Annotated in this window: 96 protein-coding genes and 1 other RNA gene (1 of these 97 running past the window's edge); 44 read left to right on the top strand and 53 right to left on the bottom strand. The window is 40.3% G+C overall.

All coding sequences use genetic code 11. From position 1 onward, the window contains the following. From H5201_RS05465 to H5201_RS05435, 7 genes are all read right to left on the bottom strand, one after another. On the bottom strand, positions 1–268 hold the 5' end (the start) of the coding sequence (locus tag H5201_RS05465; protein WP_182783883.1) for a phage tail protein. Its footprint begins 269 nt before the window's first position; 268 of the gene's 537 nt are visible here — the first part of the coding sequence; the start codon lies at positions 266–268; its stop codon lies off the left edge, out of view. Positions 269–280: 12 nt separating this feature from the next. Then, positions 281–811, bottom strand: a complete 531-nt coding sequence (locus H5201_RS05460; RefSeq protein ID WP_054205192.1) for a phage tail protein — start codon at positions 809–811, stop codon at positions 281–283. Positions 812–825: 14 nt separating this feature from the next. Continuing rightward, positions 826–1,371, bottom strand: coding sequence for a phage tail protein (locus tag H5201_RS05455; RefSeq protein WP_145242941.1), 546 nt, complete (start codon positions 1,369–1,371; stop codon positions 826–828). A gap of 58 nt (positions 1,372–1,429) precedes the next feature. Further along, positions 1,430–1,711, bottom strand: a complete 282-nt coding sequence (locus tag H5201_RS05450; RefSeq protein WP_054205190.1) for a DUF6916 family protein — start codon at positions 1,709–1,711, stop codon at positions 1,430–1,432. A 29-nt stretch (positions 1,712–1,740) separates the two neighbouring features. Further along, the gene (locus tag H5201_RS05445; RefSeq protein WP_145242939.1) at positions 1,741–2,250 is read right to left on the bottom strand and encodes a GNAT family N-acetyltransferase; all 510 of its coding nucleotides are present in this window, start codon (positions 2,248–2,250) and stop codon (positions 1,741–1,743) included. A gap of 7 nt (positions 2,251–2,257) precedes the next feature. Continuing rightward, positions 2,258–2,932, bottom strand: a complete 675-nt coding sequence (locus H5201_RS05440; protein ID WP_145242937.1) for an aspartyl/asparaginyl beta-hydroxylase domain-containing protein — start codon at positions 2,930–2,932, stop codon at positions 2,258–2,260. 551 nt (positions 2,933–3,483) lie between these two features. Next, positions 3,484–4,539 carry a phytanoyl-CoA dioxygenase family protein gene (locus H5201_RS05435; RefSeq protein WP_182783881.1) on the bottom strand — a complete coding sequence of 352 codons (1,056 nt, stop codon included), beginning with the start codon at positions 4,537–4,539 and terminating at the stop codon, positions 3,484–3,486. 137 nt (positions 4,540–4,676) lie between these two features. Here H5201_RS05435 and H5201_RS05430 point away from each other — a divergent pair, with 137 nt between their 5' ends. Continuing rightward, the gene (locus tag H5201_RS05430; RefSeq protein ID WP_145242933.1) at positions 4,677–5,189 is read left to right on the top strand and encodes a hypothetical protein; all 513 of its coding nucleotides are present in this window, start codon (positions 4,677–4,679) and stop codon (positions 5,187–5,189) included. A gap of 18 nt (positions 5,190–5,207) precedes the next feature. Next, positions 5,208–6,005 carry a hypothetical protein gene (locus H5201_RS05425; RefSeq protein ID WP_145242932.1) on the top strand — a complete coding sequence of 266 codons (798 nt, stop codon included), beginning with the start codon at positions 5,208–5,210 and terminating at the stop codon, positions 6,003–6,005. A gap of 127 nt (positions 6,006–6,132) precedes the next feature. Here H5201_RS05425 and H5201_RS05420 read toward each other — a convergent pair whose 3' ends face one another. Next, positions 6,133–6,885: a sulfite exporter TauE/SafE family protein gene (locus H5201_RS05420; protein ID WP_145242930.1), complete on the bottom strand. Its 753-nt coding sequence runs from the start codon at positions 6,883–6,885 to the stop codon at positions 6,133–6,135. A 234-nt stretch (positions 6,886–7,119) separates the two neighbouring features. Continuing rightward, positions 7,120–7,476: a transfer-messenger RNA gene (ssrA, locus tag H5201_RS05415) on the bottom strand. A gap of 305 nt (positions 7,477–7,781) precedes the next feature. Here ssrA and H5201_RS05410 point away from each other — a divergent pair. Next, complete coding sequence (locus tag H5201_RS05410; protein WP_182783879.1) at positions 7,782–9,407, top strand: DUF342 domain-containing protein; 1,626 nt, start codon at positions 7,782–7,784, stop codon at positions 9,405–9,407. On the opposite strand, the gene rnt is transcribed toward H5201_RS05410, so the two are convergent. Next, positions 9,391–10,086: a ribonuclease T gene (gene rnt / locus H5201_RS05405; protein WP_182783877.1), complete on the bottom strand. Its 696-nt coding sequence runs from the start codon at positions 10,084–10,086 to the stop codon at positions 9,391–9,393. The two genes, H5201_RS05410 and rnt, sit on opposite strands and share 17 nt — an antisense overlap. 217 nt (positions 10,087–10,303) lie before the next feature. On the opposite strand from rnt, the gene H5201_RS05400 reads away from it, so the two are divergent. Then, a complete protein-coding gene (locus H5201_RS05400) occupies positions 10,304–11,182 on the top strand; it encodes an OmpA family protein (protein WP_145237165.1) in 879 nt (292 codons plus the stop codon). 40 nt (positions 11,183–11,222) lie between these two features. On the opposite strand, the gene H5201_RS05395 is transcribed toward H5201_RS05400, so the two are convergent. Next, positions 11,223–12,125 carry a DMT family transporter gene (locus H5201_RS05395; RefSeq protein WP_145237168.1) on the bottom strand — a complete coding sequence of 301 codons (903 nt, stop codon included), beginning with the start codon at positions 12,123–12,125 and terminating at the stop codon, positions 11,223–11,225. 387 nt (positions 12,126–12,512) lie between these two features. Between H5201_RS05395 and H5201_RS05390 the strand changes: the two genes are divergently transcribed. Then, positions 12,513–13,712: an aromatic amino acid transport family protein gene (locus H5201_RS05390; RefSeq protein WP_145237171.1), complete on the top strand. Its 1,200-nt coding sequence runs from the start codon at positions 12,513–12,515 to the stop codon at positions 13,710–13,712. A gap of 71 nt (positions 13,713–13,783) precedes the next feature. Here H5201_RS05390 and H5201_RS05385 read toward each other — a convergent pair whose 3' ends face one another. Then, entirely contained in the window at positions 13,784–16,774 is a 2,991-nt protein-coding gene (locus tag H5201_RS05385) for an EAL domain-containing protein (RefSeq protein WP_182717095.1), read from the bottom strand. A gap of 360 nt (positions 16,775–17,134) precedes the next feature. Here H5201_RS05385 and H5201_RS05380 point away from each other — a divergent pair, with 360 nt between their 5' ends. Beyond that, entirely contained in the window at positions 17,135–18,292 is a 1,158-nt protein-coding gene (locus H5201_RS05380) for a chorismate mutase (protein ID WP_149980790.1), read from the top strand. Positions 18,293–18,362: 70 nt separating this feature from the next. On the opposite strand, the gene tyrA is transcribed toward H5201_RS05380, so the two are convergent. From tyrA to ffh, 6 genes are all read right to left on the bottom strand, one after another. Further along, on the bottom strand, positions 18,363–19,496 hold the full coding sequence (gene tyrA, locus H5201_RS05375) for a bifunctional chorismate mutase/prephenate dehydrogenase (protein ID WP_182717094.1): 1,134 nt from the start codon (positions 19,494–19,496) through the stop codon (positions 18,363–18,365). A 404-nt stretch (positions 19,497–19,900) separates the two neighbouring features. Then, the gene (gene rplS, locus H5201_RS05370; RefSeq protein ID WP_002962189.1) at positions 19,901–20,260 is read right to left on the bottom strand and encodes a 50S ribosomal protein L19; all 360 of its coding nucleotides are present in this window, start codon (positions 20,258–20,260) and stop codon (positions 19,901–19,903) included. A 33-nt stretch (positions 20,261–20,293) separates the two neighbouring features. Then, positions 20,294–21,061 (bottom strand): tRNA (guanosine(37)-N1)-methyltransferase TrmD, encoded by a 768-nt coding sequence (trmD, locus tag H5201_RS05365; protein WP_145237185.1) that lies wholly within the window; start codon positions 21,059–21,061, stop codon positions 20,294–20,296. Then, positions 21,061–21,597, bottom strand: coding sequence for a ribosome maturation factor RimM (rimM, locus tag H5201_RS05360; protein WP_149980792.1), 537 nt, complete (start codon positions 21,595–21,597; stop codon positions 21,061–21,063). The genes trmD and rimM overlap by 1 nt, the downstream gene beginning before the upstream one ends. A 17-nt stretch (positions 21,598–21,614) precedes the next feature. Continuing rightward, positions 21,615–21,863 (bottom strand): 30S ribosomal protein S16, encoded by a 249-nt coding sequence (gene rpsP, locus H5201_RS05355; protein ID WP_145237191.1) that lies wholly within the window; start codon positions 21,861–21,863, stop codon positions 21,615–21,617. Positions 21,864–22,124: 261 nt separating this feature from the next. Continuing rightward, positions 22,125–23,504, bottom strand: a complete 1,380-nt coding sequence (ffh, locus tag H5201_RS05350) for a signal recognition particle protein (RefSeq protein WP_145237194.1) — start codon at positions 23,502–23,504, stop codon at positions 22,125–22,127. A 273-nt stretch (positions 23,505–23,777) separates the two neighbouring features. Between ffh and H5201_RS05345 the strand changes: the two genes are divergently transcribed. The 3 genes from H5201_RS05345 (at position 23,778) to H5201_RS05335 (ending at position 26,887) form a co-directional block, all read left to right on the top strand. Continuing rightward, positions 23,778–24,584, top strand: coding sequence for an inner membrane protein YpjD (locus H5201_RS05345; RefSeq protein WP_145237197.1), 807 nt, complete (start codon positions 23,778–23,780; stop codon positions 24,582–24,584). 61 nt (positions 24,585–24,645) lie between these two features. Further along, positions 24,646–25,914, top strand: coding sequence for an HlyC/CorC family transporter (locus H5201_RS05340; RefSeq protein WP_145237200.1), 1,269 nt, complete (start codon positions 24,646–24,648; stop codon positions 25,912–25,914). Positions 25,915–26,050: 136 nt separating this feature from the next. Next, entirely contained in the window at positions 26,051–26,887 is an 837-nt protein-coding gene (locus tag H5201_RS05335) for a mechanosensitive ion channel family protein (protein ID WP_145237203.1), read from the top strand. A 55-nt stretch (positions 26,888–26,942) separates the two neighbouring features. On the opposite strand, the gene H5201_RS05330 is transcribed toward H5201_RS05335, so the two are convergent. Both H5201_RS05330 and gshA read right to left on the bottom strand, forming a co-directional pair. Continuing rightward, positions 26,943–27,551: a hypothetical protein gene (locus tag H5201_RS05330; protein WP_145237206.1), complete on the bottom strand. Its 609-nt coding sequence runs from the start codon at positions 27,549–27,551 to the stop codon at positions 26,943–26,945. Positions 27,552–27,691: 140 nt separating this feature from the next. Further along, positions 27,692–29,269, bottom strand: a complete 1,578-nt coding sequence (gshA, locus tag H5201_RS05325) for a glutamate--cysteine ligase (RefSeq protein ID WP_182740351.1) — start codon at positions 29,267–29,269, stop codon at positions 27,692–27,694. A 485-nt stretch (positions 29,270–29,754) separates the two neighbouring features. Here gshA and H5201_RS05320 point away from each other — a divergent pair, with 485 nt between their 5' ends. After that, positions 29,755–31,302 carry a PAS domain-containing methyl-accepting chemotaxis protein gene (locus H5201_RS05320; RefSeq protein ID WP_182717092.1) on the top strand — a complete coding sequence of 516 codons (1,548 nt, stop codon included), beginning with the start codon at positions 29,755–29,757 and terminating at the stop codon, positions 31,300–31,302. Between the two features lie 111 nt (positions 31,303–31,413). Here the strand turns inward: H5201_RS05320 and clpB are convergent, their stop codons facing one another. The 3 genes from clpB to rluD all read right to left on the bottom strand — a co-directional run bounded on the left by clpB (position 31,414) and on the right by rluD (position 35,800). After that, entirely contained in the window at positions 31,414–33,990 is a 2,577-nt protein-coding gene (gene clpB / locus H5201_RS05315) for an ATP-dependent chaperone ClpB (RefSeq protein ID WP_149980795.1), read from the bottom strand. Positions 33,991–34,087: 97 nt separating this feature from the next. Next, positions 34,088–34,813, bottom strand: coding sequence for a peptidoglycan editing factor PgeF (gene pgeF, locus H5201_RS05310; protein WP_145237218.1), 726 nt, complete (start codon positions 34,811–34,813; stop codon positions 34,088–34,090). Between the two features lie 9 nt (positions 34,814–34,822). Further along, positions 34,823–35,800 carry a 23S rRNA pseudouridine(1911/1915/1917) synthase RluD gene (rluD, locus tag H5201_RS05305; RefSeq protein ID WP_145237221.1) on the bottom strand — a complete coding sequence of 326 codons (978 nt, stop codon included), beginning with the start codon at positions 35,798–35,800 and terminating at the stop codon, positions 34,823–34,825. 141 nt (positions 35,801–35,941) lie between these two features. On the opposite strand from rluD, the gene H5201_RS05300 reads away from it, so the two are divergent. After that, positions 35,942–36,703, top strand: coding sequence for an outer membrane protein assembly factor BamD (locus tag H5201_RS05300; protein ID WP_149980797.1), 762 nt, complete (start codon positions 35,942–35,944; stop codon positions 36,701–36,703). A gap of 82 nt (positions 36,704–36,785) precedes the next feature. Here H5201_RS05300 and glnB read toward each other — a convergent pair whose 3' ends face one another. Then, positions 36,786–37,124 (bottom strand): nitrogen regulatory protein P-II, encoded by a 339-nt coding sequence (gene glnB / locus H5201_RS05295; protein WP_145237227.1) that lies wholly within the window; start codon positions 37,122–37,124, stop codon positions 36,786–36,788. A 192-nt stretch (positions 37,125–37,316) separates the two neighbouring features. Between glnB and H5201_RS05290 the strand changes: the two genes are divergently transcribed. Together H5201_RS05290 and H5201_RS05285 are read left to right on the top strand one after the other, a co-directional pair. Further along, positions 37,317–37,862 (top strand): GspH/FimT family pseudopilin, encoded by a 546-nt coding sequence (locus H5201_RS05290; RefSeq protein WP_182717091.1) that lies wholly within the window; start codon positions 37,317–37,319, stop codon positions 37,860–37,862. A 73-nt stretch (positions 37,863–37,935) separates the two neighbouring features. Continuing rightward, positions 37,936–38,469: a GspH/FimT family pseudopilin gene (locus H5201_RS05285; RefSeq protein WP_182717090.1), complete on the top strand. Its 534-nt coding sequence runs from the start codon at positions 37,936–37,938 to the stop codon at positions 38,467–38,469. A gap of 22 nt (positions 38,470–38,491) precedes the next feature. Here H5201_RS05285 and H5201_RS05280 read toward each other — a convergent pair whose 3' ends face one another. The 13 genes from H5201_RS05280 to murJ all read right to left on the bottom strand — a co-directional run bounded on the left by H5201_RS05280 (position 38,492) and on the right by murJ (position 53,376). Next, positions 38,492–38,908, bottom strand: coding sequence for a type IV pilin protein (locus H5201_RS05280; protein ID WP_182717089.1), 417 nt, complete (start codon positions 38,906–38,908; stop codon positions 38,492–38,494). Further along, complete coding sequence (locus tag H5201_RS05275) at positions 38,895–42,125, bottom strand: pilus assembly protein (protein ID WP_182783875.1); 3,231 nt, start codon at positions 42,123–42,125, stop codon at positions 38,895–38,897. The genes H5201_RS05280 and H5201_RS05275 overlap by 14 nt, the downstream gene beginning before the upstream one ends. A 12-nt stretch (positions 42,126–42,137) precedes the next feature. Next, the gene (locus H5201_RS05270) at positions 42,138–42,620 is read right to left on the bottom strand and encodes a pilus assembly protein PilX (RefSeq protein WP_182717088.1); all 483 of its coding nucleotides are present in this window, start codon (positions 42,618–42,620) and stop codon (positions 42,138–42,140) included. Then, entirely contained in the window at positions 42,608–43,603 is a 996-nt protein-coding gene (locus H5201_RS05265; RefSeq protein WP_182717087.1) for a PilW family protein, read from the bottom strand. The genes H5201_RS05270 and H5201_RS05265 overlap by 13 nt, the downstream gene beginning before the upstream one ends. A 1-nt stretch (position 43,604) precedes the next feature. Next, the gene (pilV, locus tag H5201_RS05260) at positions 43,605–44,168 is read right to left on the bottom strand and encodes a type IV pilus modification protein PilV (RefSeq protein WP_182717086.1); all 564 of its coding nucleotides are present in this window, start codon (positions 44,166–44,168) and stop codon (positions 43,605–43,607) included. Between the two features lie 108 nt (positions 44,169–44,276). Further along, complete coding sequence (locus tag H5201_RS05255) at positions 44,277–44,978, bottom strand: LytTR family DNA-binding domain-containing protein (protein WP_182717085.1); 702 nt, start codon at positions 44,976–44,978, stop codon at positions 44,277–44,279. Then, the gene (locus tag H5201_RS05250; RefSeq protein WP_182717084.1) at positions 44,975–46,015 is read right to left on the bottom strand and encodes a sensor histidine kinase; all 1,041 of its coding nucleotides are present in this window, start codon (positions 46,013–46,015) and stop codon (positions 44,975–44,977) included. Before H5201_RS05250 ends, H5201_RS05255 begins: the two co-directional genes overlap by 4 nt. Before the next feature lie 38 nt (positions 46,016–46,053). Next, positions 46,054–46,983: a 4-hydroxy-3-methylbut-2-enyl diphosphate reductase gene (ispH, locus tag H5201_RS05245; protein ID WP_182717083.1), complete on the bottom strand. Its 930-nt coding sequence runs from the start codon at positions 46,981–46,983 to the stop codon at positions 46,054–46,056. Then, positions 46,983–47,441: an FKBP-type peptidyl-prolyl cis-trans isomerase gene (gene fkpB / locus H5201_RS05240; RefSeq protein WP_182717082.1), complete on the bottom strand. Its 459-nt coding sequence runs from the start codon at positions 47,439–47,441 to the stop codon at positions 46,983–46,985. The genes ispH and fkpB overlap by 1 nt, the downstream gene beginning before the upstream one ends. Continuing rightward, positions 47,438–47,938, bottom strand: a complete 501-nt coding sequence (lspA, locus tag H5201_RS05235; protein WP_145237265.1) for a signal peptidase II — start codon at positions 47,936–47,938, stop codon at positions 47,438–47,440. The genes fkpB and lspA overlap by 4 nt, the downstream gene beginning before the upstream one ends. 9 nt (positions 47,939–47,947) lie before the next feature. After that, positions 47,948–50,776, bottom strand: coding sequence for an isoleucine--tRNA ligase (gene ileS / locus H5201_RS05230; protein ID WP_182717081.1), 2,829 nt, complete (start codon positions 50,774–50,776; stop codon positions 47,948–47,950). 25 nt (positions 50,777–50,801) lie between these two features. Then, on the bottom strand, positions 50,802–51,728 hold the full coding sequence (gene ribF / locus H5201_RS05225; RefSeq protein WP_182717080.1) for a bifunctional riboflavin kinase/FAD synthetase: 927 nt from the start codon (positions 51,726–51,728) through the stop codon (positions 50,802–50,804). Positions 51,729–51,837: 109 nt separating this feature from the next. Next, on the bottom strand, positions 51,838–53,376 hold the full coding sequence (gene murJ, locus H5201_RS05220; protein ID WP_404699110.1) for a murein biosynthesis integral membrane protein MurJ: 1,539 nt from the start codon (positions 53,374–53,376) through the stop codon (positions 51,838–51,840). Positions 53,377–53,673: 297 nt separating this feature from the next. Here murJ and rpsT point away from each other — a divergent pair, with 297 nt between their 5' ends. After that, on the top strand, positions 53,674–53,934 hold the full coding sequence (gene rpsT / locus H5201_RS05215) for a 30S ribosomal protein S20 (RefSeq protein ID WP_145237275.1): 261 nt from the start codon (positions 53,674–53,676) through the stop codon (positions 53,932–53,934). 92 nt (positions 53,935–54,026) lie between these two features. Here the strand turns inward: rpsT and H5201_RS05210 are convergent, their stop codons facing one another. Further along, the gene (locus H5201_RS05210; RefSeq protein ID WP_145237278.1) at positions 54,027–54,410 is read right to left on the bottom strand and encodes a response regulator; all 384 of its coding nucleotides are present in this window, start codon (positions 54,408–54,410) and stop codon (positions 54,027–54,029) included. Positions 54,411–54,519: 109 nt separating this feature from the next. On the opposite strand from H5201_RS05210, the gene H5201_RS05205 reads away from it, so the two are divergent. The 3 genes from H5201_RS05205 to smrA all read left to right on the top strand — a co-directional run bounded on the left by H5201_RS05205 (position 54,520) and on the right by smrA (position 56,027). Then, positions 54,520–54,969 carry a hypothetical protein gene (locus tag H5201_RS05205; RefSeq protein ID WP_182717079.1) on the top strand — a complete coding sequence of 150 codons (450 nt, stop codon included), beginning with the start codon at positions 54,520–54,522 and terminating at the stop codon, positions 54,967–54,969. 99 nt (positions 54,970–55,068) lie between these two features. Next, on the top strand, positions 55,069–55,314 hold the full coding sequence (locus tag H5201_RS05200) for a hypothetical protein (RefSeq protein ID WP_145237284.1): 246 nt from the start codon (positions 55,069–55,071) through the stop codon (positions 55,312–55,314). Positions 55,315–55,448: 134 nt separating this feature from the next. Then, positions 55,449–56,027 carry a DNA endonuclease SmrA gene (smrA, locus tag H5201_RS05195; RefSeq protein WP_182734410.1) on the top strand — a complete coding sequence of 193 codons (579 nt, stop codon included), beginning with the start codon at positions 55,449–55,451 and terminating at the stop codon, positions 56,025–56,027. Between the two features lie 30 nt (positions 56,028–56,057). On the opposite strand, the gene H5201_RS23085 is transcribed toward smrA, so the two are convergent. Both H5201_RS23085 and H5201_RS05190 read right to left on the bottom strand, forming a co-directional pair. After that, complete coding sequence (locus tag H5201_RS23085; RefSeq protein ID WP_257325490.1) at positions 56,058–56,189, bottom strand: hypothetical protein; 132 nt, start codon at positions 56,187–56,189, stop codon at positions 56,058–56,060. A 98-nt stretch (positions 56,190–56,287) separates the two neighbouring features. Next, a complete protein-coding gene (locus H5201_RS05190; protein ID WP_182783873.1) occupies positions 56,288–57,208 on the bottom strand; it encodes a glyoxylate/hydroxypyruvate reductase A in 921 nt (306 codons plus the stop codon). Between the two features lie 169 nt (positions 57,209–57,377). On the opposite strand from H5201_RS05190, the gene H5201_RS05185 reads away from it, so the two are divergent. The 3 genes from H5201_RS05185 to H5201_RS05175 all read left to right on the top strand — a co-directional run bounded on the left by H5201_RS05185 (position 57,378) and on the right by H5201_RS05175 (position 61,594). Then, on the top strand, positions 57,378–59,090 hold the full coding sequence (locus H5201_RS05185; RefSeq protein WP_182783871.1) for a lysophospholipid acyltransferase family protein: 1,713 nt from the start codon (positions 57,378–57,380) through the stop codon (positions 59,088–59,090). 352 nt (positions 59,091–59,442) lie between these two features. After that, a complete protein-coding gene (locus H5201_RS05180) occupies positions 59,443–60,867 on the top strand; it encodes an ATP-binding protein (RefSeq protein ID WP_257325488.1) in 1,425 nt (474 codons plus the stop codon). Between the two features lie 19 nt (positions 60,868–60,886). Beyond that, positions 60,887–61,594 (top strand): response regulator transcription factor, encoded by a 708-nt coding sequence (locus tag H5201_RS05175; RefSeq protein WP_145237300.1) that lies wholly within the window; start codon positions 60,887–60,889, stop codon positions 61,592–61,594. Positions 61,595–61,717: 123 nt separating this feature from the next. Here H5201_RS05175 and H5201_RS05170 read toward each other — a convergent pair whose 3' ends face one another. From H5201_RS05170 to H5201_RS05160, 3 genes are all read right to left on the bottom strand, one after another. Beyond that, positions 61,718–62,389 (bottom strand): hypothetical protein, encoded by a 672-nt coding sequence (locus H5201_RS05170; protein WP_182717073.1) that lies wholly within the window; start codon positions 62,387–62,389, stop codon positions 61,718–61,720. A 227-nt stretch (positions 62,390–62,616) separates the two neighbouring features. Beyond that, complete coding sequence (dapE, locus tag H5201_RS05165) at positions 62,617–63,804, bottom strand: succinyl-diaminopimelate desuccinylase (protein WP_182717072.1); 1,188 nt, start codon at positions 63,802–63,804, stop codon at positions 62,617–62,619. Between the two features lie 281 nt (positions 63,805–64,085). Then, the gene (locus tag H5201_RS05160) at positions 64,086–65,504 is read right to left on the bottom strand and encodes an MATE family efflux transporter (protein WP_182717071.1); all 1,419 of its coding nucleotides are present in this window, start codon (positions 65,502–65,504) and stop codon (positions 64,086–64,088) included. A 238-nt stretch (positions 65,505–65,742) separates the two neighbouring features. Here H5201_RS05160 and H5201_RS05155 point away from each other — a divergent pair, with 238 nt between their 5' ends. Next, positions 65,743–66,396, top strand: a complete 654-nt coding sequence (locus H5201_RS05155; RefSeq protein ID WP_149980817.1) for an OmpW family protein — start codon at positions 65,743–65,745, stop codon at positions 66,394–66,396. Positions 66,397–66,445: 49 nt separating this feature from the next. On the opposite strand, the gene H5201_RS05150 is transcribed toward H5201_RS05155, so the two are convergent. Continuing rightward, a complete protein-coding gene (locus H5201_RS05150; protein WP_149980818.1) occupies positions 66,446–66,982 on the bottom strand; it encodes a thioesterase family protein in 537 nt (178 codons plus the stop codon). 118 nt (positions 66,983–67,100) lie between these two features. Here H5201_RS05150 and H5201_RS05145 point away from each other — a divergent pair, with 118 nt between their 5' ends. Then, positions 67,101–67,592, top strand: a complete 492-nt coding sequence (locus tag H5201_RS05145) for a hypothetical protein (protein ID WP_404674458.1) — start codon at positions 67,101–67,103, stop codon at positions 67,590–67,592. Between the two features lie 27 nt (positions 67,593–67,619). On the opposite strand, the gene tyrR is transcribed toward H5201_RS05145, so the two are convergent. Beyond that, positions 67,620–69,176 (bottom strand): transcriptional regulator TyrR, encoded by a 1,557-nt coding sequence (gene tyrR, locus H5201_RS05140; RefSeq protein ID WP_182783867.1) that lies wholly within the window; start codon positions 69,174–69,176, stop codon positions 67,620–67,622. Positions 69,177–69,428: 252 nt separating this feature from the next. Here tyrR and H5201_RS05135 point away from each other — a divergent pair, with 252 nt between their 5' ends. The 13 genes from H5201_RS05135 to H5201_RS05075 all read left to right on the top strand — a co-directional run bounded on the left by H5201_RS05135 (position 69,429) and on the right by H5201_RS05075 (position 96,528). Beyond that, positions 69,429–71,654, top strand: coding sequence for a CapA family protein (locus H5201_RS05135; protein WP_220493209.1), 2,226 nt, complete (start codon positions 69,429–69,431; stop codon positions 71,652–71,654). A 25-nt stretch (positions 71,655–71,679) separates the two neighbouring features. Further along, complete coding sequence (locus H5201_RS05130; protein WP_182717069.1) at positions 71,680–73,671, top strand: hypothetical protein; 1,992 nt, start codon at positions 71,680–71,682, stop codon at positions 73,669–73,671. Further along, complete coding sequence (locus H5201_RS05125) at positions 73,664–76,780, top strand: poly-gamma-glutamate biosynthesis protein PgsC/CapC (RefSeq protein ID WP_182731089.1); 3,117 nt, start codon at positions 73,664–73,666, stop codon at positions 76,778–76,780. The genes H5201_RS05130 and H5201_RS05125 overlap by 8 nt, the downstream gene beginning before the upstream one ends. Continuing rightward, the gene (locus H5201_RS05120; protein WP_182783865.1) at positions 76,767–79,040 is read left to right on the top strand and encodes a hypothetical protein; all 2,274 of its coding nucleotides are present in this window, start codon (positions 76,767–76,769) and stop codon (positions 79,038–79,040) included. Before H5201_RS05125 ends, H5201_RS05120 begins: the two co-directional genes overlap by 14 nt. Next, positions 79,024–79,794: a hypothetical protein gene (locus H5201_RS05115; RefSeq protein WP_182717066.1), complete on the top strand. Its 771-nt coding sequence runs from the start codon at positions 79,024–79,026 to the stop codon at positions 79,792–79,794. The genes H5201_RS05120 and H5201_RS05115 overlap by 17 nt, the downstream gene beginning before the upstream one ends. Positions 79,795–79,871: 77 nt before the next feature. Next, positions 79,872–84,119 (top strand): hypothetical protein, encoded by a 4,248-nt coding sequence (locus H5201_RS05110; RefSeq protein WP_182783863.1) that lies wholly within the window; start codon positions 79,872–79,874, stop codon positions 84,117–84,119. Between the two features lies 1 nt (position 84,120). Further along, a complete protein-coding gene (locus tag H5201_RS05105) occupies positions 84,121–88,233 on the top strand; it encodes a poly-gamma-glutamate synthase PgsB (RefSeq protein WP_182783861.1) in 4,113 nt (1,370 codons plus the stop codon). Positions 88,234–88,546: 313 nt separating this feature from the next. Continuing rightward, positions 88,547–89,761: a hemolysin-type calcium-binding protein gene (locus H5201_RS05100; protein WP_182717063.1), complete on the top strand. Its 1,215-nt coding sequence runs from the start codon at positions 88,547–88,549 to the stop codon at positions 89,759–89,761. 417 nt (positions 89,762–90,178) lie between these two features. Beyond that, positions 90,179–91,609: a peptide MFS transporter gene (locus tag H5201_RS05095; RefSeq protein WP_149980828.1), complete on the top strand. Its 1,431-nt coding sequence runs from the start codon at positions 90,179–90,181 to the stop codon at positions 91,607–91,609. Between the two features lie 624 nt (positions 91,610–92,233). Further along, positions 92,234–93,280 (top strand): 4-hydroxyphenylpyruvate dioxygenase, encoded by a 1,047-nt coding sequence (gene hppD / locus H5201_RS05090; RefSeq protein WP_145237345.1) that lies wholly within the window; start codon positions 92,234–92,236, stop codon positions 93,278–93,280. A gap of 153 nt (positions 93,281–93,433) precedes the next feature. Next, on the top strand, positions 93,434–94,747 hold the full coding sequence (fahA, locus tag H5201_RS05085; RefSeq protein WP_182717062.1) for a fumarylacetoacetase: 1,314 nt from the start codon (positions 93,434–93,436) through the stop codon (positions 94,745–94,747). Positions 94,748–94,889: 142 nt separating this feature from the next. Next, positions 94,890–96,047: a M23 family metallopeptidase gene (locus tag H5201_RS05080; RefSeq protein ID WP_182717061.1), complete on the top strand. Its 1,158-nt coding sequence runs from the start codon at positions 94,890–94,892 to the stop codon at positions 96,045–96,047. After that, positions 96,037–96,528: a polymer-forming cytoskeletal protein gene (locus H5201_RS05075; protein ID WP_145237352.1), complete on the top strand. Its 492-nt coding sequence runs from the start codon at positions 96,037–96,039 to the stop codon at positions 96,526–96,528. Before H5201_RS05080 ends, H5201_RS05075 begins: the two co-directional genes overlap by 11 nt. Before the next feature lie 10 nt (positions 96,529–96,538). Here the strand turns inward: H5201_RS05075 and H5201_RS05070 are convergent, their stop codons facing one another. Beyond that, positions 96,539–97,012, bottom strand: coding sequence for a hotdog fold domain-containing protein (locus H5201_RS05070; RefSeq protein ID WP_182717060.1), 474 nt, complete (start codon positions 97,010–97,012; stop codon positions 96,539–96,541). A 164-nt stretch (positions 97,013–97,176) separates the two neighbouring features. Here H5201_RS05070 and H5201_RS05065 point away from each other — a divergent pair, with 164 nt between their 5' ends. Genes H5201_RS05065 through H5201_RS05055 form a run of 3 tightly spaced genes read left to right on the top strand, consistent with a single transcriptional unit; the run spans position 97,177 to position 99,491 of the window. Then, complete coding sequence (locus tag H5201_RS05065) at positions 97,177–98,370, top strand: multidrug effflux MFS transporter (RefSeq protein ID WP_182717059.1); 1,194 nt, start codon at positions 97,177–97,179, stop codon at positions 98,368–98,370. 5 nt (positions 98,371–98,375) lie between these two features. Next, positions 98,376–99,011, top strand: a complete 636-nt coding sequence (locus tag H5201_RS05060; protein WP_182717058.1) for a LysE family translocator — start codon at positions 98,376–98,378, stop codon at positions 99,009–99,011. Between the two features lie 15 nt (positions 99,012–99,026). Then, positions 99,027–99,491, top strand: coding sequence for a methylglyoxal synthase (locus H5201_RS05055; RefSeq protein WP_145237363.1), 465 nt, complete (start codon positions 99,027–99,029; stop codon positions 99,489–99,491). Positions 99,492–99,498: 7 nt separating this feature from the next. Here the strand turns inward: H5201_RS05055 and yegD are convergent, their stop codons facing one another. The 5 genes from yegD to H5201_RS05030 all read right to left on the bottom strand — a co-directional run bounded on the left by yegD (position 99,499) and on the right by H5201_RS05030 (position 105,227). Then, the gene (yegD, locus tag H5201_RS05050) at positions 99,499–100,866 is read right to left on the bottom strand and encodes a molecular chaperone (protein WP_182783859.1); all 1,368 of its coding nucleotides are present in this window, start codon (positions 100,864–100,866) and stop codon (positions 99,499–99,501) included. Positions 100,867–100,930: 64 nt separating this feature from the next. Then, complete coding sequence (locus H5201_RS05045; protein ID WP_182767464.1) at positions 100,931–101,779, bottom strand: DNA ligase; 849 nt, start codon at positions 101,777–101,779, stop codon at positions 100,931–100,933. A 34-nt stretch (positions 101,780–101,813) separates the two neighbouring features. After that, the gene (locus tag H5201_RS05040) at positions 101,814–102,470 is read right to left on the bottom strand and encodes an HAD family phosphatase (RefSeq protein WP_182783858.1); all 657 of its coding nucleotides are present in this window, start codon (positions 102,468–102,470) and stop codon (positions 101,814–101,816) included. A gap of 61 nt (positions 102,471–102,531) precedes the next feature. Beyond that, on the bottom strand, positions 102,532–102,831 hold the full coding sequence (locus H5201_RS05035) for a hypothetical protein (protein ID WP_145237374.1): 300 nt from the start codon (positions 102,829–102,831) through the stop codon (positions 102,532–102,534). Positions 102,832–102,941: 110 nt separating this feature from the next. Continuing rightward, positions 102,942–105,227: a TonB-dependent receptor gene (locus tag H5201_RS05030; protein WP_182767466.1), complete on the bottom strand. Its 2,286-nt coding sequence runs from the start codon at positions 105,225–105,227 to the stop codon at positions 102,942–102,944. 497 nt (positions 105,228–105,724) lie between these two features. Here H5201_RS05030 and H5201_RS05025 point away from each other — a divergent pair, with 497 nt between their 5' ends. Next, on the top strand, positions 105,725–106,273 hold the full coding sequence (locus H5201_RS05025) for an HdeD family acid-resistance protein (RefSeq protein ID WP_182717055.1): 549 nt from the start codon (positions 105,725–105,727) through the stop codon (positions 106,271–106,273). A 77-nt stretch (positions 106,274–106,350) separates the two neighbouring features. Here H5201_RS05025 and H5201_RS05020 read toward each other — a convergent pair whose 3' ends face one another. Then, the gene (locus H5201_RS05020) at positions 106,351–107,223 is read right to left on the bottom strand and encodes a mechanosensitive ion channel family protein (protein WP_182783856.1); all 873 of its coding nucleotides are present in this window, start codon (positions 107,221–107,223) and stop codon (positions 106,351–106,353) included. Positions 107,224–107,403: 180 nt separating this feature from the next. Here H5201_RS05020 and H5201_RS05015 point away from each other — a divergent pair, with 180 nt between their 5' ends. The 5 genes from H5201_RS05015 to H5201_RS04995 all read left to right on the top strand — a co-directional run bounded on the left by H5201_RS05015 (position 107,404) and on the right by H5201_RS04995 (position 113,901). Beyond that, entirely contained in the window at positions 107,404–107,613 is a 210-nt protein-coding gene (locus tag H5201_RS05015) for a hypothetical protein (RefSeq protein WP_145237750.1), read from the top strand. Positions 107,614–107,865: 252 nt separating this feature from the next. After that, positions 107,866–109,998: a M3 family metallopeptidase gene (locus H5201_RS05010; protein ID WP_182739382.1), complete on the top strand. Its 2,133-nt coding sequence runs from the start codon at positions 107,866–107,868 to the stop codon at positions 109,996–109,998. 143 nt (positions 109,999–110,141) lie between these two features. After that, positions 110,142–111,569 (top strand): amidohydrolase family protein, encoded by a 1,428-nt coding sequence (locus H5201_RS05005; RefSeq protein ID WP_182783854.1) that lies wholly within the window; start codon positions 110,142–110,144, stop codon positions 111,567–111,569. A 91-nt stretch (positions 111,570–111,660) separates the two neighbouring features. After that, positions 111,661–112,506 (top strand): carboxylate/amino acid/amine transporter, encoded by an 846-nt coding sequence (locus tag H5201_RS05000; RefSeq protein WP_182717051.1) that lies wholly within the window; start codon positions 111,661–111,663, stop codon positions 112,504–112,506. Positions 112,507–112,575: 69 nt separating this feature from the next. Next, a complete protein-coding gene (locus H5201_RS04995) occupies positions 112,576–113,901 on the top strand; it encodes a glycerophosphodiester phosphodiesterase family protein (RefSeq protein ID WP_182783852.1) in 1,326 nt (441 codons plus the stop codon). Between the two features lie 128 nt (positions 113,902–114,029). On the opposite strand, the gene H5201_RS04990 is transcribed toward H5201_RS04995, so the two are convergent. Beyond that, on the bottom strand, positions 114,030–115,247 hold the full coding sequence (locus H5201_RS04990; RefSeq protein ID WP_182762828.1) for an IS4 family transposase: 1,218 nt from the start codon (positions 115,245–115,247) through the stop codon (positions 114,030–114,032). Positions 115,248–115,343 lie beyond the last annotated feature (96 nt).

Genomic DNA, 115,343 nt, shown 5'->3' with positions numbered 1-115,343 from the left:
GGGCCAACGCTACTTGGCTAACACCACCAAAGGTAGAAAATGGCCGAGTCGTTAGTCCTATCCCTGATCCCGCATGCATTGGTGCTCTGCCTTGTAAATCAGGGACTCCAAATGTTGTTCGTCCATCACCACCGAAATTAGTTCCCAGCAAACTAAATAGCGCTGTAGATTGTGAAATACTGAGTCTTTGCCCTGCGCATTTAGCCCAAGCTCTAGGACTATACGTAAGACCAAATATTCTAATTTCAGCCATAAATGGTTCAGCCATAATATTTCTCCTTTAATTTCTTGATGGGAAGAGGCCGTTGAGGCAAATAATAAAATGTATAGCCAAATAAGGCATCATATTAGTATGCGGCTCATTAGCACCCACAGTTTCAACTGCAGCGTCATTTAGTTGCTGACTTTCTCCCGTGACAGCGCCTGATATATAAGTTGACTCAGTTGCAGGGCTTCTCGCCAAAACATTACCAATGGCTGTAGATGTAGTTGCACGATTATTATTTGCCTGCAAGCTATGGGTGTGTGCTGGCATCTGCTGTGGTAGAAGCGTCACTTTTTCTACGCCAGCCTGACGCGCTATAGGGTAAGGTTGTAATCCTGGGCCTTGCCCAAAATGTACGGGTACACGCCCTCTTAAATCAGGCAGCATAAATGACGAGCGCCCATCACCGCCATATTGTGCGCCAATCAATGCAAATAACACTTGGTTTTGACTTATTGAAAAAGTAGACCCGCTACAAAATGCCCACTGCCTAGGTGAGAATGTAGTAGCAATCATTTTTATTTCACCGACAAATGACTCAGACATGCTAGTTTCCTTTTTTAATTTCTAGCTGGAAAGGTACCTTCCAGTGCAATACAAAAATTAAGTACGAGTAAAGGTTGAAGATTAGTATGTGGCGACCCACTCCCGCTACTACTAACAACATCCTGAGCAAGTTCTGTCAAATCTAACGATGAACCGTATACGAAAGGTTCAGCTGAGGTACCCTTATTATCCTTTGATTCAGAAAATATACGATCTGTAAACGCGGGGCTATTAGCGGCTATGCTAGCCGTAGCTTTTACTGCATGCGTATGCGCTGGCATTTCATCTAACGTTAACCTAACCGTTTCCTCCCCTGAACTATCTCCAGCATAAAAGGGACGGTTTTCAGTGCTCAAAAACCCACTACCGATAGGCGTGCGCCCCCGTAAGTCCGGTAACTTAAAATCACTTGTTCCGTTACCACCAAACTGAGTCCCTAATAGAGCATACAGTGCCCCATTCTGTGTAATTGCGATCACTCCACCATTACAGAATGCCCAATTTTTTGGGGCAAAATCAAACGCAAATGGTCGTATTTCAGATATAAACGGATCAGCCATATAAATCTCCCTACTCACTTTTATTAAACGAATAATTTAGTCTATTAAACACGAAGTACTATTTTTGTGTCGTGATGTATATCTCATACTCAGTTTCGCTATTTGGTGATAGAAACAGCTCTGCATCATTAAATGCATCGTGTGTGAGTCTATATGTGCCTTGTTCTAAAGGTTCATTTGCAGAGCCTTTAAGCAAAACACGAAATGCATCCCATTGTTCCCCATTCAGTTTTGTTCTATCAACTGATGATACCTTTAACTCTACTTCACCATCTTGACCAGCAACCTTAACAATTGACCCTTGTGCTCTTTCAACATTTTCAAACGTAAACTTTTCCATATTCAACTCCTGTGTTTAACTTCGCTTAGTCACACACCACTCATTAATTTCACTGGGTGTGGGTACCACGCCATAAATTCATATGGCGGGCTAATTGATTCAACTTGAAACCCTAAACGCGCATACAACTGCTTAGCAGCAAAATTATGTTGCTCAACGGTCAGTGTTAAAGGTGCACCAGATTGTAATGCGGCACTTTGAAACGATTGAATTATCGCTGAGCCAAAACCATGCCCTCTCGCACTTGGTAAAAAGCCAATATCGACGATACGAATTTCATTTGGGCCAAAATCAATGGTTGCCTTACCGATTGCTTCATGATGTTTTTCAATAATAAAGTACATTGCATTGGGGAACTTATCTCCATACCCTTGGGTTTGAGCTTTAAACTGCATTTCCACAATTGACTCTACAAAATCTTTTTCGCCATCAATTAACTGTAAGTCTTGTCGCATTAAACTATGCAGCTTTTCTAAAAAAGGCTTATCGTTTGCATTTGACGGTCTTATATTTAAGCCCTTAGGAATATTAAGTTTCATTACCTCTTTAGCTCCTTAGCTTACTTTTTTTACTACAATATGTTTTTTCTTTAGAGTTCATAATTAAATCCAACAACCACTCATTAACATTACAGTCTATGACAAGGTTGATTCTTGGTGTATCACCAGTATTTATTACAGAATGTTCCGCATCGGCATTTATATACCAACAGCTGCTCTGACTTATTGGAACTTTTAAATCATCCACTAAAAATTCAACATGTTCAGATGTCTCTAAAGAAATATGAATACGTGCCTGGGCTGATAGCTCAATACTCAATCCAAGGTCTCGGTGGGGTTTAATCAAAGAGTTGGGGGAAAGGCGCATAAGCCGTGCAGATAAAATATTACATTTAAATTGTGACAATAACTCACTAATAGAAGGTAAATATTGAAGGTGATCGCCATCAATAAAACTTGAGCTAGACTCAATTGCGAAAGATTGCAGAATCACATGCTTATCAGCATGTTCAACAGGCACTCTTAAAGGCAATACATCCCAATCGCCCTGATAACACTGGGTATTAACATGTCTAACCCATTCTAATTTTTTTGCTACAAGCAAATCGGCAGACATCTTTTTTACATTATAAAAAATTTCAAGCTTGGCAAACGAAATGACTGGAGAGACTATATTCTCACCAGCATTAACAACTTCAGGAATAAGTATGTCATCATTCATTATTTGTTCTCAAACGAAGAGAATGAATGAGCAAGTATTTAATCTTAAAACAAAGTGTATACAGGATGGGGGTGAAATCGATTTCTGTATGTATATTGTTGCGGTATGTTGAGCTACTTTCACTCACTATAACGGCTTTAGCAAATGACTCTAATTGCATTTTAAGTAAAGACTTTAAATAACAAATTATTGGTTTTGCGCGCCGTAAACGCTTTGTAAGCTGTGAACTTTGTGCTTCCATACTGAAATATTCCTTTGATATCCAATTATCGTGCTAAATTCTATTAGGGAATTAATGCTACATTCAGTTAAGAGCTTAGTTTAAAAGCTATAGGGTACAACTTTAATTTTCATTTATTTTATATAGCTTTAATTTATTTGACTTATATCAAACATCATAAAAAACCATAAAAAAAATAAAAGGCTTAGTAAATGCAGCTTAATTTAAATTATCTTGAGCATGGCACAGGAGTGTTATAAAAAACATTACACGTTATTACATGGCATCATTTTTATTCTTATAAATAACTGCAGGCTTGATTTGCTTAGCTTTATAATGAGCTCATATTTATATATTGCACAATTCGAGGACTATTCGTCCTATTTGGACAACTACCATGCGGCAGTGTATGTTGCCAAACAATTAAACTGCCCGCTTTTGAAGGCAAAGGCGTACTGTGCCATTGTTGGCAATTAAAATGATGTGGATTGGTGTTTTTAGGTAAGCTAGCAAGCCAGCCGTCTATTTTTTTATGAAAACCAGGAACACAACTAAACGCACCTTGATCAGCGGTAACGTCAGTAAGGTACAGTAACCCTTGCGTTGCAAAGGTGAGCGGTTTATTAAAATTAATATCCCAGTGCAGATTTGGCCCGGGAAACTGCCAACTCAATGTCTCTGGCGGGTTAAAACCAACCCTATCAGTACTTACAGTTAAATTACTTTTACCCCACAGTTGCTCAAAAACATCCCGCACCTGAGGCTGCTTCCGAATAGCTTGCATTGTTATATCATTAAAAATTTGTACCATAACTCCTTGTTTAAGATCATGATTTCGGTACCATGAAGCAGGATTGTGTTTATCCATATTCAAACGTTCATAAATCATATTACAAACGTTTTCACATAGCGTTTTTTCCACCAACTCAGGAATAATAACGTAACCATTATCATCCCAGCTTTGCCACTGCTGTGACGTTAAAACATAATGACGAGGCTGATTTAGTAATATTTTTTGTTGTTTTGGGTCTTTTTGCTGAAAAAATGCTGCTACCTTTTCATTTAACTTACTTTTAACTGTATTTGAAATAGCTATGCCATAACGCTGTTCTACCCAGTTTTCGAACGTTAAAAAACTATCCGATGAAAAAATGAATTCTATCGTCGGTGTGAGCCCTAAGCCTAAAGTATCCATGATCATGACATCAAGCGACCATTCGCCTTCTATTATTTTTTTATCCGCACAGCCTTGTTTTTGTAATTGCGCTTTGTGCCACATTCGTTTTAATTGAAATAGACCTAAGCGCCCAGTTTCTTTATAACAAGGTAGTATGCTCTGCGCTGTTGTGTGCAGAGATGGCACTTTTGCTATCAATTCATTTTGCATAATAACTCCTTTTTCTTGCCTGATTTTAGACAAGCAAAACACCTTAAATTGATTTATTAACGCTAACTAAACTTAGTTAGAATAGAGTGCTATATTACTGTAAGCAACAATTGTAATTGCTAAATACAGGGAGTGGTATGAACACTGAGATTGAAAAAATTCTCGCCTTTGTTACTCATATTGGAATAAAGCACAGGTATCAAACGTTAAACGAAAAGACTTTTTTGCCGGGAATTAAAGTAGCCCAGGGAACTTTACTACTTGATTTAGAAAAATGCCTCTACCCTGGTGACATCCTTCATGAAGCAGGGCATATTGCAGTAACCTCAGAGACAAACAGAACCTGTTTAACCGGCGATATGAAAAACCATGATCACCAAGCCGCAGAAGAAATGACCGCGATTGCATGGTCATGGGCCGCAGCCTGTTACTTAAATATTGCACCCGATGTTTTATTTCATCAACACGGTTATAAAGGCAGTTCAGCTAGCTTAATAACCGCTTTTAGCAATAATACTGGCTTTGGCTATCCGCTGTTGTATTCATGGTTTATGTGCGAACAACCTGATCACCCCAACGGTTATCCAAACATGTTGAGGTGGCTTAGAGATGACGCCTACACACAAGCTCAACTAAAAAAATTACAATAAATACGATAAGGAATATACGTGCTTGATAATAACTTTTCCTCAGAGCAGCTTACTTTACTATGTGCTGACTTAGCTCAACTAAGATTAATAGCCGATTTAACACTTGCACCTACTATGCCGTACTTTGCTGAAAAACCTTATCCAATTGGCCGCTGTAGAGAAATAAGAGACGAGGTATTTACATTACTACAAGCACAACTGCCGCACACAAACAAACCAGGGCTTAGCTTATTAAAAGGTCTTATTGCACAGGGCAATCCTTTACAAAAAGCATGGGGTTCACTGCGGGATGAGTATTTTCAAAACGCATTTATTATTGGCCCTTGGTATATTGATGTTTCTAACGACACCGTGAATGCCAATAAACCCAGAGTAGAGATTTTGCCTTTAGCGACATCAAACTTTACCCCAATTAAAGATTTTACTCAGTTTGTAAAAATAGCCCGTAACTATTGGAAAGTTGAGGTGTATAGAAATGATGTATGCCCAGCTCTTGCGCCTTATATGCCACTTTTATGTGTTGGCGATAACGGTACTAGCTGGCTAGGAGCTGCAAACGACGACATGCTAAACATCGCAATAAACAGCCAATTTACCCAATCAAAAGCAATATTAAAAGTTCTGCCAAGCCCACCAAAAGAAATTATACAGCGCTGGCAATCGCTGTTATTAAACTTCACTCACGACCCTTTATTGATAACAAAAGGAGATGCAATCATCTTTTGTGATGAATACAGTAAAAAGTTACAGCACCCCGATCTAGCACACAGGGATGCCGCTGTGATTGCCTATTCATCGTTACCAAAGTCAGTGTGATTTAGAATATCAGTGCAACACTCATTGTAATGATGTGTAATAGAAAAGCCTGCCCTTGTCCCTGTACTCCTTAGAATTTATAAAGCGCTATGACACCTAGGTTTATAGCGCTTTAACAAATTATTAGCTAGAACGCTTGCAAGCCCTGCCATGCCAATTGCAGCGCAAGTAAGGTTAAAATAGCCCGAAAAATACGTTTAAACTTATCGGCAGAAATACGCTGTAATAACTGCAAACCAAGCCAAGTGCCAAGCCCACCACTTATGATCATTGCCGCAACTAAAGGCAACCACTGCCAAAACGAAAAACCTACAAAGCCATACAAAATAGCTTTAAAAGTATGTTGCACACTCATACAAGCGGAAAAAGTAGCGGTATATCTTAGCTTTTCGTAATTATTAACATACAAACAACTGCCCACTAACGGGCCACTCGCGCCAACAAACATTGATAAAAATGTTGTCACAGCACCAGCTGTACTGCGCCATAAAGCTGAGGTTTCACGCAACTTTGGCGTCATTCCCCACAATAAATAAAGTACAAACCCTGCCACGACAATTTTCATCAATTCAAGTGGAATACGGGTCACAATAGACGACGCAGCAAACGCACCAATAAGCCCACCGAGTGAAAAGTACGCAAACATACTTTTATCAAGGTGTTTAAAAGTCAGCATAAACCTATTGGCATTTGAGCCCAGCTGCACTAACCCATGCACCGGAATAACAATACTCATAGGCAATAACGACGCCATCACCACCAACAACATCAACCCGCCACCAGCACCAAAAGCCGCCGAAATCATCGACGTTACAGCCGATAATATAATAAGCCCAATCACGCTGAGCGGCGTTAATAAATCGCCAGCTAAAAATTCCATATAAGATCACTTGGCAAGTAAAAGAGAATAATGACGTTAACATGAGTAAAAATAAGATGCGAGTACCTAAAGCACCAGTAAAATGAAGCGCTTATTTCAATAAAATAAAAATAAGCGATGAGCTATTAAAACAATAAAACACTTCGCCTTAAACATAAAAAAACCCGCAAAATTGATTACTCAAATTTGCGGGTTTTTTAGGGTTTTTAAATCAACGAATTTAAAAACCGATATTGGTGGAGCTGGGGGGATTTGAACCCCCGTCCGAAAAGCCTCGACCGTCGGTACTACATGTTTAGTATTGTCATTTAATTAACCTTTAAGTCCCGGACAAACACGGTAAGTAAAGGCGAGGCCGCTTAGTTTTAGCGCTTCAACCCCGGCCAGGGTTTCCGTCGCGATCAGGTGTTAGGGTGACACTCCAAAATCCAGTCCACAAGAATACATGGAAGGAGCGCTAGCTAGCCTAAGCTGCTAGAGAGTAGTTATCGTCGTTTGCGATTACTTTAAGTTGCGGCTTTTTAACGAGGCAAACCGCACCTCGACATGCACCTTGGGCTTCTTGAATTCCGTCGAATCCTAATCAGCCCCTGAATTAGTAAACTCATTCAGAGCGTGCAGCCAGTATAACCGAGTAACGCGCTGATACTCAAGGCCCTTTTATGCTTTATTTTATATTGCTATGTAGTTGCGGATTAAACACGCAACAAAATGTTACTATTCTCTCCTAGAACAAGCAAAGCAGTAACATTTACTTAACAATATTTGAAAGTTATGTTCAAATGGTCTGCTACTTTGAAAATGCCTGACTATGGGTTTTAGCCGAGCGGCATATAAATAAAAAACATCTACATCCAAAATAATAAAAACAGGCATATTACATAGGAAATTAATAAATGTCGTTGTTTATACATAACCCTGTAACGGGTTTTGTGTCACTGCTTGAGCACCCTAAAAATAGCGGTTTCCCAGTGACAAGTTCGCAACTTATTGAGTTAATCGAACAGTCTCCGTTTGCTGATTTTGCTATAGTCAGTGCAAATATTGGTAAGTTATTCTCACCGAGCAAAAACTATCAGGATGATTCTTTAATTGTTGCTCGTGCACTCGATGCGTCGATATTCATTCAAGTTGATGAAAAAAATATGGTCGCTGAAGCCACATTAACCACGGCTAAAGGTGGGGCCTTAATGTCGATTGACAAGGCTCGCGAAGCACTCGTTAATGCTGGCGTATTACATGGCATTAGCACTCGTGCACTGGACAATTTTTTAGGTCAGCAATTTGACAAGCCTGCGGGTGTTTCCTATAGAGCGATTGTTGCTCATGGTCGTAGACCAAAAGAAGGCAGCGACGCTAAATTTGTACGTTTGTGCGCTACAGCACAAGATCGTGTATTGAGTCCACAAGCAAAAGAAGGTGGTAAGGTCGATATGCGCAATTTAGGCGCGATCATCACTGTAAAACCGGGCACTCCTCTAATGCAGCGTGTTGCTGCAACTCCTGGGGAAGATGGTTATACGGTATTTGGTGATGTGCTGCCCGCCATACCAGGTAAAGATCTACCATTGCAACCATTTGAAGGCACTAAACTCGATCCAACTAATCCCAATGTACTGATTGCAGATTGTAAAGGTGTGCCTGTCGCCCTCCCTCGTGGTATGCGCGTTGATGACGTGTTGTGTTTTGATAATGTTGATATTGGCACCGGTCATGTTGATTTTGACGGCAGCGTAATTATCAGTGGCGATATAAAAGATGGTATGCACGTGCGTGCCAGTGGTGATATCACGGTATTGGGATTTGTTGAATCAGGCCAGATCGAAAGTGCCAGTGCGGTCACAATTATGCTCGGTGCAATTGGTCGTAAGCGTGAAAATGACGAAGCGTTTACTTGCAAAATTAAAGCCGCTCGGACTATTTCAATTGGCTATGCCCAGTATTGCCATATTCATAGCGAACACGATCTCTTTATTGAACGACAAGCATTACATTGTGACTTGAGTGCTCGGCGGTTGATCCGCGTTGGTAAAGCAAATAATCCGCGCGGTAAAATTATTGGCGGCAATATTTTAGATGCCATGCGAATTGAAACCGGAGAGCTAGGTGCCCCATCGGGCACAAAAACCCGAGTTTTCATCGCGCAGTATTGGCATGACTTGAGACAAAAACAATTGCAAATTGCCGATTTTGAAAAACTGTTAGCCACTAAATCCGCAGCATTAAAGCAAGCACGTAAAAAAGCAGTTAAAATTCCAGCACCAGCAAAACGACAATTATTTTTAGACAAAATTAGTGCCAGCGAGCAACAAATTAATATTCGTATTGCCAACACCAAACGTAAAAAACATCTAGTAAAACAAAAAATAGCACAGCTTTTAGCTACTAGCCGTTTAAAAATTAATGAGTTAATGCATCCCGGTGTGGAGCTAAAAATCGCAAAAGATTCAAAACACTTTTCGCGTATTTATCCGCCCCACTTAGTTAAAATGAGCGAAGGTAAAATTACTCAGTCGTTTTAACGGCTGAGTCTTCGTTATGACCAGCTTGCTCTGCATCTTCTGGCAGTTCTTCAGCTAAAGGCCAGCCACCCAGCTGTTGCCAACGATTAACTATCAAACAATATAGCTCTGCCGTACGTTCGGTGTCATATAATGCTGAATGAGCCTGTTTGTTGTCAAATTCAATGCCAGCTGCACGACATGCTTTAGCAAGTACCGTTTGACCAAGTGCCAAACCCGCTAATGAGGTTGTGTCAAAACTAACAAACGGATGAAATGGCGTACGCTTAATATTATTACGTTCTATTGCTGCATTTAAAAAACCATGGTCGAACGCCGCATTATGAGCCACTATGACTGAACGTTGACAACCCGCAGCTTTTTGAGCTTTACGTACCACTTTACAAATTTCTTTGATCGCTTCCTCTTCAGATACTGCACCACGTAATGGCGAGAAAGGATCAATACCATTAAAATCAATAGCGGCTTGTTCAATGTTTGCGCCTTCAAATGGCTCAACATGAAAATGCACAGTATGATCAATACTGAGTAGGCCTTCATCATCCATTTTTAATACTGACACCGCAATTTCTAACAGTGCATCGGTTACTTTATTAAAGCCTGCAGTTTCAACATCAATAACCACCGGGAAAAAGCCACGAAAGCGTTTTGCGAAAAGAGTTTGTTCAGTATTTGCCATAGTATTCTTGGTTTGCCAGAGTAAGCTGGCTATTATGTCAAAAATCATAGTGGCTAGGCTAGCGCTTTACAGATTAAATTAACACTTACATTTAGGCATATAACTTGCTTTACTTAACTAGAACTAGAGCTAGCTAACGACACCTTGATGGCTGTTAGCCTCTGTAAATGCAGCTTTTGCCAAGATATTGGCGTAATAAATTGTTGGAGATCCCGTAATGAAGCTTTCAATGCTGTTTATCAGTCTAAGCATTGCAACTGCATGCCTTTCAGATACGGCCAGCGCTGCAATGCGCCAGTACACAGCCACGGCAGATAACTCACAATGGGAAGTTGTAAAAACAACTCGCTTACAATGCCAATTAAATCATGAAGTTCCATATTATGGCGAAGCTATTTTCAGCGCTACCGCGAGCAAAAATAAAGACCTGCTATTTAACTTGGATATGGTTGTCCGTCCTGACAATTACAGTATTGCTGGTTTAAAAGCAGTCCCGCCAATCTGGCGAGCAGGTTTACCAGCACGTGATATTGCTGACATGAAATTACTACGAAAATTTGACGGCGAACTGGGTAACAAAACGGCATGGGAAATGTTGACCGAGCTTGAAAAAGGCTACCAACCTACTTTTTATTACCAAGACTGGCAAAATAGTGCCGATAAAATTGCCGTTGGCTTATCGAACATTAATTTTAAACAAGCCTATTGGGCATTTTTACAATGCCGCGATGAATTACTGCCATACAGCTTTGAAGATATTTCCTTCACGATTATGAATTATCAACCAAATACCAGTAAACTTACTAAATCATCAAAACAACGTTTAGATAAAATTGCTGAGTATTTAAAGTACGATACGACGATTGCGGCTATTTCGATTGACTCATACACAGATAGCTACGGTGGTCGTTGGAACAACTTAGAGCTGTCTAAAAAACGAGCTCAAGCGATCAAAGAATATATGGTGAGCCTAGGAATTGATGAAACTAAAGTTGAAACGCAAGGCTTTGGTGAAAAACGTCACGTAGCGACTAACGATAATATTTTGGGCCGCGATAAAAACCGCCGCTTAGTGATACAAATTGAGAAAATGTAGCTAAAAGAAGTAATGCCTTTTAGCTACATGACGACTGTTGTTAAGGGTTAAGCTTTTTAAACGTGGCTCTTTTTTTCAACCAACCATCACCAAACTGAAACACCGCTAAGCTCAGTAATATGATGGCAGCGCCAATAAGTAATTGTTGATCAATTGCTTCATTATTTAACCAGCCCCCTAAGCCAATCGCAAAGCTTGGTGTGATCAAGGTGGTTAGCGCCACGGTACTAGCTGGTAATTTTTGTAACACATGAAAATAAGCAAGCGAACCAACCAATGAGCCAAACACGCCCAAATACACAATTGACCACAGTGATTTTACTGTCCACGTACTCGTATTGAGCTCACCATCGAACAACCACCAAGTAATAAAAAATAAGGGCGTAACAAATACTAATGCACCAAATGTGGTCGCCATTGGATGAATAGCAATTTTTATTCGCTTGATCATCACCCCACTTAAACTAAAAAAGCACACAGCCATAAATACGTAAGCTAAACCCTGCATTTGCATCAATGAGCCTTGCATGTGTTTTTCACTTACCAAAAATAACCCCAATAGCGCAAATGCTAACGCAATTAGTTTAACAACGCTGAATTTTGGCTCGTTGAGTAATCGCTGTGCTAATAAACCAGATAAAATTGGTGCCAGACCAAACATTAATGATATCAGCCCTGATGGAACTGTTTTAGCTGCCATATAACTCAACAGCATGCCACCATATATGCCGATACTCGAATAACCATACAAAAAACACGCACGACGGTGCCAAGGGACACGAATATTAGCAATCGCCACAACTAATGCAGCCAGCACTAATCCTATCGACATCCGTAACAATACCGCGAGCGTTGGTGTAACAGACTCACTGCTCCAAACAATTCCCAAAGGCGTTGTTGACCAAATTAAGACCATTAAAAAATATGATGCTTTAACGCTCACAAGCGGATCCTTTTAGCAAAGTGGCGATAACAAAGAGGAAGGAGATACAGCACTAACCGCTTTGAAATCGCGGTTAGTAAAAAACAACTTAACCGCAGCGCAGCAATGGGCGCACAACTGATAGATTCAGCCATGGGCGCATGGTTAGGGCTCGGTTAACTTGTTGCATGTAAATAGTATTCTTAATAATAAATTGAATTTATAGAAATAGCAGAACTGGTTAATAAGTCAACTGCTAGAGTGGTTTTTATACCAAAAACTGACTTCACAATGATGGCTTGTAAATCATAAGTTACATTTAATTTCTTTGATTTGTAACAAAACTATTTAAGTTTGTGCCAACTAGTTATATCTTGCCTGCCTCTCACGATGTTTTAGGGGCAAAAAGTGCTTAAAAATAAAACAATAGGCAGCATGTTAATTGTTGCAGGTACCACTATCGGCGCAGGGATGTTGGCGCTACCAATCGCTTCTGCGGGACTTGGCTTTACAACCGCATTAGCATTAATTATTTCAATATGGGCGTTAATGACTTATACCGCATTATTAATGCTCGAATTACATCAACATGCTGATCGCGATGCCACGCTAAATACGTTAGCAAAATCATGGTTAGGTAAACGCGGCCAATATCTGGCTAATTTTTCGGTGATGTTTTTATTCTATGCGCTTTGCTCAGCTTACATTGCAGGTGGTGGTGCGCAACTACAAGAAAAAATAAATAACGGCTTTAGCCTCGATATTGCTCCGCAAGTAGGTTCAATCATTCTAGCGATTGTAATAGGCACAGTTGTTACCTTAGGCACCAGTAAGGTCGATAAGCTAAACCGAGTGTTATTTAGCATCAAAATTGTGGTACTGGCGAGCTTATTTTATATGTTAACCCCGTATGTTCATGGCCAACATTTACTCGAAATGCCCATTGAACAAGGCCTTATTTTATCAGCTATTCCTGTGGTATTTACCTCTTTTGGTTTTCATGGTTCGATCCCATCGATCGTTAAATATGTTGGTTTAGATATTAAAACCTTACGCCGTGTCATGATTGCCGGAGCAGCTTTACCGCTGGTTATTTACATTTTTTGGCAGTTGATCAGCCAAGGTATGATGAGTCAAGCTGAATTACTAAAAAGCTCTGGCTTACCAGGCTTTGTGGCAAGTATTGCCAGTATCGCTAATAACGCAGCTGTTGCCACTGCAGTTAACCTATTTGCAGACTTAGCACTGGCAACCTCATTTTTAGGGGTGAGCCTAGGATTATTTGATTTCTTTGCTGATGCCTTTAAAAAAGGAGATGGTAATAAAGATCGGATAAAAACAGCCCTCATTACTTTTATCCCGCCATTAGGATTTGCATTGTTTTACCCACAAGGTTTTATTATGGCGCTTGGCTATGCAGCTATCGCTTTAGTCGTACTAGCAGTGTTTTTACCCGTAGCAATGGTTTATAAGCAGCGTAGCAGCGATAAAGGCGGCTATACAGTGCGTGGTGGTAATTTTGGTCTGGCAGTAGCGGCGCTTTGCGGCGTGCTTATTATCAGCGCCCAAGGGCTGCAGATGGCAGGTTTAATCCCCGCGATAGGTTAATGCAAAAAGGCACCTAAATGGTGCCTTTTGGTATTTTAACTAACTTGAGTTAGATTAAACATGTGTTTAACTCAATCATCAAGCTTTGCAAATAGCTTTGGCAAATCTTGCTCTGCTATAGGCGGGCTATAATAATAGCCTTGCACTATAAAGCAGTTATTGTTTTGTAAAAACTCCACTTGTTCTATGGTCTCAACGCCTTCGGCTACCACATTCAATTTTAACTTTTGTGCCATCGCTATAATTGCCGCAGTGATCTCCATGTCATTTGGATCATCCGGTATATCTTTAACAAACGAGCGGTCAACTTTTAAAATATCAACTGGGAAACGTTTTAAGTAGCTCAATGACGAATAACCCGTGCCAAAGTCGTCTATCGATATTGACACGCCAAGCGCTTTTAGCTGATGTAATTGCGTAATTGCCGCTTCCACATTACCCATTAGCATACTTTCGGTTAATTCCAGATGTAACCGCTTAGCCGACACCTTGGTTTTCTTAATAATCGATGCCAATAATGGCACTAACTTAGCATCTTTAAACTGACGAGCAGAGAGATTAATCGAAATATTATTTTCTCGCCCTTGCGCTGCTAATCTTGCTGCAAACTCACACGCTTCTTGTAGCACCCAAGCACCTAACTCAACTATTAAACCTGTTGCTTCAGCTATTGGGATAAACTTGGTAGGTGGGATCATCCCTTCAGTTGGGTGGAACCAGCGGATCAAGGCTTCATAACCGACCACATGCTGAGTGCGACTATCAACTTGTGGTTGATAGAAAATCACAAATTGCCGTGCTTTGATTGCTAAACGCAGTTCGTTTTCAATAAACAGTCGCTCATTTGCTGCAGCATCTAATTCTTGGCTATAAAAGTGATAAGTATTACGCCCTTTTGCTTTAGCCTCATACATAGCTAAATCAGCGTGTTTTAATAACTGGTCTTCTTCTTTGCTATCATATGGTGCCATAGTAATGCCAATACTAGCACTAATAATGACCTCGTTATTGCCAAGCATTATTGGCACATTCAATGTTTTTTGAATCGTGTTAGCAACATCCATTGCATGCTCTTGACGCTCAATTCCACTGAGTAAAACTGCAAACTCATCGCCACCTAAACGGGCAATTGTATCTTCCGCTCGCAGTCGTTTTTTCAAACGGTTAGCAACCTCAACGAGTAGCTGATCGCCTGCATCATGACCAAGTGTATCGTTAATACGCTTAAACTCATCTAAATCAAAATAGAATAAAGCAAACGCATAATGGCCACGCTCTGCAAGCGCCATTGACTTACGTAATTGCATTCTAAAGAAGGTACGGTTAGCCAGCCCTGTTAAGGTGTCGAAATAAGCCAATTGCTCCATTTTCCGCTGGCTTTCTTTAACAAACGAAATATCCTGTGCTGAGGCAACATAACTGGTGATGCTGCCACCGTCTTCGCGAATTGGTGAGATACTGAGCGACACCCAGATTGGCTTTTTATCTAGACCTTGGATCAAAGTATCGCCACGCCAATAATTTCGGCTGCGTAAATCAATATCAATGTCATCAACCAAAATAGCCATTTCTTTGGCGATAATACTTAATAGCGGTGACTGCATAAAGTGATTTTCTTCAAATCCGGTCATTTCTAACATTTTTGGATTGACGTATTCAATCACGAAGTTTTGATCGGTGATGACCACTGCAGTGCCAGAAAAAGCAACCGCTTTAGATAATCGATTTGCGGCTTTTTCGGCAATCTCTTTTTCTGTAATACGCTGATTCAGACCATCAATAAGCTTACGAATTTCAATAGCCATATCGCGAAAAGAGCCATTTAAAGTACCAATTTCGTCTTTATTTTCTTTTGGAAATTCAATTTGTAAGTGCCCTTTGCCAAAGCTGGTTACCGCATGTACTAATGAATGAATACGACGTAACACCAGTTGGTAAAGTGCTTGATGTAATAACAGTGCGACTAAAATGGCATATAAAATAAACAACCCAAAAAACTTCACTTTTAGCTCTTCAAGTGCTGAAAGTGCTGATGAACGTTTTTTGTAAATTCCTATATACCAGTCTAAATTATCAACTTTACGAATATTAATGATGTGCGTTTCACCATCTTGTACAAAAGAGTCTGCGTATTCTGGTAAATGCATTTTGATAGTTTGATTGATCAGCTCTTGTAGATCGCCATTAACAAAATCATGAGTGCGTAGTGGTTTGCCTGCTTTACCGTAGGTTTCGTAAAGATTTTTATTCAGATCAGGATGAGCAAGTAATTGCCCTTGGCTATCAAAAACAAATAAGTGCTGCTCCTTGTCACCGATCGGTAATTGCGAAATAAGCGTATCGAGTGCTAAATCGCTGCCAGTAACACCTAAAAATTCATTTTCAAGATAAACTGGCACCAGTAAACTCACCACCCATTTATGCCAAATTTTATCGTAGTAAACTTTAGACCACACAGCCGAGCGGGTTGGGTTAAGCGCTTCTTTTGCGTAATTAAAACTTTGATTATCAATAAACTGATGAGAGCCTGCAACATTCAGAGCCCAATTAGGTGGCGCAATACGGATAAAATTATCTTTGGTGATTAAATAAAAGTTAAAGAAATCTTGGATCAAGGTAGGCGCTACAATTTTCCATAGCGATTCAGAATCATTAATGAGTTTTTTATAAAAAGGTGAGTACTTATCTTGTGGCATAAAAGCCGCAGATAAACCATCATCAGAGGCACTGCGAATACTGCCATCGGGGTCAAAGCTGAGCTGCGCACTTTGGCTACTGAGCAATTGCGAGGAATTATAAAATAATTGGCTAGAGACGACATTATTCGCTTGCTCCGCAATATTAATTTTGGTTTTCACCAGAGTATTAAACTGACGGATCAGACGTTCGCTGGAATGCTTGAGAACTTCATGTTCTTCAAATACCAATTGTTTTTCTTCTGATTTTAGCATTAACACCGCTGCACAGATCCCAGCAATTAAACAAATTGCCGAAATTAACAGCGAAAGCTTCATACTCAACGAATTTACACCAAAGCGTGATGGTGGGCGTCTATACACCACAGGACAACCTTATTTTTAATAATTATTTTTATTTAAATTCACCTAAATAAATATACCAGATCCCTATTTAGATTTATAAATTTTTCGTTGAAATTACTGAAAAAATCCCATATCAAAAATAAACTATCCTTTGGCGGCGATAAAACCCGCTAGAGTGTTGACTTTATAGCCCACTCTCCATACATTAAGAGTATGAATATAATATTTTCGCAATTACATTTTTCGTTTTTTAGCTTCTTTAGATAGAAGAGGCTTACCTGTTTGCGAGATTAAATCAACCGAATAGCAAAGCCTCCCAATTGGGAGGCTTTTTTGTTTTTATTACCCAAAAGGTAATTTTTTGGAATGAGGAACCCAAAAATGACTAATGATGTACTTAATTCACTTAGACACGATATCAATGAAATTGATTCTGACCTATTAGTGCTATTAGCAAAACGTCGCCGTATTAGCCACGGCGTTGTAGAATATAAGATTGCTAATAATAAACCGATACGTGATGAGGCCCGAGAACTTGCCTTGTTAGAAAAACTCATCGGTTATGGTAAGTCTCTTGGTTTGGACGCTTATTATGTGAATAACGTTTTCCAAACAATTTTAGAAGATTCAGTACTTAATCAACAAGCCATGTTACAGAAGAACTTAAACCCAGATGCTATGAGTGAAACACACCGTGTTGCTTATTTAGGTGGTCAAGGTTCTTACAGCCAACTTGCTTGTCATAAATATTTTAGCCGTCGCCCAGGTAAACTTGTTGAAATGGGCTGCTCTAGCTTTGAACAGATCACTGGTAAAGTTGAAAATGGTCAAGCAGATTTTGGCTTATTACCCATTGAAAACACCAGCTCTGGCAGTATTAACGAAGTGTTTGATTTACTGCAACACGCACAAGTCTCCATCGTTGGTGAAGTAACCCACAGTGTTGAACATTGTTTATTGGTCACACCGGGTACTGAGCTTAGTCAGATCAGTAAGATTTTTGCTCACCCGCAACCATTCGCTCAATGTAGTCGCTTTTTACAAGGCTTAGGAGATATTCAACATGAAACATGCGATTCAACCTCAAGCGCTCTACAATTAGCATTAGATACCCCTAATAGCGCAGCAATTGGTTCAGCTCAAGCGGGTAAGAATGTGGGTTTAGAAGTGATTAAATCAGGCCTTGCGAATCAACGTGAAAATCATAGCCGTTTTATTGTAGTTGCCCGTAAGCCTCTTTATGTATCAAAACAGATCCCGACTAAAACCAGTTTAATTATGGCAACTAAACAACAAGCAGGTTCTTTGGCTGATGCGTTGATGATTTTCAAAGAACATAATATCAACTTAGTAAAACTAGAATCACGCCCTGTGCCGGGTAACCCATGGGAAGAAGTATTCTATGTGGATTTAGAAGCAAACCTGGTTGATAACCATGTTAAGCAAGCACTTGAAGAACTTAAAGAACACACCCAATATGTACGCGTACTGGGCTGTTACCAAAGTGAATCGCTGCAAGCTGTTAGTATAGAAAGTTAAGCGCTAAGTAAAATATAAAAAAGGGCTAAAATTAGCCCTTTTTTATTATCTGTTTTTCACACAGCGGTTATCAATCAAGTACTTTCGCATCATTAGCTTTGTTTAACAGGCTGCGACTTTGCGTTAAAAAATGCGCAGTAGCATCTGAAAAATACGCTTTAGCATCCGCAAATGAATCAATTAAAGCGGCCTTATCACCGGCTTTTAATTTTGCCAAGGTACTTGCAAACGTATCTTGATATTGTGCAAGTAAAGGCTCTACGTTATCAAATTGCGCTAGCATAATGTCTGAATAAAGCTCTGGTGATTGTGCGAATAAGCGCCCTACCATCATCAACTCTAATTGGTAAATCGGTGACGAACAACTGCGGAGCTCCTCGAGAGTATGACCTTGTTTTGCTAGAAACTGACCGTATACAAAAGTGGTTAAATGGCGCATAACCTGAATAATTTGCATGGCTTCATCGTGCTTTTGCGCATCGAGTTCAACAAGTTGACAGCCCCACACTTGCAGTTGCGATAATAAACCTTGGGCAATCTCATGGTTACGGCCTTCGCAAACCACCACTGTTTGCTTTACCCAATGAGAAATATCAGGACCAAACATTGGATGTAAACCTACTACAGGACCGCTATGCACTGCTTTTAATACTTTTAACGGTGCTTGCTTAACTGAAGTAATATCAACTAATAAACAATCATCATCGAGCTTAGGTAAGGCAGTAACCACTGTTTCTAAGGCATTAATTGGCACACTGATCATCACCAGTTTTGCACCCGCTAATGTTTCTTGCGCGTTACTTTGCTGTTCTTTGTCGAGTATTCTAACTTCATACCCTGAGCGGATAAATTGCTGAGCAAACAATTGCCCCATAGCGCCTTGACCACCAACAATCACAATAGGTGATAACTGTGGCGCGCTACATGCTAATTTAGCCTGTTGATTTTGGTAAGCTTCGCGCATCATACGGCGTAGGATATCTTCCACCAATTCAGGATTAACACCTTGGTTAATCGCTTCTTGGCGACGAGCAGCTAATAAAGTAGCTTCACGATCAGGCGCATGCAGTGGCGCACCCGTTTGTTGTTTGATTGCGCCGATCTGCTCGGTAATACTATTACGTCTAGCCAGCAGTGCAACCAACTGGGCATCACATTCATCGATCCCCTCTCTTAACTTATCTAACTCTTTTATATCCGCCACGCGACTACCACCTTAGAAACTGCAATTTCGTACATTTAAATTTACATAAAAGTAAACTAATCAATACGATAAATACTAACAGGATCGCTTAGTTGTTAAAAGGCTAAATAAGCAAAAGAATGAGGGTTTAAGCGTTAAGCCATAAGTTATAAGTTGGCCGAGTTGTATTTGATTTATGAGTAATTCTTGGATGGGTATTTTTTTGCTGAACTTCTCTGCGCTCTAATCAAGTTATGGTGATCACTTTAACGTTGAGCGATCTTAATCTTTTAACTTTATCCTTTAACCTCACTAGCCTTCTAATTCGATAACTTTACTCTACCTAACTTACTATCTCTAAAAACCAAAACGGGTTGCAGCCCGAAGGTTGCAACCCGTTTTTTTGCGTTGATAAACAGCGCGTATTAGTTAAGTTTTTCTCTAATACGTGCAGATTTACCAGAACGCTCACGTAGATAGTAAAGTTTCGCACGGCGAACTGCACCGCGACGCTTAACTGCTACGCTATCGATAAGAGGGCTGTGCGTTTGGAATACACGCTCAACACCTTCACCGTTCGAAATTTTACGAACTGTGAATGCTGAGTGAAGACCACGGTTACGCTTAGCGATTACAACACCTTCAAAGGCCTGTAGACGCTCTTTAGCACCTTCTTTTACTTTTACCTGTACAACCACTGTATCACCAGGGCCAAATGCAGGTACGTCTGTTTTAAGCTGCTCATCTTCAAGCGCTTTAATAATATTTTGGTTTACTTTTGCCATTATGTTTCTCACTTTCCTAGGTGTAACTGTCTTCTAGCCACAAGCTTTTTGGTACTCTTGCTGAAATTTCGCGAGTAATACCGCTTGCTCCTCAGTCAGAGCTAGGTTATGCAACAAGTCAGGACGGCGTAACCAAGTTCTGCCTAATGACTGCATCAGCCGCCATTTTGCTATCTCTTGGTGGTTTCCGCTGAGTAATACAGCAGGAACCTGTTTGTCGTCCAATGTTTCTGGCCGTGTATAGTGAGGACAATCTAGCAAGCCATCCGAAAATGAGTCTTGCTCTGCTGACTGGTTGTGTCCTAATACACCCGGCACTAATCGCGCTACTGCGTCAATTAATGTCATGGCTGGTAGTTCACCACCACTCAAAATAAAATCACCAATCGACCATTCTTCGTCAACGTATGATTCTATTATTCTCTCGTCTATACCTTCATAGCGACCGGCAATTAAAATCAGTTTTTTAGAGCTGGCGAGTTCGCTTGCCCCTTGCTGATCTAATTTGCGCCCTTGCGGGGACATATAAATTACTTTTGCACCATCTCCTGCCGCCTGTTTGGCGTCAAGAATGGCTTGTTTCAGTGGTTCAACCATCATTAACATACCTGGACCGCCCCCGTAAGGACGATCATCCACGGTTCTATGCTTATCAATAGCATAATCTCGTGGGTTCCAGCAGTTAAAGTCGATCAGACCATTTTTTACTGCTCGACCAGTTACACCTTGAGTTGTAATGGCATCAAACATGTCCGGGAAAAGGCTGATAACCCCTACCCACAACGAACTCGTTTGACTCATTAAAAGCCAGGATCCCAGTCTACTGTAATTTCTTTTGCATCGTGCTTAATCTCTTTAATAACTGAATCAGTTAAAAACGGAATTAAACGCTCTGCTTGGCCAAATGCATCTTTATTGTTTGCTTTCACAACCAATACGTCATTTGAGCCTGTCTCCATCAGGTCATCAACTATGCCTAAGTCATAACCTTTATCGGTTACAACAGACATGCCAATGAGATCTCGCCAATAGAACTCACCTTGCGGGAGCTCTGGTAATTGCGCTGCATCCATTGAGATTTCTGCATGGGTATAAGCCATTGCTTCGTCTCGATCGTTTACTTGCGCAAATTTAGCGATAAAGCCTTTGTTGTGGCGACGCCAGTCGACCACTTCTAAGGTCTGCCATTTACCTTGCTGCCCTATCAACCACGGGCTGAAATCGAAGATCCCTATGGGATCATCAGTAAATGAATGTACCTTAAGCCAGCCCTTTATACCATATGGGGCACCGAGCTTTCCTACGACAATGATTGATGAGGTGTTCTCTTGACTCATGGTTACACTTACGCCTATTAAGCCGCTTTACGAGCGTCTTTAACTAACTTATTTACGCGATCTGAAAGAGATGCGCCCTGACCTACCCAGTGTTCTACACGAGATAAATCTAAACGTACTTTTTCTTCTTGACCACTAGCAATTGGGTTAAAAAAGCCTACTTTCTCGATGAAGCGACCGTCACGCGAGAAACGGCTATCCGCAACCACAATTTGATAGAAAGGGCGTTTTTTAGCGCCACCACGTTGCAAACGAATAGTTACCATACCGTCCTCTAAATAGATTGACTGTTTTCATTAATAAGATTTACTCCCCAGTATGGGGAGCTGGGGAATTGTACGAGTTTTTAGCAACAATGCAAGTAAGAAGTGACTCGAAATGACTGTTAAGTTGATTAAACTATGATCTACGCGTTAAATCAGGCTATATAGAACTTTCAACGCATAATTTATCTACAAAAAAAGAGGCTATTTGCCTCTCTTTTTAGTTAACTGACTCGCTACATCAGCATGGCGTCAGTTAAAACATTAAAATTTAGGGCCACCGCCACCCATCATTCCTGGTGGTAACATGCCTTTCATGCCGCGCATCATTTTCATCATGCCGCCTTTACCTTTCATTTTTTTCATCATTTTTTGCATCTGCGTAAACTGTTTTAGCAGCTTATTGATCTCTTGTACTTGCGTACCAGAGCCTGCTGCAATACGCTTTTTACGAGAGCCTTTAATGATCTCTGGACGCGCACGCTCTTTTTTCGTCATTGAGCTGATGATCGCTTCCATCTGAATAAAGGTTTTATCACCCATCTGACCTTTCACTGCATCAGGCAGGTTTTGCATACCAGGTAATTTATCAAGCATTGACATCATGCCGCCCATGCTTTTCATTTGCTTTAATTGATCAGCAAAATCATCAAGAGTAAAGCCATCACCTTTAAAAACTTTTTCAGCAACTTTTGCAGCTTGCTCTTTATCGACTTTCATTTCGACTTCTTCGATCAATGAAAGTACATCCCCCATACCAAGTATACGCGATGCGATACGATCTGGATGGAAAGGCTCAAGCGCATCAGTGCGCTCACCAACACCCATAAACTTAATAGGCTTGCCGGTAATATGGCGGATTGATAGTGCAGCACCACCGCGCGCATCACCATCGGTCTTGGTTAGTATCACACCGGTCAGAGGTAATGCTTCATCAAACGCTTTGGCAGTATTGGCAGCATCTTGACCCGTCATGGCATCAACCACAAACAAGGTTTCGATTGGGTTAATAGCATGATGAAGATTTTTAATCTCGTCCATCATGTCATTATCAACATGCAAACGACCTGCGGTATCAACTAATACAACATCGATAAATTTCTTTTTCGCATGAGAAATAGCTGCCTTCGCAATATCAACCGGCTGTTGTGAAATGTCACTTGGGAAAAACTCAACACCTACTTCATCGGCCAGTGTTTCCAACTGTTTAATAGCCGCAGGACGATAAACGTCGGCACTGACTACTAATACTGATTTCTTTTTACGTTCTTTTAAGAATTTGGCAAGCTTAGCAACACTGGTCGTTTTACCCGCACCTTGCAGACCCGCCATCATTACAACGGCTGGCGGTTGTGCGTTTAGGCTCAACTCTTCGTTTGCTTCACCCATGGCTTTTTCAAGCTCTTCGCGAACGATTTTAATGAACACTTGCCCAGGACTTAGGCTCTTAGTTACTTCAATACCTACCGCGCGCTCTTTAACTTGTTTAACAAACTCACGAACAACGGGTAAAGCGACGTCGGCTTCTAAAAAAGCCATACGCACTTCGCGTAGTGTATCTTTTATATTGTCTTCAGTAAGGCGTCCACGGCCGCTGATATTCTTTAAGGTTTTACCTAATCGTTCTTGGAGGTTCTCAAACATGTAAAGGTTCCGATCAAACGTGATATACCAATTTCCCAACCAACGTTATTGCCGCAAGTTTAGCACTTACTATTAATAGCGCTGATTTCATATAATCAGTATTATTAAAATTTTAATTAAAAACAGTATACCGTAAATGGTGGCGCACAATACAGTGTTCAAGTGAGCTGTTTGAGTTTCTTTTTACAAACTCTATGCATTTGCCTCACTATAAAATACAATGCCATTACTCTAACAAGGAATATTTGACTCAAATTGAGTGGCCCAAGCACTATGCTGATTATTAGTTTAACTATTATTGCCAGTTTATTTTATATCTTCGCGACGTCTCACGTGCTGTCTCGGTTATTTCACCAACAAGGTCCGAGCCAAAAGCTGACGGTTATCCTCAGCACGGTGGCAATTTTAGCCCACATGTTATTACTGGTGAATTCAGTGTTTCGCGCCGATGGCCAAGATTTAAGTATTGTTAATGTATCACTGTTAACCTGCTGGGTGATTGTGGTCTCTGTCACTACGGTGTCGTTAAAATTCCCTGCCACATTATTACTGCCTGTTGTCTATGGCTTTGCTGCTTTGCTAACAATTGCCAGCTTATTTATCCCGCATCATATTTTATTGCAAAGTATTGATGTTGAAATAGGTTTAGTCACTCATATTTCGCTTTCCCTGCTTGCATACTGTGTGTTAATTATTGCCACTTTATATGGCGTACAGTTTTACTTTATTGATAAACGCTTAAAACGAAAAGACTTAGCGATTGTGCATAGCCATTTACCGCCATTAATGGTGGTTGAACGCCAACTCTATCACTTATTAACGCTAGGCACGGTTTTGTTAACCTTAGCGTTATTATCTGGTTTTATTTTTCTTGATGGCATGTTTGCTAGTGAATTTATTCATAAAACTGTTTTATCATTAATTGCTTGGGCTATGTTTGCAACGGTGACAATTGGTCACTTAAAGCAAGGCTGGCGTGGGAAACCGGTCGTACTAGCTATCATGGCTGCTGCTTTTGTTTTAACGCTGGCTTATTTTGGCAGTCGTTTTGTGCAAGAGGTGATCCTGAATAAGTTTTAACTTGACTCAGGCAGCTCACTCCCGCTTAATACGCATTGGTTAAATAAAAAAGGATCCTTCTTTGGACGACATCTCTACAAGTGTTTTGTTTATAATACTTGGAATACTCATACTTTGTTCTGCATATTTTTCTGGTTCTGAAACGGGCATTATGTCAATTAACAGAATCCGCTTACGCCACCTTGCTAAAGAAAATCACCGCGCAGCAAAGCGTGTCAACAAACTTTTGAGCCGTCCTGATAGACTTATTGGCCTTATCCTTATCGGTAATAACTTGGTGAATATTGCTGCCGCGCAGGTTGCAACCATTATCGGTATTCGTTTATATGGTGATTTAGGTATCGCTATTGCCACTGGCGCACTAACTTTAGTCGTGCTTATATTTGCAGAAGTAACGCCTAAAACGCTAGCTGCGCTTTACCCTGAAAAAGTTGCCTTTCCTAGTTCGGTGATACTCAAAGGGTTACTAAAAATTCTCTTTCCATTTGTCGTCGTCGTTAACTGGATGACCAATGGTATATTACGCCTATTTGGTATTAGTGCTGCACAAATAGATGAGCACAGCATGAGTAAAGAAGAATTAAAAACGGTGCTGAATGAATCGGGTGCGCTGATCCCCGCGCGTCACCAAAGTATGTTGACCTCCATTTTAGATTTAGAGCAAGTCACTGTCGAAGATATTATGATCCCGCGCAACGAAATTGTTGCCATTGATATCAATGATGACTGGAAACTAATTAGTAAACAGCTTACCCATGCACAACACACGCGAGTACTTTTATATCGCGACCAAATTGATGATGCGGTAGGCTTTATTCACTCACGGGATGCACTGCGGTTATTAACAAAAGAGCAATTTGATAAACCATCATTGCTTCGCGCAGTTCGTGAGATTTATTTTATTCCTGAAGGTACGTCGCTCAATACTCAGCTATTTAAATTTCAGCAATCAAAAGAGCGTATCGGTTTAGTAGTTGATGAATATGGTGATATTCAAGGATTAGTTACCCTCGAAGATATTCTTGAAGAAGTGGTCGGTGACTTTACCACTACGCAAACACGTACTCCAAGTGAAGAAGTTGTGTCACAAGATGATGGCTCATTTTTAGTTGATGGCGGTGCTAACGTACGCGATCTAAACAAAGAAATGGATTGGGAGTTCCCTCTTGATGGCCCGAAAACATTAAGTGGCTTAATTGTCGAATACTTAGAAGACATTCCTGATGCCAACTTGAGTTTGCGTATTGCAGGCTATCCGATTGAAGTTGTTGAAGTAAAAGAGAACATGATCAAACTGGTGCGCATTCAAGCGAACAAGCGCAAAATATAAGCAATATCTGTAGAGTAACCTATGGTTACTCTACTCCCTCAGCTCATCCCCGCAACAAATTTTTTGTTCATTATTCTCTATAAAGTGTTAATTATTAGGCTATTATATTTGTAACTTTATAGATGTGGAAAATGCAATGGAAGATATCTCTATCGAGACCCTGTACACCAAAGCGATTGAAATGCTAATGACCTATGGCCCTCGATTTTTATTGGCAATCTTTGTTTTAATTGTTGGTTGGTGGTTTGTTGGCCGTATTGCCAGTATGGCTGAAAAATCAATGGCAAAGGTAAAATTTGAAGCCGGATTAAGTCATTTTTTGGTCTCCTTCTTATCGGTTATTTTAAAGTTGCTATTACTGATCTCAGTCGCATCAATGATTGGTATAGAAACAACCTCGTTCATTGCTATGCTCGGTGCTGCAGGCTTAGCGGTCGGTATGGCATTACAAGGCAGCCTAGCGAATTTCGCCGGTGGTGTGCTGATCTTATTTTTTAAACCATTTAAAATTGGTGATGTCATTGAAGCCCAAGGCTATATGGGTAAAGTGGTTGAAATTCAAATATTTGTTACCGTACTACTCACTTATGATAATGAAAAAATTATTATCCCAAATGGTGCACTTTCTAATGGCTGTGTAAAAAACAAGTTTGCAGAACCAACTCGCCGCGTCGATATTGAGTTTGGTATTAGCTACAGTGATGATGTGCTTAAAGCGCGAGAAGTACTAATGGGCGTGTTAAATAGCTACGAGTTAGTACTCAAAGATGAAGCAAAACAACCGGTTGTGCATGTAAGTCAGCATGGCGATAGCCATATCGGCATGTTGGTCTGGGCATGGGTTGATTCTGAAAATTACTGGCCAGTGTATTTTGGTTTATACGAACGCGTTAAAATTGCCTTCGATAAAGAAAATATTACCATTCCATTCCCACAGCGCGATGTACATATTCATCAATTCCCAGGGAAATAAACTAATACTAAAAAGCCCGCTGTGCGGGCTTTTTAAAATCTTGAATCTTGTCAGATCAGCTAAATAACCTTTCTAACCACCCTTTATCTAAATCGTCTTCACAACGTTTAAGCTGAGCCGCATAGCGACTTGCACGATTTTTTACTTTATTAGCCACTGCCATTAACCACTTTTTATTTTTATAGGTGCCGCGTTTATAACCGCCCCAGCCTTCGTGGTAATTTAGGTATTGCGCGTAGGCATCCCATTTCGAGATGCCATTAACTTTATGAGTCTTATAAACAAACCAGCCCATAAAGTCGATAGCGTCATCAAAATCATCGCGATCTGCGCCGCTATTACCCGTTTCACGAATATAATCAGACCAGGTGGGAGTTTTTGCTTGTGAGTAGCCGTAAGCTGAACTTGCTCGCCCTGTGGGAATAACCCACAAAAAGTATTCCATTGGCGGTGCAGCATCGTGTTTAAAGGAGCTTTCTTGATACATCATGCTCATTAGTACATGTTTAGGTGAGCCCCATTTTTCTTGGGCATCTTTTGCGTCATAGTACCAATCGCTTTTTTCTTCAAAAATTTTACATATATCATTAGGTTGCTTTGGAGGGGCTGTTGCGCAACCAGTTAACAGAGCCCCCAGCGATAAAATAATTAAACTATTTTTCATTTTTTTTTATGCTCGCTGAACTTTTTATAAAAGTATAAGTCTTATTTTATGAATGCGCAGTTTAGCATTGTTTATCCCTGAAGAATCTTTACGCAGCCAACTTGGGCTGCGTTTTTTTGCCTGCTTATTTAGCTACAAACTTACTTAGTGGCAAAATAATCATCTAAAAATGCATTAAATGTTTGATTATCAGCGGCTTTCAACTCGCGTTCAGCAATAACTGACTGTTCTGCTTGTTGTTTTAAATAGCTGTCTGAATACACTTTATATGGCGTATCTTGATGTTGTTGCTGGTAACTTTTTGCCAACGATAAGGCAAAATAACCATTATCAATACCAGACCCTTTCAGTTGACTAACGTAGCGCCCTGAGTATGTTAATTCAGGATCTGCTATCCATTGGCTTAATCGAGTAATCGTTTCGCTGTAATAGCTAACGCCGTAAGCATTATCCATATAGGCTGCAACTTGTTGTAACTGTACGAAGATCTCTGCTCCCCACGTTGCTAGACTGCGTAAACTACCAGAGCGATTTAGCATCACTTCTAAAGCGCGACCTTGGCTTACAACCGTATCTAAATTTTCGGTGCTCCGCTGTTGCGAATCCCAATCCATTGTTGGAGAATCTTTCAATAAGCAATAAGTTAGAAAAACATCTAGGAAATGAATTTGCTCAATATCAATTCCCGTTGCTGCAAATGGATTTACATCTAGAGCCCGGATTTCAATATACTCAATACCGCCACGTAACAGTGCGTCAGTCGGTGTTTCACCACTTTTAGCATTGCGCTTAGGACGAATTGGCGAATAAAATTCGTTTTCAATCTGCAATACATTTTTATTCAATTGTTTAGGCTGGGCATCTTTATAATCAGCAAGCTGACCATAAATATCTGACGGTGAATGAATCGCACTTTTTAATCCTGCTACATATTCATCTAGTGAGTTATACAGTACTTTTAGTGATGACTGAGCACTGTTGGTATAACCCAAATTACCTAAGCGCAAAGCTGTACCCACTTCAAGATAAAGCGTACCTTTACCTAGCTTTTTAAAAGGAAGATCCGTACTGCGCCCTTGTAAAAATGAATTACACAGCGCTGGCGATGCACCAAATAAATAACTGATCAACCATAGTTCTCGTTTGAAGTTACGGATCAGTCCTAAATAACCAGCCGAAATAAACTCTTGTAATGAGCCAGTATCGCCTTTAATCGTTTTTAAACTCTGCCAAAATGACTCTGGAAACGATATATTAAAGTGCACACCGGCAATCGCTTGCATCATGCTGCCATAACGATTTTTAAGACCTTCGCGGTACAAGGTTTTCATGCGTCCAATATTAGAATCACCAAATTGAGCTAATACAATGTCATCTTGATGTTCTATAAAACACGGCATACTGATAGGCCATAATAATTCATCGCCCATCTGTGATAGGGTAAACTTTTGTAAGTCTTGCAGCTGATTTAACGTTTCTTCAGCAGATTCACTAACGGGTGTTATAAACTCTAGTAAAGACTCAGAAAAATCAGTTGTGATATGCCCGTTAGTTAACGCACAACCAACCCCTTTTGGATGACCTTGCTGTGAAATTACACCGTTTGGCTTGATCCGCAACGCTTCTCTTTCAATACCGCGTTGAATGCCTTTAATTGCGTATTTATGCTGTTCTGGGGCTAGCGCTGCTAACGCTTTAGTTAAATCATGTGTAGTCAAAAATGCTTCCTCGAGCCACGTGGCCTAATCATAAGTCAATGGGGGCAAATTGATAATACTCAAGGTTTAATAGTGGCATAACTCTAATTTCCACTATTTTCCAAGAAGGTCACCGTATGTTTGTAAAGCAAACTTGCTGCGGGCAGCCAAGCTATAATAGCCAAATATTTACTAATCTTGCCATTGTAAGAGCTAATATACAATTGCTTTAATGACACCACAGTAATGCAAGATACTGACTAATTAAATGTTTGCTTATTATGTGCAACTCATTGCTGACATTTACTCATTGCTCGTACTAGAGCAATGATATCTATTTATATATTAAGCTATTACCCGCGCACTTTTTGCAAGTTTCTTTGTTTTAGATCATTAAAAAGCTATTTAATAGCTATTTTACTCCTGTGATCACTGAACCTGCTATCATTACATTTGTATGAACTTTATAATCATCACTAATAATAAAGCATGTTTAAGGACTACCTATGCGTCGGGGTCAGCAGTTAATAAACGAAGAAGTCACCTTTTCAGATCACCAGGAGCTCGTCTCCACTACAGATATACGTGGAGTGATAACCTATGCAAATAAAGAATTTTGCAACATTGCCGGCTTCACCCTTGAAGAACTGATTGGCAAAAATCATAATATTGTTCGCCACCCAGATATGCCTAAAGCAGCATTTAAAGAAATGTGGGGAAAACTCAAACAAGGTCATTCATGGCGCGGCATGGTAAAGAATCGCTGCAAGGATGGCCGCTATTATTGGGTTGATGCATTTGTTACTCCTATTTTTGAACATGGTCAACTCGTTGGCTATCAATCAGTACGAACAAAACCGAGCGAACAACTAAAACGACGCGCACAAAGCCTATACACTAAAATAAATGCCGGTAAATCGTTGTCCTCTTGGCGTGAATGGGTAGGTGTTCGCCAAAGTGCAGCCCTACTGATTGGCTTACTTGGTTTAGTACTATTAGCAGCTTTTGTATCTATTGCTGTTGCATTGATAACCGCGTTATTTAGTTTACTAATTATGCTATTAAATTATGATGAATTAGTTTTCACACCAACAGCACTGAAACAGCTAAAGGCAGTAAATGATTCTGTATCCCGCTATGTCTATGTCGGCCATCATCCATTTAGTATTAGTGAATATAACCAGCAAATGCTTAATGCTAAATTACGTACCGTATTAGGACGAGTAAAAGATACGACTGTCACGTTTACCGGTATTGCGGCTAATCTAGACCAACAATCAGCATTAACTGAAAAAGGCATTGCCGCACAAGGACAACGCCTTGGCCAAATGGCCACCGCAATGTCACAAATGAGCGCAACCATAGGTGAAATATCGGGCAACACTCATCATACCGCTGAAAAAGTAAATATTACTTACCAAAGCTGCACTGATATAAAACTGCACATTGCAGACAATAGTGCCATGGTGTCTGACCTTGCTTTACAAGTTGAACAAGCGGCAAGTACTGCTAATTCCCTTGCAACCGAGGCGGATAAAATAGGTCAAGTAATGACTGAAATCGAAGGCATTGCAGAGCAAACCAATTTACTGGCATTAAATGCTGCAATTGAAGCCGCGCGTGCTGGTGAACATGGCCGAGGCTTTGCAGTAGTTGCCGATGAAGTGCGTGCATTATCTTCTCGTACTCAACGTGCTACTGCACAAATTCATAGCTCTATTAAAGAAATTCAAGATACCCTGTTTAGCTGGTCTACGGTCATGAAAAACACCAAGGCGCAAGCCGATGAATGTGTAAATACCACCGGACATACTCAAGTTGAACTAGATAGCATTTTCGCGCAAATAAGTGAAATATCACAACTAGCGACACAAATATCTGCTGCCGCCGAGCAACAACAAACTGTCAGCCTCGATATTAGCGACAACATTACACAAATAAAAGGTTACAGTGACGAGAACTTAACGTTGAGCTTTAATGTCGCTAAAGGTGCTGCACAGCTTGTCGAAGGCTCACGTAAAGTTAACGATATTTTACTGACTTTTAAGGTTTAATTAAGCGCGGCTAAATGATAGGGGTTTATCTTTAATAGTTACTTTATAACTTTTTATTCGCAGCGAGTTTAAGGCCAGCATATTCACTGGCCTTAAAACTCAGTTAATCAGTTAGCGTGATGAGAACACTAAACCATTTTCGTCAGCATCAATTACTATCATGTCACCACTTTGATATTCACCTGCGAGTAACTTCTGCGATAATGGGTTTTCAATGGTATGTTGAATAGCCCGTTTGAGTGGTCGTGCACCATAAACCGGATCAAAACCACTGGCTGCAATTCGATCAAGAGCTGCATCACTTATTTGTAACAAGTAACCCATTCCTGTTAGGCGCTCACGTAACTTGCTTAACTGAATATCTGCAATCTCTTTGATATGTTCATTAGCAAGTGGGTGGAATACTACGGTTTCATCAATACGATTAATAAATTCAGGTCTAAACTCATTAACCAAAACCCCCATCACTTTTTCTTTTAACGCTGCATAATCGTTGTTACCGGTTTGCTCTTGAATAATATCTGAGCCTAAATTTGAGGTCATGATGATCACTGTATTTTTAAAATCAACAGTACGACCTTGGCCATCCGTTAAACGACCATCATCTAACACTTGCAGTAGAATATTAAATACATCAGGATGTGCCTTTTCGATTTCATCAAGCAAAATTACAGAATATGGACGACGACGAACAGCTTCTGTTAAGTAGCCACCTTCTTCATAACCAACATAGCCCGGAGGCGCGCCAACTAAGCGAGCAACTGAGTGCTTTTCCATAAACTCAGACATATCAATTCGCACCATCGCGCTTTCAGTATCAAACATATATCCAGCTAACGCTTTAGTCAGCTCAGTTTTACCGACCCCGGTTGGGCCTAAAAATAAAAACGAACCGATTGGCCTATTTGGATCTGCAAGCCCTGCCCGTGAACGACGAATCGCATTCGCCACTGCGACTACGGCTTCGTCTTGACCGATCACTTTATGGTGTAAATGTTCTTCCATTTGCAGCAGTTTTTCACGCTCACCTTGAAGCATGCGCGATACAGGAATGCCAGTCCAACGTGAAAGTATCTCAGCAATTTCATCTTCACCCACTTGGTTTTTAAGTAAGCTCATTTCTTGCATTTCAGCTTGTGAAGCTAAGTCGAGTTTACGTTCCAACTCTGGAATGCGGCCGTATTGCAACTCTGACATACGTTGTAGATCAGTGGCACGACGAGCAACATCTAAGTCTAATCGCGCTTGCTCAAGTTCAGCCTTAATTACTTGAGTACCTTGCAAAGAGGCTTTCTCAGCTGTCCATACTTCATCAAGTTCACGGTACTGGGCTTCAAGATCGGTGATCAGCTCCTGCATCTCAGAACGACGCTTTTGACTGGCGTCATCTTTCTCTTTAGCAAGTGCATTATCTTCGAGTTTTAGCTGGATGATACGGCGCTCTAATTTATCTAATGATTCTGGTTTTGAATCGATTTGTAGGCGAATAGACGAACCCGCTTCATCAATTAAATCAATGGCTTTATCCGGTAGCTGGCGATCGCTAATGTAGCGGTGCGATAAATGCGCTGCGGCAACAATGGCTGGATCGGTAATTTCAACACAGTGATGTAACTCGTAACGCTCTTTCAAGCCTCGAAGAATCGCTATGGTATCTTCTACTGATGGTTCTTCAACAAGCACCTTTTGAAAACGACGTTCTAAAGCGGCATCTTTTTCAATATATTTACGATACTCATCAAGGGTTGTAGCACCGACACAATGCAGTTCACCTCGAGCCAATGCAGGTTTGAGCATATTACCCGCATCCATTGCACCATCAGATTTACCGGCGCCCACCATAGTATGAATTTCGTCAATAAACAGAATCACTTGGCCTTCTTCTTTAGCCAATTCATTAAGCACTGACTTTAAACGTTCTTCAAACTCACCACGGTATTTTGCACCGGCCACCAAGGCTCCTAAATCAAGCGATAACACACGTTTGTTTTTCAAGCCTTCAGGCACTTCGCCATTTATAATACGCTGCGCGAGCCCTTCAGCTATAGCGGTTTTACCGACACCGGGTTCGCCAATCAACACGGGGTTATTTTTAGTACGCCGTTGTAATACTTGAATGGTGCGGCGAATTTCATCATCGCGGCCAATAACAGGATCAAGTTTACCTTGCTCTGCACGCTCAGTTAAATCGATAGTAAACTTTTTCAGCGCTTGACGGGTATCTTCAGCATTCGGATCATCAACTTTTTGACCACCGCGAATAGCTTGTATTGCTGCTTCTATTTTAGTGCTGGTCATATTTAAAGCGCGGAAGATATCACCCAATGGCCCTTTATCATCACACGCTGCTAATACAAATAACTCACTGGAGATGTATTTATCTTTACGCTTTTGCGCGTACTTATCGCATAAGTTGATCAGTGAAACCATGTTATTTGACAACTGCACGTCGCCGCCAACACCTTCCACTTTAAATAGCTTTTCTATCTCTTGTGATAACTTGGTATTAAGTTCATCGGCACTCACACTGGCTTGGGCTAATAACGCACGCACACTTGAGCCACTTTGCTGCAAGAGTGAATACATTAAATGTACTGGTTCAATAAATTGATGATCACGACCAAGCGCTAATGACTGAGCGTCAGAGAGCGCAGATTGAAATTTACTGGTAAATCGATCTAAACGCATAAGGGGTTACCTATTAAAAAAACTAATTACTTAATTAATGGGTATGCTCGGCACTTTGATCAAGGCTTAGGAGAAAATATACTCACTGAATAGACTATTACTTGCGCCAGATCAAAGAAGCCATACGGCCTGTTTGACCATCTCGACGGTATGAGAAGAATTGTTCGCTATTGCTAACTGTACAGTACTCACCACCACTAATATTTCTTATGCCTAGATTAATAAGCTGTGTGGTTGCGAGCAGATAAATATCCGCTAAATATTTACCATCCGCCTGCGCCACAAATGCAGTGTGATGAGATGCTGATTGTTCACAGAAAAGCGCTTTTACTTCACTGCCAACCTCAAACTTTGCAGCACCTATGGCAGGACCTAACCACGCTATAATTTGTTCTGCAGGGCTGCTAAAGTGACGCAAAGTATTAGCGATAATACCCGCATGCAAACCGCGCCAGCCACCATGAATAGCAGCCACCTCATCACCACTTTCACTGGTAAGTAAAACCGGCAAGCAATCTGCTGTCATAATTGCCAGTGGTTGATTTTTTAATCGGGTATACAGCGCATCCGCATCATAATTAGCCTGTGGGTCAAAATACTCATCCACAACAACGACTTCACTGCTATGGATCTGATTAAGCCACACCGGTGCTTTAGGAAGCTGAGCAGCTAAAAGTGCGCGATTCGTTAATACCGCTTGCTGATCATCGCCCACATGTAGGCCTAAGTTTAAACTCATAAAAGGCGCATGCGATACACCGCCCTGACGAGTTGTACTGAGAGCACCTACATTGGTTGGCGCTGTCCAATTAGGATAAAGCATTAAAGCAGCTTAAAAATCGATATTTGGATTAGCTTTGGTGTCTTCACGAAGTACGTGCGTCATGGCAACCATGTCATCAGGAATTGGCGCCTGCCAAGTCATCATTTCACCCGTAATTGGGTGTGCGATACTTAGCTTTACCGCGTGCAATGCTTGACGATTAAATTCACGTAACATTTGGAACAATTCAGGTGTTGCGCCTTTTGGTGGACGTGGACGACCGCCATAGGCTTTATCACCAATCAATGGATGATTAATAAATGCCATATGCACACGAATTTGGTGAGTTCGGCCAGTTTCTAAACGAAGACGTAATCGCGTATGCGCACGGAATTTTTCAGCAACTCGAAAATGCGTAATTGCTGGTTTGCCCTGCTCATGCACAGCCATGTGTGTACGCTGCGTAGGATGGCGGCCAATTGGTTTTTCAACCATGCCACCCGCTGTCATTGTGCCATTACAAATTGCTTCATATTCACGCGTGAAATTTTCACGCTTTTGTAATGCTTTAACTAAATGTGTTTGCGCCTGAATTGTTTTAGCTACCACCATCAAACCGGTAGTATCTTTATCTAGACGATGCACAATACCTGCGCGCGGAACATTAATGATATCTGGATAATGATGCAACAATGCATTGAGCACTGTGCCATCAGGATTACCGGCACCAGGGTGCACAACTAAACCCATAGGTTTGTTGATAACCAAAATATCATCATCTTCATAAACGATGTTTAATTTGATATCTTGCGCTAGATATTCACGTGGGGCTTCAATGCTAGTTTCAACATTGACCGTTTCACCACCAAAGAGTTTTTCTCTCGGGGTGTTTAAAATTTCACCATCCACGGTGATTTTATCATCCAAAATCCACGTTTTTATACGTGAACGTGAATAATCAGGGAACAATTGCGCCAATACTTGGTCTAGACGTTTACCGCCTAACTCAGTTGGCACCTCGGCTTGAAGAGAAATTTGCTCTGACATTAGTAACTTTACCCAATTTACCAGTGCAAGCTGTGCTCGACTGGGTTAGAATCGCTTTTAATAAAAGCATTATATAATAAGCATAGTTTACTCGGTTTTACCCACTTGGCCTAGCCGAAGACATCGAAGGTAACAAATAAAATGATAAATAGAATAGGGAAACGTGCATTCGCCATTGTTTTTACAGTTTCATTACTTGGTTTAGGTGCCTGTTCGTCAGCACCTGATGCAGAAGATATCCAACGCGTTCCTAATAAATCAGCGCAAGCGTTGTATGATGATGCCAAACAAACACTTGATTCAGGCTTGTACGCGCGTGCAATTGAGCTTTTGAGTGCGATTGATTCACGCTATCCGTTTGGGCCTATGTCAAAACAAGTACAAATGGATTTAGTCTACGCCCATTACCAAGCGGGTAATACTGAACAAGCGCTTGCAACAATTGACCGTTTTATTCGCCTAAATCCAAACCACAAAGATTTAGACTATATGTACTACATGCGTGGTTTAGTAAATATTAAAGCCGATAAAAACGCATTCCAAGAGTATTTTGGTGTTGATAGAGCCGACCGTGATGCTAATCGTACCCGTGTTGCTTTTACTGATTTATCAACTTTAGTTAACCGCTTTCCTGACAGTGGCTATGCCCCTGAAGCAAAAAGACGTTTAGTTTGGTTACTCAACAAAATGGCACGTTACGAGTTGAAAGTTGCTGATTACTACTATGAACGTGAAGCTTACTTAGCAGCAGCAAATCGCGGTAAATATGTCGTAGAGCATTATTCTCAAAGTAGTTACTTAGATAATGCACTGGAAATGATGGAAAAAAGCTACAACAAGCTTGGTTTACCAGAATTAAGTAAACACGCTAAAATGACCCGTGAGTTAAATAAAAAGAAATAAATTAACATATACAAAAAAGGCGCTACTGATTGTTTATAAGTAGCGCCTTTTTTATGTCTGACTTTTAATCTCAGATAATAAATTAAATCGCGTCTTCATCTTCTTCAGCAGTACGAATACGTACCACACGCTCAACGTCAGTGACGAAAATCTTACCATCGCCAATTTTACCTGTTTGTGCTGTTTTAACGATCACTTCAATAGCACGGTCAACATCGTCATCACCAAGGACAATATCAAGTTTTACTTTTGGTAAAAAATCAACCATGTATTCAGCTCCACGATATAACTCAGTATGCCCTTTTTGACGGCCAAAACCTTTCACTTCACTGACGGTCATGCCAGTAATACCGACATCAGACAACGCTTCACGAACATCATCAAGTTTAAATGGTTTAATTATTGCTTCTATTTTTTTCATTAATTGTTGCTACTTTTAAATTCTGTTTGAGTCGATTTTAGACAATCCTGCAGTTCATAGCAAACAAAGCAATTGAATTACGGTGATTTAATCAACAACAATGGTATGATTATTAAAAACCTAGCAACTATACTTAAAATATAAGTCGTTAGCATCACGTTTGAGTGAGTCCCTGAGTATTTAGAGGTAGATATGAAAAAAATACAACGTGGTTTTACGCTATTAGAGCTAATGGTCACCATTGCAATAGTCGGTATTGTGGCTACGATAGCTTTATGGGATAGCAGTGATATGCTAGAGAATAACCGCGCTGAAAACTATTTACTTGAGTTAAAGCGAAACATCAACTTTGCCCGTGCAAAAGCAACCAGCACAGATTCACTCATCGTGGTATGTAGTGGCGAAACTTCTAGAATTGAAAATGACCAAAGAGTGACATGTTTAAATGATTGGAGTGAAGGCTCGATCATCGTCTTTTATGATAATAATGGTAATGGCATTCATAACCCGCGTATAGGGGACAAAATACTCAGGGTGATGTCTGAAATACCCGATAATAGTCAATTTACGTTTACCGGTGATAATTCATTAATATTTGATGCCAGCGGCCGTGTCACCACAAACCCCGGCATTTTTACCTACTGCCCTAATAAAGACAATAAAAACAATAAAGCAATGGAAGTAAGTGTCTCTGGCACAGCTTTATACTATGGAGATACTAAAAACACTTGCGATTAAATGCCAATCAACCTTGCATCTAATTTAGGGTCAACTAATCTTAAGTAATTAGCTATTACTGAGTGCTTCATGGATGAACAGCATACAAAGCGCAGTTATCTTAAAGGGAACAACGTTAGTTGAAACTATGGTGGCATTGAGCATTATGTCTGTGATGTGTCATTTTATTTTATTTAATTATCAGCCTTTACTAATAAACAACCGCTTAGATAATCACATCGCTAAAGTAAACCGAGCTATTAACTTGTCCCGTTTAAATGCAATATCTTATAGTGCCAATGTGACGCTTTGTGCGCTGAAAAACAATCAATGTTATAACGATAATTGGCACAAGCAACTAACCGTATTTACTGATACAAATGAGTTAGGTGTATTTGATGGTAACGATCAAACTTTATTTTATATCGAGCCTACGCACCCACAAGACATGTTGACCTACCCACGACCTTTTATCACTTTTCGTTATGATGGTACCCCAATGGGGCTTCATAACGGTACCTTTACTTACTGCCCTGCCTATAAAGAAGCAAGCTTTGCAGGGCTGGCAATATCAATTAGTTACACCGGAAGAACAAAAGTTAAAAGTACTTCTAAGTGCCAGGAGTAGCTATTTTATATTTAACTTAGGATTATTTCCCCCAGCACATTGCAGAATTCGCTTTCGGCGTTGCAGTTTTTAACCCTGCATCATCGATTGTAAACGTCTTACAATCTTCATCCTGCAGTGGCGGCCCCGCAACTGGTGTTGCAGTGAAACTAAACGTTCCTGCATCATTATCAACGTCAGCCTTAATTGTGTAAAAACCGTGCTCTGTTGGTGTTACAACGCCGATGTTATCTAAATTAGTCGTGTATTGACGATTATCTACAAAAAACTGTTCTTGTCTATTCGCGGCATCAAGAAGCGATGTTATCGCTTCTGTACGCGCAGTACGTTTAACATGCTCAAAGTAGCTTGGTAACGCAATTGACGCAATAATTCCTAATATTGCGACGGTGATCATCAGCTCAATTAACGTAAATCCTAGTTGTTTAATTGTTGTCATTTACTTCTCGCTTATAAATAAAGGTTTGTTGTGTTTTAAAACCAAAACCAATTGGCACAGCATCATTAACTAACTTGATATTGCCATCTTTATCAAATGAAATACCAGGCCCAAGAATCTCTTTTGGGATGAATGGGTTCTGTGCACTAAGATCATTACTATCTGTGGCTTTTATCCCTGGCCCTATCATTAAAAACTGACTGATAGTTTGTTTCTTCGTCCCTGTCGGATCATCTGGGTTGTCTGGGTTGTCTGGGTTGTCTGGGTTGTCTGGGTTGTCATCATCATCACAATTACTTGTATCGACACAAACTTCGACACTACCAAAATAAAGTTGCGGCGTATCTGGTACATCATTGCTGGTCACAAAACTTAGTTGATCATATACTTTGGTACCATAGTGTAAATGAAACGCATATAAAGAACCTGACCCACCGGTTAGTGAACACTGATTTACAGTTTCAGTAGCTGATGCTGGTGTATAGCTTGTGAAATAAGCGACGCCTCCAACAACAGTGGCCGCTGCAAGCGATTTTTCACCATTTGCTGGTAAGTCGTAATACCAACCACTCTCACGGCTTAATTCAATTTCTTTTTTAGTAAACTCATCAATATCATCCAGCGTATTACCAAAAGGATCCTCATTTACATTCATTAAATCATCCACTGTAATAGTTGCAGGTATATCAGTGCCTTTAAATGACTTAGTTAAGGTATTTGTATCTCGCACCATATACAGTTGATCAAGTGTTGTTGTGCCTACTGGGTTTGAACGGTTTCCGCTACCAAGTAACACTGCATCAAAAGGGGTATCTTTTCGTGTAACAATATTTGTCCCATTAACCCGTGTATTCGTCACTTTACTATACATAGTACGAGCAACCATTGGTTTATAGAAGAAGCGTCTATCTAACGCGTTAGTTAAACCACTTAACTTAGCCAATTCAAAATGAGTCCAATCACTTTTTGTATCGCTTGGCATATCGACACGCCAAACACTGCCACCTGTATCTGCCGCATAAATACGATCAACATAGCCATCATAATCAGAATCAAGGGTAGTGACAGTTGCTGCAATACTATTTTTACCTTTAAAACCTTTTGTTGGCGTTAATTCCCACAATAAATTACCATTCGATGCGTTAACGATATAAATACCACGACCCTTGCTATCTTCACCAAGTATGACTGTATCTTTATTAGTGTCATAGCCTGCACCAAATATAAGCACAGGATCATTACCAAAAGCTTTCACAAAAGAGACTGTTGGTGCCGACCATGTTTGCGCTAATTCCTTAAAATCACCACTTCCACCTTGAATTATCCACTTTAAGCTCGGTGCATTAGGGTTAGTAATGTCTAAGCCATAATAGTTATTACCACCTCGACGCATCCCAAAGAATGCCCATACGCGATCACTGCCATTGACAACACCATCACGATTCGCGTCATCAAAATAAATTGTGATTGGACCATCAATACCATACTTTTTAGTATCGGCTTGATTTTTACGAATTGGATCAATAATTTTATAAACACTACTAGGTATAAATGCCCAACTTTCACTTACGGTACTGCCAGCATCTTTAAACATGTGTAAGAAGCCAGCATTTGTACCTATTAAAATACGCACATCATCGTTACCGTAATCGATTGTGACAGGCTTTGAGTGCAATGGATCACCAAAAATATCTACCCGCTGATCACTTGATGAAGAGTCATTGTCTTCATTATCAACATCAATACCACGAGCCCAATCAATGGTGCTTTGAAGCTCATTTTGACTCACCCCAAATGCACTTGCCGCATTGGCATCACTGCCGTAAGCTGCTGACACCTTTGCCTTAGTGAATTCAACAAGACCACCGGTTCCTGCATCAGTAAGTAGCTTTCGACCACTGTTTGCAGTGGTTGAGAGCATTAAATTTACGCCGCCATTTTCTACCGAGTTACCATCTGGGCTAGCCGTTGTTGGTAACCAAAATGTGCGAGCATCTTTATCTATTAGACCATCTGAATTCAACGCTTGCTTATCTGCTGAATCCACAATTTGTGTGCCAGAAACTTTAAGCTTTTTTAGATTTCCGCGCCAACGCGCTCCACCATCCGGGTAAAACATCGCGTAATATATAGAGTCGCGACTTCGAGTTTGATCAACGTTATTACTGGCAACTGATGGAGAAGTAAACGTATCGTTCACTTCCCTAATACGTGTGATGGTATTTTTTAGTGCTTCCGAGAGTTGCTCAGCAGTATCAGCATGCAGATATTGCCCACCACCATATGTCGCTGCTTGAGCCAATAGATTCTTTCCTGAATCACTCATTCCTGTACCAAAGCCAATTGGGAAGATCCGACCAAACTCACGAATTTCGGTCGTTTTAGTGTATAAGTCAACTTCAATATCTTTTGTACCGCTAATCACTTTTGCAAGTACAGTTAAGTAACTGTTGCTGACCACTGGGGGATCGTCTTTAAAGTAATCATTATGCAAATTTTTAATACTATTATTGCGGTTTGTGTCATTACTTGGATCACCATCAGTCATCAAAATAATATTGACACTGTTATCACAACGTAATGGCTCTCCGCTTATAGGTGCAAAAAGTGATTTATACACTCCATTACTATCAGCGGTTTTATCACGGCTGTTAATATTTTTAGCGTAATCAACATTCTTTCCTGAAATATATAAATACGCTTCCCACAGCGTTTCAGTTAGAGGCGTTGCACCACTGGCGGGTAGTGCCGCTATTTCATCAAGCAGAGTTTTTTTGGTTGAGCCAACCTTGGCTAAAATATACCCACCATCACTGCCATTAAAACGCATTAAACCAAATTCAATATCATCATTGTCGCTAACTAATTGAGTAATCGCATTTCTAGCAACATTTAAACGGCTATCTTGGCAATTAGCAACATATCCAACACCTGGTCTCCAACGGTAGCATTGTTTAGTTAAACTATAATTAGGTTTACTTTCAAAACAGTCAGCTTCGTAAGCGTAGCCTCTGTTATCAGCCTGGTAACACTGCCCACCATCGGTCACATCCCACGCCATGCTTCCAGAGGTATCAAAAACGAATAAAACGCGAGGTTTTTCTTCAATTTCAACATTATGGTTTACATATAACTCGATATCTTCAGCATGACTAAAGTTGCTCGTGCATGCCAAAATGGCAAATAACGATTTTATAACTAGGTATTTAACTTTCATAATTCATCTCGCTTAGCCGCCAGTGTTAAGGCTTGCCATTTGCTGAGCAATCCCAGTGGTAACTGTTAATGTATGCTTACTTTTAGAGCCATAGGTAATCGTTGAATTGATTTGCACCATATTGCAAGAAACGCCTGCGGTATACTTGTAGTCTCGTGGGCAGGGCAAATCGAGCGCGCCATCATTAAGATTACTTAATTCACTTTCTGTATCACCTATCGTGGTCAAGGCAATTGTTCCGTCAGGTAACTGAGCTTGGGTGTAAAGTAATTTACTTGCTCCATCTGCTGCAGCCTCTGTCGCAATTACCTTTTGTACATTGCCCATCAAGATATTTTCGGCTTCTTCACGTTCAAACGCTGCATTGGTAATTTTAATATCCACACTTGCACTGCTCATTAACGTTACTGCTATTCCTGTAACTGCCACCACCATAATTAATGCAACAATTAAGACTACGCCTTGTTGCTTTGAGGCTAATTTTAAATACGCCATTGACTAGCCCCTATGTTATTTAAGCGGATCGTGGTGGTAAATAATGCGCGACGAAATTGATCATTAAACTCTAAAACACGTTGGTTGGCATCTTCACCTAATGTATATGTTTGATTCAGTTGATTTAAACTCGCATCAGGCTGCAGTGCCCGCACTAAAATAAACACTTGTACGGTTAAGATACCACGGCGATCTTCCCAATTAGCCGCGGTCATACTATTTACATCTCTATATGTATCCACTCGAGCGTCGGCATTAGTATCTAAACCGAATAAAAAGCGCATATTCTCGACTCCTTCCATTATAGTCTCTGTGACCATTCCTCCATTTGGGGTCAGTCGTTTGCGTCTCAAAACGGGAATTGTTAAATCTCTGCCGTTTAACTGGTAAGTTTGTTCGTCGATGTAATAGGCATGGTGACGATATCTCCAAACAGTCGCATTTGGATTATCTGGATTTGCAGGGCCTCGTGTAAATTCTCCCCACTCTTGCTCTGCAATAAAATAATAATTATCATTATTATTGTTATTACCTGCTGGGTCTATTTCCAACCCTTCTAAAAATTTAATCTGTAGAATATCTGAATTTTCGTTTGAATTAGGGATGCAGTTTAATTGCGATCCCCCCGTTGATTCGATTGCATACACTAAACGGAAGTTACTGTTTACTGTATTATCTGGGAAGCTATTATTATTAAGCCCTTGTGTACAATCTCCGGCTGGATTACCCGCACTTTTAGCAATCACAGTATTATCAACTGAAAATGAATCTTCGTAAAACGTACCCCAAAAACCTATTTGTTCTATATCACGCTGCATAATACTCAAAGCTAAGCGGCCAGTTTCTTGTAGCTCACCAATCGTCATAGTGTCACGTGTTGTTACTTTCATACTAATGTAAGTGAACATCACCCCACCTAGCACAAGTCCACCGATAAACAATGCCACCATCATCTCAACTAAAGTAAAGCCTTGCTGTTTCATTTCACGAGGTCCTTAGATACAAAAAGCTATTTAATACGACTACCCTGCGCTTATTATTTGCCGCACCGCACTTTATAGCTGCTGTATCGCCAATAGCGGTAAACTCTTGACGTCCTTCCCAGCTGATCACCACTTGGAGGGTGTATGCGTTACTACCACTTGCGGCATCGCGTTGATTATTGATACACACAGTTGCATCATCCAAAGCTCCCGTATTTTCACGTGCCTGAATTGCACGGATCCATTGCTGGCGATCGAGTGCAGCAATTTGCCCTGAGTTACAAGTGTTGGTATAGCAAGTTCGAGACTGTTGCAGCGGCGTATCACTGTTAAATGTGCCATTGTATTGAGTGATCACCCCTACTCTGTCATTGGCACGCATTCGCTGGATCATATCATTACCTAGGGCCACAGCAGCAGCGCGCTGCATAGAATCAAAGCTGGCCTGTTTTGCTTTTGCTTGTAATGCTACTGCACCGAGTAAGCCAAAGCTTAGGATCACAAACGCGATTAATACCTCAACTAAGGTAAAGCCTCGTTGTGATGACGAATTGGTGACTCTCATAACACACCTAATATAAAACAATCTGACTATAAGCATATGCGAACACTGTGTATATACAACAATGCTAAGGATGAACGGTTATATTTGTTGATGAATGGTTAACTAGCTTTAGAGATGATCTTTAACGGTTTTATAAGCTCGTCGGCTTACCGGTAATAAGCAGCTACAGTCGCTTAGTGCAACCACATGGCTGCCATCACCCGCTTTTTTTAACGCAACTAAGCGCGATTTATTAATTAATATTTTACGATGGATGCGTAATAACTGGGTGGGATATTCTTGCTCAAGTTGCTTTAAGCTTTGATCAAGCAGTGCTTCGCCGTGAGTGAATATCAAACGCGTGTATTTATCTTCCGCTATCACATAACATACCTCTGCTAACGCCACACTTCTGGTCACGCCTGCAAGTTGATAACTGATTGCCGCTGGACGTTGCTTTTGTAGATGGGCGCGCGTTAAACGGCCTAGTTGATCTATTGCTTTTGCTAAATTTTGCTCCGTCACAGGTTTTACTAAATAACCCGCAGCACTGAGTTGCAATGCTTCTAAGGCATGCTCAGGATGAGCGGTGACGAAAATAATAGCTGGAGGGACAGACAACTTATTCAATTGTGTTGCAACTTCTAAACCGCTCATAGCAGGCATATCAACATCCAGAAATACAATATCAGGAGCCTGCAGCTTCACTTGTTGCAAAGCCTCGTTGCCATTACTTGCTTGTGCTGCATGGTTATAGTCTGGGTAATGAGCAAGTAATCGCTGTAAGCGAGCACGTGCTAATGGCTCATCATCAACTATGAGTACCTTCATGCTTGCTCCTTGGCATTATTAATAGCCAGGGGCAGCACTAACTTGACCCGAAAAATATCACCTCGTGTTGTCATTGTCAGCTTTGCATGACCTTGATAATAAAGATCTAACCGCTGGCGAATATTATTCAGTGCCATACCATTTCCTGAGCGTTTTTGCTGCTGCGACGAGATTGGGTTTTCAACTAAAATGACTAACGAGCGTTTACTAATATGTAACTCGACATAAATTATAGCGCCAGTCAATGAAGGCTCAACACCGTGACAAACAGCATTCTCTAGCAGTGGTTGTAATGTTAAGCACGGAATAGTTATCTCTGGCAATTGCTCCGGTAATTGCCAGTTGACTTGTAAACGATCAGCAAACCGCCAACTTTCAAGCGCAATATATTGCTGAGTCAGTGCTATTTCATCACTTAGTGCAGTCTCTTTCCCCACTCGCATTGCCGCTTGAGATAATGCCGCGAGCGCTAAAATCGCTTGCTCTGCAGCTTGAGGATCATAATGTGTAAGCTCCGCTGCGGTATTGAGGCTGTTGTATAAAAAATGCGGACGAATACGTGCCTGTAAGGCATCTAGCTCTGCGCGAGCCAACGCATTAGTTTGCTGGTCTTTTTCAAAATGAATAGTTAAAAATTGAATAAATAATGCGGTGACTAAAAAAGCGACTAATAAGTTTCTTAAAATAAACTGATAAGTATGTTGTTGTGCAATAAAGTCGCCTCCATAGGCCACTAACAATCCGCTGAAAACCGCCGTTGTAAGTAGTAATGAAGCCATTAAAGCACTTAATTGCCAAGGCTGACTCAAGTATGCAAGTGGTTTACGTAGTAAGTAAAGCCAAGTTAGACTAGACAAAAATGTGAGATGTAAAAACAGGCTGATCCCGCCGAGGCGGATCCAAATATCATCCGCAGTTGCAGGAGCGAAAGCTAGTATAGTGGCGATAACTTGCGCAACGACTAAAGTAGCAAGTACGCCGCGTTCTTTAAACAGCGCCGCAAAAAGCAAAGTATTGGTTTGCACCGACTTGCTCATTGCGCGCTCCTTAAAAATGTCCTGTCAGTACGCTAAGGTTAGCGTAGCTCAACGGGTACAGCAAATACGATATTTTCTACTTCGCCTGGGTTTTCAATAACCTGTTTACCGCCTAATTCTTTAAGGCGGTTAATCACTTGTTGTACAAGCACTTCAGGGGCTGATGCACCCGCGGTAACACCAACCGCATTGACATTAGTAAACCATTGATCTTCAACATTACTGGCGTCATCAATTAAGTAAGCAACAGTACCCATTTTATCAGCAAGTTCACGTAACCGATTTGAATTTGAGCTATTTTTAGCACCAACAACTAATAACACATCTACTTTATCAGCTAAGTCACGTACCGCATCTTGGCGATTTTGTGTGGCGTAACAAATATCGTCTTTACGTGGGCCATCAATCGCTGGAAACTTACTTCTTAAGCCATCTATAACATCTGCGGTATCATCTACCGATAATGTAGTTTGGCTACAATAAAATAAGTTATTTGGATTTTTCACGTTTAGTTTGGCAACATCTTCAGGCGTTTCAACTAAATAAATACCACCTTTAGCGTTATCGTATTGCCCCATGGTGCCTTCAACTTCAGGGTGACCATGATGACCAATTAAAATACACTCGATACCTTTACGACTAGCGCGGGTCACTTCCATATGCACTTTAGTGACCAATGGACATGTTGCATCAAATACTTTTAAATCTCGACGCTTAGCTTCACTGCGTACAGCTTGTGACACGCCATGGGCACTAAAAATAACAATGCTGTCGTCTGGCACTTGATCCAATTCTTCAACAAACACCGCACCACGTCTTTTCAAACCATCTACCACGTAGCGGTTATGGACAACTTCATGGCGCACATAGATCGGTTTTTCAAAGATATCTAACGCACGTTCAACGATACTAATCGCGCGGTCGACTCCCGCACAAAAACCGCGCGGATTTGCCAATAAAATTTCCATTAGTTACTTACCTTAGCAATATCGGTAACCTCTAAAATATCAACTTCAAAAGTTAAACGTTGACCTGCAAGCGGATGATTAAAATCGATGGTCACAGACTCCCCCTGCACTTCACGAACAACTCCTGGTAATTCGGTACCATCAGGTTGAGTAAACGCAATAATAGAGCCAATTTTTGCCGGCGTTTCTGGGCCAAACTTACTACGGTCTACATAGTAAATATTATCTGGGTTTGGTTGACCAAAAGCATCTTCAGGCTCAAGTTCAAATGACTTGCTGTCTCCAGACGCTAAACCAAATAAGCATTTTTCAAAGTTAGCCGTTAGACTACCATCACCCATAGTTAATTTTGCAGGCTTATTATGCACTTTGGTTGAATCTGCCGCAGAGCCATCCGATAGCTTAATTGAGAAATGAAAAATAACCTCTGATTTTTCACCTATAACTGCTTGGCTCATGCTTTTTGCTCCTTAGGACTTTCGCCAGTAAAGGCATCAAATAATAATAATGCGGCACCAATACAAATCGCACTGTCGGCAATATTGAACGCAGGAAAATTCCAGCTTTCATAATAAAAGTGTAAAAAGTCAATCACATAACCATGGCTGATACGGTCATATAAATTGCCAATTGCGCCCGCTAATACTAACGAATAAGCACTGCATAAAATTTTATTAGTGGCGGGTAAACGTTTTAGCCACCAGATCAATAATACGCTGATTGAAATAGCAATAACGCTTAAAAACCAACGTTGCCAACCACCCGCTTCACTTAAAAAACTAAAAGCTGCGCCATAGTTATGCACATAGGTTAGATTGAAAAATGGCAATATATCAATTGATTCGCGTAAATTCATGGTTTTAACAACCAGTGTTTTACTGGCAAAGTCTGCTACTAAAAGTAGCAAACTTAACCAAAGCCACACTAAACCACTTTTTTGGGCTAGTTTGCTCACTTCCTACTCCTATGCGAATTGGCGTGTTTCGCCTTCGCCATCTACGTTGCTAACACAACGACCACAAATTTCTGGATGCGCAGGATTTGCACCTACATCATCACAGTAATGCCAACAACGTTCGCACTTTTGTGCATCGGTAGCTGATACGCTGATGTATAAGCCTTCAATTTCAGTTGTTTGAGTTGCATCTGGTTGTGCATCAACAGCTGTAACAGTAACGTTAGATGTTAAGAATACAAAGCGAAGCTCATCACCCAAAGCTGCTAATTTAGCTGCAAGCTCTGCATTGGCAAAAATATTCACATTAGCTTGTAGTGTCGCACCGATCACGTCTTCTTTACGTGCACCTTCTAACACACGGTTTACTTCATCACGCACGTTTAGAATCGTTAACCAATCGTCATTACTAAACTGGCCTTCGCCAACCGCTTTTAAGCCATCATACCAAACTGAAGTAAACACATATTGGTCACGTTCACCTGGCAGTGCTTGCCAAATCTCTTGTGCGGTAAAGCTCATGATTGGCGCCATCCAGCGAGTCATAGCTTCGGCAATATGATATAGAGCTGTTTGACATGAACGACGGGCATGACTATCACTTTTCGCTGTGTATTGACGGTCTTTGATCACATCTAAATAGAATGAACCAAGCTCACCAGTACAGAAATTCATTAGCTTTTGCGTTACTTGGAGCATTTGGTAACTTTCGTAAGCCGCCAAAATTTCATCTTGTAATTGCGCCGCACGGCCAACAATCCAACGATCAAGTTCAACCATGTCATCAATAGCTACTTGGTCAGTTTTAGGATCAAAACCACTTAAGTTAGCGAGTAAGTAACGGCTAGTGTTACGAATACGACGGTAGCGATCCGCAGAACGGTTGAAGATTTCATCTGATACGGTCATTTCTGCAGTGTAATCAGTTGAAGCAACCCACAAGCGTAAAATATCTGCACCGAGTTTATTCATCACATTCTGTGGTGAAATAACGTTACCTAGCGATTTTGACATCTTACGGCCGTTTTCATCAACAGTGAAACCGTGAGTTAGCACTTGACGATATGGTGCATGACCATTAATTGCCACTGACGTCATCATTGATGACATAAACCAACCGCGGTGTTGATCTGAGCCTTCTAAGTATAAATCAGCTGGACCAACTAAATCTTCGCGAGCATCAACCACACAGGCGTGCGTTACACCAGAATCAAACCATACATCTAATGTATCTTGCACTTTCATGTATTGCTGAGCATCAGCTTCACCAAGTAAAGTTGCAGGCTCTAAGTCATACCATGCTTGAATACCGGATTTTTCAACCAGCAGGGCTGCTTTTTCAATCAAAGCTTGAGCATCAGGATGAAGAGCACCGGTGTCTTTATCAACAAACAGTGCAATTGGAACACCCCAAGTACGTTGACGCGAAATACACCAATCTGGGCGACCTTCAACCATGTTTGCTATGCGGCTTTCGCCCCATTCTGGCAACCACTGAGTGTTTTTAATCTCTTTTAATGAATCTTGGCGCAAATTAGCTTGATCCATACTAATGAACCACTGCGGCGTTGCACGGAAAATAATTGGCGTTTTATGACGCCAGCAATGCGGGTAACTGTGCGTTAAGGCATGGTGATGCATAAGCGCATTACGCTCAGTCAGCACATCAACTACACTCGCATTGGCTTTGAATACATGTTGACCTGCAAAAAGCTCAGTGTCAGGTAAATAAACACCATTTGCACCAACCGGGTTAGCCACTTCTAAGCCGTATTGTAGACCTGCCACGAAATCTTCTTGACCGTGGCCAGGTGCTGTATGCACGATACCCGTACCAGAGTCAGTAGTAACATGATCGGCCACAATCACTGGTACATTAAAATCGTAAAATGGATGTGCCACTTGTAAATTTTCAAGTGCTGAACCCGTTACATAACCTAATACGTGAAAGTGCTTAAAGCCGTAGCGATCCATTGCATCTTTAACTAGCTCTGACCCTATAATCAAACGCTGCTGCGCGCCGTCATCATCAACTTGCACTAAGGCATATTCTAGTTCAGCATGCACGGCAACCGCACGGTTAGCTGGCAGTGTCCATGGTGTAGTTGTCCAGATCACTGTACTGACAGTACCTTTACCTTCATGATCGGCTTTTAAATCAAAGGCACTAACAACGGCTGCTTGATCAACAAACTCAAAACGCACATCAATCGCTGGTGATTGCTTATCTTGATATTCAACCTCAGCCTCGGCCAAAGCAGAACCACAATCAGTACACCAATGCACAGGCTTTGCGCCTTTGTGTAAATGGCCTTTTTCGATGATACGTCCAAGCACACGAATTGCGTTTGCTTCGAAGTCAAAATTCATGGTTAAGTAAGGCTTATCCCAATCAGCAAATACGCCTAAACGTTTAAAATCAACTTTTTGGCCTTCAACTTGTTTTTTAGCGTATTCACGACATTTCTCACGGAATTCTGCAGCCGTGACTTTCACGCCTGGCTTACCCACTTTTTTCTCTACCATTAATTCAATCGGTAGACCATGGCAATCCCAACCAGGTACGTAAGGCGCATCAAAATCAGATAAGGTTTTTGATTTAACAATAATATCTTTTAGAATTTTATTTACTGAATGACCTAAATGGATATCGCCGTTCGCATACGGAGGGCCGTCATGCAAAATAAAGGTTTTTTTACCTTTCTTAGCGTTGCGAATTTGACCGTACAGGTCGTCTTCATACCATGTCTTAAGCATTTTTGGCTCACGTTGTGCCAAATTGCCGCGCATTGGAAACGTCGTTTCCGGTAAATTCAAAGTATGCTTGTAGTCGCTCATTAATCCTAGTTTCCGTATCGGCTACCTAATTTAAACCAAAACACTGTTTAGCGGCAGCAACATCAGTTGCTATTTGTGCCGTCAATTGTGTTAATGTCTCGAATTTTTTCTCATCGCGAAGCTTTTTAATTAACTCCACGTGCATAAACTGTCCATAAATATCTTGCGCAAAGTCGAACAGATGAACTTCTAATAATGCGCGTGTTCCATTAAATGTGGGTTTGTTGCCAATATTTGCAACCCCATACACTGTTTTATCGTTTAACGTTACTTGTACCGCAAACACCCCATTTACAGGGCATACTTGCCGCTTTAACGCAATATTTGCAGTCCTAAACCCTAATTCACGACCGCGTTTCCAGCCATGAATCACTCGCCCTGATATTGCGTAATCATGACCTAGCATCGCTTTGGCTTGCGCTAACTGACCTTCAGCTAATGCTTGGCGGATCAAGGTGCTGCTTACTCTAGCATTTAATTGCCGAAAACTCGCGGTGCTTTTTACATCCATATGAGCCGCGAGGCCCATTTTTTTTAGTAAATTAAAGTCACCTTGACGTCTTTTACCAAAGCGAAAATCATCACCTACGGTTAGCGCTTTGACACCCAACTTGTTGATCAGTATCTCTGTTACAAATTGCTCTGCTTCCATATTGGCAAATTGCTGATTAAAACTAATACAAATTACCCGTTCAACGCCTAACTTTGCTAACAGACCTAGCTTATCGCGTAACCGCGTTAATCGAGCTGGCGCATTATCTTTGGCAAAAAACTCTTGTGGCTGAGGCTCAAATAACATTACCGTACTCGGTAAGTTATATTTTTTAGCGTCATTGAGTAATCCATTGAGTACTTCACCATGACCTAAGTGCACACCATCAAAATTACCAATGGTCAACACACAACCATAATGCTGTGTGCGAATATTGTGGATACCTCTAATTAACTCCATGCCACCTAATGCCTTTGTAAGCGTTATGTACCGAGTAAAATTTCACTTGGGTTACAGAATCACCGATTATACCCAAACCACCTCAAGATGCGAGTTTCAGTTGATTTTTTTAGTCTGATTGAGCACTAACAACGTTTTTTATGGTATTTAGTCTTACCCCGAGTAAAAACAACACTAAAAAGTACACCCCCCCTGCCAGAGCGAGTAAACCTATCAATAAAACAACTTGCTCACTAAAATGCCACTGACGCCATAAAAACTGTGTCGCAGCGTACCAAACTACAACCCCCATCAATAAAGCGGCGAGCAAACATTTGCAGGTAAACAATAAACTAAAACGCGAAAACTGATAAACCTGCTCTTTGCTTAATTGACGATAAAGCAGATACGCATTACAACTGGCCGACATTGAAGTCGCAAGCGCCAATCCTAAGTAACCTATAAACGGTGCTAACATAATATTAAAAACCATGTTCAACACCAGCGTAATAATGCCAATACGCACCGGAGTTTTAGTGTCTTGACGTGCATAAAATCCCGGCGCTAAAACTTTGATCAACATAAAACTGACAAGCCCAACAGAGTAAGCCATCACCCCTAAACTCACGGCCTGAACATGATCGACATCACCTTGACTAAACGCGCCATGATCAAATAATACAGAGATGATTAACGGGCTAATGATCATCAAACCAATCATCGCAGGTAAGCCTAAAAAGATCACAAACCGCACTCCCCAGTCTAAGGTGTGCTGAAAATCGCTGCTTTTTTCGCTGCTATGTAATTTAGATAGCGCAGGTAAAATAACCGTCGCGATACCAATGCCAAATAACCCCAGTGGAAATTCGATTAGGCGGTCAGAATAATATAACCAAGCAATTGACCCTGTCATTAACAATGACGCAATCATGGTATCAAGCAGTAGATTAATTTGACTAATAGATACCCCAAACAACGCCGGTAACATTAACTTACGGACTTTTTTTACATTTTCGTCCTGCCAGGCCCAACGTGGTTTACTGAGCATTTTCGCTCGGTACAGAAACGGCAATTGAAACAATAACTGCACCACTCCACCGACAAACACACCAATAGCTAGCGAATAAGCACCAACCGAGAATTTATCGTGTAATAAGATTGCACAGGCAATAATCGAAATATTCAACAGCACTGGCGTAAAGGCCGCAACAGCAAAACGATTATAAACATTCATCACCGCGCCACTGAGTGCAACAAGACTTACAAAAAATAAATAAGGGAACGTTAGCTTAAGTAAACTACTGGCTAATACAAATTTTTCACCGTCTGGGCCACCTTGCCACCACTCAATAAACCACCCAGTACCAAATAGTGCTGCAATAATTGGCGATGCAATTACACCGATTATAGTTACAACCAATAAAATAGTACCAAGTGTGCCAGCGGCTTGAGCAACAAACAGCCTGACTTTGTCGTCTCCTTGTTGCTGTTTGATTTCCGACAAAACGGGCACAAATGCTTGCGCAAATGCCCCTTCAGCAAATAAGCGGCGTAAAAAGTTGGGAATGCGATTAGCAAATAAAAAAACGTCGGCGGCAGCACCTGCGCCAAGTAAATTTGCGACAACAGCATCTCGCACTAATCCTAAAACACGCGATATCATTGTCATTGCACTTACAATCATACCGGAACGAAATAATCCTTTTGCCACACTAAACCTGCTTTAAAACCAACGATAAAACCAATTATGCCACAGTCTTTTTTATAAATCGCTCTAAAGCACTAGGCTGAACTCACCGCCTTTGTTACAATAGCGGTATTAACTGTGCTAGAGCGGCAAATTGATGTTCGTTATATAGGAGCAGTTTTTCTTGGTATGTCAAATTTTTATTGACATTCACGATTAAAAAAGGCATATTCCACGGCCTTTAAATTAAGCTTATTTTAAGATTGTTAGGAGCAAACCTTGGCTAACATCAAGTCTGCAAAAAAACGCGCTATCACTAGCGAAAAAAACCGTCAGCATAACGCAAGCCGTCGTTCAATGATGCGTACATACTTCAAAAAAGTAGTTGTTGCTATTGAAGCGGGCGACAAGGAAGCTGCACAGCAAGCTTTCGCAGTTGCTACACCTATTTTAGACCGTTATGCAACTAAAGGTCTAATTCACAAAAACAAAGCAGCTCGTCATAAGAGCCGCATAGCAGCTAAGATCAAAGCGCTATAATTTGTTTTTGCTAGAATATAAAAAACCGGTCTTGACCGGTTTTTTTATATCTATCATTTAACGCTTAAAATTATTTAAACACTGTTGTTGCGTTAAACAACGTCTAATTCTGGATAAAACTTTTTCAACATTGCCGCTATTTTCTTCGGTGTAAATGGTTTTACCACAAATCCTTTAGCCCCTTTATCGATTGCATCTTTAACATTCTCAACCGTTGAGTGAGCCGATACCATAACGACATTAGTTTGTGGGTTTATTTCATTGATCTGCGCGATAATCTCTTTACCATCACCGTCTGGCAACTCAATATCTAAAAAAATAATATTATAATCGGCCGCTTGGCAAGCACTTATACATTGCGCAGCTGTCGACGCTTCTCTAACATTTTCAATACCTAAGTGCATTAATGTTTGATGGAGAAAGCTGCGCACTGTTCCCACATCATCCACTATTAAAATTGAAAGCTGCGTATTCATTGTTGATCCCCGTAGGTTATGAACTAGGTTTAAGTTATTATGCTTAATAACTTTTCTAATTTAATAATCTCATTATAGAGAGCTCTGCTTAAAAGGCCAGATTTGCTTTATGTCAAATAATATAAAAAAACAATCCTTGCTAGGAAAAACGCCTCAACGAAAAAAACCAACGGCACCAACTAACAAGCGAAAAGCGCCTGCTCAGGCAAACGTCACGCAAGCACAAACACAAACTGCTAGTAGTGAATTAGCTGAAACAAAAAAAAGCCGCACAGGCATTATTGTAGCGGGTGTTATTGTGTTTGCTATTTTAGTTATCCCCAAACCACAGTTATTAACCTATGAAAAATTAGGATTAGTAACGCAAAGTGTATATTGGCCGGGACTGTTTGGTTATGGCGCCATGTTATTTGACTCAAATTTGCAGCCAAATGCCGATTTAGCGCGTAATAGCCTTTATTTATGTCAAAACAATAAGCAACCAGATACTTGTCAAAAATATCGAGTAACCGAACAAGCCGGCTTTTTTTCTGCATTACAAAAATTAATTTTGGATTAAAAAAACTAATCTGAAAATATAAAATTACTTGGTTGAAAGGTGCGCAAAATATCAACATAATGGCGCTCCTTTTTTCAACACTTGAACAACGATACAACCATGCTAAACGAGCTAGATTGGCTTTTAAATATTATCCTGTTAGCCCTAGGATTAGGGGCGTTTTTTATCAATCAATTAACAATACTGCGTGTAGCGGCGATCAGCGCCTGTGCTTTACTGTTTTTGTCATTTAGCTTGGATTTAATGTCGTCGAGTGTTATTTCAAACATGAGTTTAGTGTTGATAAACACGTTTTACTTGTTCAAGGTTTATACCTTTGGGCAATTAAATGTGCCGCAAAATTAATATCTCTCCCTAGATAATTTTATGTACCCTACCGGGCTTTGCTCGGTAGGGTATTTTTTTGCGCGAATAGAACTTGGGCAGCAAAATGAACTAAGTTAAAATCATCGGCGTATTATGCTACTTTGGGTATCACTATGCCTTTAACTGACTCTGATTTATTTTTAACGTCTATGGAAGACGTTGCTCGCCTAGATCACGATACGATCGAACCATCACAACACTTAACTGGCCCCTCTTTAGCCCAGCAACAAAAACGCAAAGCCGCAGAATTAAATTTAAACATCGATGAAAATTATCTACGTAGTGAATTAGTCGAGCTATTAGAGCCTAATGCACTATTGAGTTATAAAAATGCGGGAGTGCAAGATGCTGTATTTAAAAATCTTCGATTAGCTAAGTATCAGCTTGATGCGACACTTGACTTACATGGCCAAACACTAAAAAACGCACGCCAAGCCTTATTTGAATTTATAACTGATTGCCAAAAAAGTAATATTCGTGTGGTAGTGATCCGCCACGGCACTGGTATCAAAAACAAAAAGACCCCTGGGGTGTTAAAAAGTTATACCAATAAATGGCTACAAGAAATTGACTGCGTATTAGCCTTTCATAGTGCACTTAGGCATCATGGTGGCAGTGGTGCAAGCTATGTGTTAATTAAAAAAAGTGATGAGAAGAAGAGTGAGAACCGGGAGCGTCATAGTAAACGCTAACCCGGCTTCGTTATCAATTGTTGGTTCTATTTATTCTGTTTGGCTTTGTAAAACGGGGGCTTGTTCACTTGCATTAGCTTGATTAAACCATGCAGACACACCCATTAAGACCACTGAAATAACGATAATACTAAATTTAACGCCTGTTTGATGCTGTTTCATTGTACACCTTATTATTATTGTTAGTGTTTTTTGAGTTAACTAGACTAACTAAAATTACAGATGTTAACAAGATGTACTACGCTATTGTCGCTGAACTTTTAATAACCTTTTGTTCTATCAACCTGATTATTTAATTTAAGGCCTGTTTTCATACGTTGTACATTATTAGCAATCTGCTGCGTTACAGTTTCCAGATCAGACAATGCCGCGCAATGGGGAGTCATTGTAACCGCTGAATGATGCCAAAAAGGATGCTCTGCAGCTAATGGCTCTTGTGCAAAAACATCCAATGTTGCTCCTCTTATAATTTGATTATCTAATGCCCAAAGTAAATCGTCTGCAACGACGTGCTGGCCTCGCGCTACATTGATGAGCACGGCATGACTTGGTAGCTGCATTAATAAGTTGCGATTAATAAAACCCATCGTTTGCGTGGTTAGTGGTAATAAACACACGAGATAATCAGCCTGTGCTAACAAACTCGGTAACTCACTTACTTGATGAATGCAATTTACTTCGGGTATATTTTTAGGGCTTTGTGAAAATACACTTACGGTAAAATTATTAGCCAGTAAACGTTTAGCGCAGCTTTGTCCTAACTCACCAAAACCTAAAATCACAACATGATTATGACTATAAGCGCGTTTTGGCAGCCATTGTCGTTGTTGTTGCTTAATCACATAGTCTTTAAGCCTTAACTTATGCGCTAAAATATGGGTAAGCACATACTCTGCCATATCATGAGCTAAATTTTCATCAACGATGCGTGTCACAATGACATTGTCAGGGAGTAAGTTTAAATCAATGCTATCGACCCCTGCGCCAAATGAAGAAACTACTTTTAAATTCGGTAGTTGTGCCCACATATCTGCAGGTGCCAGCCAAGCAAGCACAAATTCAACATCCTCTAAGTTATCACAGTCTGGCCACTGTGAAATTTTTACACTTGGTAATTTAGTCGCTAACGCAGTAATAATTTTACTGCAATCACGTCCACTAATCGCAACGAGTACGCTCATGTTATGCCTATAGAGTTGTTGATTTGCAAAGAGTATAACCTTTGTTAAAACATTTAATCTAATCGAATTACTGCTCGGCTCTTTAAAAAGTCACACAACTGCAACCTAATTGTCATAGCAAGCTTTTACTCTGGCGATATATTGATCACCATATGCAAACGAGGTAATTATGATCAGTGTTGATAAAGTAATCGCAGCAAATCTACCACAATTAGAAAACTCACCTAAAGTAAAAAGTTTAGTTAAAAAAGGGTTAGGCTATTTACTTCACGAACAAGAATTTGTTGCATTTGGTGATGCCTACCCGCACTTACAAGGCATTGAGTTTGTTGAGCAAGTATTGGATGAATTAGATTTTGATACTCGCTACAAGCCAAAGCAGATTGAGAATATTCCTAGCGAAGGTAAGTTAGTTATTGTTGCTAACCACCCTATTGGCTCTTTAGATGCACTGGCATTAATTAAAGTATTATCAAGTGTTCGTAAGGATTTAAAGGTCGTTGCCAATCGCATGTTAATGTCAGTTACGCCAATGCACTCATTATTACTGCCGGTCGATAATTTATCGGGTGACAGTAAAAAGCAAGAACTCAATAATATCCACCAGCACCTTAAAGAAGCTGGGGCCATTCTCATTTTCCCAGCAGGTGAAGTGTCGCGTTTAAGCCCTACCGGAATTAAAGATTGCAAGTGGAATAGTGGTTTTTTACGGATCGCAAAAAAAGCCAATGCGCCGATTTTACCGATTTTTATTAAAGCCAAAAATAGCCCACTTTTTTATGGCACATCGATGATTTACAAGCCTTTAGCGAGTTTATTACTGGTTAAAGAAATGTTTAAACAACGACAAAAATCATTAGAGTTTGAAATAGGCGCATCGATACCCCCAGAGTCTTATTTAATTGAAAACCTCAAAGACAAAGAAGTAGTCAATCTGATCCGTAAGCAGCTTTATGCACTTACCTCAAAGAAAACCTTACCGCTTAAAACACAAGCACCCATCGCTTCCTCAGAATGCCGCAAGGAACTAAAAAAAGCCATCGAACAATGTGAGCTATTAGGCACAACTCAAGACGGCATGCAGATATACCTTTATCAATATCAAGGCAGCTCAGCGATTTTCAGAGAGCTTGGCCGGTTACGAGAGATTTCGTTTCGCACTGTTGGTGAAGGCAGTGGTAAGCGTCGTGATATTGATAAGTACGATATGGATTATCAGCACTTGGTTTTATGGGACGGCTCACAACTTGAATTGGTTGGCGCATACCGACTTGCTTGTGCTCAAGCTATTATTGATAAACACGGCCGCAAAGGTTTATATACTGATAGCTTATTTTCTTACAGTGATGCAATGACTCCTTACTTTGCTGCAGGTATTGAACTGGGTCGCAGCTTTGTACAACCTAAATACTGGGGTCGTAAAAGTCTTGATTATTTATGGTATGGGATTGGCGCGTTTGTGAAAAATTATCCTCAGTATCGCTACCTCTATGGCGCAGTCAGTGTCTCTAACGCGTTGCCAGAACCAGCCAAAGCCATGTTAGTTCATTATTATCAGCATTATTACGGCGCTAAGCAGGTTATAGCTACACCTAATAATGAGTTCAAACTCACAGAGCAGCAACTCATACAGTGCGCAAATCTATTTAGCGGTGATGATGTCAAAGAAGACTTTGTTGAGCTCAAACATGTGCTCGCAAACATGGGTGCCCAAGTACCCACTTTATTTAAACAATACACCGAACTATGTGAGCCTGGCGGCGTACAGTTTTTAAGTTTTAGTGTTGATCCTGATTTCAATAATTGTATTGATGGCTTAGTGCTTGTTGATCTTGAAAAAGTAAAAGCAGGCAAAGCAAAAAGATATTTAGGAAAGAACTAAGAACGCAAAGGTGTATAAAATAACAGCGACCAGCCATCTAGCTTATTTACTAAACCTACTTTTGATCCGTAACGTGAATTTGCGCTCGCAGTATGCTATCAAAAGTAGTTTTTATGTGCAGATATGATAAAGTGGTTGTACACAAATTGTTGACAGAACAGCTATGAAAAGGTCCCTGCTATTTTTAGCTTTTATCATTATTTTTTCGGTAGTTAGCATTCAATTATTGGTGATACCTCATTTTGAAAGTAACGTCAGGTACCCTACTGAAAAATGGGCTTTAGAGTTTTTAACATCAGGCTCTACGGATCTTCTTGCACAACAATTACAATCCATACCTAAACACCAGAGAATGGCCTACTTACAAAACATACAAGCTAATTTTGGCTTTGAACTTACTTTACAAGACTATCAACAAAGTGATTTTTCAAGTGAGCAACAATCTTGGCTCGCAGAGGATAAAATTTGGGGTGATCCGCAAACAGATTTAGCATATCGAAAAATAGATGACGAACAGCTATTAGTAATTGTAAAACCCAATACGGTTCCTAAGCATCTGATCAACGAAGCGCAACGTTGGATGATGGGCTCTTTTTACCTACTGAATAATATGCTGATGCAACACCCACAGCAGAGCTGGCCGTCGATAATTGATTCGCTCAGTGATGATTTTACATATCCCGTTGCACTGATGACATTGAGTGAGTTAACTTACACAGAGCAACAAATAGCCCAATTAAAAACAGGAGCTATTGTGACCATATCAACTGCGGATTCTGATTTTATTGGCTATCCCGCCGACATTGCCGTACAGCGCATCAAAAATAGCGATAAAGTAATTGTACTTGGCCCTTTTAGCCCTCAACTAAAGGGCAAAGTGGTGTACATGTTAAGTATCTTTTATTTTATATTCGGCTTTTTTCTGCTTATACCAATTATAATATGGTTAATTCCTGGCTGGCGCTCTATGTTATCGCTCAATAAAGTGGCGATATTACTTGGACAAGGTAAATTTGATGCTCGCGCTAAGCTAATTCGTTTTAGCCATCTAAACCACTTGTCCAAAACGTTTAATACCATGGCCGAAAAAATACAACGCCTTATCTCTTCTCATAAAACTCTGATCAATGCTGTATCACATGAATTGCGAACTCCCATCGCACGCATTGAATTCAATGTTGAATTACTTAGAAATAGTACAACCAATGACTATCAACTAGGGCAACTAGAGCGGATTGAATTATCTTTGAATGAACTAAATTCATTAGTGTCAGAAATGCTTACACATGCTCGATTTGAGCGCGAAATACCCACTCTTACATTTGCAACCGTTGAACTTAATCATTGGATAAAACAAGAGTTAATCTGTTGGCAAGAAGCCAACCCTGATACTGAGATTGTTTTACTTGAACAAGGCGCTTGCCATGCAATGATTGATAAGTTTTATATGAGCCGTGCATTAAGTAATTTAATGCGCAATGCCATAGCGTATGGAAGAAACCATATTCAAGTAAGCTATGAACAAACCGCAAAAGGCTGGCTGATTTGTGTTGCTGATAACGGTGATGGTATTCCTTTACCCTGTGCTGAGAAGGTATTTGAACCATTCTATCGAGAAGATCAAAGTCGTAATTTGCAAGTCGGTGGAACCGGACTAGGCCTTGCAATCGTTAAACAAATTTTAGGCTGGCATGAAGGAACCGCGAGTGTTGAGCCATCCAGCTTAGGTGGTGCATGTTTCATACTAAATTGGCCAGCCAAACGCACACATCGATAATCCACATAGAGAACAAGAAATGAAAACAAAGATTTTAGTGGTAGAAGATGATTTACCGCTTGCTGAGTCAATTCAAGAGTATTTAACGATTGAAGGCTATCAGGTTGAAATAGAATCAAATGGCGAGCATGCGGTCTCCCGTATTCTTCAGTGGCAGCCAGCTCTGGTGCTGCTTGACGTTATGTTACCGAACAAGGATGGCTTAACGGTATGCCGCGAAGTAAGGCAGTCATACAGCGGCTATATTTTGATGTTTACTGCACGAGAAGAAGAAATTGATCAGGTTGTAGGGCTTGAAATTGGTGCCGACGATTATTTATTAAAGCCGGTGAAACCTCGCTTACTACTGGCAAAAATTAAAGCTTTTTTAAGACGTGGACATCCCACAGATCCACTCGCCATAAAGCCACAAACGAAAGAGTCTATAACGTTTGGGCAATTAATCATTAATACGCACAACCGAACTGTCTCTTTAGCAACGCAACATATCCAGCTCACAGACGGCGAATATGACGTACTGCTACTGCTTGCTAAAAATGCAGGAGTTATTCTGTCACGTAGTGACATTGTTGAAAAAATAAAAGGTTATCACTATGATGGAATTGAACGTGGTGTTGATAATCATATTAGCCAGTTACGCAAGAAGCTCGGTGATAATGCGCGTAACCCAATAAAAATTAAGACTATCCGTTCCAAAGGCTACTTATTTGTAGTTAGTGCGTGGTAGTTCTAGGTGGATATGGCGCTATATCTCCAACATGGGAGTAGCGCCTTTGAGAGACTTGAACTGTGGATAATACATCTATCTCAGCAACTATTTCACACTAACCAGAGGAGTTTTAATCTAAAGTTATTCTTCAGCCATTACTCGTTTACCATTACTATCGACAACTAATAAATATGAAGCGCCAAAATTACCCGCACATAAATCGATAGCCTGATTGGCAACTTTTAGGCCATTAGCACAATTACTCACCGCTAAGAACGCTGTGACACTGCCCTTTTTTGTAGTTAATACTTTTTTATCATCAATTGACACATCATACTCGCCGTTGGCAAATAAACGCACATTAAATACATCTGCAGTATTGTTTTGTTTTTTATCAATGACAGACAAAGCCCGCTTACCTGAAGATTGCCAAGCAATTACCCATAAATCGTCGTTATTACTCAAAGTTGTATTTATGCGTTCCTCTTTATTCGCATTGATACTATCTTTAACTCCCAAGTTAATCATGTTATTGATTACTTTATAACTGTAGTTATAGCGACTACCCACAGCATTGGCCTCTACATCGCCCGCAGCGATGTTATCACTATCGAATAAACCACTGTAGCCGGTGCTAATACTCCTTTTTTTGACATGAAAGTCAGCCATATAATCCAATGAATTTATGAAAGACATATTTGCTTGATGGGTTAATTTATCATCTAATTCATCCGTGCTTTCACCACATCCACTTAAAGCAGCTGCCACACCAAACAACAGTGCAATACTAAATCCTTTATTACTGGTGCTCATAACAATCTCCATAATGTTTAATTTTATCAACGCTAAAAACCGCACTAAACGCTGTTATTACTTTAATAATTTTTTATTAATCAATTACTAAGTATTTTATTTCGAATAGCGAAATTTACTGAAAAAATGTTAGCATATCCTTTACGAGACATCTCTCAGCGCTTGTCGGACATTGTCAGAAATTGTCTGTTTATAATGAACAGTTTAATGATGGCCTTGCGTTATAGTCAGCTGATACGGCTAAATACCTGCTCTAAAAGCTGTGTATATATTTTCTCAATTTTTAGTAAGTCATTAATAGGCACATGCTCGTTAACTTGGTGGATGGTATTATTTCGTACCCCGCATTCAATCACTTGGGTGTAGTCATTGGCAAAAAACCGCCCATCAGAAGTTCCGCCACTGGTACTTAATAAAGGATAACTGCCTGTCACATTAAAAATAGCTTGTTCAACTTGAGTCAATAAACAGCGACGCGTTTGATGACTCGTATAAAAAGGCTCACACGGACGCTCCCATTCCACACTCAGCAAAGCTTGTAAATCGTCTAACGCGAATTGAATCTCATTTTTTATATCACTGCTTTTATAACCATGGCTATAACGAATATTAAATGTCATTTCACATCGTGCTGGCACCATATTATCGACCACATTTGCAATATTAATCCCGGTTATTTGCAAGCTCGTATGTGAACTTGGCTCGTCACGCTGCCAAGTTATGCTAGTCAAGCGCTTGATTACTTCTGCACTAAGATGAGCTGCATTGATGGTGTTTTCTGGATAAGCAACATGCCCTGCTTTGCCGTTGATCACTAACCGCGCAGAGAGTGCACCTCGACGGCCATTTTTGATTGTATCACCAACATGCAAATGACTGGTTGGCTCGCCGACAATGCAGCCGTCAAGTTGGATGCCCTGTTGCGCTAAACGCTCGGCAATCAGTAGTGAACCATATTCCGCCTCCCCTTCTTCATCAGAGGTGATCAACCAGTAAAAAGTACCTTTTTTTGCAGCTACGTTAGCTAGTAATGCACGACTGGCACATAACATGGCGGCAACGCCCCCTTTCATATCAGCAGCGCCTCGGCCATAAATCGCGCCATCAATAATATCACCTGAAAATGGTTCTGCTCGCCACGCCCCTCCAGATGCGGGGACCACATCAATATGCCCCGAAAAAGCATAGCGTGGCCCATCACCAAAGCTTACTTTAGCTATTAAGTTAGTAACATTATTAAAGGTAAACTGTTCACAGTTAAAGCCAAAGTCTGTTAACTGCTTTGCTAACCAGTCTATTGCCCCGGCTTGCTGTGGTGTAACAGATTTAAATTGGATCAGCTTTTGAAGGTAACTGACCACAGTATCAGTGTGGATTGCATCATTCGTGGTGTGAGATTGGATAGCTAAAGTCATAATTAACACCCTTATTAAGAGAGAGTGTATTCATTACAACCTGAATTTATGACCGCTTTATGAAACACGGATTATACTAATCGTTTTAAGTTACTGACCATTTATAGCGACAGAAAAATACAGTGATAACAAGGCAGAGATTTTGACATGTAGTTGTTCTCGGCAATTGCTCCTGCATTGCTCTACCTCTTGCATCCATGCAGTCTTAAATGAAAAATTACTAACGCAGTTAGCGCTTTATTTAGCGCGCTAGAATGGTTAAATATTTAAGTCGATTGGTATTAGTGTGCACCTTCTTCGATGAATGCTTCTTGGCTAACTTTAGCGATATCTTTATCATCTTTGGTCAATTTTGTTTGTTGCCAACGACCACGACAAAACCACAAATACGATAGCGATGCGACGATCACATTGGTGACAGCAAACGAGTACCAAATGCCGTGATCGCCCAGATGTGTGTGTTTTGACAAAATATACGCCACCGGAAACTGTACTACGCATTGAGAAAACAGCGCCAACAACATCGCATTAAGCATGTTCCCTGATGCTCTAAATGCAGCCACCACACATAATTGCACGCCTATTCCGCCCCAAGTTAAGCACATAACACGAATAAACTGTGCGCCTTTGGCTATCACACCTTGATCATCGGGGATAAAAAATGCCACTAAGTAAGGTGCAAATATAAATGCAATCGCCCCAATAAAAGACAAACCACATAATCCCCAAAGTACCGCCAACTTAGTAATTTGCTCTGCTCGTTGCGGGTTACCTGCGCCCATGTTTTGTCCGACCAAGGTCGACACAGCCATCGAGAGTCCCATAGCCGGGATCATCACCATCTGTAATATATTTGAACCAACACCATAAGAAGCAATGGTTTGAGTGCCAAAACTAGCCACTAAAAAAGACATGATAATCAAACCAAATGCACGCGCTGACAACTCTACAGAGCCTGGTGCACCTAAATAAAACGCTTGTTTGATATAACTGTAATCAGGAATGAAACTTGATAATTTTAGCTTAATACCATGGCGACCACGCATAAAAATAACAATGCCAGCAATGGCTGCCAAACTTTGTGTCACCAATGTAGCCAGCGCTGCCCCCATCACCCCAAGACCTGTAAAGCTGCCATAACCAAAAATAAATAATGGATCGAGTACAAAGTTTAGCAACACGGTTACGGAAACAATGATCAATGGCACCTTGGTTTGGCCAATACCCCGCATTAAGGCTTGAAACATGGCATAAATAAATACAAATACCACCCCCACAAATGACACATGCATAAATTTTAAAGCATCGTTATAAACGGCATCTTCAACACCCAGTAAATGTAAAAAGTAAGGCGATAGCAAATAACCGATAACTCCTAAAAAAATGGCTGTCACAGTCACCATTAACACTGTTTGCGCGGCCACATGGTTTACTTTATCTTGTTGGCCAGCCCCCATATATTGCGCTGACAAAATTGCCCCCGCCATCGCAAGTCCAGAGCCAATCGCAATCACTAAAAAAGTCACCGGCATACTTACTGACACCGCTGCAACTTGTGCCGCCCCTAAGCGACCAACCCAAAACGCATCGGTTAATTGATAGGCAGATTGTAAAATGTTGATAAGAATAATAGGAACTGCAAGTTTTAACAGTGCTTTGCTAATAGAGCCAGACAGAAAAAGATGGTTGGTTTCGTTCATTGTATACCCTTGCTTTAAGCAGCAATTATAACTTATTTTCCTGACCTATTGATGAATAGCAATAAAAAAGAGTGCACTGTCAATCGATTTTAAACGTCAATTAAGTAAACCTTAATCTAAATCAAACAAACGCTGCGCCGTTTTATACCCTGTTATAAAGCTTGATCTAGAACAGTTTTATATTTTTTTTTTGGCTGATAATAGCGTCAATTCAAAAAAGTAGTTCTCGGAGAACAGCATGAAAAAACAACTTAGCGCAGCGTTACTCACCTCACTTTTAATCGCGTCTCCTTTCGCGAGTGCAAACTTAAGCGTTAATGTCGGTGCTATTAATGTTAACCCTGACAATAGCAGCTCAGCGATCAATGAAGATCCAAGTTTAGGCTTAAAAGGTAGCTCGGATACACAACTAGGTATTACAGTTGACTATGCATTTAACGATCAGTGGGTTCTAGAATTGGTTGCTGCAACACCCTTTTCTCATGAAGTTAATGGCGCAGGTGGTTTAGCTGGCAATAAAATAGCAGATATTAAGCAATTACCGCCGTCACTAATCGCTCAGTATCACTTTTTAGAAAGCACTTCAGCATTTCGTCCGTTCGTTGGTGTGGGTATTAACTACACAGTGTTTTTTGATGAGCAACCTTCAGCTGCACTAAAAACAGTACTGGGTACCGATAACGTTGAAGTCAAGCTTGATAATTCATTTGGTTTTGTAGCCCAAGCAGGCTTCAATTACATGCTAGATCAAAACTGGGGCGTACACGCAATGGTATCAATCATGGATATTGAAACCGATGCAACTGTGTATGCCGGTGGCAAGCAAGCCCTCACTTCAACAGTAAAAATTGACCCTGTAGTTGCCATGTTAGGGGTTAAATACGCTTTTTAAACATACTCTAAAAAGGCCTGATGGCCTTTTTATCTGTGCGTGTGTAAAATCAGCTGGGAAGATTTGTTATTTTTTTCTGCTCTAACATTTCTTTCCAGTGCATAATTTCCGCTGGTAATATAGGCACAACACCGTCGAAGTTTACCGCCTCTAGCATTTCTTCTACACTGACGACACCTCGCTTGCGCTTAAACACACCTCTTACATAGGCGATCGCATGCAAGCCACGCTCGGAATGAAATTTTTGCTCAATATAAAAATACTTATGATCCCAACCCACTAAGCGCGTGCTAATGGTATAGCGTTGCATTGGCTTAATATCACGAATATAAGTAATGGCCGTGGCGTTAACGATAGGAAACCAACGTTTTTTCATAATCGTTTCAAGCAAGCCAACTCGCTCAGTCATCCAAGTGCGAGCTAAATCCATCATTGCTAAATAACGAGAGTTAGTAAGATGTAAATTAATATCACAATCACTTGGCAGCGCTTTGTAATCTATATCCACAGTGTCTAACAATGATTGATAATCACGGTTACGTTTGATTTTAAAAAATAATAATAAAAGACGAAAATATAAGTTCACAATAAAGGTCTTACCAGTTAACAATTTTGTGAGTGTAGCATAGCGTATTGCATTGGAGAATATTCTGCTCTACTCTGAAATTCTCTGAAATTCTCTGATTATAAATAATAGTAGAAAAATGATGAAAAAATCAGTTTCTTATTTAAGTGTGGTATTAGCATTGATGAGTACCAGCGCGATGGCCGACTTTAACTATCCAGGCGAAGGAAACGTACGTTATCCAACTGGGGTTGAAAAGCCGTTTCAATTTGGGTTTGCTTGGCAGCAACAAAATAGCAAGTTTACTATAGGTAAAAAAAGCTATGATATGCAATTACCTGAATCCTATTCCATTGCTATTACTTTAGCAAAAGACGAGCAACAAGTGTGGGTGCAAGAATTTAATAATGGCTTTATTGAAGGATTCAGCTGGGAAATTGGCGAACACACAATCAAACTTGAAAAACGTCAATATAAAGGCGCGGTAAAAGGGGATTATGTTATCAGTTTAGATAACAAAGATTACTTTTTTGCCCGTAATAACATCAGTATCTTAATTAAGTTCACCGCTGAGGGTATCGATACTGTCGCTATTGACGGTGTAACCAAAGATATGGGTACTAAGCAATAGTACCCAACACTGTTGATTTGAGTCAGTTTACACTTTTACCGTTTTACGATTAATGCCGTAATCACGTAGCTTATTTGCAACTGCGGTATGACTTAACCCTAAACGCTTAGCCAACTGTCTCGAACTTGGGTAAGCAGGGTACAACTTACGTAATAATGTAGCCTCAAAACGCTTTACAGCTTGATCGAGCGAGCCCTCAAAATCAGACTCCAAGTACCCTAAATCATGGGTAAATGTAGGTAATTGTAAATGCTCAACACGCAGCTCGTTATCATCTAATAACGAGACCGCACGGTATATCGCATTTTCTAATTGGCGGACATTGCCCGGCCAAGGATAATCTTGTAAAAACGACAAACATTCTGCAGATAGTTCCGGAATTGCATGACCATTTTGCTGCGCATATTTTTGAATAAAATGTTCTGCAAGTGGCCCTACATCAGCTTTACGATCACGTAGTGGAGCAATTTCTAAAGTCAGTACATTGATCCGATAATATAAATCTTCTCTAAACGTACCCTCTTGTACCATCGCGGGTAAATCTTTTTGCGTGGCGGCGATAATGCGTACATTTACTTTTACTTCGTTCTCATCGCCAACTTTGCGAAATGTACCATCTTGTAAAAAGCGCAGTAACTTAGTTTGAAGTTGGGTAGACATTTCACCCACTTCATCTAAAAATACCGTGCCACCATCCGCTTGCTCTAACACGCCGCGTTTTGGCGCTGCATTTTCTTCATAACCGGCATAACCAAATAATTCAGACTCAGCAACATCATCAGGCAGTGAAGCGCACGATAAAGCGATAAAAGGTTTTACAGAACGATTAGATGCATAGTGACAAGCGCGTGCCAGTAACTCTTTGCCGGTACCGGTTTCACCAGTAATAAGTATCGGAGCTTCAAGTTGCGCCATTTTACGCGCTTCACGAACCACACGACGCATCGCAGTGCTAAAGTTGTGAATAGTTGCAAAGCTTTCTTGACCATAACGACGAAACGCACTTACCTGCTGACCTAAACGGCTTTGTGATTTGATGTTGATCACCGCACCAGCTAATACATCACCTTCGTTGCCTTGTGGTACTGCGATTGGCAAGATATCCGCGATAAAATCTTCACCAGCCACCTCAACCCGGGTTGTTTGTCCCAGTACTTCTTTGCCTTCTAACCAACGGGTAAAGTTAAAGCCTTTCAATAGATTATTAATATTTGAACCAATAACTTCTTTTTCAGTTAACTGGAAGTCTTTACATGCAGCATCGTTGCAAAGCCTTACCCAACCTTTGGCATCAATTGAGATCACACCATCTGGTAGCGCACGCAACAATGTGTTGAGCTCATTATGCTCACGCTCAGAAGGTAAAAAAGCGGTGGTACGTACATCCTGCACACCATCAATTAATCGAATTGAGGGCATGATTTTTTGAAACTGCTCAAATTCAATCGGTGGAAAACTCACATACATACGACAGTTAATTGAATCAACTTCAATACCTTTTAAATCAACGCGATAGTTGACTAAAATATTGAGTATTTCTTGAGCAATACCGATGCGGTCTGCACAATGGATATCTAAACGCATTTCACCCTCAAAAAGAGAAAACCTACTATGTCGCAAATAATACGCTAACTACCCATCGCTGGGTAGTCTATTGTAAAGATTTTTGGACAAATGATACTAACCATTATTGCAAAGACTTTTTATGGCAACTGACTATAATTTAGTATGAATGATATTAGAAAAATTCAAATACTTGGCTAATATCATTTCCACAAAAAATCCGTATAATGAAAACATATTAAAAAATGTAACTACAGTGATAACGAGGCTTGTTTGAAAATTAAAAAATATAAACTCTTTTCTATTCTCTGCTTAGCCCTAATTATCGCTGGCTGTAAGGTTGAAGACCCCTATGATACAGGCGAAACACAAGCCCAAAAGAGCGATGCACAACTGCGCGATGATTATTTAAAAAAAACGTTTAATGGTGTAATCACAATAACCGATCAGCAAGCTAATAGTGTGGCTGGCATCATGGTTGAGTTTGCAGGACAGCAGTATCAAACAAATGCCAGTGGGCAAATTAATTACTCAGGTATTACAACAGGTAACCATCGGTTAATGATCGCTGATGAAAGTTACTTCCCTGCTGTCGCTACAGTCAAAATTACTGCTGATAACGCTCAGCAACAGCTGACCCTAACAGCTAAGAGTAGTAACTCGGTTAGCCTGCTATTTGCTGGCGATACTATGTTTGCACGACGCTTTTTAGATCCCTCTTTGGCAACTATGACGGCTGCGATCCCTGATGTCGCAGGGGCACTTATTCGTCCAGCAACAGCCAGTGAAAATGCTCAAGCATTAACACATTTTGTCGCACCATTTTTTCAAGCTGCTGATTTTTCATCAGTAAACTTAGAGACACCGATAACAAGTAGTCCTGAAGCAGCACATCCAACAAAAGAGTTTAGCTTTTTTTCATTACCTGAGACGCTAGATGGGATCAAAGCCATTGGTATTGATTACGTCGCACTAGGAAATAATCATGTGTATGACTTTTTAGAAGATGGCCTCAATGATACTTTGCTTGAAGTAGATAGCGCTGGCCTTGCTCACAGTGGCGCAGGGAAAAACATAGCCAGTGCTTACCAAGCAAAGTTCATGGATGTGGGAACACTCACGTTAGGACTTTTTTCAGCGACCTCCATTACAGGTAAAGAACATGCAATTACCTATGTTACCGATGCCACAAAAGGCGGTGCCGCAGATTTAACAGAAACAGAATTAGTCTCCAACTATCTTAATGATGCAGTGCAAAATAGTGATTATGTAATTGCCCAAATGCATGGTGGTGATGAATACACTTATCAACCCAGCGGTTACATTAAAGGCAGGTTTAATTCTTTATCCAAACAACAAACCAATTTATTAGTTGCTCATCATCCGCATATTGCCCAAGGCTTTGCAGTTTTTAATGGCGTACCTGCCATTTTAGGCTTAGGCAATTTTGTGTTTGACCAAGACCGCTTAGAAACGCTGCTTGGTGTTGCGGTGTTAGTAAATGTAGACAAAGATGCATCTCCTATGACGAAGCGCGCTTTTGCTTACCCTATTTATGTTGAAGGGTATCAGCCTAAATTTACCAATGGTTTTTTGAGTGATTATTTATTACGACGTCTGGCTGAGTTTTCTGATAATAACATTACCTTGATCCCACGAGATGGTTATGCCGATGTATTTTTCACCGCAGATCAAGCGACTGTTTCTCAGCACACGGAAACAGTTACAGTTACCCCAAATCAAAGCATTCTAGATTTACGCAACTTTGCTCCATCAACAAAAGCATTTTTATCTAAACTTGAAATCATTGACGGATCGCCAAGTGATGTCACTTTAGGGCGCGATTTAATGATTTTCGGTGACTTTGAAGATTGGGATAACGATGATGAACAACTAGAAGTTGCTCGTTGGGATCACACCGGCGACAGCGTAACGCCTTGCTTAAGTGGTGCTCGTTCAGGCGCGCAAGGCTTATGCTCTGCTCGCACCCAGTTTGATAACACGCCATCGCTGCTCCCATTTAGACAAACCATTCGTGCAATGGAATTACCTAATGATGATGGCTCAATTGATGTCTTCAAGGAGTTTAGTTTGTTTGGTTACAGTAAAGCTGAAAACGCCGGAAAACTAGACGCAAAAATAGTTTATACCACCGCTGAGGATGGCCTTGAATTTTCTACTCAATTGGTCGATATTGAACCGGCTGGTAACCATGACTGGCAAGCCTTAAACTATGACTTTTCACTGCCTTCTGACGACTTAACACTTGGCCCAGAACAGTTACCACCGCGCGGTATTAAAGTTACCTTGCGTCACTTTGCGCCAAATAGTGGCGAAGCAAGCTTGGCGTTGGATGATATGGCAATGATTTCATGGCAACAAAAAGTAAACTTCACTGATACGATGTGGCGCACGGATAAAATCCATGGATTTGACTTTTTACGTTTAAATGCAACGTCTTCTGTTACGTTTAAACTAACGTATAGCACCTTTAATTAATCTCTATTCTATTTTGGAGCTAATCGTGGCTTTTAAACAACAGTTTTTTTTACTTAAACGCCAGCGTTCTTTTTGGCTTACTATTTGCCTGTTTATCATTGTGGTGATCTCAAATTCATTATCACTGTTTAATTCATCAAATGCCTTTTTCTATAGCCGTTTAGCAAATCTTACACAAAGCCAGCAAAGCAATGTTGTGATCATTGAAAGTGAGCATTTAAGTCGCGAACATAATGAACTAGTACAACAACTATTAAGCTATCAACCAAAAGCAGTATTGGTTTTTGCTAATGAACAACTAACAGTAAATAAAACCTTGACGGACATGGCACAAAACACTGTTTTTTACCCACACCCTAAAAATGACTACTGCCTACCACATATAAACGATTGGTCTGGCTACAATGTTGAATTAGCCGCTATGGCTGACAGCTCATGTCTGGCAATTTGGCCGACACTGTTTAACGACCTTGATAGTAGCAAAAGTGTATTGCTTAACTTCGCTTTAGCCCCTTCTGCACTGCCAAAGTTTTCAGCTGAACGGCTGATGACAATGGACATTATGGCCAGCCAGTTACAAAACAAAATCATTATTCTCGGTCAACATAATGCTGGTTTAGGGGTAAAACTTAATGCGCCTAAATTAACCCAGACATCAAACTATTTATTACTTACTGCTTATATTGCCGATACACTTGATAAGCAAAGCAGCATATCGCTACTGACACTATGGCAAAGCACCCTACTGCTGCTTAGTATTTCTTTACTACTGCTGTTCGCTTTTCAAAAATTATCAATTAGTTACAGTATCGTAATTGCAGTGCTAACAAGTATATGTTGGTTTGGCTTAGGGTATTTTATTTTAGTGTTTCAGCATTTATTTTTACCCGTTGGCCAGATGACCATTTTTACCTTTATTACACTAGTGTGGGTAATATTGGTTAGAAAACTCAACGAAGACAGGGAGCTCACTAGCCTAATTGGGAATATTCAACAGAAAATGGCTGGGCGCTATTTACCAAAGTCATTTATTTCTCAAAGCTCGCCTTGGGATGCGATTATTCGCTTGGTAACTCAACAACTTGCTTTGAATAAATCGATATTTTTAGCGCGTAAAGAAGGCGATCACCGACTAACCGAAATAAGAGCCGTCAATTGCCACCTTAGTGATATTAAAGAAATGCGCCGCGATTATAAGCGCGCGCCATATTCAGATGCTTTAAAAGAATTTGGTGTTGTGCCAATTTTGCGCCCATTTTTTAATGAGCTAAGTGACGGTGAGCTGCAATATATCGTGCCATTGATCTATGCCGGTGATGTGCGTGGTTTTTGGGCAATGACAGTAATGCCTGATGCACAATTTAACAAACAAGCATTTGAGCGCAATGTAAATGCCTTTGCCGGACAAGTGGGTGAATTACTGTTCCATTATCGAATTATTGAATCACAAAATAATGCTAATGATAGCGCCCTATCTCAACTACTCACTTTGAAATTACAAGAACCGCTCAGCCAGCAAGTGAAAACGTCGATAGCGGAAATGGAACAAAAGCTAACGACCTTAGAGCATGTGTTTAATAATGTTCGCTCTGCGACTGTATTATTTAATTTATTTGGTCAAGTGGTGCAAATAAACAAATCGTTAGAAAAACTAGCTGCGCAGCATCAATTCTCTATTTTTGATATGACAGCATTGGATTTGCTCTGCTTAGTTACTGATTTAGATACTGAAACCGCGAAAGGTAAATTACGCTTTATCACCTTACAAAAAGGCGATATTTATCTTCAAGCTAAGCTTGATGAAAATACCTATATACTCAATGTTCGAGCAATGGATGCAAGTCATCTACAAAATGCATCTGGCGAGCCATTTCAGGTTTCAGGTATTTTATTTGAGTTTATTGATATTGCGTTTTTTATTGAGCAAATGCCCAACAGCAAACAACTGTGTGATTCATTATGCAAACAACAGCAATTTTACGCTCAAAACTTGATGGAGCCATCAACTAGTGGGTGATTTTATTTTACAATTGTTTCCAGCAGGTGGTGGCTTAGGTCAATCGGTGATCACCACTGTATGGATAGGCATTACTGTTGTTTGTTTGTTAAATTTACGATTTGGTTTTCCGCTTACTGGGCTTGTTGTGCCTGGTTATTTAGTGCCACTACTTATTGTTAGCCCAACCTCAGCCGCCGTTATCTTAATTGAAGCGGTAGTAGTGTATGGCTTAATGCTCTTTAGCGCTAAGTACGTAATGCAAAGATTTGGCTACGCCGAGATGTTTGGTCGTGACCGCTTTTTTGCCATTATCTTGATCAGTATTTTAGTGCGTGTAGTCATGGATACTTTGTTTTGGCCATTGATTGCTAACGTGCTCAGCGGTTGGGATATAACCTTTGATTATTCATCACAGCTTTATTCCCTGGGGTTAGTTATTATCGCCCTCACTGCCAACGTGATGTGGAATGGTGGCTTTAAGTACGGCATGAAAGTTACCATTGTTCAGCTACTAATTACTTTCTTATTAGTTCGTTTTGCACTCATGCCAATGACTAACTTTAGCATCGCCAATTTAGCAATTATGTATGAAGCGGTTGCCGCATCAATTATAGCGGCACCAAAAGCCTATATTATTTTGGTGATCACTGCGTTTATTGCGTCGCGTGCCAATATTAAATATGGCTGGGAATTTAATGGCATTATGCTACCCGCATTATTGGCGCTGCAGCTTATGCAGCCAACTAAATTGCTCACATCCTTTGCAGAAACAGCCATTATACTGATCATTGGTGCTTCGCTATTAAACTTTACGCGGTTACGTAATGCCAATATTGAAGGTGCAAGATTATTGCTATTTTTCTTCAATATCGGTTTTATCTATAAGTTATTTTTAAATTATTTTGTGGTGCACTACTACCCTGAAATAAAAGTTACCGATACCTTTGCTTTTGGTTATATGCTGTCTACGCTTTTAGCATTAAAAATATATCAAAAAAGCGCACTAGGCTTAGTGATCCGAGCCACCTTTCAAACTTCAATCCTAGGCGGTGCGTTAGCCATTGTGATCGGCTTTATTATCATGTTTATCCCTTCTTTATTTGTTACAACTGACATTAAAGAATTGCAAAGCACAAACAAAGTCAGCGCTCTTGGTCAACAGATCAGTGAATATAAAAGCTACCTTTATACGAGCAATAAAGGACAACTAGACATCAGCAGTTATCAAGCTAGTCAGGACAAAAATAACTTTAAACAAGCGATTTATGAAATTAATAAAGCCCCTAATTCAATAGAAAACTTACTGCTGAATAAACAGCGCTTAGCTAAACTTGATTTTCAATTGCAATTTGATGATAGTTATATTTACATTCGCGATGCTAGAAAAACCTCGCAACGCGGGTTATTTGTTATTTCTCGAAAACCAAGCGCAGATTTCATAGTCACGGTACCATTTCCCACTTCAGAAAGTTTAGCGAGCGACTCTGCGGGGCTTATATTTTCACACTTTGACAGTCGTGCCTTAGTATTTGGTACCAGTGCTACACCAACGACGGAATTAACTCATAATAATAAACAAAGTCCTTATTATTTAGCATTTATTGAAGCGCTGGGGCTTGAGCAACTATTTCAAGTACGGGAAGTTAACAATCGCACAAATCGTTTGTTAATCAAAACCCCTGTCGGCGCAACAAGTCAGTATTGGATTTACAATCAGTTACCAAGCTCACTCAGCCAACGTTTGATCCAACAGCTATTAGGACATCAAGAGACTTTTTTTGGTCAAGCAACCAATAGCTCTTTACCTGCAGCAAATTTTAATGGCCAGCTGTTTGAAGTGTTTTTAAATAGTGATAACTACACTACGTTATTAGCTAACATATCTCGTGATGAAAGTAATAACGAGGACAACGCAATTAGCTATGCAACGCAGAGCCTGAATGAAGTGATTGAGCTATTTGCTGACAACATTACCGCTAAAGGCAGTGGCGCTTATAAACCATTAACGGCAAATCAAGCCGCCTTGTGGGAATTTGAAATATTACACCCTCTATACCGTTTAAAAACTAAGCTGACGGATCAAGATGTAGATGAGAATATAATCAATCAACTAAATCAAATTAATGCCACAGCCAGACTAATGGGCTATCAGCTAACATTACTCAATAACGCGCAAGGTCGCTTTTTACTTATCGCCCCTTTCGTTGATGGGGCTGCAATAGCCTATGGTCAAGGTTTCTATGTCATCAATCTGACATCAAGTACCCAACTTAATATTGAAGTACCGCGACCATTATTTGAAAGTAATACCTTAAAGTTTGCCACTGAACTATTTGTAAATAGCCGGGCAGAGCATTTACTGATCGCCGGTGCCCATCCTTATGCGCATCCACAAGCGAATGTATTATTACCCAATAACGTTGATTCATTATTTAATGTGGTTCATCAAAGCTATTTACGGTTTGCACAAAATAATGCCATTTTAAACTTACAAATTCGTAGTCACAGTGCACCATCATGGATCAGACCCACCGCCCTGGCTTTTGAATATACGCAATCAAATAACGCCCACCAGCATCTTTTACAAACACTTAATCACAGTTTGCAAGATTTGGCTGTTGATTACCAAGTTGTGCAAGGCCAAACCGCGACAAGAGGTTTAGAGCTTGGTACGTCGCCGCAATCTGGCTATCAAATATTTGCTCCCCACAGCGAACTAGCAACCCTGTGGCTTGCATCTGATTTTAAACAGCAATTTTCTGTTAACCAGCAAAGTCTTTTACAACGCTTGCTCGCGATTTCAGCGCAACCAACAATTAAAGTAATGAATATAACCACATTATCGCCTGCCAATTGGCAAGCTGTAAGTTCACAGCAGCAAAGTCATTTTTTAAAAACGATTGAGCATTATGCCAGCACGCAACGCTTGACGGCACTGGCACAACTATGTAAACCATTCGCTAACTGTGAATTACAAACAATTGAATTTGAAGGCCGCCAAGAGTATGCCCTCGCGATCAGACAAAAAGGTAAGCTGTTGGCAATTTTTAATCCGATAACAAACCGTCTCACTGACCAAAACCGTTTTAACACTATGATGATTGAGGGATCGTATGCAATTTATTAAACGATTCTTAAAAATACTCATATTGCTCCTAATACTTACTGGGCTTAGTTTTGCGCTGTTTAGTTTTTATCTGTGGATACAGTCAGCTGAACCTATAACTAGCCGTTCGGATGAAGAGACACGCTCTAACGTTCAATGGCTAAGCACTGAAAAACCATTGATTTTTTCGTTTTCTAGCACTAGAACACACTCGATCCGAGTATTATCAAATGCGATATTTTCTGAACCACAGGATTTAGATAAACCGATAAACTATGCCATTGAATACGCATTCTTAAATGAAAAAAAACAAGTAATTAGTAGTCATGTCTATCACCATGCGTCAAAACTAACACCTCCCGACAATGAGCAACAAATAAAGCAAATTATTGAAAATCGGCAAGCTTTACAGGTCTCATCTGGGCAATCTTTTTATATCAGCCCAGAACAATTAAAGAACGTTACCAGCGTATCATTAAAGTTAATTAGCGAAGATAGCCAAGTTATGGGAGTTGTAGTGCGAGTCCATGCTAAAACACATAACGATAATGATGATAAATACAGCGCGTGGCTCAAGTTACCATTAGAGCGAAGAGAGCGAAGCAGCGCATATCACAGTATTGGGGTTAATGCGTTATCAACCACAGAAATAAACAATGCAGTTACCTATTCATGGCTAAAACTTGCTCCACAAGGTATTCCTGGGATCGACTTTAAAGCCGACATTTTATATGAAACGCTGCCCTACAATGTTGTTACTTATGACTTTGCGCAGCAACAACTTAATTTAAATGACTATTACACCGATGCGACACTGTGTGCGAGCATTGAACTAAAACAGCCAGATTCGCTTATTTTCAGTCTGGACAAATCAGCTGAAATCAATTTAACTTGGTATGATTTAAGTCAGTTTATTGCACCACATACTGTGCTTTATCGCGCAAATACAGCGCAGCCACTGAGCTTTATTACCGAGCCATTAGATATTGGTTTAGTAACTATATGCAGCACCGAGCCACTGTTAAGTAATTGGTCTTTTAGCTCACTACAACCGTTAACGACCGCACAAGATGGTTACTATCAAATAAGTAACTTATTAAATGCTCGCTTCACACTTGAAGGAAGTAGCGATATTAACATCGATCTCAGATCATCTAGTCGAGGTCATGCTACTGTGATTGTTTATGATCAAGATAATCAGCCAATTGATACCTTTACTATTTCTTATGACGATGAATTATCTGAATTTGATCGAGTTATTCTAGATTCCACACAACGAGAAAAAATCCCTAAAGCAAATAGCTTTTATTTACGTCTTAACGAACGTGCAGCGGCATTGGTAATTACAACTGAGCAACCGACTCTTGTACGTGTCAAATCACGTAATAGCCAGTTTAACTATCAACGTACGGTATGCCATACGAAATGTATTGAAGATCCAAACTTTCATGATATTGCCGCTTGGTATGAGCAACAAGCTGATAACCATTACGACTTTACTGAACAAGATAGTTACGTCAATATCCGAGTTTTCCAAGAGCCACCAGAGATCCTAATTAAAGACAGTTTCTATCAATCAAGAGAGCTGTTTAAACAATTACCGATCTCTAATGTCGCATTGGTCAATAGCCCAACAAAATATTTTACCCCAGTTACTGAGCCCAGCCCTTATAACTTTGCACCATTGCAAAATAAGCATCTGCTGCAAGCGGCGACTAATGCGCCAAGTACAGATCCAGGCAGTGTGGTTTATCAACTAAACAACAAAACAGCCAGAGAAGTAAATTTAGTAGACACTGACTTTGAACAACTGGCAAGTATTGAAAAAAATGCCCAACAAATTTATCAAAACTGGCAAGGGCAACGCCCGTGGCTTAAACAACGGTTGTATAAACTTACGGCAAATACGCCACTAAAATTAGCATATCCAACGCAACGCCCGTACAGTGTGGTATTAAAAGCGTACAGCCATTATGCTGAGCAGAGCATTATCCTCGATATTGCTCAACGTGCTAAATACCAAAGTGGCTTAACCCATGATTATAGTATTGCAAACAAGCGCTATGGACTTCAGCCGAGCCGCTTAAGTGATGCCTTTTTGATCCATCCAAAAGACAGTCAACTATTTGCTTACCCGGCAATTACTCAACAGCTCAATGCTGATGTTCGTGCGCTCAACAGTTTAACCATTACAAGCAATAAAACCGTCTGGATCGAAGTATTAGAAGAGTACGCTAACGAAGAAGTAAAAATAAGGTGGTGGAATGATGATGCAAGCTAAACGCTTACTTGCGATAATATTACTGTTATTAACTAGCGCAAGTTACGCTAGTTCGTCATCACAAAATGGTGCCTATGCGGTTACAAAAGCCCAACTAGCGCAATGGCTGAGCACGCAAACAAACTTGGCGCAAGGCAACGAACTAACATCAGCGTTAACTTTAGTAACGAAAGATGAACACGTTATAGCAGGAGAAATAAAATACCAGTCGAGTGGCAGTCAGTGTATTGCCTATGCTCCGCACCGCTATTTTGACAAACACAGCTACCCTATTGCGATGGCTCTATTTACTGAATGCCAGGTTTTCTTAGCCAATACCATACATCGCAATACACTTGCAGCTGATGGACAAAAAAGTGATCTAGGTAAATACCACTACAGTGTTACCAATGCGTTTATTCAAAGCTACGCCAACACAGTCGATCAGTTCGTTATTTATCAGATACACGGCTTTGATCCAAAAAAACGACACACTAAAAAAGCACGCAATAGTGATGTAATAATCAGTCATGGTGCCAAGCCAGCTACAGCTAAATTACAGCAAATAAGCCAGTGTTTAACTGACAAATTACAACTTGCCAGTTATGTATATCCGTTAGAAGTTACAGAGCTTGGCGGCACAAAAAATATTTTAAATAAAATTCTGCCAAGCAATGGCGAATTTTTCCATATTGAATTAAGTGATATATTACGCGCGAAACTTGTTCAACAGCCTACTTTGATGAGTCAATTTAAAATATGCATTACGCTATAACTGCTATTATTTTCAGCCTATTGCTTACTTTGAGCCCACACGGCTTAGCCAGTAATGACAATATTTTGAGTTCGCCTATGTGGCTAAATGTGACACCTAACGTGCATTTAGATAAATCTCAGCAAGCGATGTATTTTGAAGCTAAACAAAGTCGTTATCTTTGGCTGGCAAAAGGTCAATGGCTGGAGCTGGATAGTACAACATTTAATTCGTTTATTTACAGCTCGGGGACCAGTCACCTTGCCCAGCAGAGACTCAATGTGAGTCGCGATTTTATCTGTGAACAAGCCAAGTGTCAGTTACCGATTGCATCATATAACCGCATTTTAAAAATCACCAATCACCTTGATGAAGGTGTAACCTTAACGGCAATGGTCGGTGAAACAAACCGTCACCGTGATAGCTTCCGTCGCGCCGTAAAGCTACCACGAGCGGTAACTCGTTTACAATATGGTCAAAATATTGAGCATTATTATCACTTTAAAGCGGGCGAAAAAGTAAAACTGTACTTTCAACACGCTAAAAAATTAAAACTAACTGTGCGCAAAGATTTACTAAATAAATATATTAACGGCAAAGTCTATACCTATGTAAATGAGCAACCGATCAGTGTGCTCGGTGTTATTGCCAGTCGCGCCAGCGAGTATAGTGACCAACACATTGGTTTGGCCAATACCGATTACTTAGCAATAGATAAAGGTGAATACCTAACTATACGTAGTGAAACAGACGCTTATATTAAACTTGAGCAAAATCACAGAGCAATTTTTGATGATCAAGCAATGGATAAGCAACAAGAACGTTTGTTTCAACCATATTGGGTTAATAATTTAGACAACACGCTGCGTGCTATCTACTCTCAACACGACTTATCACAGCTAAACAATTCACCTTATCAAAGTGGTGAATTACTTTCGCAACGTCGTTATCAAGATTTACTTAGCACAATTTCATCTCGCGATTTTCTTGTTCCGAAGTCGCAGGATAAAGCGTACTTTAATAGTCAATTTAAGCAGTTTGATAGCTTTAGCGGACTGCGGATGGTTGATGATACTGGCTACCCTGTACTATCAGAGCACTATGCGCAAATACATCAATTAGGCCAGCAACAGCATCAATTTTCTCTAAACAATAAACAGCGCGTGAGAACGACGATAACACTGCATGCGCGCAGCAGTGTCGATAGCCAATTGTTAGTTCGCAGTGGTAACTTAAAATGGCATTTAACCTTGCTAAAAAGCGAAAATTTTGCCGCTTTTGAGTTAAACGTGCCTTTAACAACAACTCAATTAAGCATTCAGAATCTTCAGCAACAGCGCCAACCAATTGAATACGTAATGCAAAGTGATCAATTACTAGATTTACCAAATAATGAATTGCTCTATGCACAAGCAGGTACGCTAAAAGAAAAAAGTAATCTTATTCATAACTTATTGGCCCAGCAAATTAGCCAAATCGGTGATGAGTTTACTGCCGCACTGCTCCCTTATAAACCACTGAAAACAAAAACTGCGGCAATAACTTCCACTGATACTATGCATTGGCAACATCAACTCGGTGAAGCTGAGTATTTAATGGCAGAGCATCCACTTCAGGCACTGCAATTAATTAAAAAATTAGTCAACGTGCCCAATACAGATATTGCAATTAAAGCGTGGCAATTGCGTCTCACTATTTTGATGGCGCAAGGGCGCGACGCTTTAGCCAAAAGCTACCTTGAAGGGCTCTACAAAAGCAGCCAAGAAGTGGCTATCAAATCCTATGCTGGCAATCAGTTGATACAACAATATCAAGCATTAGAGCAAGACTATAAACTGCAAGGTTTATGTGCCAATGCTTTAGATTTATTAGCGCCATGTAGGAACATTTTGATTGCGCTTGCAATCAAACAACAAAAAAACTTACTCGCATTGTGGTTAAGTCATGACTTACCTAATCAAGCGGCATTGCAAACAAGCTTTGCAAAATTAAATTGGCGCGATTACAGCGAAGCAGATATTCAACAGCCCAGCTACGAACTTGATTACCCAGGCACGCAAACGCTTGCCAGCCCAACGGGGTTAATACAAGCACTGGTGGTTAATAAAAGCCAAGCGGTAACATTCAAAGCGCAAAGCCAACCACTCACAATTGCCCTAAGAGCGCGCAGTACCAGTGTTCAAAATGGTCAATATAAAATGAGCTGGTTGTTTGCACAACAGGCATCGCAATCATCAAAATCAGCGCAACACACTGTACTGCCAATTTTTTCTGATATTAACTCGCAAACCCTATTACGCAATGATGCTCAACCGCTGTCGATCTCCAGTGACGCGTTGATCACATTACAAGCTGGTGAGTCAGTTCGCTTATATAGTGATCAACAAACATTTATTTCCTATAAAATACTCTCGCAGCCATTGACGACAACGTATAATTATCAAAATATGGCAACCCGCTATTTTTGGCAAACACCATTTATGGCGTTGCTATATGACACCGATATCAACATGCAGACGTTATTGAATAATACCTTATTTAAGTTAGCGGATAAAACGCTAACCACCAATGAGTACACGCAAGTTTTAGCGAAAGTAAATGCCCTGAGCTTACCTCCACAACTCGCGCAGTTATTTTCACGTATACAAAGTTATGGCCAGTGGGTTCCTCTACAAGACTATACTGACTTTGCTGGCACGCAACTCATTGCTGTGGATTCTCAAGATGAGAGTAGCTATAGCGACCAATTACTGCGTACCAGTAGCCAAGGCGGTTTTACGCAAGGATTAGTCTTACGCCCACATCATGATTTACATATTGACTTGAGCCAAACCCGCTCAGAACAAATTCGTTTAAACTTTCATTTTTCGGTCGCAGAGTTATCTGCAGCGGCTGACTTATCCCAAGGGAATGTCGCGAACGTTGCAATAAAATTAGCCACATCGGAAAAAGTTTGGTCAATACAACCTGATAAACCAACTGCATTTGGTTTTAATAAAACTGAGCTAACCGATAATGTGCTCTCGTTGCAATGGCTTAATCCTTATTTATCACAAATGATGACAATCAGCGCACAAGAGTACCGTAATGGTCGCTGGTATGACTTACCGCTTAGCAATAACTTGTTATTTTACACTGTTCTGCCAGAGCGGCATTTAATCGCACAATTACCAGCCGATCGCTTAGTTAAGCTCGAGCAAATGCTCCCAAGCAGTATTGTTGGTGAATTTGAACAACGCCTTGAACGCAGCTTTTTCCACCCAGCAGGTAAAATAGAAGTCAGCACCGACAGCATCAAGCACGTTCGCTTATATACTTGGCAATTGAGTGAAAGCAATCATAAAATATCTAATTTTGAAGCCGAGCAAAACAGCTTCGCAAACACCGTAATTTACCAACTGCCCGTTGCTCAGCGTGCCCTGCAAACTGAGATCGCACAGTTTCATCCAGACGACTTAAGCTGGCAAGCATTTATTAATTATGACCGCCGAGGTATTTTTGAATCTAGCGAAAACGTCCCTATTCGTCATAGTATGGATGTTGGCGCTAGGTTTCGATTAAGTGACGATGAGAATTGGTATCGTCTTGATCTTACTTACTCTTTGAGCGAACAAGATAGCGAACTATTTTCGATTGATGGCTATCATTCTTGGCAAGATCATGACAGTCCTTGGTACGTCGACAGCGCCTTGCAAACCACATGGCAACCAAGTCAAGCAGACACTGACAGCCAATATGCATTTAATACCTATGTGCAGATTGGTCAGATCTGGCGCATTGATGAAAGTCATCGTCATCAATGGCAAATAAGTCCATTCTACAGCTACAGCAGTGCTAATATTGAAGACTTTTTATTTGATCCTAAACTCAATTCAGACATTTATAATTTTTATCGCGAAGATCACCCGCATGGTTGGCGAGGCGAATATCAATATCGCTATCAACCGTGGGTTGATAGTTACTTTAATTTTCTCGCCGGCAGCACGTCCAATGCCGATTGGACAAGCCTAGATATTTTGCGTTTTGGCGCATCTTGGCATCAATATTATCAAGGGCAAATCTTCCAAGCCGGATTAACCAGTTACTATAAGTTTGCTGATAAACATCGCCCTAATAGCACATGGCAATACATCACCAGTGTAGGTTGGCGAAAACAGCTGCCATTAGGTAACTTTTCACAAGGGTGGATCAAAGTACGTTGGGACCAAGATTGGTTTAGAAATGACCATAACATCAGTCTCGAGTTTTCGACTGGCAATATAGCTGACACCGGTTTTGGTGTTTTCTCTCACGACGAAATTATTTTTGAGTCACTGCAACTCAATCACTTTTTAGAGCAGAATTAATATGGCAAACACCAAGAAAGTTACTCCCTCTAGCGAATTAAAAGATCGCTTAGAACATCTATTGTTTGCTGATATTGCTAATTTTTGGCTGGACCTTTATCGCCAAAAATACCGTCAACTTGTTGATGAACTAGCGCAGTGGGAATTGCTGCAAAATATGCCCGATGGCGAAGATCAGGATATTTGGCTATTGCGCCAAGCAATTGCTTTTCTACGTCATCGCGTAGAACATAAACAGCAAAGTTTACAAAAGTTGGATGCCGGTTATCTGCTTTTTATTGAAAGACTCAGTCATGCAGAAATCAGCGCCGAACGTGAATTCCATATTTTAGATTACGCTCAGCAACTAGGCGCCACGTCTGAACAATTACGCCAAGATAAACTTGCCTTTAATCGTTGGTTTGACGAAGGTGCTGTGATCAACCGTTACCAAGATATAGTCGCTGATATTGAACAAACTCTTAAATTTTTAATTGGAAAGCTTGGCGACTTAAGTAATCGCTATTTAAAAAAATCTTCAAACGATATAGCAAAAGCGTGGCAAACTCTGGACTTAGAGAGCTTCTTTTTACAATTATTAACCAAGACCGATAATGAACATGTAAGAAATGCGCTATACCGTGCCTTAGCGAATCAAGTACAACTGATGCATAACTATGATGGCGATCCAGAGCTAAGTGCAAATTTAATTGAAACCTTAGTATTAGCATTAGAAGAGGTGAATACACCGCATTTAGCCCGTTTGGATATATTAGAAATTTTGATCCATCAACGGCCAACCTACATTCGTGCATTTATGCAGCAGCTGATCCAACAAACTGATCAGTGCCAACTTAATGCTGAAGAACGGTTATTTATTTTAGCTGCGTTACCAAAAATTTTAACCAGCCAGAACACATTGAGCCACTTATGTGAAAACCTGTTAATGCAGTTAGCCGAACACAGTTATCCACGAGTAAGGCAAAGTGTTATAGAGCAAGCTGGTAATTTTTCTGTCAGTTTTTTACAAAATTTATTAACCGAACGATTAAAAATAGAAACCGTTGATGCCGTGCGCTTTACGTTAGTTAAACAACTAAGTAGCCCTCGTATAGATACCGACAACTTTGCATTCAAACTCTGGTGGCAACTATTAAGTGGTAATGAAAGCTTTGCCATTAAACGTTTAACGTTAGAGCTCACTGCTCGTATGATGCTCAATCACCAATTAGAGACAAACCAACCAAATAGCGTTTTCACAACTTATATCAATTGTTTAAATGAACGATTGCAGAGCGAGCCGGTGCTGGCTATTCGCCGTTTTATCAGCCGTACCAGAGAGCAATTAGTTGCATTTGAGCATCAAAATTTAATGGCTGAGTTAGAGCAAGTATTACCAAACTCTGCAACCCTATCTCAGCTCGATAAAGAATTAGATGAAGAGTTACTTGGTCGCTTACTCAGTCGTAAAGCTCAGCAAAGCGAAGGCTACAATGTTAGTAAAAATAAATTAACATGGCAGATCCGCAGTGGTTATCGTTATGCGTTTAGGTTGTGGCGTTTTATACATGAATGGCGCAACCCAAGCACAGACAAACGCCAAAGCTTTAATCATAGCAAAGCCCGAAAACCATCTGCCTTTATGCATGTGCCTAGTTGCTCTGTAGCGGAGATAAGCACTACCAATGTTCCTGGCGAACCGTTATTTGATACTGATGAATACTCAGCGCGGCCACATTTACCGTTACCTGATTTCTTACTCTCGGTACTGAGCCAAGACAATTTAAAACAGCCAGCAAAGACCTATACGCCAGATGGTATTTTATTAGTTACCCCGCCAAAGTCATTATTTCAGCGAATTAGCAGTTATATTTGGCTAAGTATTAATATTGATAGTTTAGATACGCAACGTAAAGGTAACGAAATAGAGCAAAACAATTACCTGACAGCACTCAATAAGCATGGTTTTAGTTTTGAATTTAAAGCCTATGGTGAACAACTCGGTTGTACGTTTGATGTAGAGCCAAATATTAGTAAGCTTTATAATAAGCTAAGTTTTTCTCCACTACTGGTAAATATTTGGCTGAATTTTAAAGAGTATCTTTACTCAATCTATCAAAACAGTATTGGTCAGCTTATCTTTTTTGTAGTTGGTTTTATGGTTTATTTTTGGGGACGTCATATTCGCATAAGCCGACGTATAAAAACCGACCGTCAAGCAATTCCAGTCAGTATTGGTGGTTGGGGCACCCGAGGTAAATCTGGCACTGAACGCTTAAAAGCCGCGCTGTTCAGCAGTCTTGCGTTAAAAGTAATAACGAAAACAACGGGCTGCGAAGCAACCCTTATTTATGCTCGCTCCAATGGTGAACAATTTGAAGTGCCCTTATTCCGCCCATTTGATAAAGCCAGTATTTGGGAACAAAGTGATGTTTTACATTTTGCTAAAAATGTCAAAGCAGATGTCTTTTTATGGGAGTGCATGGGCTTAACACCTCGCTACGTCAAAATACTCAGGCAGTGGATGCAAGATAACTTTTCAACTATTACCAATGCCTATCCTGATCATGAAGATATATTAGGACCAACAGGTATTGATGTGGCTAAAGAAATGGCAAACTTTATCGCCCCCAAAAGTCAGGTTTTTACTAGCGAACAAACCATGTTCCCTATTTTAGATAAAGACGCTACACAAAAAAGCAGTACCTTAATTCAGGCACATTGGGGCGATGGTTATCAAATCACACCCGACATTAGAGCACTTTACCCATATGAAGAGCACCCGGATAATATTGCTTTAGTATGTAAGATGGCAGCCTACATTGGCCTGGAAAAAGACTTTGTATTTAAAGAAACAGCACAGCGTATAGTACCTGACATTGGTGTTTTACAACACTTTAGCCCTGTACCTTTTACACATTTTAGCATGTCATTCGTTAATAGTATGTCAGCCAATGAACGCTTAGCGACCATAGAGAACTGGCGACGCTTAGATTTATTTGGCCTAAGCAAGGATCCAAGTAAACAAACCATCGCCTTGATTAACAACCGAAATGACCGTGTAGCACGTTCAAAAGTGTTTGCCCAGATGCTCGTCGAAGATTTACCGTTTGATAAAATGGTTGTCATTGGTACCAATGTTGATGGCTTTTATAGCTATTACTTGCACGCTTTTGCTGAGCGCTTTGAACGAATAATTAGTAATAATGATTTACAGGAATTAGAATTGTTGTGCTCTCAGCTACACTGCATTAAAGAAGCAGATACAGTTGCCGAAATAATGAATAAAGCACTTGAAGGTAGCTACCAGGCAAAAGAATTTACCGCCTTGAATAATGCAGAGCAATTTACTGATTGGCTCAATGGACAGGCACAAACATTAAGTGAACAGCAGCGGATAAGTTTGCAAGATGTTTTTAATCACTATTTAAGCTATCAACAGATGCGGCCTTTGTTGAGTGATTTAAAAAAGAATCAACATAATTTACAAACAATATTATTGGAATTAGTCAAAAGTAAATGCATATTAATTACTAACTCCAAGGTCACCCCCGATCAATTAACGATCATGCTAACGGCACTTGCGAGGCCTCACTGTCACCAAGTCATCATTGGTATGCAAAACATTAAAGGAGCTGGCTTAGGCTATGTTTATGGCTGGCAACAATGGCAAAAGATTTACGATAGCATAAGTATGCTTTTAGATAACAATTGCTCAGCTGAACAGTTTAAAAAAACCTTAACGCGCTTATCACTGATCAGTACATTTAGTCAGCTTGAGCATGCTTATTTAAGCAGTGCGTTATTAGAGATAAAAAAAATGCATCATGCGCAAAATGAATACAGCCAAGCAGAGCTTGTGCATATTAATGAACGTTTGAATAAACATCAGCAACAGCTAGACAATAAAACCGACAGCCAGCAACAAGGCCCATTAAAAAGATTTGCCAGACAAGTGGCTGAATCATTTTTAGATGCTGGGGCTGCTGTTAAACGCAAAAAAATTGCCAACCAAGTTTATAAAGATATCGCAACCCAGCGTATTACTCTTGAAAAAGCTATTACGGTCTTAGGAAAGCTAAATCGCAATCAAAAGCCCGGCTGGTTAACATTTTCAAATAAAGATAATAGCTAAGTTAATCATACCGTAAAAACCTACAAAGCCTTAATTACTAATTAAGGCATACCGACCTAAACAAATGTATTAACTTAATTTTCAGCTAAAATTTTAGTTATAAAATAAGTAAAATATTTTCAAAGTAATTACATTCAGCAAGTCACTGTTTGCAAATGAATTATTTAAAAAAGACAAATAAAGCAGTGAATTATTGCGAAAACGCTCATGTTCAACATTTGACCGAACCCAATATTTATAGCAAAATAGTACCATGAATTGTTAATGAAAATGTTAACAAAAACAAAATGAATTACTTGGTAGGAAAAGTACTATGAAAAACTCATTGTTTAAGCTTGCAACATTACCTTTATTGATCGCTTCAGGCTTTGCAGCAGCATCAACGAACCTAGTAGCAAATGGTTCTTTTGAAAACACTGCAACAATTTCTGGAACATGGGGATTATTAAATCAAGTCTCAGGTTGGCAACGTTCAAACAATGCTAAGTTTGAAATCCAAACCAATAAGCTTGGCCTTATCAAACCTCAAGATGGCAGCCAGTATTTAGAGTTAGATTCGACAGCTAATTATAGCGTTTCGCAAACATTGAATACTGATGTTGATCATAACTATGAAGTAAGCTTTTATTATTCAGCACGTGTAAGTGGTGATGCAAATACTAATAAAGCAGAAGTATATTGGGATGGTGAGTTACTCGATACGTTAAATTCAACCACCAAAGACTGGCAAAAGTTTACGTACACTGTAAAAGCAAGTTCAGCAGCAACCGAACTTAAATTTATCGGCGCAGGTAAATCTGATTCATTAGGTGCGTTTATTGATGATGTTAAAGTAACTAGCCAATGTGCATCTGGCTTATACGGTATTAATAACTTCGGTACGAATGAAGAAGGATTTGTTTACTTTTTCAATACTGACACAAACACATACTCTAAAGTAACGGGTTTAAGTAACACGGCATCAAATATTGCATCACATAATGGTGTTTTATATTTCATGGAGCAATTAGATAGCTCGACTAAAATCTCGCAAATTTTATCACTTGACCTTGCTACGAATGAGCAGGCATTGGTTACATCTGCAACTTCGTACCCGATTTACCGCTCTGCAATGAACGCTGATGGCACAACATTACGTACCACAAGCAAAACATACATGTACGATTTTGACCTAGCTACAGGTGATAAAACAGTACTTGGTAAATTAACTTTCCCTGGTGATTCGTTCGCTGATGGTGATATTGCTTATTCAGCTGATAATAATGTTCTTTACGTTCTTACCGGTAAAGCACTTTATACTATTGACCAAGGTTCAATGGAGTTGTCTTTAATTGGTGAGCATGGTGTTGATCAAGCATCTGGTATCGCAATTGCTGCAGATGGCACAATTTATGTTTCAGGACGTGTAAAAGGCGAGAACGCTAAAATTTACCGATTAGATCAAAATACTGCGGCGGCAACATTCATTATGGATGGCCCTTCACATGTTAATGATTTAACGTTTGTTGATAGTAACTACTGTAACTAATTTACACTGTTAATAAGTCTTTATTTAAAGGCCGAGTAATTTATTACTCGGCCTTTAGTATTTGTTACACAATGCCACCTTATTTACCCGCTATACAAAAAATGAGCAAGTGTCATTTCATTACGCTTATTACCGCAAAGCCCCTTAGTGCCTTACGCTGACGCTTTAAAGCCATCAGTAATCTAACTATCGCAAGCACTTCCCCTGCACTGCCCGTGTATGTATACTTAGGCGCAATTGTAGCTAGGATAAGGGTGTGACTCTTACCCACTAAGCAATCTTAGTGAGCAAACCATTACCTTAGCTGCATTAAAAATAATATTCATGGCCACCCGTTCTATTTGTGTTGAAAGCACATGAACGACCAAAGCAAAAAATATAAGGCCGCAATAATTAACGTTGAGTTAGGAAGTAAATATGAGTTCATTACCTAAAGCAGGTGATTTTTTAGGGCATCCTAAAGGATTATTTCTGTTGTTCGGCACAGAAATGTGGGAGCGATTTGGTTATTACGGCATGCGTGCCATTTTAGTACTTTATCTTGTTGCTATTGTCCAAGACGGTGGTTTTGGTTGGAGTAATGCAGACGCACTAAGCCTTTATGGTACGTTCACAATGGCGGTTTATATCACTCCATTATTTGGTGGTTGGTTAGCTGATAACGTACTTGGTCAACGAAAAGCTATTATCATCGGCGGTCTACTAATGGCTGCTGGCCATTTTACTATGGGTATCCCCCACGATATGTTAGCCGGCCAACAAGAAAACGTATTTTATATCGGTCTTGCTTTATTATGTATGGGTAACGGTTTATTTAAACCTAACATCTCAACTATGGTTGGCGACTTGTATAAAGAGGGTGATCAACGTCGTGATGGCGCCTTCACAATCTTCTATATGGGTATCAACTTAGGTGGTGCGCTTGGTCCACTTGTTGCGGGTTTCGCAGCTGCATCTATGGGTTGGCAATATGGCTTCATTGTAGCAGGTGTTGGTATGCTTGTATCTGTGGCGATGCAAGTGGTTTTAAGTAATAAATACTTAGGTGATATTGGTGTTGTTCCTGCAGCTAAATTAGCGCAATCACAATCAACTTCAGATACCAAAGAGCCGCTAACTAAAGTAGAAACTGACCGTATCAAAGTTATTTTCACTATGAGTGTATTTAGTATCATATTTTGGATGGGTTTTGAGCAAGCCGGTGGCTTGATGAATTTATTCGCAAATGATTACACAGACCGTATGTTGTTCAACTTTGAAATTCCAGCCTCTTGGTTTCAATCATTAAACTCTATTTTCATTATCATTTGTGCTCCTATCGTTGCCATCGTTTGGCTAAAACTTGATAAACGTGAACCTAATTCACCCGTTAAGTTTGCCATTGCGTTGATATTTTTAGCGCTTGGTTTCATCACTATGATTTTAGCACTTATGACTCAAGGTCACGGTGAGCCGTTACAGATCAGCATGATGTGGTTAGTGTTATTTTACTTATTCCATACTCTGGGTGAATTATGTTTATCACCTATCGGCTTATCAATGGTGAGTAAACTAGCACCACTGCGTTTAGCATCAATGCTAATGGGTATTTGGTTCCTATGTACTGCGGTTGCAAATAAGATTGCAGGTTTCGTTGGTTCATTCTTAGGTGAAGGCGAAGAAGCGCTTGATAACGCATTAGGCATTTTTATTGGTTTAGGTGCCACTGCTGTTCTCTCTGCTGTGATCATGTACTTACTAAGCGATAAGCTTGTTAAGTGGATGCACGGTGCAGAAGGTCAACACGAGCCACAAACACAAGAACACATTTTAGCTGAAGAGCTTGAAGTAGTTGCTGAAAAACCGTAACTCTGTGTTTATTATCTCCCCACAAGCTATGACGCTTGTGGGGATTTTTGTTGCTCTATTTATATCACCATGATTAATTCCTGCCAACCAAACGTCGATTTAAGTTACGATATTAATAAGGCTGACTTCAAAGCGCGTAACAAAAGATTATAAATTACTTTTCAACAGCTTCATTAAACACATCTGATAGGCCACCACGCACGTTCAACGAAACGCTGTAGCACTGCTAGCAAAATGCCCCAGCCATTACTAGTGACCTTAGCTTAGCGCAGAAGAGTTAGTTTTTTAACAAATACGGCTCTAGCGTAAACAATTTATTACACCACGTATATTTAATAAGGGGTGAATAGTTCCTTTATTTGATTATTTACCCCCTTAAATAAGAATAAATTAATTCTATTTATCAATAAGTTAACAAAAGTTTAAGTTACTTAATACAAGACCTTTCAATACAAATCTCAAAACCAAGCATTAATGCTTATGCATTTTAAAATGATCGTCCCATTTAATTTACAAATAGCCTGCTAGCTAAATAGATGCGAACTCTTCCCCTTTGTCTAGTTATAGTTAATTATCTGCGCATCAGACACAACAAGACGCAGTGTTTATTGCGGGAGAATTATTATGAGTGAAGTAACTAACCCTTTAGGTTTGGTAGGTATCGAGTTTACTGAATACGCTACACCTGATGCAGATTATATGGATAAAGTATTTACCGATTTTGGTTTTTCAAAGCTCAAAACATTTAAAGGTAAAGACATTGTTTATTACAACCAAAACGATATTCACTTTTTACTAAATAATGAACGTGATGGTTTCTCTGCAGAGTTTGCAAAAAGTCATGGTCCTGCAATTTGTTCTATGGGTTGGCGTGTAGAGAATGCTCAACAGGCATTTGACACCGCAGTAGCCCGTGGTGCAAAACCCGCGACTGATTCAACTCATAAAGACCTACCATACCCGGCAATTTACGGTATTGGTGACAGCTTAATTTATTTTATTGAGCAATTTGGTGACAAAGGTTCAATCTATGAGCAAGACTTTGAAGACTTAAGCGAACAAAACATTGTTGATGATAAAGGCTTTATTCGCATCGACCATTTAACTAATAACGTTTATAAAGGCACTATGGAAACATGGGCTAACTTTTATAAAGACGTCTTTGGTTTTACTGAGGTTCGTTACTTTGATATCAAAGGCCAAAAAACAGCCTTGATCTCTTATGCTCTTAAATCACCGTGCGGCACCTTCTCGATTCCAATCAATGAAGGTAAAGGCAACGATAACAACCAAATCGATGAATACCTTGGTGAATACAATGGCCCAGGCGTGCAGCATTTAGCATTCTTAACAGATGACCTAGTAAGCTCACTAGATAAGCTTGATAAATCAACCATTGCCACGCTTGATATTATCCCTGAATACTACGATACAATTTTCGATCGTGTACCTTGGGTTGCAGAAGATAAAGAAAAGATCCGTGAACATCAGATCTTAGTCGATAGCCAAAGTGAAAATTGCTACTTGTTGCAAATTTTCTCGAAAAACTTATTTGGCCCAATCTTTATCGAGATGATCCAACGTGTTGATGACGGCGGTTTTGGTGAAGGTAACTTCCAAGCACTGTTTGAATCAATCGAGCGCGACCAAGAGCGCCGCGGCGTTTTATAAGCACCGTATTGTAAATTTAAAAAGCAGCGTACTTCGCTGCTTTTTGTCGTTTCATCAATATTATAAATGACAATCTGAATTTCACTGTTTAAATCGCGCTATTCATCACCATATCCACTGTAAAGCGCGACTGACTAAACCAAAGGAAATGTAATGAGTTTAATTAACGAAACCCATGATATAAATTTAACTAGCTGGGTTGCCTCAGCGAACGTTGCAAATTGTGACTTCCCAATTCAAAACCTACCATTTGCAGAAGTACGTCGTAAGAACTCTGACGAAGCTTTTCGTGGTGCCGTTGCCATTGGCGACCAAGTTATCGACCTTGCCAAAGTAAACGAGTTAGCTATTTTCTCAGGCGATGCACAAACAGCCATAGCAGCAGCAAGCCAAGCAACATTAAATGAATTTATGGGTCTTGGTCAGCAATATTGGTCAGCGCTACGTTTAGCATTATCTAAAGCATTACGCGAAGGCGCCGCTGAACAAGCTAAGTTAAGCGACGCATTAATTGCCCAAGCAGACATTGAGTTTGCATTGCCATGTCGTATTGGCGATTACACTGACTTTTACACATCTATCTATCATGCAACAGCAGTCGGTAGCTTATTCCGTCCTGACAACCCGTTACTGCCTAACTATAAATGGGTCCCCATTGGTTACCATGGCCGTTCTTCATCAATTGATGTGTCAGGTCAAACCTTTCATCGCCCAAATGGTCAAACTAAGGCGCCAGACGCTGAAGTACCATCGCTTGGTCCGTGTAAACGTTTAGATTATGAGTTAGAGCTAGGCATTTATTTAGGTAAAGGTAATGAATTAGGTGATGCCATTGCTATCGAAAACGCTGAAAACCATGTATTTGGTTTTTGTGTATTCAATGACTGGTCAGCACGTGACTTACAGGCATGGGAATACCAACCATTAGGTCCATTCCTTGCGAAAAACTTTGCTTCAACTGTATCACCGTGGATTGTAACCACCGAAGCATTAGCACCTTATAGAACATCATGGACTCGTGATGAAAATGACCCACAACCATTAGATTATTTAGAATCAAGCCAAAACCGTGAGCTTGGCGCCTTTGATATAAAAATGGACGTACAAATTGAGACCGCTAAAATGCGTGAACAAGGTGCTGCACCTTCATTAGTATCTAAATCAAGTTTCAAACATTCATACTGGACAGTGGCACAAATGGTGACTCATCACACAGTAAATGGTTGTAACTTTATGCCAGGTGATATGCTGGGCTCAGGTACGCAATCAGGTCCGACTCATGAAGAAGCCGGTTCATTACTTGAACTGTCTCGTGGTGGTAAAGAAAAAATCACCCTTAATAACGGTGAACAACGCAGCTTTTTAGAAGATGGCGACAACGTTATTATGCGTGGTTGGTGTGAAAAAGCCGGTTTTGCTCGTATCGGTTTTGGCTGCGTAGAAGGAACGGTTCTTCCTGCTAAGTAACTAAGTTGTAAACATTTATTAAATGTATTTATTATAAGGAGGCGACCAACGCCTCCTTTTTTAAGATTAATTACAATTTTTTACTGGCTTTTTCAGCTCAGATTGCTATCTTAATTCGGTTAATAGCCAGTGTTTATAAGCCATGTCAGCATTTATTAAGTCTTTTTATCACAAATTATTCCCAGCTAGACAGCTGTTGATCCGCCAAAATGGTGAGGTTAAACATGTGATATTAGCACCTTGGTTACAAATATCAGCCGTAGCTATTATTTTAATTGCTTTAATTTGGTTGGCTGTTTCGACCCTGCGAATATACTCTCAAACCAACAAGATTTCCGATATCGAACAAAGCCAATTATCAAAACAACAACAGTGGCAGCAACAAAGTAAAGAACAACAAGCACAATACGATAAACAGTTAGCCCAGCTTGCGGTGCTAGAGCAAAAGCATGCTTTATTGCAGAGCATGATCGATTCTTTACCTGAGTCGATGAGTAATCCCACACTGCCAGCAGCGCCGCCAGAAGGTGAACTCGGCGAACAACAAGAAGAGTTCCACGAACCATTAGTTGATGAAAACCCTAACAGCGCACACACTCTTTCACTCTCTGACTCTGTTAATATCGAGCAACGTTTTGCACTACTCGATAGCCAATACCAACACAGCTTTTTACAAATAGAGCAACAAATAGAACGCCGCCAGCACGATATTTTAGCGATGCTCAAAGGTGCAGGACTTGATACCGCCTTGGCGCGTCGTCTAGATGGTGATATGACAGAAACCGCGCAAGGTGGTCCGCTGGATTTATTTGATGAATCAAAGATCCCAGCTGAATTTTTAGTCATCGCAGATAAACTATTGGCGTTGAATAAGCTTGAAAATTTACTCAGTGAGTTACCGCAAACTCTGCCTGCAGCAAATTACTATATTTCGAGTAGTTTTGGCCTGCGTAAAGATCCAGTGAATAACCGTCATGCTTATCATAAAGGTGTTGATTTAGCAGGTTGGCATAAAACCGAAATATTCGCCCCCGCTGATGGCACTGTATTACGCGCAGGACGCAACGGTGGTTATGGTAATTTTATCGAACTGCAACATAAAAACGGCTTTGTAACTCGGTTTGGTCACTTAAATAAAATCAACGTTAAAAAAGGCCAAACGGTAACCAAAAATGATGTTATCGGATTAATGGGCAGCACTGGCAGAAGTACTGGCACTCACCTACACTATGAAGTATTACTTAACGACAAACATGTCAATCCAGTCAAAATAACAAAGGCGCTTTCTCGTGTTCGGTAAAAAAAAATCAACAGTAAGTAGTTCTGCAAATTCTCAACTAAAAAGAACTAGCCACACTCCTTCGATCATTTCTGAAGATGTTCGCTTAACGGGCAGCTTAGTGAGTCAAGGTGAAGTACAGCTTGATGGTCGCATAGATGGTGATGTTCGTGTTAACCATTTAGTTATTGGTAATACCGGTTGTGTTGAAGGCTCAGTGGTCGCTGAAAGCGTGATTGTAAAAGGTAAAGTAATCGGCTCGCTCAACGCCAGCAAAGTAGTTATTGAACGTTCAGCGCAAGTGCACGGGGATGTTTATCAAGATACTTTAAGTATTGATGCTGGTGCAATTATTGAAGGTAACTTAAAACAACGCCATGAAGCTGAAACGGTTGAATTAATTACCAATAACGCAGAATCAAAGCCGGAGCTTACATCTGCGCTCAGTGAAGGTGATAATGACTTGTCGTTTTTCAACAAACAAGCCGCAGAGAAAAAATAATCGCTTTATTTTACTTTTTCTTAGTAACGTACATCGTAATATCAGCAGTGAAGACCAATTCACTGCGAGTATTGTAAAGCTTCACTGGCACCACTAAATCCTCTTTATCTAGCCATTGTCTTGGCATTGCAATTTCTGCCACAGCTGTGACATCAGTATCAACCTTCGCTAAGTACTGCACCGTCATTCCTTTAGGGATCCAGCGATGAGTTTTATATGGCACGGTAGCATCAACCATCACACCGGCACATAACTCAGCTAAATTACATTGCGCAATAGCATGGATAGTCCCAATATGATTGTGCACACTCCGTCGGTTTTTAACCATTGCGCTGCAATGTCCGTCACGTAAATCTAAAACAGTGGGTTTCATGGAGCCAAAATAAGGGGCTTTAAAACACACGACTTTAGTAAATAACCAATTGCCAAATGGTAGACGCTTAAAACTATGCCATGCAGTTAAAACTGTAGATTTATTACTCATTATTATTTTCCATTGAATGTCGCTATTGCAAAATTAGCACATCAGACCAGTTAGCAAAAGTGCATTTATACTTATAATCTTACTAGCTATATTCTTATAGATGGGTCATATGCCCTTTCTTTTTTATCTTTGCAGACCTAAAATACGCGGCAAAAGGAGCACTCATGCCAACAACCGATCGCCGCAATCATCTTAGTGTTATTTTAATTCTCGCTCTTCTGGTTATATTCTGCCCATTAGCGATTGATATTTACTTACCCGCATTTCCTGATATAGCGCAAGCATTGGCTATTGATGAGCAGCAAGTGCAACTTACCGTCGCTATTTTTATGCTGACGGTTGGCTTAGGTCAGCTTATAGCAGGTCCTTTAGCCGACAAGTTTGGCCGCCGTCCAGTCGCACTATTTGGCATCACACTGTATGGATTTGCCGGGATGTTGGCTTTTTTAGCACCTAGTTTTAGCATTCTGATGCTTGCACGTGCACTGCAAGGTTTTGGGGCTTGTGCCACTTTTGTAGTTGCATTTGCGATTGTTCGTGATACCTACGGCAGTGCTAAAAGCGGCCAAATGATCACTTACCTAAATGGTATTGTGTGTTTTATTCCGGCGTTAGCACCTATTTTAGGCGCTTGGCTGACTGTGCAATTTGGCTGGCGGATAAACTTTTTATTTTTGGCGGGGTTTGCTTGTGTTGGACTAATGATCACTGCCATATATTTTAAAGAAACACGCCCTGCGGATAGCCACTATGAGGGCCACATACTCGATTTACGTCGTTTTATACCAATCATTAGCACGCCTATTTTTCTTTTTAATAGCCTAATTTGTATGGTGGCAATGTCGGCTATTTTAGCTTTTGTAACATTAGCACCGGGATGGATCATGACCGAGTTAGGTGGATCGGTCAGCGATTTTACTTTTTGGTTTACTCTCAATGCCATTGTTAGCATTGTAGCTAGCTTTATTGCACCATTGTATATCAAACGCCATAGTCAAAAAGCGTTACGCATAGGTATGAGTTTATTAATTTTCTCTGGTGTACTGATTTTAATTCTCGGCCAGTTTAAAAGTGCCTTTGCTTTTATGCTGCCAGTGTTGATTGCTGCGCTAGGCTTTGCACTTAGCTTAGGCTCAGCGGCTGGAATGGCATTGTCACATTTTGCTAAACAAGCAGGTACTGCATCTGCGTTAATCGGTTTAATGCAAATGAGCGGCGCTGGAGCATTGGTTATGCTCACCCAAGTGCTCCCTTTCAATGCGCCCGAGTTTATTGCTTTTCACTTATTATTATTGCTGCCACTGTGGGTTATACTGCTCAGTAATAAAGCACACGCTTATCACCCTAAAAACACATAAAAACAATGATCAATTTTGAATTTTTACTGTCATTTTTAGCCGCGAGTTTTTTAATCGCTGTTGCACCAGGTCCTTCCAATGCTTTTTTAATGGCGCAAACTTTTGCCAATGGCCGCGCAGCAGGCTTACAAAGCGCATTTGGTTTTGCTTTAGGCGGAGTGGCGCATACTTTATTTGCCGTTGTCGGTCTTACGGCTATCCTAAAAGCCTCAGAAGTGGCTTATACCAGCGTACAATACGCTGGTGCTGCCTACTTATGTTATTTAGGTGTTATGATGTTTAAAAGCACATTTATCCAGTCAGAGTGCAGTAGCGAAGATAAACCCCATGTAAGCACCAAGAAAAAAACTAATGTTATGTTTCAGGCTATGATGACTGAAGTGCTCAACCCTAAAGTAGCGTTATTTTTTATTGCGTTTATTCCGCAGTTTGTTGATCCAACCCTGTCATCATCAACTACATTTCAATTAGCTTTCTTTGGCTTACTGTATCCACTTTTTGCGTTTCCGATTGACTGCACGTATATTTACTTTGGCGATAAAATTGCAGGCTACTTTCGAGAGCACCCGCAAAGCCAAATTTGGATTGATCGTATAACAGGTGTAGTATTTGTAGTTCTTGCGGTTAATCTACTCATCTAAAAAAAAAGAGTCAACATGGAACAAAAACAGCAAACCCTTCCAGCGCAAAAAAATATTGCTTTAGTTGCACACGATGGTAAAAAAGCAGCCTTGCTAGCCTGGTGTAATAAACATCGCGATAACCTCAGTAAGCACACTTTATATGGCACAGGCACCACAGGTCATTTAATTGAGCGAAATACTGGACTTGAAGTTATCAAACTACTTAGTGGCCCTATGGGGGGCGATCAGCAGTTAGGCGCTAAAATTGCGGAGCATGAAATTCATGTGTTGATTTTCTTTTGGGACCCCCTTGCATCTCAACCTCATGATCCGGATGTTAAAGCGTTATTACGCTTAGCTGCGGTATGGAATATTCCAGTGGCGTGTAATGAAGTCAGCGCAGATATGATTTTAAGCTCGCCTTTGATGCATAACGAGCTTGAACGGTCATTGCCAGATTACGAGAAATACCTCGCAACCCGACAAGTCATTCTATAAGCACCCTTTAACGATAAAGCATACTTGCCCATTTAGTGAGTCCGGCGGTTACACTACCAAAGTGATCGCCGTTTACCATTTTAATATCACCTAAGTGCTCAACTAATGCAGCTTTTATTAGTGGCGATTGCGCGCTGCCACCGGTAAGGTAAATCACATCAGGAACGGTCCCTGCATCTTTAATCGCTTGTTTTGCTAAACTTACTATTTGCATAATCGAATCATCAACCGCCACAGCTAAATCAGCTCGTGATAGCACTTTATGTAATTGCGGTGCTAAAAACCCTAATTCACAGTCATACTCAGTCACTGACGAAAGCGCAATTTTTGCCGCCTCCCCTTGCTGTACCAGCTGATGACCTTGCTTATTTTGCTGCAAATCGATCAGTCGTTGAAATAACTCAGGTGCTTGTACTTCACGCAACTGCGTAAGTAATTCTCGGTGATGACTTTGACTATAAAACTGACTTTGCAAGTTCACATCATTAATTTTACACGCTTGCCAAAACGCCTGATTCGGTAAAGGTAAGCCTGACTTAAACGTAGTACCTAAACCTAGTAATGGCATAAGTGCGTGGTAGCTCAGTGCAATGTCTAAATCATTACCACCAACACGTTTACCTGTATGCGCTAAAAAGTCACTATCACGATCATTATTATTACGAAAGCTTGGGCCCATTTGCACAAACGAGCAATCACTGGTCCCCCCGCCAATATCAATAACCAAAACTTTTTGGTCTTCGGTTAGGTCACTTTCATAATCAATCCCAGCTGCCAGTGGTTCGTATAAAAAAGCCACGTCTTGAAAGCCTGCTCGTTTAGCTGCGCGCTCTAAAATACTAATGGCTTGCTTATTTGACTCTTCCCCGCCCACTGCTTGAAAGTTCACAGGGCGACCTATAACGGTGTGTGTTAGTTGTTTTTGTAACGACGCTTCAGCACGCTGTTTTATTTTTAAAATCATCGCAGTCGCAATGTCTTCAAAAAAGTTAATTTGCCCTTGCTTTAAACCTGTAGCCCCAAAAAATGATTTAGGAGATTTAACAAAATAACCTTCTTCTGGAAATTGTACATATTCACTAATGGCTTCACGACCGATAAATAAACTTTCATCGCCAGGGACAAGATCTAAATCTGATTTAATGCGAGGCATCGTGTTAAGCAGCGCTTGGCGCTGAATTCTAAAGTCGCTTTCGTAAGCGGTGCCAGTTAAATGTTGTGCAACAAAATCAACGACTAATGCACTATGGTGCGTATATAAGGTTGAGGGTAGGTAAAACTTACCTTGCTCTAAGGGTACTAACTCAACTGTATTTTGAGCATTCATTACACCCATTGCGCAATTAGAACTACCATAATCAAAACCAACTACCATTACTTCACCACAACTAACATCAAAAGGCCGCGCAATTTAGCATACTTACGGCTTTTTTTAAATGTTAATCAGGATCGCGTTGACGTAAAAAACTGGCAAACCGTGGTAAACCGTTTTTAGTAAAACCATGGTATCGGTATGTCACCGTCGCTCCTATTGCGGGTGGATTTTGGCGCTGTGCGTTACTAAAGCCAGTACCAATTGAAAACTCTTTTCCTTGTGGTGTAACTACTTTTAACGCCCCTAGCATGCCAGTAAATTTGCCTTTTCCTGGAAGATGAGCAATGACGACCGCTTCACTATCAAAATAAGGTTTTAACTTTAACAGCGCATCAGAACGGCCACTTTTATGCATTGCCGAGGCTAAATGCAGCATTACACCTTCACCACCTTGCTGAGTTACTTTATCAAAGTACGCAGATAATGCCTGCTCTGTAGTAAATTGATACTGCTGTACTGCTTGGATGTGAGGCTTATTTAATGTTTTTACTAAACGTAGATAATTTTCATAGCGTACTGCAAAGGGATTATGTTGATCTGGCATGTCAAATATCTGATAGGTGACTTTTTGCCAGTCACTATCCAACGGCTGTAAAGTGCGCACAATACCACTGAGGTCTGCAAAATCACCGCGCTTGGTCCACAACTCACCGTCTAACCTCAAATTAGGTAAATCAGCAATAAACCAGCCTGGCGCATGAATGGCATTGCCATTACGGGTTATCAACTGTGTTCCCGTCCAAATCGCACGGACCCCATCAAACTTCTCACTAACGAGATAGTTTTCAATGTCAAGCACTTGATCTTGTTGGTAAACCTTGGCAAGTTGGGCATCTGCGGTGATCTGTGTATCAGTTGCTAAGCAAGTAAAAGTACTGATCAGCAACCATAATACTGTTAGTCCTTTAAGCATATCGGTCTCCTTGTTTATCACCAAGCAGACTAAACTATAGCTTAGTTTGTACCCATTGCCATAGCTGCTGTAAATTATCCATTTGAGAAACAGCTAAACTTAAATCGTGGCCTAGGGTGTGTTTATTCGGTATTGCAACCACAGGTACGTTTGCATTAGTTGCTGCTGTAACGCCGGTGTGTGTATCTTCAACAGCAATTGCTTGCTCTGCAGAAATCCCTAATGTTGTCAGTGCAAGTAAATAAGGGTCTCCCGCAGGTTTTGGATTTTGCACGTCGTCTTTAGTCACTACGCAGTCAAACCATTCATAAAAGCCATAGCCTTTTAAGATAGGTAACGCCTCATGGCGTGAACTACCCGTCACTAATGCCATCTTAAGATCGCTTTGCTTCACTACCTCTAATACCTCTTCGGCAAAAGGCATTAAAGGAGGTAAATTAGTAGTAACAAATTGCTCGAATGCATCATATTTAGCCTGCGCTAACCACTGCGGTGAAACCGATAAGTTATATTGCTCAACCACTTCAATTGCCGCATCTAAGGTCGGTCGACCTGAAAAACGTTGGCAAAAATCATCTTCTTCATAGCGCACGCCAAACGGTGCTAAAACATCATTCCAACAGTTAAAGTGGACACTTTCTGAATCAACTAAAGTGCCATCCATATCAAATAATACTGCTTTTAATGTCATCCTCATTCCTTTATTTTTCAGCAACAAAAAAGGCGCTCATAGCACCTTTTTGGTTTAATACTTATGCTGTTAAACCTGCTGGCGGCTCTGCAAATGCTTCTTCACCCGTTTCAACATCTACCAACTCGTAGCCACGTTCTTTTCTAACAACTTTTAGTACAGGTTTTTCAAATGCTGTTTTTAAACGCTCTGCGTCATCTCGTAACGCATCTAAGGTGTTGCCAAAAGGCGCTGCGCCCGTTTCTGACCAATTCGTTACTTTACCATTTAGGTTATATTCAACCTCATGTATTTGATATTGCGCCGCTTCATCTTTAGTTGCTTCACAAAAAATCACTCGGTAGTTCCAAAATCCAGCCATGTTCTTCTCTTGTTAAATTTAATTGTCGCTACTTTAGCAGTAACGCCTATTAATATAAACGAAAAAACCCGCTTTAAAAGCGGGTTTAATGATGTATTAACTAGCTAACTTTAAAAGAAGTTAACTTTAAACTCAGCGCCAACAAAACGCCCTTCATTAATCATTGCAGTATTGTTATTGAAGTCGATTGCACCAATTGACTGTTGCTTATCAAATAAGTTACGTGCAAAAACAGCTACTTGATATTCATAGTCACCATCAGCCCATGCATAACCACTGCGAAGACCAACTTCAGTAAGTGCTTTACCTTCAAACTCTACAGACTCATATAAGAAGTAGTTAATTTCACTACGGTATGAAACATCTGCGTAAGTAAAGAACTCACCTTCGCCTAACTCTTTGCTGTAACGTAAGGTTAAGTTAGAGATCCACTCAGGTGCATGCGGCAGGCTGTTACCATCGATAATAGCATTGCCATTTACCATAGGATCAGTAACCGTTAGCAAGCCATTTAAAGCACGATCAGGTACTGGAATAGAAATTGAATCGTCTTTAAGTTCAGTATTATTGTAGCTTAAGTTAAATGTAGCATTTAACTCATCTGTTAATACCCACTCAGTATCTAACTCAAAGCCGTAACCAGTGGTTTTATCGGCATTTAACAGACTTGTTGTGTTAGCGGTACCACCAACGGCTGTGAGTTGCTGATCATTCATTGTGTAATAAAAGATAGTCGCATTTACACGACCGCGACCGTCTAATACATCTGACTTAATACCAGTTTCATAAGAAGTAACCGTTTCTGAATCAGCTTTTGTAACGTCATTAGAAAAAGTAATACGGCCTTGAATACTTGGTGCACGGAAAGTATTAGCTATTCGAGCATATAAATTCACATCATCAGTCAATTTGTATGACGCAGATAAATCCCAGCTTACATGATTATCACTGGCGTCTTCTGTGCGGGTAATATCTGTTTGGCATTGCATTAAGTCAAAGTTACATACACTTAAGTCCGCTGGTACAATTTTACGAACTGCAACAAAGTCTTTGTCGTCATCTGAATAGCGAAGACCTGCAGTTAGTTTTAAATCGTCACTCACAGTGTAATCAACAGAGCCAAATACAGCCCATGCTGTAGTGTCTTGTTGTTGATTTACGTAGCCACTAAGTGCACCACCTGCCAACGTGTTATAACCAAAGTTTTCGATGGTTAATGACTCATCAAAATAAAATAAACCGGTTTGATAATTAAAATCACCAGCAAAATTGCTAGATAAGCGTAATTCTTGCGTATATTGGTTGTGATCAGGTAAACCACTTTCACTTTCAGACTGATAAGGTATAGTACCAGGACCGCCAACATAGCCGCCATCAATATCACCACGAGAATTGACTTCGGCGCTTTCCCAACCTGTTATTGATGTTAATGTATGATTTGCAAAATCATACTCAAGCTTTAAGCTTGCACCTTGAGAATCAACAACTTGAAACTCACGTGCAGCTGCATTATGGTAAACCACATCGGCATCAAAGCCATCAACTAACTCATTTGAGCCAGTTTTGATTGCGTTTGCATAAAATGGGATCGGTGTACCTTCCATATTACGAACGTGATAATTTAGTAAGGCTGAAAAGTCATCTTTTTCATATAAAAACTGAATACGTGCAGCACGGTCAGTGTAACCGCCTAAGATGTCGTCTTGCTCAAAGCCTGGTGCACGGTTATCAATGTAATCATCTTTGCCTTGCCACAATACAGACACACGTGCAGATAAGTTTTCAGTTAAACCACCGCCAACAGCGCCTCTGAAATCAATTGAATCATTTGTACCATATGATACTGAACCGAATCCATCAAACTCTTGACTTGGCTTTACAGAATCAAATTTTACCAGACCTGCCGGCGTATTACGGCCAAATAAGGTACCTTGTGGACCGCGAAGTACTTCGACACGCTCTACGTCAAAAACAGGAAAACCTTTTAAGATCGCATTTTCTTGCACTATGTCGTCAACAACGAGTGATACTGGTTGTGATGCATTCAAGTCAAAGTCGGTATTACCTAGGCCACGAACATAAAAACGTGGGAAAGTACGTCCATATGAAGACTCAATAGATAAGCTTGGGATCTTCGCATTCATAAAGCGAATATCCATACCAGCAGAGCCGTATGCATCAAGCTTTTCGCCTTGCAATGCAGATACTGCGACAGGTACTTCCTGTGCGTTTTCTACACGCTTGCGCGCAGTGATTTGAATAACTTCTAATTGCTTGCTTTGCGCAGTTGGAGCTTGTTCATCAGCAGCAAGAGTTGTAAATGAAGTACCTGCTACGGCAGAGAACAACGTTGCATTGATTAGGGTTGCTAACGTAGATCTTTTCATTGCTTTCATGTCGGGGTTTAACCTTTTTAGTGCACTCTTATTCAACGGTTGATGTGTTGCGCCAAATTCACTCGGCGGGCTCGGCCAATTTTTCGCGCCTTAAGTTAAGCTGCGCGGACCTCTTTGTCGAGAGTGCAAAACGAAGTAAAGAGGCTGAACGAACGCTGAAGATTATAGCATTGTGTGACACTTTTGCTGCATTAATATGTACAATAATATAAACTTTTTACAACAAATAACGGCACAATAAGCGAACTTGAGAGATTTTATGCAATTATATTTATTTTATACGGACATTTGTCCTGTCAATAAAGTGGTTGTAAATGTAGCAGGTATCACAAGTGGGAGCCGCTAAGTGACTATAATGATCATTGAGTAAACCTAGCATAGCCAAATTTAATTCTGCTATACAATGCTTCTGCAAAGTTAATCGATATATTTTATTGATAAATCATACCTTATGCTAATGTATATAAACACGACAGAGCTAATCATTAAGGATTAAGATGGATCTAACCACCACACTTTCAAAAAACTGGTCAGTACTGTTAGTACGCGGCCTCATTGCAATTATTTTTGGCGTTATTACTTGGTTTGCACCCAATGCATCTCTGAGTATTATGTTGTTATTTTTTGCGGGCTATTTTTTATTTGATGGCATGCTAAGAACATGGGTTGCTTGGAACTCTAAGCAACACAATCCCTATTGGCGCTGGTTATTGGCCGGTGGGGTGTTATCAATCATCGCAGGACTAGTTACCCTATTTGCACCAAACGTTACCGCGATACTATTACTTTATTATGTCGCTGCGTGGGCCATAGCGATTGGCGCTGTTGAAATTTTAATTGCGCTTAAATTAAGAGCGGAGATATCTAATGAGTGGATATTAATTATTACTGGGGCAATATCAGTATTATTTGGTTTATATTTAATCTTTAATCCTAGCGCAGGGATCCATACTTTACTTTGGTTAGTCGCCACTTACGCCGTACTATTTGGTGCTTTAATTGTATTATTTTCATTAAAGCTAAGAAAGATGGCACAACAGCAATAACTCATCAATAAAAACGAAGTAATTTGCTACTCGTTGCAGCAAATTACTTCTGCAAGACGATACCGGTACCGCTGGATTTATTTCGTTGCTCGTCCCCGCCTTAATGCAATTTCACCATCAATATGTATATCGCGTTGTGGGAAAGAAATAACGACATTATGCTCAGCAAATATTTTATATACGCTAAAACGAATATCACTGCGGACTTGGCGCAACATGGTTTCTGATTCAGCACAAACCCAAAAAATAGCATTGAACACTAAAGAGCTTTCAGCAAAATCATCAAATAACACTGAAGATGCCGGCGTCGGGAGTATTGCAGGATGTTCGCTCAACACTTTTTTGATCAGTTTTTCAACTAACAATACATCTGATCCATATGCCACACCAACACTGACAGACGAACGAGCATTGCGGTCAATCAAGGTCCAATTCGTCACTGTGTTTTCGAGTAGTTGACTGTTTGGTATAAGCATGTGCACACCATCGTTGCGACGAATGCGCGTGGAGCGAGTATTAATCGTTTCAACCACCCCTTTGGCGTTGCCCACTTCTAAGAAATCTCCAATACGAATTGGCCGCTCCCACATTAAAATCCAGCCACTAATAAAGTTATTAATGATATTTTGTGCCCCGAATCCTACACCAATAGCTATAGCGCCAGAAACAAAGGCAAATGCTGTTAACGGAATATTTAACACTTCAAGGGAGGTAAATATTAAAATTGCGATACTTAACACTAAATAAATACGGGTAAATAAATACACCGCATCAGGGTTCATTTTACGTGCGAGCAGAGTTTTTCGTATTAATCGACCAATCCATGTAACCACAAACCACATGGCAAAGAGTATCAAAGGCACTTGAATAACTTTAGCTACAGTAATTTCGATATTGTTATAGCTAAAAATTACATACGATAAATAATGAGAGATTGACTCTAACGTCATACTTTTTCCAAAATTAATAAAACAAATAGCTATTCAGAGTTAAGTAAGCTTAGCACGCCATAATGGCATTTACGGAGAAGTTAAAGTTCAATATGTTTTTTATGAACAAATCATTAACATTTTCTTACAGGTAATGCTATATAAGTACTGTAAGCTTAAATAAAGCACGAGGAACGAATGATGTCACAACTGACCTTAAATCAAAAATTAGCCACGCTACAACCTTTAGTTGATTTGCAACTGTTTGAATCAAGTATTGAATACCGCAATAAAATTTTGTCTGTGCTTGCAGAGCAAGAGCATACTCTTAATTGCATTAACAAAGAGTTTGGTCACCAGCAACCGGCAAGTTTTGGTAGCGAAAAAAAGTTTGTTTTAGGTTACAACTAATTTTGCTACTTCGCGCATGCAATATAAACCAAAATTCTCAATTAAGTACCAACCTGTAGTAGCTTTAATACGTCCTACTGTTTAAGGCTACTATTTCTCGATTTGCACTATTTTTACCTAAAAACACGTTTTTTGCGCTCAATCCCCACCTTAAACCGATAAACTTAGTTGTATATACATGAAAATTTGCTAAGTTATGGGTGTTTTATGTCTCGCCTGTTTTTCAAGGCTCACCTATTTTATGGAGTTCTCATGCGTAAGACCCTTATAGCAACTACAATTGCTAGTGCATTATTATTATCTGCTTGTAGTTCGCAAAACGATGCAGATACAAAAGAGCAAACGACTCAAGTACAAACAGCCAATGTAGACAACGTATTAATGAAACCAAGTCCATTACAATATATGGCACCAGAATTTGATAAATTTGGTACCAGTGATTATGAACCGGCATTTGATGCAGGTATTGCGCAGCAAAAAGCGCAAATCACGGCTATCGCTAACAACCCAGCTCCAGCTACATTTAAAAACACCTTAGTTGAATTAGAACTATCTGGCGAATTGCTTGATCGCGTTTCAACCGCTTTCTATAACTTATCTGGTTTGATCTCTAATGATGAGTATCAACGTATTGCAGCAAAAATGGCCCCAGTGTTATCTGCGCATTCTGATGACATTTATCTTAACAAAGCATTATTTTCACGTGTTGAAACCATTAATGGCAATAAAGCGAAGTTAAATGCCGAAGATCAGCGTTTAGTTGAGTTTTACTACACTAAGTTTGTTAACGCTGGTGCAAAATTAGATGAAGCACAAAAAGCCAAAATGCGTGAAATCAACGCAGAGCTTGCTAAGTTATCAACAGCCTTCTCGCAAAACGTATTAAAATCGTTTAAAGAGGACGTGGTATTAGTAACCGATAAAAGCGAACTTGCTGGCCTTTCTGACGCTGAAATAGCAAGCCTTGCCGCTGCCGCTAAAAAAGCAGGTAAAGAAGGCTACATGATCACGTTGGTGAACACCACGCAACAGCCGATTCTCAGCAGCCTAGAAAACCGTAAGTTACGTGAACGTATTTTTAAAGCATCAACGACTCGTGCGCAAAATACCAATGGCCCTATCATTATCAAAGAAACCAATTTGCGCGCTCAAAAAGCAGCACTACTTGGCTACAAAAATTGGGCTTCATATGTAATGACCACACGTATGGCTAAAACCACTGAAAACGTTTATGGCATATTAGATGACTTAGCACCTAAAGCCGTAAATAAAGCAAAAGCTGAAGCTGCTGAAATTCAAAAAGTAATTGATGCATCAGGCGAAAAGTTTACTGTACAACCATGGGACTGGGCATTCTATTCAGAAAAAGTGCGCCAAGCTAAGTACGACCTAGATCCTGCTTTAGTTAAGCCATACTTTGAAATGCAATCAGTGATCCATAACGGTTTATTCTTTGCGATGGAAAAACTATACGGCATTACTTTCAAAGAGCGTAAAGATTTACCACTTTATCACGAAGATGTAATGGCGTTTGAAGTGTTCAACGCCGATGGTAGTTCTATTGGTTTATTCTACATGGACCCTTATGCTCGTGAGGGTAAACGTGGCGGTGCTTGGATGAGTGCATATGTTAGCCAAAGTGGCTTAAAAGGCACAAAACCTGTAATTTATAACGCGCAAAACATTCCTAAACCTGCAGATGGTCAGCCAACACTGATGACTTTTGACGAAGTTACGACTATGTTCCATGAATTTGGTCATGCGGCACACGGTTTGTTCTCAGACGTAAAATACCCAAGCCTTGCAGGCACTGCAACAGCTCGTGACTTTGTTGAATTCCCGTCACAAGCGAACGAAGATTGGAACATCGAACCAACTGTACTTGCTAACTACGCGAAGCATTACAAGACGGGTGAACCAATTCCTAAAGAATTACTCGACAAAGTACTTGAGTCACAAAACTTCAACCAAGGTTTTGGTACCACTGAGTATTTAGCTGCAGCATTACTTGATATGGAATGGCATTCATTTGGTGTTGATAAGAAAATAACTGATGTACAAAAATTTGAGCATGACGCGTTAGAGAAACACGGCATTGCTTACTACCCAGTACCACCGCGTTATAAGTCTTGCTACTTTAGCCACACCTTTGCTGGTGGCTATTCAGCAGGTTACTATGCATACCTTTGGACTGAAGTATTTGCAGCTGATGCCTTTGCGCATATGACAAAGCAAGGCGGCTTAACTCGTGACAACGGTGATAGCTTCCGCAAAGAGATTTTATCAAAAGGTAACAGTCGCGACTTAATGCAAAGCTATATTGAGTTCCGTGGTCAAAAGCCAACTACCGACGCCCTACTTAAGCGCCGTGGTTTAGTTAAGTAAACCAAACTAATTATAATGGGAGTCCGTAATGGGCTCTCATTTTTTATCGCCATTATTCATCCTAATCTTGTTACCTTCTAACTAAAATCAACACCTTACAGAAGATATATATGCTAATCTAAATAAAAAATTTAGGTTACACAATGCAAAATATACTTTTATTTTCAACTTGCTTACTACTAAGTGCATGTGCTACAGAGCCAACTGAGCACGCCGATATAGTGATCGCTAATGCGACGATCATCGACGTAACAACCGGACAACTCAGCGTTGAACAATCCCTTGCTATTCGCGATGGTGTGATCATAAAGCGCGCTAACAACTCACTAAAAAATAACTACATTACTGAGAATTACATTGATGCTAATGATCAATTTTTAATGCCAGGCCTTTGGGATATGCATGTCCATTTTGGCGGCGGTGAAGCGCTTATAGCCGAAAACAAAGCCCTGTTACCACTTTACCTCGCGTATGGCATTACTACAGTACGTGATGCTGCTGCTGATTTAAGTGAGTCAGTTTTAAGCTGGCGAGAGCAAATTAATAATAACCAATTAGTTGGCCCGACCATTTATACATCAGGGCCCAAACTCGAAGGTAAAGACTCTATTTGGCCTGGCAACTTAGAAGTTGAAACTGTCGAGGAAATGAATGCTGCTATTGATACGCTTGATGCTATGAATGTGGATTTTGTGAAAATCACCGATAGTGCATTAACACCTGAACTTTATTTAAAAGCAGTTAAAGAAGTGAAAAAACGTGGCTACCAAATATCTGGTCATATTCCGTTTTCGCTATCAGTTACAGATGTATCAAATGCAGGGTTAGATGCCATTGAGCATATGACCTACTTGTTAAAAGCCGCAGCAATTAATGAACCTGAAATATCAGCAAAAGTGGCTTCAGGTGAACTGAGTTACCGCAGTGCTTTGCCAATTATTACAGCAAATATTGATAACCAAACAGCTTTAAATAAATACGCCGTGTTAGCTCAAAATAACACGGCCGTAGTACCTACTTTAATTGGTGGTCAAATCACCGCTTATATTGATGAAGATAACCATCAAGATGATGAGTTTTTAAATTATTTAGGTAAAGGTCTTAAAGCCACTTACCAATGGCGTGTAGACAGAGCCAATAAAGATACCCAAGATCAAATCAAACAACGTAAAGAACGCTTTGTTAAAACAGCTCAATTACTACCTTTAGCACAACAGGCTGGCGTATCAATTATTGCTGGGACCGACGCTGGATTTTTAAATTCGTATATTTACCCAGGTTTATCTCTTCATCAAGAGCTGGCTATTTTTAGTGATTATGGCTTAACGCCATTACAAACATTGCAATCAGCAACACTTGCTGGACCACAGTTTTTAGGTAAAACGGCGCAGTTTGGAAAACTTACAGAAGGCAAAACCGCCGATATCATTTTCTTAACTGATAACCCATTAATTGATGTACGTAACACGCAAAAGCTCACTGGGGTTATTTCTCATAGTCGTTATTACAATCAAGCAGCACTTGAACAGCTAAAAGTAGATGCCAAGCAATTCGTTAGTTCACAACAGTAAATTAATCACCGGGCTCAGGTTACTTCACTGAGCCACTCCCTTTAATACTCTTTGTAGTATACACTCGCGCTTTTAGTTTGGAGTAAGCACTATGGGCTACTTATTTGCCGTCACTCTATTATGGGCGTTTTCATTTAGTTTAATTGGCGTATATTTAGCAGGTCAAGTTGATGCTTGGTTTAGTGTATTAATTCGCGTAGCCCTAGCCACACTGCTATTTTTACCGTTTTTAAAACGAACACCTCCCCAACTTGCTTGCAAACTCATGCTGATAGGCGCAGTACAACTCGGTATTATGTATAGCTTTTATTACCACTCATTTTTATTCTTAAGTGTGCCTGAAGTACTGCTATTTACCGTAATGACCCCGCTTTACATCACGTTATTAAACGATGCGTGCAACAAGTATTTTAACCCACAGTTTTTTATAGTCGCTTTTATTGCCGTGCTGGGTGCAATTACTATTCGCTATGAAAACTTAGACAGTAACTTCTTAGTCGGATTATTACTGGTACAAGGCGCTAATATTAGTTTTGCTGTAGGACAAGTAACCTACAAACGCTTAATGCTGGGTAAGCAGCTTGATGATAAAACTGTATTTGGCTGGTTTTTTATTGGTGCACTGATTGTTGCAAGTAGCTGTTATGTCTTATTTGGTAACTCAAACAAATTACCAAGCACCTCAACACAATGGGGCATATTGATTTATTTAGGAGTTGTGGCATCTGGTGTTGGCTATTTTATGTGGAATAAAGGCGCCACACTTGTCAATGTGGGCGCACTGGCGGTGATGAACAACTTGCTTATTCCTGCAGGCATTGTTGTTAATGTACTTATTTGGAATAGAGACGCGGACATACTCAGATTAAGTATTGGCGCGGGGGTTATGCTATTTGCCTTAGTGATAAACCAAATAATGGCTAAAAGAGTAAATTAGTTACCCTGTAGTTAAACTGTCACTAATAATTAGTAAGGTAGCGTCCACTTTGATTTTTAAGGAAAAATAATGAAGCACACACCTTTACTGACTAGTTGTTTATTATTAATTACACTCGCTGGCTGCGATGACGATGTAGAAATAGTCGAAAAAGAAGTGGTTGTTACCAACACTGAGGTTGAAATTGTTAAAGTTCCTACCCCGGTTATTGTTGAAGTCGCGCAAGGTACGAATATTCAACTCGGTGCTCGCCCCGACTACTTAATTGACGATATGGCCACCAGCGCACTAAAAACAAAATTAGAATCGTGCAAAGACGGCCCTTTTTATCGTACTGATTTTTCAATTGGTCACCGCGGTGCACCTATGCAATACCCAGAGCACACTAAAGAATCTTACATTGCAGCAGCTCGTATGGGCGCTGGCATTGTCGAGTGCGATGTGACGTTTACAAATGATAAAGAGCTGGTATGCCGCCATTCACAATGCGATTTACATACCACCACTAATATTTTAGCGATCCCAGAACTTGCCGCTAAATGCAGTGTGCCATTTACGCCAGCGGATCCTAACAGTGGCACACCCGCTGCAGCTAAATGTTGCACCAGCGATATTAGCCTGGCGGAATTTTTAACCCTTGAGGGTAAAATGGATGGCGCGAACACCAATGCCACCAATGTTAACGATTATATGAATGGAACACCGAGTTGGCGCACTGATTTATACGCCACCTCAGGTACACTCATGACTCATAAACAAAGTATTGCGCTATTTAAAGAGCTGGGTGTAAAAATGACCCCAGAGCTGAAATCGCCTCAAGTGAGCATGCCTTTTAATGGTATGACTCAAGCGCAATATGCACAAAAAATGCTGGATGAATACACGCAAATGGACGTACCCGCAAACCATGTTTATCCGCAATCATTTAACCTAGCCGACGTAGAATATTGGATTAGCACTAATCCTGAATTTGCAGCGCAAAGTGTGTATTTGGATGGTCGCGACAGCAATGCAGGGTTTGATCCTAATAACGCAGCAACATGGCAGCCAAGCATGGCAGAGCTAGCTACTGATGGCGTTAAAATTATAGCGCCCCCTATTTGGATGCTGCTAACCATAGATAACGACAGTAATATTGTACCCTCACAGTACGCTATAGATGCTAAGGCCGCAGGGCTTAATATTATTGCATGGAGCCTTGAACGCTCTGGCCCTCTAAATGAAGGCGGTGGTTATTATTATCAATCTATTAGTGATGTTATAGATAACGATGGCGACATGTTCACTGTGGTTGATGTTTTAGCACAAGAAGTGGGGGTCATGGGGATATTTTCCGATTGGCCAGCAACCGTAAGTTACTATGCTAGCTGTAATAAAATGCCTGCAAGTATTTAAACTTTAAGGCGTGTTTATTTTATCGCGCTCAGTTACCATATATTTTATATTATTTAACTGAGCGCTTTTATGATCATCCAACACCACCATGCAGACTTGCCTACCTAAGGGATCCCCAAAAATAATTATTAAGTTTCAATTACATCACTCACATCCATATTTTTCCAATCGATTTGCACTACTACCTGTACGAAATAGGCTAGTCCTTCCAAATAATCTCGCCGTCGCAATTTAATGGACTGTTTTTTGACGTATCGCAATCCAACAAATGCCCATGACACTACTCGCCTCCTTTTGGTTGAGTTAGCTTGAAAAGAGCCTGTCTTTCCTGCTTTGTCTATCACTGCGCCCAGCATCATTGAGAACCAATGAGCCAGTGTGGCAAGCAGTAACAGTATGTCTAATCGATAGAGTTTGTTTGTCCTGTGCAGATCTGAGCCTAAGCCGAACCTAACACTTTTTTGATCTCGAAATCCTGCTTCTATCTGCATTCTCATACCATATAATTTGAGCACTTTTTCGAGAAAGTGGTGCCTTTTTGGAAGTGAAGAAACGAGTAGCCAAGGCTCCTTATAACCACGTTTTTTATCTCTTTTTAATAACTTATGCCCTTTGCCAACCAGCACTGCATGCGTGTGATATTGTGCACTTTTGGTCAACTCGGTCGCGCCAAGATACTGGCTCCTACGTTGATTGCTCTTGAATAGTGACTGGCATGGAACAAACTCATCGCTGCCCTGCGTTTTCAAGTGTGCCGTACCTCGAACTCGGCTAATATAATGCCAGCCATTGTTTCGCACTGCTTTGAGCCAAGGAACTTTAAAGCCCGCATCCGTCACAATGACAGGGCGGCAATCACTCGGCAAGATCAGTTTGAGCATCTTTAAGAACCGTTTTTGTACTTTTGGGCAATGATATTGAAAGCTGAATGCACTTTCCTGATACAGGGTTAAAGAGCGACCTTCACTAACAATGCTGGCACGCAGAATACAGTATTTGGTTTGTGTATCTGCATGACTCCAATCAACCAAAATGACGGGATGCTTTTCAGTGACCACAAAACGGCTTAAGTGAACATAAACCGTTGTTGATTCACGTAAAAGCTCGTGGTTACTGAGCAGTCGATCAATACGTTTAATATCATGTTTTTCAGTTGTTTTTGAATTCAAATTGCGGCCGATAGACGTCAAGGTACATTGCTGGCAGTGCAATAGAGATTTAACGGCAGCGACTAAAGTATTAAATCTGGCTTTATGAATTGAGTTAGGGGTGACAGCGCGGAGCATATTGTGCAAAATAGTAAAAGCATTCATGGTGTTTAGCTCTGTTGTTTTTAAGCGATTCATAAGATCACAAAACACCATGAATGTTCCCTCGCTTCCCACATTTTTTAATACTATTAGTTCATTGATATATAAAGGCTAATTCTGGGGATACTTTAG

The sequence above is a fragment of the Pseudoalteromonas sp. SG43-6 genome (genome assembly GCF_014164365.1).
GTDB lineage: Bacteria > Pseudomonadota > Gammaproteobacteria > Enterobacterales > Alteromonadaceae > Pseudoalteromonas > Pseudoalteromonas rhizosphaerae.
This window is presented reverse-complemented; position numbering and strand designations above follow the sequence as displayed.

Bases quoted from the DNA above. Each gene is read 5' to 3' on its own strand.
- H5201_RS05280 (WP_182717089.1), bottom strand. From the start codon at position 38,908: ATGACAACAATTAAACAACTAGGATTTACGTTAATTGAGCTGATGATC.
- H5201_RS05185 (WP_182783871.1), top strand. From the start codon at position 57,378: ATGATCAGTGTTGATAAAGTAATCGCAGCAAATCTACCACAATTAGAA.
- fahA (WP_182717062.1), top strand. From the start codon at position 93,434: ATGAGTTTAATTAACGAAACCCATGATATAAATTTAACTAGCTGGGTT.
- ffh (WP_145237194.1), bottom strand. From the start codon at position 23,504: ATGTTTGAGAACCTCCAAGAACGATTAGGTAAAACCTTAAAGAATATC.
- H5201_RS05045 (WP_182767464.1), bottom strand. From the start codon at position 101,779: ATGCTTAAAGGACTAACAGTATTATGGTTGCTGATCAGTACTTTTACT.
- pgeF (WP_145237218.1), bottom strand. From the start codon at position 34,813: ATGCTTTATCCTAATTGGACAGCGCCAACCAATGTAGGTGCTCTCAGT.
- H5201_RS05200 (WP_145237284.1), top strand. From the start codon at position 55,069: ATGCTAAACGAGCTAGATTGGCTTTTAAATATTATCCTGTTAGCCCTA.
- H5201_RS05430 (WP_145242933.1), top strand. From the start codon at position 4,677: ATGAACACTGAGATTGAAAAAATTCTCGCCTTTGTTACTCATATTGGA.
- H5201_RS05420 (WP_145242930.1), bottom strand. From the start codon at position 6,885: ATGGAATTTTTAGCTGGCGATTTATTAACGCCGCTCAGCGTGATTGGG.
- H5201_RS05010 (WP_182739382.1), top strand. From the start codon at position 107,866: ATGCGTAAGACCCTTATAGCAACTACAATTGCTAGTGCATTATTATTA.
- H5201_RS05320 (WP_182717092.1), top strand. From the start codon at position 29,755: ATGCGTCGGGGTCAGCAGTTAATAAACGAAGAAGTCACCTTTTCAGAT.
- rimM (WP_149980792.1), bottom strand. From the start codon at position 21,597: ATGAGTCAAGAGAACACCTCATCAATCATTGTCGTAGGAAAGCTCGGT.
- H5201_RS05270 (WP_182717088.1), bottom strand. From the start codon at position 42,620: ATGGCGTATTTAAAATTAGCCTCAAAGCAACAAGGCGTAGTCTTAATT.
- H5201_RS05110 (WP_182783863.1), top strand. From the start codon at position 79,872: ATGTGGCTAAATGTGACACCTAACGTGCATTTAGATAAATCTCAGCAA.
- H5201_RS05290 (WP_182717091.1), top strand. From the start codon at position 37,317: ATGAAAAAAATACAACGTGGTTTTACGCTATTAGAGCTAATGGTCACC.
- H5201_RS05095 (WP_149980828.1), top strand. From the start codon at position 90,179: ATGAGTTCATTACCTAAAGCAGGTGATTTTTTAGGGCATCCTAAAGGA.
- H5201_RS05115 (WP_182717066.1), top strand. From the start codon at position 79,024: ATGATGATGCAAGCTAAACGCTTACTTGCGATAATATTACTGTTATTA.
- H5201_RS05250 (WP_182717084.1), bottom strand. From the start codon at position 46,015: ATGAGCAAGTCGGTGCAAACCAATACTTTGCTTTTTGCGGCGCTGTTT.
- H5201_RS05035 (WP_145237374.1), bottom strand. From the start codon at position 102,831: ATGGCTGGATTTTGGAACTACCGAGTGATTTTTTGTGAAGCAACTAAA.
- H5201_RS05055 (WP_145237363.1), top strand. From the start codon at position 99,027: ATGGAACAAAAACAGCAAACCCTTCCAGCGCAAAAAAATATTGCTTTA.
- H5201_RS05060 (WP_182717058.1), top strand. From the start codon at position 98,376: ATGATCAATTTTGAATTTTTACTGTCATTTTTAGCCGCGAGTTTTTTA.
- dapE (WP_182717072.1), bottom strand. From the start codon at position 63,804: ATGACTTTAGCTATCCAATCTCACACCACGAATGATGCAATCCACACT.
- H5201_RS05025 (WP_182717055.1), top strand. From the start codon at position 105,725: ATGGATCTAACCACCACACTTTCAAAAAACTGGTCAGTACTGTTAGTA.
- H5201_RS05100 (WP_182717063.1), top strand. From the start codon at position 88,547: ATGAAAAACTCATTGTTTAAGCTTGCAACATTACCTTTATTGATCGCT.
- H5201_RS05000 (WP_182717051.1), top strand. From the start codon at position 111,661: ATGGGCTACTTATTTGCCGTCACTCTATTATGGGCGTTTTCATTTAGT.
- H5201_RS05005 (WP_182783854.1), top strand. From the start codon at position 110,142: ATGCAAAATATACTTTTATTTTCAACTTGCTTACTACTAAGTGCATGT.
- H5201_RS05330 (WP_145237206.1), bottom strand. From the start codon at position 27,551: ATGAAAAATAGTTTAATTATTTTATCGCTGGGGGCTCTGTTAACTGGT.
- fkpB (WP_182717082.1), bottom strand. From the start codon at position 47,441: ATGAGCCAAGCAGTTATAGGTGAAAAATCAGAGGTTATTTTTCATTTC.
- H5201_RS05015 (WP_145237750.1), top strand. From the start codon at position 107,404: ATGTCACAACTGACCTTAAATCAAAAATTAGCCACGCTACAACCTTTA.
- H5201_RS05020 (WP_182783856.1), bottom strand. From the start codon at position 107,223: ATGACGTTAGAGTCAATCTCTCATTATTTATCGTATGTAATTTTTAGC.
- clpB (WP_149980795.1), bottom strand. From the start codon at position 33,990: ATGCGTTTAGATCGATTTACCAGTAAATTTCAATCTGCGCTCTCTGAC.
- rnt (WP_182783877.1), bottom strand. From the start codon at position 10,086: ATGGCAAATACTGAACAAACTCTTTTCGCAAAACGCTTTCGTGGCTTT.
- glnB (WP_145237227.1), bottom strand. From the start codon at position 37,124: ATGAAAAAAATAGAAGCAATAATTAAACCATTTAAACTTGATGATGTT.
- H5201_RS05175 (WP_145237300.1), top strand. From the start codon at position 60,887: ATGAAAACAAAGATTTTAGTGGTAGAAGATGATTTACCGCTTGCTGAG.
- H5201_RS23085 (WP_257325490.1), bottom strand. From the start codon at position 56,189: ATGAAACAGCATCAAACAGGCGTTAAATTTAGTATTATCGTTATTTCA.
- H5201_RS05460 (WP_054205192.1), bottom strand. From the start codon at position 811: ATGTCTGAGTCATTTGTCGGTGAAATAAAAATGATTGCTACTACATTC.
- H5201_RS05380 (WP_149980790.1), top strand. From the start codon at position 17,135: ATGACTAATGATGTACTTAATTCACTTAGACACGATATCAATGAAATT.
- rplS (WP_002962189.1), bottom strand. From the start codon at position 20,260: ATGGCAAAAGTAAACCAAAATATTATTAAAGCGCTTGAAGATGAGCAG.
- H5201_RS05040 (WP_182783858.1), bottom strand. From the start codon at position 102,470: ATGACATTAAAAGCAGTATTATTTGATATGGATGGCACTTTAGTTGAT.
- H5201_RS05155 (WP_149980817.1), top strand. From the start codon at position 65,743: ATGAAAAAACAACTTAGCGCAGCGTTACTCACCTCACTTTTAATCGCG.
- pilV (WP_182717086.1), bottom strand. From the start codon at position 44,168: ATGAGAGTCACCAATTCGTCATCACAACGAGGCTTTACCTTAGTTGAG.
- H5201_RS04995 (WP_182783852.1), top strand. From the start codon at position 112,576: ATGAAGCACACACCTTTACTGACTAGTTGTTTATTATTAATTACACTC.
- H5201_RS04990 (WP_182762828.1), bottom strand. From the start codon at position 115,247: ATGAATCGCTTAAAAACAACAGAGCTAAACACCATGAATGCTTTTACT.
- H5201_RS05210 (WP_145237278.1), bottom strand. From the start codon at position 54,410: ATGAATACGCAGCTTTCAATTTTAATAGTGGATGATGTGGGAACAGTG.
- H5201_RS05455 (WP_145242941.1), bottom strand. From the start codon at position 1,371: ATGGCTGATCCGTTTATATCTGAAATACGACCATTTGCGTTTGATTTT.
- H5201_RS05265 (WP_182717087.1), bottom strand. From the start codon at position 43,603: ATGAAACAGCAAGGCTTTACTTTAGTTGAGATGATGGTGGCATTGTTT.
- H5201_RS05180 (WP_257325488.1), top strand. From the start codon at position 59,443: ATGGCCTACTTACAAAACATACAAGCTAATTTTGGCTTTGAACTTACT.
- H5201_RS05255 (WP_182717085.1), bottom strand. From the start codon at position 44,978: ATGAAGGTACTCATAGTTGATGATGAGCCATTAGCACGTGCTCGCTTA.
- tyrR (WP_182783867.1), bottom strand. From the start codon at position 69,176: ATGCGTTTAGATATCCATTGTGCAGACCGCATCGGTATTGCTCAAGAA.
- H5201_RS05440 (WP_145242937.1), bottom strand. From the start codon at position 2,932: ATGAATGATGACATACTTATTCCTGAAGTTGTTAATGCTGGTGAGAAT.
- H5201_RS05145 (WP_404674458.1), top strand. From the start codon at position 67,101: ATGATGAAAAAATCAGTTTCTTATTTAAGTGTGGTATTAGCATTGATG.
- H5201_RS05080 (WP_182717061.1), top strand. From the start codon at position 94,890: ATGTCAGCATTTATTAAGTCTTTTTATCACAAATTATTCCCAGCTAGA.
- hppD (WP_145237345.1), top strand. From the start codon at position 92,234: ATGAGTGAAGTAACTAACCCTTTAGGTTTGGTAGGTATCGAGTTTACT.
- H5201_RS05105 (WP_182783861.1), top strand. From the start codon at position 84,121: ATGGCAAACACCAAGAAAGTTACTCCCTCTAGCGAATTAAAAGATCGC.
- H5201_RS05450 (WP_054205190.1), bottom strand. From the start codon at position 1,711: ATGGAAAAGTTTACGTTTGAAAATGTTGAAAGAGCACAAGGGTCAATT.
- rluD (WP_145237221.1), bottom strand. From the start codon at position 35,800: ATGTCAGAGCAAATTTCTCTTCAAGCCGAGGTGCCAACTGAGTTAGGC.
- H5201_RS05120 (WP_182783865.1), top strand. From the start codon at position 76,767: ATGCAATTTATTAAACGATTCTTAAAAATACTCATATTGCTCCTAATA.
- ribF (WP_182717080.1), bottom strand. From the start codon at position 51,728: ATGGAGTTAATTAGAGGTATCCACAATATTCGCACACAGCATTATGGT.
- H5201_RS05400 (WP_145237165.1), top strand. From the start codon at position 10,304: ATGAAGCTTTCAATGCTGTTTATCAGTCTAAGCATTGCAACTGCATGC.
- trmD (WP_145237185.1), bottom strand. From the start codon at position 21,061: ATGAGTCAAACGAGTTCGTTGTGGGTAGGGGTTATCAGCCTTTTCCCG.
- H5201_RS05070 (WP_182717060.1), bottom strand. From the start codon at position 97,012: ATGAGTAATAAATCTACAGTTTTAACTGCATGGCATAGTTTTAAGCGT.
- yegD (WP_182783859.1), bottom strand. From the start codon at position 100,866: ATGGTAGTTGGTTTTGATTATGGTAGTTCTAATTGCGCAATGGGTGTA.
- murJ (WP_404699110.1), bottom strand. From the start codon at position 53,376: ATGACAATGATATCGCGTGTTTTAGGATTAGTGCGAGATGCTGTTGTC.
- H5201_RS05410 (WP_182783879.1), top strand. From the start codon at position 7,782: ATGTCGTTGTTTATACATAACCCTGTAACGGGTTTTGTGTCACTGCTT.
- H5201_RS05065 (WP_182717059.1), top strand. From the start codon at position 97,177: ATGCCAACAACCGATCGCCGCAATCATCTTAGTGTTATTTTAATTCTC.
- H5201_RS05345 (WP_145237197.1), top strand. From the start codon at position 23,778: ATGCTGATTATTAGTTTAACTATTATTGCCAGTTTATTTTATATCTTC.
- H5201_RS05300 (WP_149980797.1), top strand. From the start codon at position 35,942: ATGATAAATAGAATAGGGAAACGTGCATTCGCCATTGTTTTTACAGTT.
- ileS (WP_182717081.1), bottom strand. From the start codon at position 50,776: ATGAGCGACTACAAGCATACTTTGAATTTACCGGAAACGACGTTTCCA.
- H5201_RS05160 (WP_182717071.1), bottom strand. From the start codon at position 65,504: ATGAACGAAACCAACCATCTTTTTCTGTCTGGCTCTATTAGCAAAGCA.
- H5201_RS05190 (WP_182783873.1), bottom strand. From the start codon at position 57,208: ATGAGCGTACTCGTTGCGATTAGTGGACGTGATTGCAGTAAAATTATT.
- H5201_RS05205 (WP_182717079.1), top strand. From the start codon at position 54,520: ATGTCAAATAATATAAAAAAACAATCCTTGCTAGGAAAAACGCCTCAA.
- H5201_RS05285 (WP_182717090.1), top strand. From the start codon at position 37,936: ATGAACAGCATACAAAGCGCAGTTATCTTAAAGGGAACAACGTTAGTT.
- smrA (WP_182734410.1), top strand. From the start codon at position 55,449: ATGCCTTTAACTGACTCTGATTTATTTTTAACGTCTATGGAAGACGTT.
- rpsP (WP_145237191.1), bottom strand. From the start codon at position 21,863: ATGGTAACTATTCGTTTGCAACGTGGTGGCGCTAAAAAACGCCCTTTC.
- H5201_RS05170 (WP_182717073.1), bottom strand. From the start codon at position 62,389: ATGAGCACCAGTAATAAAGGATTTAGTATTGCACTGTTGTTTGGTGTG.
- H5201_RS05030 (WP_182767466.1), bottom strand. From the start codon at position 105,227: ATGAAAGCAATGAAAAGATCTACGTTAGCAACCCTAATCAATGCAACG.
- H5201_RS05445 (WP_145242939.1), bottom strand. From the start codon at position 2,250: ATGAAACTTAATATTCCTAAGGGCTTAAATATAAGACCGTCAAATGCA.
- H5201_RS05275 (WP_182783875.1), bottom strand. From the start codon at position 42,125: ATGAAAGTTAAATACCTAGTTATAAAATCGTTATTTGCCATTTTGGCA.
- H5201_RS05335 (WP_145237203.1), top strand. From the start codon at position 26,051: ATGGAAGATATCTCTATCGAGACCCTGTACACCAAAGCGATTGAAATG.
- ispH (WP_182717083.1), bottom strand. From the start codon at position 46,983: ATGGAAATTTTATTGGCAAATCCGCGCGGTTTTTGTGCGGGAGTCGAC.
- H5201_RS05435 (WP_182783881.1), bottom strand. From the start codon at position 4,539: ATGCAAAATGAATTGATAGCAAAAGTGCCATCTCTGCACACAACAGCG.